General features: G+C 72.2%; 101 protein-coding genes and 1 pseudogene (2 of these 102 running past the window's edge). 50 read left to right on the top strand and 52 right to left on the bottom strand.

The features are described from left to right. A protein-coding gene (der, locus tag ACT2CW_RS28860; RefSeq protein ID WP_037949846.1) for a ribosome biogenesis GTPase Der crosses the window boundary here: on the top strand, nt 1-1383 show its 3' portion. 81 nt of this gene lie to the left of the window's left edge; only the last 1383 of its 1464 coding nucleotides appear in the window; its start codon lies beyond the left edge, outside the window; the stop codon is at nt 1381-1383. Between the two features lie 108 nt (nt 1384-1491). Here der and ACT2CW_RS28855 read toward each other — a convergent pair whose 3' ends face one another. Beyond that, the gene (locus ACT2CW_RS28855) at nt 1492-1788 is read right to left on the bottom strand and encodes a hypothetical protein (RefSeq protein WP_445518727.1); all 297 of its coding nucleotides are present in this window, start codon (nt 1786-1788) and stop codon (nt 1492-1494) included. A gap of 191 nt (nt 1789-1979) precedes the next feature. Next, nucleotides 1980-2909 (bottom strand): hypothetical protein, encoded by a 930-nt coding sequence (locus ACT2CW_RS28850; RefSeq protein ID WP_414083107.1) that lies wholly within the window; start codon nt 2907-2909, stop codon nt 1980-1982. A 277-nt stretch (nt 2910-3186) separates the two neighbouring features. Between ACT2CW_RS28850 and ACT2CW_RS28845 the strand changes: the two genes are divergently transcribed. From ACT2CW_RS28845 to ACT2CW_RS28835, 3 genes are all read left to right on the top strand, one after another. Next, on the top strand, nt 3187-4425 hold the full coding sequence (locus tag ACT2CW_RS28845; RefSeq protein ID WP_445518726.1) for a glycosyltransferase family 4 protein: 1239 nt from the start codon (nt 3187-3189) through the stop codon (nt 4423-4425). A 41-nt stretch (nt 4426-4466) separates the two neighbouring features. Next, complete coding sequence (locus tag ACT2CW_RS28840) at nt 4467-5327, top strand: hypothetical protein (RefSeq protein ID WP_445518725.1); 861 nt, start codon at nt 4467-4469, stop codon at nt 5325-5327. A 76-nt stretch (nt 5328-5403) separates the two neighbouring features. Then, a complete protein-coding gene (locus tag ACT2CW_RS28835) occupies nt 5404-6363 on the top strand; it encodes a helix-turn-helix transcriptional regulator (protein ID WP_445518724.1) in 960 nt (319 codons plus the stop codon). Here ACT2CW_RS28835 and ctaD read toward each other — a convergent pair. The 9 genes from ctaD to gvpO all read right to left on the bottom strand — a co-directional run bounded on the left by ctaD (nt 6332) and on the right by gvpO (nt 11576). Then, a complete protein-coding gene (gene ctaD / locus ACT2CW_RS28830; RefSeq protein ID WP_445518723.1) occupies nt 6332-8041 on the bottom strand; it encodes an aa3-type cytochrome oxidase subunit I in 1710 nt (569 codons plus the stop codon). The two genes, ACT2CW_RS28835 and ctaD, sit on opposite strands and share 32 nt — an antisense overlap. 78 nt (nt 8042-8119) lie before the next feature. After that, the gene (locus tag ACT2CW_RS28825) at nt 8120-8398 is read right to left on the bottom strand and encodes a gas vesicle protein K (protein ID WP_037949869.1); all 279 of its coding nucleotides are present in this window, start codon (nt 8396-8398) and stop codon (nt 8120-8122) included. Further along, nucleotides 8395-8595 (bottom strand): gas vesicle protein, encoded by a 201-nt coding sequence (locus tag ACT2CW_RS28820; RefSeq protein ID WP_182471037.1) that lies wholly within the window; start codon nt 8593-8595, stop codon nt 8395-8397. The genes ACT2CW_RS28825 and ACT2CW_RS28820 overlap by 4 nt, the downstream gene beginning before the upstream one ends. Next, nucleotides 8592-9491 (bottom strand): GvpL/GvpF family gas vesicle protein, encoded by a 900-nt coding sequence (locus ACT2CW_RS28815; RefSeq protein ID WP_445518722.1) that lies wholly within the window; start codon nt 9489-9491, stop codon nt 8592-8594. Before ACT2CW_RS28815 ends, ACT2CW_RS28820 begins: the two co-directional genes overlap by 4 nt. After that, nucleotides 9488-9871, bottom strand: coding sequence for a gas vesicle protein (locus tag ACT2CW_RS28810; RefSeq protein ID WP_445518721.1), 384 nt, complete (start codon nt 9869-9871; stop codon nt 9488-9490). Before ACT2CW_RS28810 ends, ACT2CW_RS28815 begins: the two co-directional genes overlap by 4 nt. Continuing rightward, complete coding sequence (locus tag ACT2CW_RS28805) at nt 9850-10038, bottom strand: gas vesicle protein GvpG (RefSeq protein ID WP_372455257.1); 189 nt, start codon at nt 10036-10038, stop codon at nt 9850-9852. The genes ACT2CW_RS28810 and ACT2CW_RS28805 overlap by 22 nt, the downstream gene beginning before the upstream one ends. Before the next feature lie 17 nt (nt 10039-10055). Further along, nucleotides 10056-10775, bottom strand: coding sequence for a GvpL/GvpF family gas vesicle protein (locus tag ACT2CW_RS28800; protein ID WP_182471035.1), 720 nt, complete (start codon nt 10773-10775; stop codon nt 10056-10058). After that, nucleotides 10772-11224: a gas vesicle structural protein GvpA gene (locus tag ACT2CW_RS28795; RefSeq protein ID WP_182471034.1), complete on the bottom strand. Its 453-nt coding sequence runs from the start codon at nt 11222-11224 to the stop codon at nt 10772-10774. The genes ACT2CW_RS28800 and ACT2CW_RS28795 overlap by 4 nt, the downstream gene beginning before the upstream one ends. Before the next feature lie 49 nt (nt 11225-11273). After that, the gene (gvpO, locus tag ACT2CW_RS28790; RefSeq protein WP_445518720.1) at nt 11274-11576 is read right to left on the bottom strand and encodes a gas vesicle protein GvpO; all 303 of its coding nucleotides are present in this window, start codon (nt 11574-11576) and stop codon (nt 11274-11276) included. Between the two features lie 393 nt (nt 11577-11969). On the opposite strand from gvpO, the gene ACT2CW_RS28785 reads away from it, so the two are divergent. Then, nucleotides 11970-12185, top strand: a complete 216-nt coding sequence (locus ACT2CW_RS28785; RefSeq protein WP_138911324.1) for an I78 family peptidase inhibitor — start codon at nt 11970-11972, stop codon at nt 12183-12185. 229 nt (nt 12186-12414) lie between these two features. On the opposite strand, the gene ACT2CW_RS28780 is transcribed toward ACT2CW_RS28785, so the two are convergent. Both ACT2CW_RS28780 and ACT2CW_RS28775 read right to left on the bottom strand, forming a co-directional pair. After that, entirely contained in the window at nt 12415-13386 is a 972-nt protein-coding gene (locus ACT2CW_RS28780) for a phosphatase PAP2 family protein (RefSeq protein ID WP_445518719.1), read from the bottom strand. A 384-nt stretch (nt 13387-13770) separates the two neighbouring features. Next, nucleotides 13771-14958, bottom strand: coding sequence for a mannosyltransferase family protein (locus ACT2CW_RS28775; RefSeq protein ID WP_445518718.1), 1188 nt, complete (start codon nt 14956-14958; stop codon nt 13771-13773). Between the two features lie 284 nt (nt 14959-15242). On the opposite strand from ACT2CW_RS28775, the gene ACT2CW_RS28770 reads away from it, so the two are divergent. Together ACT2CW_RS28770 and ACT2CW_RS28765 are read left to right on the top strand one after the other, a co-directional pair. Further along, nucleotides 15243-16985 (top strand): MFS transporter, encoded by a 1743-nt coding sequence (locus ACT2CW_RS28770; protein ID WP_445518717.1) that lies wholly within the window; start codon nt 15243-15245, stop codon nt 16983-16985. A gap of 685 nt (nt 16986-17670) precedes the next feature. Beyond that, complete coding sequence (locus ACT2CW_RS28765) at nt 17671-18858, top strand: acyl-CoA dehydrogenase family protein (RefSeq protein WP_086885432.1); 1188 nt, start codon at nt 17671-17673, stop codon at nt 18856-18858. Between the two features lie 12 nt (nt 18859-18870). Here the strand turns inward: ACT2CW_RS28765 and ACT2CW_RS28760 are convergent, their stop codons facing one another. Further along, entirely contained in the window at nt 18871-19302 is a 432-nt protein-coding gene (locus tag ACT2CW_RS28760; RefSeq protein ID WP_138911328.1) for a cell division protein SepF, read from the bottom strand. A 233-nt stretch (nt 19303-19535) separates the two neighbouring features. On the opposite strand from ACT2CW_RS28760, the gene ACT2CW_RS28755 reads away from it, so the two are divergent. The 8 genes from ACT2CW_RS28755 to ACT2CW_RS28720 all read left to right on the top strand — a co-directional run bounded on the left by ACT2CW_RS28755 (nt 19536) and on the right by ACT2CW_RS28720 (nt 30426). Then, nucleotides 19536-20786 (top strand): DUF5685 family protein, encoded by a 1251-nt coding sequence (locus tag ACT2CW_RS28755; RefSeq protein WP_182471061.1) that lies wholly within the window; start codon nt 19536-19538, stop codon nt 20784-20786. Between the two features lie 933 nt (nt 20787-21719). Beyond that, nucleotides 21720-23681 (top strand): FAD/NAD(P)-binding protein, encoded by a 1962-nt coding sequence (locus ACT2CW_RS28750; RefSeq protein ID WP_445518716.1) that lies wholly within the window; start codon nt 21720-21722, stop codon nt 23679-23681. 122 nt (nt 23682-23803) lie between these two features. Continuing rightward, nucleotides 23804-24694 carry an amino acid ABC transporter permease gene (locus ACT2CW_RS28745; RefSeq protein WP_164436406.1) on the top strand — a complete coding sequence of 297 codons (891 nt, stop codon included), beginning with the start codon at nt 23804-23806 and terminating at the stop codon, nt 24692-24694. Beyond that, nucleotides 24691-25452, top strand: coding sequence for an amino acid ABC transporter ATP-binding protein (locus tag ACT2CW_RS28740; RefSeq protein ID WP_445518715.1), 762 nt, complete (start codon nt 24691-24693; stop codon nt 25450-25452). Before ACT2CW_RS28745 ends, ACT2CW_RS28740 begins: the two co-directional genes overlap by 4 nt. Nucleotides 25453-25535: 83 nt before the next feature. Further along, nucleotides 25536-26498: an ABC transporter substrate-binding protein gene (locus ACT2CW_RS28735; RefSeq protein WP_182471027.1), complete on the top strand. Its 963-nt coding sequence runs from the start codon at nt 25536-25538 to the stop codon at nt 26496-26498. 429 nt (nt 26499-26927) lie between these two features. Continuing rightward, nucleotides 26928-27833, top strand: coding sequence for a S1 family peptidase (locus ACT2CW_RS28730; RefSeq protein WP_164436400.1), 906 nt, complete (start codon nt 26928-26930; stop codon nt 27831-27833). 218 nt (nt 27834-28051) lie between these two features. Next, nucleotides 28052-28984 carry a slipin family protein gene (locus ACT2CW_RS28725; RefSeq protein WP_445518714.1) on the top strand — a complete coding sequence of 311 codons (933 nt, stop codon included), beginning with the start codon at nt 28052-28054 and terminating at the stop codon, nt 28982-28984. 365 nt (nt 28985-29349) lie between these two features. Beyond that, nucleotides 29350-30426 (top strand): S1 family peptidase, encoded by a 1077-nt coding sequence (locus ACT2CW_RS28720; protein ID WP_164436396.1) that lies wholly within the window; start codon nt 29350-29352, stop codon nt 30424-30426. A gap of 124 nt (nt 30427-30550) precedes the next feature. On the opposite strand, the gene ACT2CW_RS28715 is transcribed toward ACT2CW_RS28720, so the two are convergent. Continuing rightward, nucleotides 30551-30994, bottom strand: a complete 444-nt coding sequence (locus ACT2CW_RS28715) for a subtilase-type protease inhibitor (protein ID WP_138911335.1) — start codon at nt 30992-30994, stop codon at nt 30551-30553. Between the two features lie 554 nt (nt 30995-31548). Next, nucleotides 31549-32010, bottom strand: a complete 462-nt coding sequence (locus tag ACT2CW_RS28710) for a PPOX class F420-dependent oxidoreductase (RefSeq protein ID WP_445518713.1) — start codon at nt 32008-32010, stop codon at nt 31549-31551. Nucleotides 32011-32279: 269 nt separating this feature from the next. Here ACT2CW_RS28710 and ACT2CW_RS28705 point away from each other — a divergent pair, with 269 nt between their 5' ends. The 3 genes from ACT2CW_RS28705 to ACT2CW_RS28695 all read left to right on the top strand — a co-directional run bounded on the left by ACT2CW_RS28705 (nt 32280) and on the right by ACT2CW_RS28695 (nt 38149). Beyond that, nucleotides 32280-35801 (top strand): DNA polymerase III subunit alpha, encoded by a 3522-nt coding sequence (locus tag ACT2CW_RS28705; protein ID WP_445518712.1) that lies wholly within the window; start codon nt 32280-32282, stop codon nt 35799-35801. After that, nucleotides 35798-36952 (top strand): DNA polymerase Y family protein, encoded by a 1155-nt coding sequence (locus ACT2CW_RS28700; protein WP_445518711.1) that lies wholly within the window; start codon nt 35798-35800, stop codon nt 36950-36952. The genes ACT2CW_RS28705 and ACT2CW_RS28700 overlap by 4 nt, the downstream gene beginning before the upstream one ends. 303 nt (nt 36953-37255) lie before the next feature. Continuing rightward, nucleotides 37256-38149, top strand: coding sequence for an esterase/lipase family protein (locus ACT2CW_RS28695; RefSeq protein ID WP_445518710.1), 894 nt, complete (start codon nt 37256-37258; stop codon nt 38147-38149). 100 nt (nt 38150-38249) lie between these two features. Here ACT2CW_RS28695 and ACT2CW_RS28690 read toward each other — a convergent pair whose 3' ends face one another. Next, nucleotides 38250-38666 (bottom strand): organic hydroperoxide resistance protein, encoded by a 417-nt coding sequence (locus ACT2CW_RS28690; protein ID WP_078559105.1) that lies wholly within the window; start codon nt 38664-38666, stop codon nt 38250-38252. A gap of 145 nt (nt 38667-38811) precedes the next feature. Between ACT2CW_RS28690 and ACT2CW_RS28685 the strand changes: the two genes are divergently transcribed. Continuing rightward, complete coding sequence (locus ACT2CW_RS28685) at nt 38812-39330, top strand: MarR family winged helix-turn-helix transcriptional regulator (RefSeq protein ID WP_445518709.1); 519 nt, start codon at nt 38812-38814, stop codon at nt 39328-39330. 22 nt (nt 39331-39352) lie between these two features. On the opposite strand, the gene ACT2CW_RS28680 is transcribed toward ACT2CW_RS28685, so the two are convergent. Next, nucleotides 39353-40165 carry a methyltransferase domain-containing protein gene (locus ACT2CW_RS28680; RefSeq protein ID WP_445518708.1) on the bottom strand — a complete coding sequence of 271 codons (813 nt, stop codon included), beginning with the start codon at nt 40163-40165 and terminating at the stop codon, nt 39353-39355. Beyond that, the gene (locus ACT2CW_RS28675) at nt 40162-41580 is read right to left on the bottom strand and encodes an APC family permease (protein WP_445518707.1); all 1419 of its coding nucleotides are present in this window, start codon (nt 41578-41580) and stop codon (nt 40162-40164) included. The genes ACT2CW_RS28680 and ACT2CW_RS28675 overlap by 4 nt, the downstream gene beginning before the upstream one ends. 80 nt (nt 41581-41660) lie before the next feature. Between ACT2CW_RS28675 and ACT2CW_RS28670 the strand changes: the two genes are divergently transcribed. Then, nucleotides 41661-42116, top strand: a complete 456-nt coding sequence (locus tag ACT2CW_RS28670; protein WP_445518706.1) for an Lrp/AsnC family transcriptional regulator — start codon at nt 41661-41663, stop codon at nt 42114-42116. 204 nt (nt 42117-42320) lie between these two features. On the opposite strand, the gene ACT2CW_RS28665 is transcribed toward ACT2CW_RS28670, so the two are convergent. Continuing rightward, complete coding sequence (locus ACT2CW_RS28665; protein WP_445518705.1) at nt 42321-43397, bottom strand: lytic polysaccharide monooxygenase; 1077 nt, start codon at nt 43395-43397, stop codon at nt 42321-42323. 198 nt (nt 43398-43595) lie between these two features. Between ACT2CW_RS28665 and ACT2CW_RS28660 the strand changes: the two genes are divergently transcribed. From ACT2CW_RS28660 to ACT2CW_RS28640, 5 genes are all read left to right on the top strand, one after another. Beyond that, a complete protein-coding gene (locus ACT2CW_RS28660; protein WP_445518704.1) occupies nt 43596-45665 on the top strand; it encodes a carboxyl transferase domain-containing protein in 2070 nt (689 codons plus the stop codon). Between the two features lie 98 nt (nt 45666-45763). Continuing rightward, nucleotides 45764-47113: an ATP-grasp domain-containing protein gene (locus ACT2CW_RS28655; RefSeq protein ID WP_445518703.1), complete on the top strand. Its 1350-nt coding sequence runs from the start codon at nt 45764-45766 to the stop codon at nt 47111-47113. Further along, nucleotides 47110-49065 carry an IucA/IucC family protein gene (locus ACT2CW_RS28650; protein WP_445518702.1) on the top strand — a complete coding sequence of 652 codons (1956 nt, stop codon included), beginning with the start codon at nt 47110-47112 and terminating at the stop codon, nt 49063-49065. The genes ACT2CW_RS28655 and ACT2CW_RS28650 overlap by 4 nt, the downstream gene beginning before the upstream one ends. 94 nt (nt 49066-49159) lie before the next feature. Continuing rightward, nucleotides 49160-50989 carry an IucA/IucC family protein gene (locus tag ACT2CW_RS28645; protein WP_445518701.1) on the top strand — a complete coding sequence of 610 codons (1830 nt, stop codon included), beginning with the start codon at nt 49160-49162 and terminating at the stop codon, nt 50987-50989. After that, a complete protein-coding gene (locus ACT2CW_RS28640) occupies nt 50986-52236 on the top strand; it encodes a type III PLP-dependent enzyme (protein WP_445518700.1) in 1251 nt (416 codons plus the stop codon). Before ACT2CW_RS28645 ends, ACT2CW_RS28640 begins: the two co-directional genes overlap by 4 nt. A gap of 7 nt (nt 52237-52243) precedes the next feature. Here the strand turns inward: ACT2CW_RS28640 and ACT2CW_RS28635 are convergent, their stop codons facing one another. The 4 genes from ACT2CW_RS28635 to ACT2CW_RS28620 form a co-directional block, all read right to left on the bottom strand. Further along, nucleotides 52244-52684 (bottom strand): VOC family protein, encoded by a 441-nt coding sequence (locus tag ACT2CW_RS28635; RefSeq protein WP_445518699.1) that lies wholly within the window; start codon nt 52682-52684, stop codon nt 52244-52246. Nucleotides 52685-52689: 5 nt separating this feature from the next. Continuing rightward, nucleotides 52690-53568 (bottom strand): helix-turn-helix domain-containing protein, encoded by an 879-nt coding sequence (locus ACT2CW_RS28630; protein ID WP_445518698.1) that lies wholly within the window; start codon nt 53566-53568, stop codon nt 52690-52692. Nucleotides 53569-53642: 74 nt separating this feature from the next. Next, nucleotides 53643-54062 carry a PIN domain-containing protein gene (locus ACT2CW_RS28625; RefSeq protein WP_445518697.1) on the bottom strand — a complete coding sequence of 140 codons (420 nt, stop codon included), beginning with the start codon at nt 54060-54062 and terminating at the stop codon, nt 53643-53645. Next, nucleotides 54059-54334: a CopG family transcriptional regulator gene (locus tag ACT2CW_RS28620; RefSeq protein ID WP_445518696.1), complete on the bottom strand. Its 276-nt coding sequence runs from the start codon at nt 54332-54334 to the stop codon at nt 54059-54061. The genes ACT2CW_RS28625 and ACT2CW_RS28620 overlap by 4 nt, the downstream gene beginning before the upstream one ends. A 338-nt stretch (nt 54335-54672) precedes the next feature. Here ACT2CW_RS28620 and ACT2CW_RS28615 point away from each other — a divergent pair, with 338 nt between their 5' ends. The 4 genes from ACT2CW_RS28615 to ACT2CW_RS28600 all read left to right on the top strand — a co-directional run bounded on the left by ACT2CW_RS28615 (nt 54673) and on the right by ACT2CW_RS28600 (nt 58041). After that, the gene (locus tag ACT2CW_RS28615; protein WP_445518695.1) at nt 54673-56217 is read left to right on the top strand and encodes a helix-turn-helix domain-containing protein; all 1545 of its coding nucleotides are present in this window, start codon (nt 54673-54675) and stop codon (nt 56215-56217) included. Nucleotides 56218-56466: 249 nt separating this feature from the next. Then, nucleotides 56467-56862, top strand: coding sequence for a hypothetical protein (locus ACT2CW_RS28610; protein WP_445518694.1), 396 nt, complete (start codon nt 56467-56469; stop codon nt 56860-56862). Then, nucleotides 56832-57074 (top strand): hypothetical protein, encoded by a 243-nt coding sequence (locus tag ACT2CW_RS28605; protein ID WP_445518693.1) that lies wholly within the window; start codon nt 56832-56834, stop codon nt 57072-57074. Before ACT2CW_RS28610 ends, ACT2CW_RS28605 begins: the two co-directional genes overlap by 31 nt. Before the next feature lie 202 nt (nt 57075-57276). Next, entirely contained in the window at nt 57277-58041 is a 765-nt protein-coding gene (locus tag ACT2CW_RS28600; protein WP_164433991.1) for a sulfite exporter TauE/SafE family protein, read from the top strand. On the opposite strand, the gene ACT2CW_RS28595 is transcribed toward ACT2CW_RS28600, so the two are convergent. From ACT2CW_RS28595 to ACT2CW_RS28585, 3 genes are read right to left on the bottom strand one after another with little or no spacing between them, the layout of a single operon-like run. After that, nucleotides 57995-58726: a type 1 glutamine amidotransferase gene (locus tag ACT2CW_RS28595; protein ID WP_445518692.1), complete on the bottom strand. Its 732-nt coding sequence runs from the start codon at nt 58724-58726 to the stop codon at nt 57995-57997. The two genes, ACT2CW_RS28600 and ACT2CW_RS28595, sit on opposite strands and share 47 nt — an antisense overlap. Continuing rightward, on the bottom strand, nt 58723-58932 hold the full coding sequence (locus ACT2CW_RS28590; RefSeq protein WP_445518691.1) for a DUF397 domain-containing protein: 210 nt from the start codon (nt 58930-58932) through the stop codon (nt 58723-58725). Before ACT2CW_RS28590 ends, ACT2CW_RS28595 begins: the two co-directional genes overlap by 4 nt. Next, on the bottom strand, nt 58911-59759 hold the full coding sequence (locus ACT2CW_RS28585) for a helix-turn-helix domain-containing protein (RefSeq protein ID WP_182471006.1): 849 nt from the start codon (nt 59757-59759) through the stop codon (nt 58911-58913). Before ACT2CW_RS28585 ends, ACT2CW_RS28590 begins: the two co-directional genes overlap by 22 nt. Before the next feature lie 153 nt (nt 59760-59912). On the opposite strand from ACT2CW_RS28585, the gene ACT2CW_RS28580 reads away from it, so the two are divergent. Beyond that, the gene (locus ACT2CW_RS28580) at nt 59913-60071 is read left to right on the top strand and encodes a hypothetical protein (RefSeq protein WP_166484080.1); all 159 of its coding nucleotides are present in this window, start codon (nt 59913-59915) and stop codon (nt 60069-60071) included. Nucleotides 60072-60138: 67 nt separating this feature from the next. Here the strand turns inward: ACT2CW_RS28580 and ACT2CW_RS28575 are convergent, their stop codons facing one another. Next, nucleotides 60139-60744, bottom strand: a complete 606-nt coding sequence (locus ACT2CW_RS28575; RefSeq protein WP_445518690.1) for a DUF308 domain-containing protein — start codon at nt 60742-60744, stop codon at nt 60139-60141. Nucleotides 60745-60955: 211 nt separating this feature from the next. Here ACT2CW_RS28575 and ACT2CW_RS28570 point away from each other — a divergent pair, with 211 nt between their 5' ends. Then, nucleotides 60956-62137: a sensor histidine kinase gene (locus ACT2CW_RS28570; RefSeq protein WP_445518689.1), complete on the top strand. Its 1182-nt coding sequence runs from the start codon at nt 60956-60958 to the stop codon at nt 62135-62137. After that, nucleotides 62137-62796 (top strand): response regulator transcription factor, encoded by a 660-nt coding sequence (locus ACT2CW_RS28565; protein ID WP_182471003.1) that lies wholly within the window; start codon nt 62137-62139, stop codon nt 62794-62796. The genes ACT2CW_RS28570 and ACT2CW_RS28565 overlap by 1 nt, the downstream gene beginning before the upstream one ends. 91 nt (nt 62797-62887) lie before the next feature. Here the strand turns inward: ACT2CW_RS28565 and ACT2CW_RS28560 are convergent, their stop codons facing one another. Further along, nucleotides 62888-63715: a helix-turn-helix domain-containing protein gene (locus tag ACT2CW_RS28560; RefSeq protein ID WP_445518688.1), complete on the bottom strand. Its 828-nt coding sequence runs from the start codon at nt 63713-63715 to the stop codon at nt 62888-62890. A 111-nt stretch (nt 63716-63826) separates the two neighbouring features. Between ACT2CW_RS28560 and ACT2CW_RS28555 the strand changes: the two genes are divergently transcribed. Continuing rightward, nucleotides 63827-64603, top strand: coding sequence for an alpha/beta fold hydrolase (locus tag ACT2CW_RS28555; protein ID WP_445518687.1), 777 nt, complete (start codon nt 63827-63829; stop codon nt 64601-64603). A 51-nt stretch (nt 64604-64654) separates the two neighbouring features. On the opposite strand, the gene ACT2CW_RS28550 is transcribed toward ACT2CW_RS28555, so the two are convergent. The 3 genes from ACT2CW_RS28550 to ACT2CW_RS28540 form a co-directional block, all read right to left on the bottom strand. Beyond that, nucleotides 64655-65743 (bottom strand): LacI family DNA-binding transcriptional regulator, encoded by a 1089-nt coding sequence (locus ACT2CW_RS28550; RefSeq protein WP_445518686.1) that lies wholly within the window; start codon nt 65741-65743, stop codon nt 64655-64657. Between the two features lie 105 nt (nt 65744-65848). Further along, nucleotides 65849-67624: a glycoside hydrolase family 35 protein gene (locus tag ACT2CW_RS28545; protein WP_445518685.1), complete on the bottom strand. Its 1776-nt coding sequence runs from the start codon at nt 67622-67624 to the stop codon at nt 65849-65851. Nucleotides 67625-67629: 5 nt separating this feature from the next. Then, complete coding sequence (locus tag ACT2CW_RS28540) at nt 67630-68991, bottom strand: MFS transporter (RefSeq protein WP_445518684.1); 1362 nt, start codon at nt 68989-68991, stop codon at nt 67630-67632. A gap of 350 nt (nt 68992-69341) precedes the next feature. On the opposite strand from ACT2CW_RS28540, the gene ACT2CW_RS28535 reads away from it, so the two are divergent. From ACT2CW_RS28535 to ACT2CW_RS28510, 6 genes are all read left to right on the top strand, one after another. Next, nucleotides 69342-70103, top strand: coding sequence for an ATP-binding cassette domain-containing protein (locus tag ACT2CW_RS28535; protein ID WP_164433961.1), 762 nt, complete (start codon nt 69342-69344; stop codon nt 70101-70103). A 3-nt stretch (nt 70104-70106) separates the two neighbouring features. Continuing rightward, a complete protein-coding gene (locus tag ACT2CW_RS28530; protein ID WP_445518683.1) occupies nt 70107-71375 on the top strand; it encodes a DUF7224 domain-containing protein in 1269 nt (422 codons plus the stop codon). After that, nucleotides 71372-71965: a hypothetical protein gene (locus ACT2CW_RS28525; RefSeq protein WP_445518682.1), complete on the top strand. Its 594-nt coding sequence runs from the start codon at nt 71372-71374 to the stop codon at nt 71963-71965. Before ACT2CW_RS28530 ends, ACT2CW_RS28525 begins: the two co-directional genes overlap by 4 nt. Before the next feature lie 109 nt (nt 71966-72074). After that, complete coding sequence (locus ACT2CW_RS28520) at nt 72075-72821, top strand: SAM-dependent methyltransferase (protein ID WP_086886565.1); 747 nt, start codon at nt 72075-72077, stop codon at nt 72819-72821. A gap of 37 nt (nt 72822-72858) precedes the next feature. Continuing rightward, on the top strand, nt 72859-73962 hold the full coding sequence (locus tag ACT2CW_RS28515; RefSeq protein WP_445518681.1) for a methyltransferase domain-containing protein: 1104 nt from the start codon (nt 72859-72861) through the stop codon (nt 73960-73962). 84 nt (nt 73963-74046) lie between these two features. Further along, on the top strand, nt 74047-74637 hold the full coding sequence (locus ACT2CW_RS28510; RefSeq protein WP_445518680.1) for a TetR/AcrR family transcriptional regulator: 591 nt from the start codon (nt 74047-74049) through the stop codon (nt 74635-74637). A gap of 204 nt (nt 74638-74841) precedes the next feature. Here ACT2CW_RS28510 and ACT2CW_RS28505 read toward each other — a convergent pair whose 3' ends face one another. Continuing rightward, on the bottom strand, nt 74842-75795 hold the full coding sequence (locus tag ACT2CW_RS28505; RefSeq protein WP_445518679.1) for a GNAT family N-acetyltransferase: 954 nt from the start codon (nt 75793-75795) through the stop codon (nt 74842-74844). Between the two features lie 171 nt (nt 75796-75966). Between ACT2CW_RS28505 and ACT2CW_RS28500 the strand changes: the two genes are divergently transcribed. Continuing rightward, nucleotides 75967-76347 carry a GntR family transcriptional regulator gene (locus ACT2CW_RS28500; protein WP_164433949.1) on the top strand — a complete coding sequence of 127 codons (381 nt, stop codon included), beginning with the start codon at nt 75967-75969 and terminating at the stop codon, nt 76345-76347. A 73-nt stretch (nt 76348-76420) separates the two neighbouring features. Then, a complete protein-coding gene (gene ddaH / locus ACT2CW_RS28495; protein ID WP_182471057.1) occupies nt 76421-77209 on the top strand; it encodes a dimethylargininase in 789 nt (262 codons plus the stop codon). Nucleotides 77210-77288: 79 nt separating this feature from the next. Here ddaH and ACT2CW_RS28490 read toward each other — a convergent pair whose 3' ends face one another. Next, nucleotides 77289-78545: a DUF5925 domain-containing protein gene (locus ACT2CW_RS28490; protein WP_445518678.1), complete on the bottom strand. Its 1257-nt coding sequence runs from the start codon at nt 78543-78545 to the stop codon at nt 77289-77291. A 94-nt stretch (nt 78546-78639) separates the two neighbouring features. Here ACT2CW_RS28490 and ACT2CW_RS28485 point away from each other — a divergent pair, with 94 nt between their 5' ends. Next, a complete protein-coding gene (locus ACT2CW_RS28485) occupies nt 78640-78870 on the top strand; it encodes a hypothetical protein (protein WP_445518677.1) in 231 nt (76 codons plus the stop codon). Between the two features lie 64 nt (nt 78871-78934). Here ACT2CW_RS28485 and ACT2CW_RS28480 read toward each other — a convergent pair whose 3' ends face one another. Next, nucleotides 78935-79255 (bottom strand): hypothetical protein, encoded by a 321-nt coding sequence (locus ACT2CW_RS28480; protein ID WP_445518676.1) that lies wholly within the window; start codon nt 79253-79255, stop codon nt 78935-78937. Between the two features lie 433 nt (nt 79256-79688). Between ACT2CW_RS28480 and ACT2CW_RS28475 the strand changes: the two genes are divergently transcribed. Next, on the top strand, nt 79689-80495 hold the full coding sequence (locus ACT2CW_RS28475) for an SGNH/GDSL hydrolase family protein (protein WP_037949996.1): 807 nt from the start codon (nt 79689-79691) through the stop codon (nt 80493-80495). Nucleotides 80496-81392: 897 nt separating this feature from the next. On the opposite strand, the pseudogene ACT2CW_RS28470 reads toward ACT2CW_RS28475, so the two are convergent. From ACT2CW_RS28470 to ACT2CW_RS28455, 4 genes and pseudogenes are all read right to left on the bottom strand, one after another. Further along, nucleotides 81393-82484 (bottom strand): annotated as a pseudogene (locus ACT2CW_RS28470) (serine/threonine-protein kinase); the annotation flags it as partial. A gap of 51 nt (nt 82485-82535) precedes the next feature. Next, nucleotides 82536-84053 (bottom strand): HoxN/HupN/NixA family nickel/cobalt transporter, encoded by a 1518-nt coding sequence (locus ACT2CW_RS28465; protein ID WP_445518675.1) that lies wholly within the window; start codon nt 84051-84053, stop codon nt 82536-82538. Nucleotides 84054-84226: 173 nt separating this feature from the next. Continuing rightward, the gene (locus tag ACT2CW_RS28460) at nt 84227-85597 is read right to left on the bottom strand and encodes a tetratricopeptide repeat protein (RefSeq protein WP_445518674.1); all 1371 of its coding nucleotides are present in this window, start codon (nt 85595-85597) and stop codon (nt 84227-84229) included. A 165-nt stretch (nt 85598-85762) separates the two neighbouring features. Next, complete coding sequence (locus ACT2CW_RS28455) at nt 85763-87277, bottom strand: DUF4331 domain-containing protein (RefSeq protein WP_138911370.1); 1515 nt, start codon at nt 87275-87277, stop codon at nt 85763-85765. 223 nt (nt 87278-87500) lie between these two features. Here ACT2CW_RS28455 and ACT2CW_RS28450 point away from each other — a divergent pair, with 223 nt between their 5' ends. Further along, nucleotides 87501-87764 (top strand): hypothetical protein, encoded by a 264-nt coding sequence (locus ACT2CW_RS28450; RefSeq protein WP_164433938.1) that lies wholly within the window; start codon nt 87501-87503, stop codon nt 87762-87764. A gap of 206 nt (nt 87765-87970) precedes the next feature. Here ACT2CW_RS28450 and ACT2CW_RS28445 read toward each other — a convergent pair whose 3' ends face one another. The 3 genes from ACT2CW_RS28445 to hmgA all read right to left on the bottom strand — a co-directional run bounded on the left by ACT2CW_RS28445 (nt 87971) and on the right by hmgA (nt 91871). Further along, the gene (locus ACT2CW_RS28445; protein ID WP_445518673.1) at nt 87971-89179 is read right to left on the bottom strand and encodes a type ISP restriction/modification enzyme; all 1209 of its coding nucleotides are present in this window, start codon (nt 89177-89179) and stop codon (nt 87971-87973) included. A 478-nt stretch (nt 89180-89657) separates the two neighbouring features. Continuing rightward, nucleotides 89658-90407: a GntR family transcriptional regulator gene (locus ACT2CW_RS28440; RefSeq protein ID WP_037950007.1), complete on the bottom strand. Its 750-nt coding sequence runs from the start codon at nt 90405-90407 to the stop codon at nt 89658-89660. Between the two features lie 42 nt (nt 90408-90449). Further along, the gene (gene hmgA, locus ACT2CW_RS28435) at nt 90450-91871 is read right to left on the bottom strand and encodes a homogentisate 1,2-dioxygenase (RefSeq protein WP_445518672.1); all 1422 of its coding nucleotides are present in this window, start codon (nt 91869-91871) and stop codon (nt 90450-90452) included. An 86-nt stretch (nt 91872-91957) separates the two neighbouring features. Here hmgA and ACT2CW_RS28430 point away from each other — a divergent pair, with 86 nt between their 5' ends. From ACT2CW_RS28430 to ACT2CW_RS28415, 4 genes are all read left to right on the top strand, one after another. Continuing rightward, complete coding sequence (locus tag ACT2CW_RS28430; protein WP_330810975.1) at nt 91958-92635, top strand: TetR/AcrR family transcriptional regulator; 678 nt, start codon at nt 91958-91960, stop codon at nt 92633-92635. Between the two features lie 216 nt (nt 92636-92851). Next, nucleotides 92852-95080 (top strand): molybdopterin oxidoreductase family protein, encoded by a 2229-nt coding sequence (locus tag ACT2CW_RS28425; RefSeq protein ID WP_445518671.1) that lies wholly within the window; start codon nt 92852-92854, stop codon nt 95078-95080. 122 nt (nt 95081-95202) lie between these two features. Then, the gene (locus ACT2CW_RS28420; protein WP_414084193.1) at nt 95203-96666 is read left to right on the top strand and encodes a CitMHS family transporter; all 1464 of its coding nucleotides are present in this window, start codon (nt 95203-95205) and stop codon (nt 96664-96666) included. A 3-nt stretch (nt 96667-96669) separates the two neighbouring features. Continuing rightward, nucleotides 96670-97968, top strand: coding sequence for an MFS transporter (locus ACT2CW_RS28415; RefSeq protein WP_445518670.1), 1299 nt, complete (start codon nt 96670-96672; stop codon nt 97966-97968). 23 nt (nt 97969-97991) lie between these two features. Here the strand turns inward: ACT2CW_RS28415 and ACT2CW_RS28410 are convergent, their stop codons facing one another. Next, nucleotides 97992-98510, bottom strand: coding sequence for a DUF402 domain-containing protein (locus ACT2CW_RS28410; protein ID WP_445518669.1), 519 nt, complete (start codon nt 98508-98510; stop codon nt 97992-97994). 51 nt (nt 98511-98561) lie between these two features. Between ACT2CW_RS28410 and sigJ the strand changes: the two genes are divergently transcribed. Further along, nucleotides 98562-99515 (top strand): RNA polymerase sigma factor SigJ, encoded by a 954-nt coding sequence (gene sigJ / locus ACT2CW_RS28405; protein ID WP_445518668.1) that lies wholly within the window; start codon nt 98562-98564, stop codon nt 99513-99515. Then, nucleotides 99512-100294: an aminotransferase class IV family protein gene (locus ACT2CW_RS28400; protein WP_445518667.1), complete on the top strand. Its 783-nt coding sequence runs from the start codon at nt 99512-99514 to the stop codon at nt 100292-100294. The genes sigJ and ACT2CW_RS28400 overlap by 4 nt, the downstream gene beginning before the upstream one ends. Before the next feature lie 1047 nt (nt 100295-101341). On the opposite strand, the gene ACT2CW_RS28395 is transcribed toward ACT2CW_RS28400, so the two are convergent. The 9 genes from ACT2CW_RS28395 to dxs form a co-directional block, all read right to left on the bottom strand. Next, nucleotides 101342-103579, bottom strand: coding sequence for an MMPL family transporter (locus ACT2CW_RS28395; protein ID WP_445518666.1), 2238 nt, complete (start codon nt 103577-103579; stop codon nt 101342-101344). Between the two features lie 111 nt (nt 103580-103690). Continuing rightward, on the bottom strand, nt 103691-105124 hold the full coding sequence (pcaB, locus tag ACT2CW_RS28390) for a 3-carboxy-cis,cis-muconate cycloisomerase (RefSeq protein WP_445518665.1): 1434 nt from the start codon (nt 105122-105124) through the stop codon (nt 103691-103693). Nucleotides 105125-105132: 8 nt separating this feature from the next. Next, the gene (locus ACT2CW_RS28385) at nt 105133-107124 is read right to left on the bottom strand and encodes an FAD/NAD(P)-binding protein (RefSeq protein ID WP_445518664.1); all 1992 of its coding nucleotides are present in this window, start codon (nt 107122-107124) and stop codon (nt 105133-105135) included. A 36-nt stretch (nt 107125-107160) separates the two neighbouring features. After that, complete coding sequence (locus ACT2CW_RS28380) at nt 107161-107988, bottom strand: transmembrane-type terpene cyclase (protein WP_445518663.1); 828 nt, start codon at nt 107986-107988, stop codon at nt 107161-107163. A gap of 74 nt (nt 107989-108062) precedes the next feature. Beyond that, nucleotides 108063-109682, bottom strand: a complete 1620-nt coding sequence (locus ACT2CW_RS28375) for an AMP-binding protein (RefSeq protein WP_445518662.1) — start codon at nt 109680-109682, stop codon at nt 108063-108065. A gap of 353 nt (nt 109683-110035) precedes the next feature. Continuing rightward, nucleotides 110036-111004 carry a UbiA family prenyltransferase gene (locus ACT2CW_RS28370; protein ID WP_445518661.1) on the bottom strand — a complete coding sequence of 323 codons (969 nt, stop codon included), beginning with the start codon at nt 111002-111004 and terminating at the stop codon, nt 110036-110038. After that, nucleotides 111001-112209 (bottom strand): 4-hydroxybenzoate 3-monooxygenase, encoded by a 1209-nt coding sequence (locus ACT2CW_RS28365; protein WP_445518660.1) that lies wholly within the window; start codon nt 112207-112209, stop codon nt 111001-111003. The genes ACT2CW_RS28370 and ACT2CW_RS28365 overlap by 4 nt, the downstream gene beginning before the upstream one ends. A 10-nt stretch (nt 112210-112219) precedes the next feature. Next, the gene (gene ispG / locus ACT2CW_RS28360) at nt 112220-113371 is read right to left on the bottom strand and encodes a flavodoxin-dependent (E)-4-hydroxy-3-methylbut-2-enyl-diphosphate synthase (protein ID WP_445518659.1); all 1152 of its coding nucleotides are present in this window, start codon (nt 113369-113371) and stop codon (nt 112220-112222) included. Next, a protein-coding gene (dxs, locus tag ACT2CW_RS28355) for a 1-deoxy-D-xylulose-5-phosphate synthase (RefSeq protein WP_445518745.1) crosses the window boundary here: on the bottom strand, nt 113368-113736 show its final stretch. 1530 nt of this gene lie beyond the right edge of the window; the window shows 369 of its 1899 coding nt (coding positions 1531-1899); its start codon lies off the right edge, out of view; its stop codon occupies nt 113368-113370. Before dxs ends, ispG begins: the two co-directional genes overlap by 4 nt.

Below are 113736 nucleotides of genomic sequence, written 5' to 3'. Positions count from 1 at the left end.
GCGCAAGAGGGCTTCGATCCGGCGGAGGTCGAGGGCGACCTGGCCGCGGCGGGGCATGGCCCGCTGCCGGTGCTGGCCGTCGTCGGCCGCCCCAACGTCGGCAAGTCCACCCTGGTGAACCGGATCCTCGGCCGCCGGGAGGCGGTCGTGGAGGACCGCCCCGGCGTCACCCGCGACCGGGTGACCTACGAGGCCGAGTGGTCGGGCCGCCGCTTCAAGGTGGTCGACACCGGCGGCTGGGAGCAGGACGTGCTCGGCATCGACGCGTCCGTGGCCGCCCAGGCCGAGTTCGCGATCGAGGCCGCCGACGCGGTGGTCTTCGTCGTGGACGCCACGGTGGGCGCCACCGACACCGACGAGGCCGTGGTCAAGCTGCTGCGCCGGGCCGGGAAGCCCGTGGTGCTGTGCGCCAACAAGGTCGACGGGCCCAGCGGCGAGGCCGATGCCGCGATGCTGTGGTCGCTCGGCCTCGGCGAGCCGTACGCGGTCTCCGCGCTGCACGGCCGCGGCACCGGCGACATGCTCGACGCGGTCCTGGAGGCGCTGCCCGAGGCCCCGGCCCAGACCTTCGGGGCGACGGTCGGCGGACCGCGCCGGATCGCCCTGATCGGCCGTCCGAACGTGGGCAAGTCCTCGCTGCTCAACAAGGTCGCGGGCGAGGAGCGGGTGGTCGTCAACGAGATGGCGGGCACCACCCGCGACCCGGTCGACGAGATGATCCAACTGGGTGGTGTCACCTGGAAGTTCGTCGACACCGCCGGTATCCGCCGCCGGGTCCACCTCCAGGAGGGCGCCGACTACTACGCCTCGCTGCGCACCGCGGCCGCCGTGGAGAAGGCGGAGGTCGCGGTCGTGCTGATCGATGCCAGCGAGTCCATCAGCGTCCAGGACCAGCGGATCATCTCGATGGCCGTCGAGGCCGGGCGGGCGCTGGTCATCGCGTACAACAAGTGGGACACCCTGGACGAGGAGCGCCGCTACTACCTCGAGCGCGAGATCGAGACGGAGCTGGGGCAGATCCAGTGGGCGCCGCGGGTCAATGTCTCGGCCCGCACCGGCCGCCATATGGAGAAGCTGGTCCCGGCGATCGAGACGGCGCTGGCCGGCTGGGAGACCCGTGTCCCGACCGGGCGGCTCAACTCCTTCCTCGGCGAGATCGTCGCCTCGCATCCGCACCCGATCCGGGGCGGCAAGCAGCCGCGGATCCTCTTCGGGACGCAGGCCGGGACCCGGCCGCCGCGGTTCGTGCTCTTCGCCTCGGGCTTCCTGGAGGCGGGGTACCGCCGCTTCATCGAGCGGCGGCTGCGCGAGGAGTTCGGCTTCGAGGGGACGCCGCTACAGGTCTCGGTGCGGGTACGCGAGAAGCGCGGCCGCAAGAAGTAGCGCGGCCGCGGCCGTAAGAAGGAGCCGTAAGAAGGAGCGACAGCGCGGTCCCGGGACATGGCGGGGGCCGCGCCGGGGGGCTCACGCCGCCCCGGCCCCCGCACCGCGTCAGTACGTGTGGCCCGGCGCCTCGCCCCGGCCGGGCGGGAGCGCGGGGACATAGCCGCGGTAGTACAGCTCGTCGGTGTGCCAGGCCCCGCTGTGGCCGTCCGGGCGGCCGTAGCCGCTGACGAGGCCCCGGGGCTGGCCGATGGCGGCGAATGCCACGAACTCCATGTTCTCCTCGTCCGAGCGGTCGCCGGGCAGCGCCCGGAACAGCCTGCGGTACTCCGCGTACAACGCGTCGTAGATCGGCGTGGCGGAGTGGCGCCAGGGATCGTGCGCTGCCTCCAGCGCGGGGCGCATGGCCGGAATGCAGCCGTATGAGGGGGAACGGTAGGAGAGGTCGTATGCGTGCACGTATGTGCCAACGACCCGGCCGCCCGTCGGATGCGGCATCGATGGCGAATGGGCTGCCCGCCAAGGGTCGGTGAGGTCCGGGGGGAAGTCCGGGGAGAAGCCCGGAGGGAAGTCCGGGACGGCGGCGGCCATGGCGGTCATGTGCCCGCGAGCGGCATCGAAGCGCCGACCAGGGCGCCGCGCGCGGCGGCCCGGTCCAGCGCCGCGCGCAGCTGGTCCTCGCGCGGCTGGGTGCCGATCGTGCCCGCGGCCGCCGCGTAGACCAGCACCTTCTGGGAGCGGCCGACGGCGCTCCGCCAGCCCTCGCTGAGCGGCATCGGGCTGTGCGCCTGCCACCAGGCCACCGGGCGGCCGCCGCCCGGCGCCGGCATCAGCACCGCGTGCAGCCGTCCCATGGCCAGCAGCACCGACCAGCCGGGGTTGGGCGCGGGCGGCCGGCCCAGATCGACCACCGGGGCGAACCCCTGCTCGCTGAGGAGCTGGAGGAATTCATCGCCGTGGCCGGTCGAACCGGGGCGGATGATCGGCGCGGTCGGCTCCACCACCAGCGCCGCGCACGCCTCCTGACCGACCAGCACCACCCCGCTGGTCACCCCGAGCACCGCCTGCTGCGGCACCGGCGCCTGCCCGGACGGGGCCGGGGTGTGCGACGCGGCGACGGGCGACACCGGCGACGGGACCGGGGCGGGCGCCGGGGCCGGGGCCGCTGCCTCCGGGCCGGGGAAGTACGACGTCGAGGCATACGACGCGGCCGGTACGGGCGGCGCGTGGGACGCCTCGGCGGCCGGTGGCGCGCCGTCCTCGCCCGTGATGGACCGCACCGCACCGCGCAACTGGTCCTCCGAGACCGCGACCACCTGGGAGGGCACGCAGGTGGCGTGCGCGAAGGCCAGCACCGCCGTCTCCTGCCCCACGAAGAGCACGGTGCTGGTCCGCTCCTGCTCGGTGTTGCCGGGGGTGCGGCAGGACGTGCAGTCGTAAGCGCCCGGGGCGTTGTCCCCGGCGAGCAGCCGGTCGGCTTCTTCGTCGCCGATCTCGGCGCGTACGTCATCGCTGACGTCGAGCATGCGCGGCACGGGTGGCTCCTCGGTCTCGGTGGGTGGCCGGGTGGTTCCCGGCTCATACGTAGACAACGGGCCATGCGGGGCGTGGGTCACGCGCCCGGCCACCCCGCGGTCTGATGCACCGTCGGGCCGAAAAGTTCCCCGGACTCCCTACCGATTTCACATCTGTTGGAGCACAAGAAGGTGATGAAACCCAACCCTGTGCCACTTTTCACCGTCTTACATCGTGGTAGGCGGACGACACACTCGTCTGCGGGGAAGCAGTGGGATACGGGGCCGGATGCACATCTCTTTCCTTATTCACAACGCGTACGGGATCGGCGGGACGATCCGGACCACGTACAACCTCGCCCGCACCCTGGGGGAGCAGCACGATGTGGAGATCGTGTCGGTCTTCCGCCACCGTGACCAGCCGGTCTTCGACCCCGGTTCGCGGGTGCGGCTGAGCCATCTCGTGGACCTCCGGAAGAGCAGCCCGACCTACGACGGCGCCGACCCCGACCACGGTCGCCCGGCGAAGGTCTTCCCCGCGATCGAGGGCCGCTCCAGGCAGTACAGCGCGCTCACCGACCGCCGTATCGCGGATCATCTGCGCTCGCTCGAGGCCGATATCGTTGTCGGAACCCGGCCCGGGCTCAATGTCCACATAGCCCGGGAGGCCCGTCGCGGTCCGGTACGGGTCGGCCAGGAACATCTGACGCTCAGCACCCACCCCAAGGGGCTGAAGCGGGCCCTGCGCGCCGTCTACCCCCGGCTGGACGCGGTGACCACCGTGACCGAGGCCGACGCCCGGACCTACCGCAGCCAGATGCGGCTGCCGGGTGTGCGGGTCGAGGCGGTCCCCAACAGCGTGCCCGAGCCCGGTCTCGACCCCGCCGACGGCACCGGCAAGTGGGTGGTCGCGGCCGGCCGACTGGCCCCGGTGAAACGCTACGACCTGCTGATCCGCGCCTTCGCCAAGGTCAGCGAGGCCCGCCCGGACTGGCGGCTGCGGATCTACGGCGGCGGCGCCCAGCACGCCAAGCTGCGCGCCCTCATCGACAAGCTCGGCCTCTACAACAACGTCTTCCTGATGGGCCCGGCCAACCCGCTCGACCCCGAGTGGGCCAAGGGCTCCATAGCCGCCGTGACCTCCAGCCTGGAGTCGTTCGGCATGACCATCGTGGAGGCCATGCGCTGCGGCCTTCCCGTGGTGTCCACCAACTGCCCGCACGGGCCCGCGGAGATCATCGACAACGGTGTGGACGGCCGTCTCGTCCCCACCGGCGACACCGACGCCATCGCCGCCGCGCTGCTCGACCTCATCAACAACGACGAGCTGCGCCAGCAGATGGGGCAGGCCGCGCTGAAGGACTCGGCCCGCTTCGACCCCTCGCGGGTGGCCGGGCGCTACGAGACGCTGTTCTCCGAGCTGATCGGCCGCAGCGGACTGCGGGGCTCCCTGCACCGGGCCCGCGGCTCCCTGCTCGGTGGCGCGTTCGCCGCCAAGGACTCCCTGCGGAAGGTGCGTGTCGCATGAGTGCACCGGCACAGGCAACGCAGCACGTCGAGGAGGACAGAATGAGTGAGGCCGCCGAGGCCGCCCCCGCCCGCGCCGACTGCGTGGCGGACTCCGCCGGTGGGCTCACCTTCCACATCGCCGACTGGGCCCGCCCGGCCCCGGGCGGCCACGACGACTGGAGCGGTGCGCTGGTGCTGATCCGCCGGGGCGCGAAGGACGCCTCCGACGGGGAGGTGCGGCTGCCGCTTGGCCCCACCGCGGACGGCCGGCTCCAGGCCGCCCTGCCCAGCAACGTCGCCCTGCCCGAGGGCCGCTGGGACGTCCATGTGGCCTACCGGGACGCCGAGCCGCGGCGGCTCGCCCCGGGCCTGAACGATCTGCGCTCGCTCGTGGACCGCCGTCCCGGGCCGAGCACCTCCCCGCTGTCCGTCCGCATCCCGTACGCCACCAAGCACGGCAACCTCTCGCTGCGCAGCTGGCGGCGGGCGCCCCACGCCGAGGCCGGGGAGATCCGGCTGGAGGACGACACGATGGCGGTGCGGGGGCGGCTCTACCGCGTCGCGTACCCGTCCGAGTGGCTGGCCGACGCGGTGGTCGAGGCCCGCTGCCGCGGGGGCGAGGGCCCGGTGCGCACGGCACCGCTGGAGGTGGCGGGCCCGGACTTCTCCTGCACGCTCTCCTACGCCGACCTCGCGCGGACCTGGAGCGGCGGCGCGGACGTCTGGGACCTGTGGCTGCGCCCGGCGGACCGGACCATGGCCCCGGCGCGGCTCGCCCGGATCCTGGACGATGTCGCGGACAAGAAGGAGATCTTCACCTATCCGCCGCGCACGGTGGCCGGTCCGCACGGGGAGGCGCTGGCCCGGCCGTACTACACCCGGGACAACGACCTCGCGGTGCGGATCGAGGCGCTCGCCTGAGCCCGGGATCCTGAGAGCGGACCGAGGACGGCCTTGAGGACGAAGGCTGTCCTCGATCGGTGACAGACTCGGCCTCATGCTGGAGACCTCGGCCAGACTGCTCCGCCTGCTCTCCCTGTTGCAGGCCCACCGCGAATGGTCCGGCGCGGACCTCGCCGACCGGCTCGGGGTCACCCCGCGCACCGTGCGCCGCGATGTCGACCGGCTGCGCGAGCTCGGCTACCCCGTGCACTCCGCGCCGGGCACCGGCGGTGGCTATCAGCTGGGCGCGGGCGCCCAGCTGCCGCCGCTGCTGCTGGACGACGAGGAGGCGGTGGCGGTCGCGGTGCGGCTGCGCCAGGCGGCCGGCGGCGGGGTCGAGGGCATCGAGGAGACCTCGGTGCGGGCCCTGGCAAAGCTGGAGCAGGTGCTGCCGGACCGGCTGCGCCGCCGGGTGGGCGCGCTGACCGCGTTCACCGTGCCGCTGTCCGGCTGGGGCGGTGGCCCCGGGGTGGACCCCGCGGTGCTGACCGATCTGGCCGCCGCCTGCCGGGACTGCCATCAGCTGCGCTTCGAGTACCGCGATCACGGCGGTGCGGTCACCCGCCGCACCGCCGAACCGCACCGGCTGGTCGCCGCGCAGCGCCGCTGGTACCTGGTCGCCTGGGACGTGGAACGCGCCGACTGGCGTACGTACCGGGTCGACCGGATCACCCCGACCCCGCCGCACGGCCCCCGCTTCACCCCGCGCCGCCCGCCCGCCGACGACATCGCCGCCTATGTGGCCCGGGGCATCACCACCTCCGTCTACGCCCAGCGGGCCACCGTGCTGCTGCGGGTGCCCGCCGAGCGGGCGGCCGAGCGTTTCATGCCCACGGTGGGAGTGCTGGAGGCCGTGAACGAGCACAGCTGTCTGCTGCACACCGGCGCCCACAGCCTCGACGCGCTGGTGGTCCATATCGCCTTGAGCGGCTTCGACTTCGAGGTGCGCGAGCCGGTGGAGCTGAACGACCACATCCGGGAGCTCAGGAATCGTCTGGACCGGGCTCTGGGCTGACCGAGCCCCGCGGCTTGAGCTGCTGGTCCCTCTCCTGCGTCAGGCTCGCCACCTCGGGATGGTTCAGATCGAAGGCCGGCGACTCGGAGCGGATCCGGGGGAGCGTGGTGAAGTTGTGCCGGGGCGGCGGACAGGAGGTCGCCCACTCCAGGGAGCGGCCGAACCCCCAGGGGTCGTCGACCTCCACCTTCTTCCCGTACTTCGCCGTCTTCCAGACGTTGTAGAGGAACGGCAGGGTCGACATGCCCAGCAGGAAGGAGCCGGTCGTGGAGACGGTGTTGAGCGCGGTGAAGCCGTCTGCCGCCAGATAGTCGGCGTAGCGGCGCGGCATCCCCTCCACGCCCAGCCAGTGCTGCACCAGGAAGGTGGTGTGGAAGCCGGTGAACAGCGTCCAGAAGTGGATCTTGGCCAGCCGCTCGTCCAGCAGCTTCCCGGTGAACTTGGGCCACCAGAAGTAGAACCCCGCGAACATCGCGAACACGACCGTCCCGAAGACCACGTAGTGGAAGTGGCCCACGACGAAGTAGGTGTCCGTGACATGGAAGTCCAGCGGCGGTGAGGCCAGGATGACACCGGTGAGTCCCCCGAAGAGGAAGCTCACCAGGAACCCGACCGCCCACAGCATCGGCGCCTCCAGGGACACCGAGCCGCCCAGCATGGTGCCGATCCAGTTGAAGAACTTCACCCCGGTCGGCACCGCGATCAGAAACGACATCAGGGAGAAGAAGGGCAGCAGAACCGATCCGGTGGCGAACATGTGATGGGCCCAGACGACCATCGACAGCCCGGTGATGGCCATGGTCGCGCCGATCAGCGTCACATAGCCGAAGATCGGCTTGCGCGAGAAGACCGGGATGATCTCGGAGATGATGCCGAAGAACGGCAGCGCGATGATGTAGACCTCGGGATGGCCGAAGAACCAGAAGAGGTGCTGCCACAGCAGCGACCCGCCGTACCGGGGATCGAAGACGACCGCCCCGAACCGCCGGTCCGCCTCCAGCGCCAGCAGCGCCGCCGCCAGCACCGGGAACGCCATCAGGATCATGATCGAGGTGAAGAGGGTGTTCCAGGTGAAGATCGGCATCCGGAACATCGTCATGCCCGGCGCGCGCATCGCCATGATGGTGGTCAGGAAGTTCACCGCGCCCAGGATCGTCCCGAACCCCGACAGCGCCAGCCCCATGATCCACATATCGGCGCCGATACCGGGGGAGCGGATCGGGCTGTTGAGCGGCGCGTAGGCGGTCCAGCCGAAGTCCGCGGCGCCCCCCGGCACCAGCAGACCGGCCACCACGATCACCCCGCCGAACAGATACAGCCAGTACGACAGCATGTTGAGACGTGGGAAGGCCACATCGGGCGCCCCGATCTGGAGCGGCATGATCTCGTTGGCGAACCCCGCGAACGCCGGGGTCGCGAAGAGCAGCAGCATGATCGTGCCATGCAGGGTGAACGCCTGGTTGAACTCCTCCTGCGAGACGATCTGGAGTCCCGGACGGGCCAGCTCGGCGCGCATCACCAGCGCCAGCACCCCGCCGACCAGGAAGAAGCCGAACGACGAGATCAGATACAGATGCCCGATCTTCTTGTGGTCGGTGGTGGTGAGCCAGTCCACCAGCACACTGCCCTGCCGCGTCTCCCGTGCCGGACCGGCGGCCCGCGCGGTCTCTGTCGCCATCGGGACTCCTTCGTGTCCTGGGCGGGTAACGCCATGATCGCCCGGTGGGCGGCGTGATCCGGGGAGCTGCCCCGAGCGTCACTCCCTCGGGGGCAGGAGCGGACCGAGTGGCCCAAGGTCCAGGTTGAGGTCGGAGGGCGCGATGCCGTAGCGGTCGCAGAGCGTGCCCATCCGGTCCTCCAGGAGCATCAGCGTCAGCCCGATCCGCTCCTCCTGGTCCTCCGTCAGATCGCCCTGGTCCACCCGGCGCAGCGCCTGCCGCTCCATGAGCTGGCGCAGCAACTCCACGACGGTGAGCACCAGCTTCATCAGATCGCGCTCGACGGTGTCCTGGTCCAGCTCCAGCTTGCGGCTCACGGTTCCTCCCAAGGGGACGGCACATTGGCGTTGACCGAGCTGATGAGCGCGCGCAGATCGATACGGACCAGATCGACGTCGGCGATCCGCAGGGTCAGATCACCGGTGATCACCACACCGCCCGCGAGCAGCCGGTCCAACACATCCACCAGGGCGATCTGCTGATGGGCCAGGGGGCCCTCGGGGGCCAGCGTCATCCGTCCGCCCCCGCGCCCTCGGTCTCCCCTGTCGCGCCGGAGGTCTCGTCCACGGCGGTGGACTCGTCCATGGCGGTGAAGGAGTACGGCGCCCAGGGGCCGGTCAGCTCGACCCGGAGCGCGGGCGTCCGCCCGGCCAGCTCACCGACCCGCTCGGCGAAGTCGGCGCTGTCCTCGCGCCGCACCAGATACGCGGCGTTCAGCACATTGCGGTCGGAGATCCCCGACAGCCGGGGGTCCTGCGGCGGATGCAGCCGGGACTGCTCGGCCAGCCCGCCGAGGGTGTCGTGCACCAGCCGCGCGCCCTCCTCGGTATCGCCCCAGCGCTGCTCGGCGGCCTGCCGCTGGGCCTTGCGGCGGCGCAGATAGTCGCGGCCGGACATGGCGCCCGGGTCATTCGGGGTGCTCGGGGCGTCCGCGGCGTTCGCGGTCCCGGTGTTCGCGGTGCCGGCGGGTGGCTCCTCGGCGGCGGGCTGTGCGGCGTACGCCTTGACGCCCCATTCCACCCGGTCCTCCAGCCGGTCCAGCGCCGCGGTGAACCGCTCCCGGCCGGTGGCGAGCATCCGCCGCAGCCCCTCGTCGCCGTGGCAGATGGTGGCCAGCCGGACCGGTAGGACACAGGACTCCGCACCGGCGGTGTCGACCACCCGCTGATGGGCCCGGGCCATCTTCTCCAGCCAGGCCATGTCCTCCAGCCGCTCCCGCAGCGGGTCCTCGGCGTAGTCCTCGGCCGGTACGGCACCCGCCAGCACGGCGAGCCCCAGATGGCGTACGGCGTACACCGATTCGTCCGCGACGCCGGTCACCCCCTCCAGGGCGGTGAGGGCGTCCAGGGCGGCCTCCGGCGCACCGGTGTCGCGTACGACCGCGTAGGCGTACCGCAGTCCTTCGGTCATGCGGTGGTCTCCCGGTTCTCCCCGCTGGTCACCTCGGTCTTCTCGGCGCCGTCCACCCCGGTCCGGGCGCGTGAGGAGAGCGACGGGTCGTGCTCCCACCAGTCGATGCCCATCTCCTTCGCCTTGTCGACCGAGGCCACGATCAGCCGCAGCTTGATCGTGAGAAGTTCGATGTCGAGCAGATTGATGCGGATATCGCCCGCGATCACCACGCCCTTGTCGAGCACCCGCTCCAGGATGTCGGCGAGGTTCGCCCCGCCCTCACCCCGTCCGGCCAGCCCGTACGACCCCGAGGAGCCGAGCGACGACGCGGGTGAGCCGTAGGCGCGGGCCGTCGGGGCCGCACCGCCCCGGGTGGTCACAGAGTCCCGTTCGCCCACTGGTGCGCCTCCTCCAACCGGTCGAGCAGCACGTCCTCCTGCCGCTCGAACTCTCGTTCGTCGATCACGCCCTGGTCGAGCTGGGTCTCCAGCTCGGCCAGGGCGCGCTGGATGTTGGCCGGGTCGTAGTACTCCCGCTCCGCCGCGGCGACGACCTGCCTCAGCACCCAGCCGATCATCAGCATCAGGACTCGACGAAGCTGTACGGCGGCAGCGGACCGTTGATCCGCAGCTTCAGCCAGGGATGGGCCCGCTCCAGGTCGGCGGCGGCCGACAGAAGCGGATCGGCGGAGTCCTTGGCGAGCAGCAGCGACAGGCTCACAAACCAGCCGCCGCTCTCCGGGCCGGGCCGCACATCCTCGGCGGTCGGCGCCAGCGCCTCCTCCACGAGCTTCGCGTCCCGCACCTCACGGGCCCGTACCGCGCCCGCCATCAGCTCGCCGAAGCGCACCCGGTCCTCGTAGGTGCCGCCGCCCGCCGCCCGGTTGGCCTCCGCCATCATCCGCAGCTCCGGCTCCTCGGCGAGCACCTGGTGCAGCACCGAGTCCTCGTCGTGCACGGCCTTGACGTTGTACTCCACCCGGCCGGACAGCCGGTTCAGCTGGTCCTGGTAGCGGTCGGCGTGCTCGGCCAGCACGCTGCGGACGTCCTCGTCGCTGGACGAGACGCTGCCGAAGCGCATCGGCAGCACCGCGCGGGAGTCGCTGACCTCGGCCAGCACATGCTGGTGGGCCAGCAGATCGCGGCGCCGGGGCTTGAGCTCGGGCGGGCAGTCGCTGACGATCGCGGCCAGCTCGCCCTCGTTCAGCGCCCGGACCGGCAGCGGGGGGTCGCCGATGCCCAGCAGCCCATCGCCCAGGTCCGGCACCTCGCCCCGCGCGATGCCGTAGACATACGTGGTCATGAGGACTCCTCGGACTTCCGTGGCGCCGCCTTACGGGCCGGACGGCGTCGGCGCGGCTCCTCCTCCGCTTCCTCCTCCGACGGGCGGATCGCGTCGGCCACGGACTGGGCGGCCTTGGAGACGGTGTCACCGGCGCCGGAGAGCGCGCCCTTGGTCTTGGACCGCGCGCCGTTCTCGGTGATGCCCTCCACGACCTCGGGCAGCCCGGGCGACTTGTTCGGGCCCGACTCCAGGTCGAGGCGGTTGCACGCCTCGGCGAACCGCAGATAGGTGTCGACGCTCGCGACCACGATCCGAACGTCGATCTTGAGTATTTCGATACCGACCAGGGAGACTCGGATGAACGCGTCGATCACCAGCCCTCGGTCGAGGATGAGTTCCAGGACGTCGTACAGGCCGCTGGTGCCGCCCCCGCCCCTGGATTGCTGTGCCGGGACAACAGTGGTCATGTCGGATGGGTTCCTCTCGTTTCCGGTGGCGTCCGGTCCCCCGCCGGTGTCAGCGGCGGTCGCTCCGGCCGCGCTCATAGCGGCGGAGACGCCGGTAGCCGGTCAGCAGGCCGTCCGGGTCGAGGGTCACCTCGTACAGGGCCATCAGGCTCATCGTCTCCGGCACCCGGACCAGCTCCGTCACCTCGGCCTCCAGCAGCCACCCGTCGTCGGTCCGCTCCAGACGGGGGAGGGACTCGGGGTACAGGCCCGTCAGCTCGGCGAGCTGCTCACGGGCGCCACGCAGGAGTGCCGACGGGCTCGTACCGCCGGCCGCCGTCTTCTCGGGGGTCTCATCGGATCTGTCAGTCATGTTGGCTCCGGGGCGGCGGGTACCGCGTCCGGGTGGGGGTAAACCTCGGGCTTCGGCCCCGCCCATTTGTGGTGGAATTGTGCGCTCCGGAGGGGTCCGGGCCGTACTTTTCCGGTCGCCTCGGGAATTGTTCGACAGATCTCGGCCACGCACCGCCGCTCATACCGGAGCCGGCCGTTTGGCGCGGGATATCGACGGAAACTCGCAATCATCTTCGAGGCGTCAACACAAGCCCCGGAAGAGTGATGAAGTCGTTCACAAACCCGGGCGTGTTTTCTGTGACACAAGTGTGACGAATGGCGGCCGTGAGAGTCATGGGGCGGTGGTAGTCCCATGGCGGTCCAAGACAACTCTGGGTTTGCCACCCGTAGGGAGCCACCTACGGTGGCTCTCATGGGACCTGTACCGAACCTTCCGGCCGAACCCGACGACGACCTCGACAGCTATGTGGGCCTCGATGCCGCCGCCGCCGAGGAGAGGGCGCGCGCACGCGGCTGGAGCACCGTACGGACGCTTCCGCCGGGCGCGATCATCACCATGGAGTATCTGCGGGGGCGGATCGACTTCGAGGTGGACGAGGGCACGGTGAAGCGCTGCTGGCGCGGCTGACCGGGCGCGGCTGACGGGCCGACCGCCGACCGGCCGTCCGCTGACCGCCGACCGGCCCGAGCCCACGCCGGTGCGCGCCCGCGCCGATGGGCCGGTGCGCCCGGCGCGGATACGGATACGACCACGGCCCCGGAACGCTCTGGTGGGAGCGTCCCGGGGCCGTGGTGCGGGTGCGACCGGTCGGCGCGGGGCAGAGGGTGCGTACCGCCCCCGCAGCCCGGTGGGTGGCTCAGCCTCCGGTGGCCGTCCGGCCCCGGGAGGCGCCGGACGGGCCGAAGGGCGCCGTGGCGCGCGGCACCCGGTCGGCGTGCGGCGGCCGACGGCTGCCGACCGGGGTGACCGGGGTGCGCTCGGAGCGCACCGTGTGCTGGCGGACCGGGTGGAGGGGCCGCCCGTCGGGGCTCCGGCCGGTGGCGGTGCCGGGCCGGACCACGGCCACGGTCTCGCGGGCGGGCAGCTCGTCGTCGCGGGCGGTGCGCGGGGTGGCCAGCGGGGTCCCGGCGACCGGCCGCCCGGATGGCACCGACACGGGCGCGCGGCTCTCGCGCAGCCGGTGCCACAGGGTCAGCAGCAGCATCTCGGCGCGGGCCATGGCGGGCTCCAGCCAGGGCAGCGCCAGCAGCACCAGCACCCCGGCGGCCCAGCCCAGCACCACATCGCTCAGCCAGTGGGTGCCGAGGTAGACGGTGGTCATGCCGACCCCGAAGGCGAAGCCCGCGGCGATCAGCGAGGCGACCCTGCGGGCCACGGGGGTGGTCGCCAGATAGGCCAGAATGCCCCAGGTGACCACGGCGTTCGCGGTGTGACCCGAAGGAAATATATCGCCGGTGTGCCACATCTCATTGGACCCGACGGTGGTCGCGTAGTGCGGACCGAGCCGGCCGAAGCCGATCTTCACCGCGCCCACGGTGGAGTTCAGCAGCAGCAGGGAGGTGCCCAGCGCCAGCAGCGGGCGCAGGGTGCGCTGCCGGTGGCAGCACCACCCCAGCCAGGCGGCGACGGCCACGGCGGTGGGCCCCCGCTGGCCCATGACCACGAAGTAGTCCAGGAAGGTGTGGAACTCGGGCCACTGCTTGTAGGGCCGGAAGAGCATGACCTGCCAGTCGAGCTTCACCAGCCAAGAGGTGGTGAGCACGCCGATCACGGTCGCCGCGTAGACCGCCAGCGTGGTCCCGAGCAGCCAGAAGCGTGTTCGGGTCATGCGCGGTCGCGCGGGATCGGTCCTTCGCTCCTCGGTCGTGGGGAGCTTGTCTTCGGTACGCACCTAATCGACGTTACATTGCGTGACAGGTCGCTTCGGTCGATCAGGTCGCTTTGTGATGACGATGTGATGTGGAGTGCGTCTCGTCCACGGCTTTTGGCCGCGCCCTTTCCAAGGAATGCACGAGGCCTCGGGACTTTTCTGCTCCCCACCTTCCAATGGGCGTGTCTCAGGGACTTTATGGAATTCTTACAGGGCGTGTTTATCGCCTATTAGCCATAGCGTTCCCCGAAGTTTCCCTTGGTGTCGCCGGGTGGCCGGGAGTGATCGTCGGCGGGGCTCCACCGGGCCGGCCGGGGTGGCCGGATCGCGGCGGTGGCCGGATCAGGGCGGCCCGGAGCCATGCAGCCAGAAGGCCCCGTACACCGCCGAGGCGAGCCCCACCGACCCCAGGACCAGCGCGGCGCGCACCGGGCGCAGCCGGGCCAGGGCGACCGCGATCGGCAGCAGCAGCGGGAAGGCCGGTATCAGCAGCCGGGGCTTGGAGCCGAAGTACCCCTTCGCGGCCAGCGCCAGGACGAGCACCGCACCGCCGTAGGCCAGCAGCGGCGGCGGCTGGCGCTGCCGCACACAGCGGACCGCGAGCCAGATCAGCGCCCCGACGCCGAGCAGCAGCCCGAGCCCGCCCACGAAGGGCGGCTCGATCAGCAGCCCCCCGACGAAGCCCGCGAAGGCCAGGCCGCCGTCGAACCCGTTGCCCCAGCCGTTCTGCACGTCGAAGTAGCCGGTGACGCTTCCGGTGCGGAGGGCGACCCACACCACATAGCCCAGCCAGCCCAGCGGCGCCAGCACGACGCCCGCGAGCAGACTCCGGTCCTGGCGCCACGCGTGCCGCCATCGCCCGCCGGGCAGCAGCTCCACCGCGGCCGCCACCCACACCGCGGCGACCACCGCGGCCCCCACCGGGCGGGTGAGCCCCGCGAGCGCCGCGCACAGCCCCGCCCACAGCCACCGCCGGGTGAGCGCCGCGTAGACCCCCCAGGCGGCCAGTGCCGTGAAGAGGGACTCCGAGTACGCCATCGACTGCACGATCCCGACCGGCAGCACACCCCACAGCACGGCCAGCGTGACGCCCACCCGCCGCCCGTACAGCAGATCCCCGATCGCGAAGATCCCCCAGGCGGCGAACAGGGACGTGACCGAGCTCACCAGCAGACCGGCGTCGGCCGCGCCCAGCGAGGCTATGGCCGATATCACCCGCTCCAGCGCCGGGAGCAGGGGGAAGAACGCCAGGTTGGAGTGGATCGCGCCGTCGGGCAGATGGAGCGTGTAGCCGTACCCCTCCTCGGCGATGCGGGTGTACCACAGCGAGTCCCAGCGCGCGGAGAGCAGCTGGTGCGGGCTCTTGTCCGCGAAGGCCCCCCAGATCGCGAGAACCACCAGCCCGAGAAGGCGCGTCCCCGCATACGCGAGCAGTGCTGGAGCGGCCCGGCGCAGCGCGCGACCAGCGGCGCGGCCCGGTCGGCCGTCGTCGCTGAGCGGCGCGGCGCCGGCCTGGGCGAGATCAGTCACGGCGACGATTATCAAGGATGTTCCGGGCTGCTCGCGGGGCCTGTGGACACAGGATGGACGGCAGGGGGACAGGGGGACAAAAGGGGAAGTCTGGAACGTACGCCTCCGTAATCATCCGCGGTGCGGTCCCAACATGACCTGCGGCACACGGCTCGCGCGGGGACTCGCGTACCCTGACCTCTCACTCGCGCCTTCGCCGCCGGGGTCACCCGGACGTCCCTACGACGTGACGTACCGCCGTCACGGCGGCGGACCGCGAGCGCAAGACCCAGGGAGGTGCGTACATGTCCGGGACGACCACGGCCGGCAATCGGCGGACGGCGGGCGTTCCCCGGCAATGGCGCGGCACCGAGGCGAGCGGCGGGGCGAACCGCTGGGTCGTACTCCTCGTGCTCTGCGTCAGCCTGCTGCTCGTCGCCGTGGACGCGACCGTGCTCCATGTCGCGGTCCCGGCCGTAACCGAGGATCTGCGCCCCGGCGGGATCGAACTGCTGTGGATCGTGGACGTCTACCCACTGGTCTGCGCCTCGCTGCTGATCCTCTTCGGCACCCTCGGCGACCGCGTCGGCAGACGGCGCGTCCTGCTGCTCGGCTACGCGCTCTTCGGCGCCGCCTCCGCGATCGCCGCCTTCGCCCCCAACCCCCAGATCCTCATCGTGGCCCGCGCCCTGCTGGGCGTCGGCGGCGCGATGATCATGCCCGCCACCCTGTCGATACTGCGCCAGGTCTTCCCGGACCGCCGGGAGCGGGCGCTGGCGATAGGCGTCTGGAGCGCGGTCGCCGCCGTCGGCGCGGCGGTCGGCCCGCTGCTCGGCGGCTTCCTGGTGGAGAACTTCTGGTGGGGCTCGGTCTTCCTGGTCAACCTCCCCCTGATGGTCGTGGCGCTGCCCGTCGGCCGCTGGCTGCTGCCGGAGTCCACCGGCGACAAGAACGGCCCCTGGGACGTGCTGGGCGCGGTCATGGCCGCGTGCGGGCTGTTCTGCGTCGTCCTCGGCGTGAAGCGGGTGGGCAGCGGCGCGGGGCCGCTGGACGCCGTGACCGCCGCCCCGGTGCTGGTCGGGGTGGTGCTGCTGGTGCTCTTCGTCCGCCGCCAGCGCCGCCGTACGCATCCGCTGGTGGACCTCAAGCTGTTCGCCCGGCCCGCCTTCTCGATCTCCGTCGGCTGTATCGTGCTCGCTCTGCTGGCGCTCGTCGGCCTGGAGCTCATAGCCGCCCAGTACCTCCAGCTCGTACTCGGGCTCACCCCGCTCGAGACGGGGCTGCGGCTGCTGCCGCTCACCTTCGCCGCCATGGCCGCGGGGCTCGTGGGGTCCCGGATGCTCCAGTGGCTCGGCCCGCGGGTCATGGTCGTGGTCGGCTTCGCGCTCACCGCCCTCGCCGTGCTCTCGCTCACCGCCATGGGCCAGTCCGACCGGCCCGCCGTACTCGTCGGCGGCTTCATCGTCCTGGGCTTCGGCCTGGAGACCACGCTCTTCAGCGCGTACGAGTCCATGCTCAACGAGGCGTCGTCCGGTTCCGCGGGCGGCGCGGCCGCGATCGGTGAGACCTCGTACCAGCTCGGCGCCGGGATCGGTATCGCCCTCCTCGGCAGCGTCATGAACGCCGCGTACAAGCCCGGCGTCTCCTCGGTGCCCGGGGTTCCCGCCTACGCCAGTTCCGACGCGAGCCAGTCGCTGGGCGCCGCGTACAAGGTCTCCGACCGGCTCGGCGGCCACGCCGGGGAGGCCCTGCGTTCGGCCTCCCGCGCCGCCTTCGTCCACGGTCTGCACGTCACGCTCGCGGTCAGCGCCGGTCTGCTGCTGCTCGGCGCGCTGGCCGCGCTGCGGCTGCCCAAGGTGATGGAGTGCGCCGCCGACGACGAGGAGTCCGCCGAGGGCGCGTCGGAGCAGCAGGAGTCGGTGGAGCAGCGGGGGCCGGTGGAGCAGCGGGGGCCGGCGGACCAGCAGAGCTCGGCGGACCAGCAGGGGCCGGACGCTCCGGACGCCCCGGCCCGCCTCGACCGCGCCACCGTCGCCGCCGAGTCCTGACCGACCCGGTCCCGAGTCCGGGCCGGGCCCCGACCGCCCCGCCCGGGTCCCACGCGGTGGCTGGCGGATTTTCCCCTCCCCGCCCCTTCCCGAAACTGGGGCTCCGCCCAGACCCCGGACGGGGCTCCGCCCCAGACCCCGGACGGGGCTCCGCCCCAGACCCCGGACGGGGCTCCGCCCCAGACCCCGGACGGGCTCCGCCCAGACCCCGGATAGGGCGCCGCCCCAGACCCGGCCGGGGTTTCGCCCCAGACCCCGGGACGGGGTTTCGCCCCAGGCTCCAGGTGAGGGGCTTTACTCCAGGCCCTGGGCGGGGTCTTCGCCCCTTTCTGCGGCATCGGTATGCGGCTTCGCCGCGTGGCAGGGCTCGGCCCCAGACCCCGGGGTCCAGGGGCGAAGCCCCTGCCCTGCGGCGGAGCCGCAGATGGAGCCGCGGGGAGGGGCGCAGCCCGCCGCAGGTCCGGGACGGCCCGCCCGAGTTCGCGCCCGAGTCCCGCCCTCGCCGCGCCCGAGCGCTGCCCGGCCCCCGTTGGCCCGGTGTGAGCGGGTCTGGACGTCAGGGGTTACCCGGCCGTAGCGTCGGATCGGCTGGGCTGATCAACCCGGCTGCCGGGCGGGAGGACGCGCCCCGGTGGCCGGTACCGCCTGGCGTAACCGGAACCGCATCCACCGGAGGCCGCCGCCCATGTCCGCTGGCACCCTGCCGTCGTTCGATCCGCGTGACCCGCTGGGGCTCGATGATCTCCTCGACCCCGAGGACCTCGCGGTCCGCGACACCATGCGGCAGTGGGCCGCCGATCGCGTGCTGCCGCACATCGCCGACTGGTACGAGCGCGGCGAAGTGCCCGGCATCCGCGAGCTGGCCCGGGAGCTCGGCTCCCTCGGCGCGCTCGGGATGTCCCTCACCGGCTACGGCTGCGCGGGCGCAAGCCCGATCCAGTACGGCCTGGCCTGTCTGGAGCTGGAGGCCGCCGACTCCGGGATCCGCTCCCTGATGTCGGTGCAGGGCTCCCTGTCCATGTACGCCATCCACCGCTTCGGCTCCGAGGAGCAGAAGCAGCGGTGGCTGCCCCGGATGGCCGCCGGCGAGGTCATCGGCTGCTTCGGGCTGACCGAGCCCGACCACGGCTCCGACCCGGCCGGAATGCGCACCTACGCCAAGCGGGACGGCTCGGACTGGGTGCTCACCGGCCGCAAGATGTGGATCACCAATGGCTCGGTGGCCGGGGTCGCCGTGGTGTGGGCCCGCACCGACGAGGGCATCCGCGGCTTCGTCGTCCCCACCGACACGCCCGGCTTCTCGGCCCCCGACATCAAGCACAAGTGGTCGCTGCGCGCCTCGGTCACCAGCGAGCTGGTCCTGGACGAGGTGCGGCTGCCGGCCGACGCGGTGCTGCCCGAGGTCACCGGTCTGCGTGGGCCGCTGAGCTGTCTGAGCCACGCCCGCTACGGCATCATCTGGGGATCGATGGGCGCGGCCCGCTCCGCGTTCGAGTCGGCGCTGGAGTACGCGCGCGAGCGGGAGCAGTTCGGCCGGCCGATCGGCGGTTTCCAGCTCACCCAGGCCAAGCTGGCCGATATGGCGCTGGAGCTCCACAAGGGGGTGCTGCTCGCCCACCATCTGGGGCGGCGTCTGGAGGCGGGGCGGCTCCGCCCGGAGCAGGTCAGCTTCGGCAAGCTGAACAATGTGCGGGAGGCGATCGAGATCTGCCGCACGGCCCGGACGATTCTGGGCGCCAACGGGATCTCGCTGGAGTATCCGGTGATGCGGCACGCCACGAATCTGGAGTCCGTGCTCACCTATGAGGGCACCGTCGAAATGCACCAACTGGTGCTGGGCAAGGCGCTCACCGGAATCGACGCCTTCCGGTGAGCGGCCCCGGGGCTAGCTCTGGTTGAAAAAGCCCGTGGCGTGGCCGGCCTGTCCGCTGACGATCTGGAAGTCGGCCGGGGTGAGGAGGAAGACACGGTTGGCCACCCGGTCGATCGAGCCCCGCAGCCCGAAGATCAGCCCGGCCATGAAATCCACCACGCGCTTGGCGTCGGCGGACTCCATCGTCGTGAGGTTCACGATGACCGGTACGCCCTCCCGGAACAGCTCGCCGATGCCGCGGGCGTCCCGGAACCCGTCCGGGGTGACCGTGGCGATCCGGGTGCCCTGGTCCCGCGCGGTCTCGTCGGCCACCCGCGCTCGCGGGTCGGTCATCCAGGAGTCGCCGGGCTCGGACCCCTCGGCGTAGTCGTCGTCGTAGTAGCGCTCGTCATCGCTGTCGTCGACGAGGCCAAGCCAGGCACTTGCCTTGCGCACCGATCCCATGGACGCCTCCTCTCCCTGATGGTGTGTACCGTCCGCCCCTCTATGGTCGTCCATGATGCGGATGGTCTGCCACGTGTATTGCGGCCGCACAGGGGATTCGTGACGTTACTGGTGCACAACGGCTGGCGCCATATCAGAGTTCCACCTGCTTACGAGGGCTGACGGAGCAATGGGTAGACTCCGCCGCTGCCGGACGGGTGACGTCGGGGACGTACGGGTGAACGGGGATCGTGGTGTTTGGCATTATCCGGCCTTGTCGGCATCGGCTGTCGGAAAACCTGCGCACTGAGTGGATGGCGCATTTGTGCGGGCTGTGCCTCGCGTTGAGGGGTGACCACGGGCAGTTCGCCCGCATCGCGACCAACTACGACGGCCTGGTGATATCGGTGCTGGTGGAGGCCCAGGCGGGGCGGTCGGAGGGCTGGCGGCGGACCGCCGGGCCCTGTCCGCTGCGCGGGATGCGGACGGCGTCGGTCGCCCAGGGCGAGGGGGCGCGCCTCGCGGCCACCGTCTCGCTGGTGCTGGCCTCGGCGAAGATGCGCGACCATGTGGCGGACGGCGACGGGGCGTTGGCCCGGCGGCCGGTCGCCGCGGCCGCCCGGCGGGTGGCCGGGCGGTGGGACCGGGCGGGGGAGCGCAGCGGCGCCGCGCTCGGCTTCGACACCGCGCTGTTGCTCGACGCGGTCGGCCGGCAGGAGGAGCTGGAGTCCCTCGCGGGCCCCGGCACCCCGCTGCTGACCGTCACCGAGCCCACCGAGACCGCGACCGCCGCGGCCTTCGGGCACACCGCCGTGCTGGCCGGGCGGCCCGGCAACCGGGCCCCGCTGGAGGAGGCGGGCCGGCTCTTCGGGCGGCTGGCGCATCTGCTGGACGCGGTGGAGGACCTGGCCGAGGACGCCCAGACCGGCGCCTGGAACCCGATCGCGGCCACCGGGACCGACCTCGCCGAGGTCCGCAGGCTGTGCGACGACGCGGTGCACGGGGTGCGGCTGGCGCTCAAGGACACCGAGTTCGCGGGCAAGGGCTCCGGGCGGCTCGCCCACGTACTGCTCGTCCATGAGCTGGGGCGCGCGGTGGACCGCACCTTCGGCACCACGGGCTGTGCGCACGGCGGCGGCCAGGGCGCGGGCACGCTGGGCGCCCCGGGCACGCCGGGCGCTCCGGGTGCCCCGGAGTCCGCCTACGGGCCGCCGCAGTCGCCGTGGATCAACCCTGGCGGCCCCGGCGGCGCGCCCCCGCCCCCGGAGCCGCCGCACGGCCGCCGGCGGGGGCTGATCGCGGGCTGCCTGGTGTGGACCGGGCTCTGCTGCACCTGCCAGGTGTGCTGCCGCGACCCGTACCACGACCCGTGGACCGGGCAGCCGCGCGAGGGCCTGTGCCATAAGTGCGATGACTGCTGCGACTGTTGTGACTGCTGCGGCAACTGCGGCGATTGCTGTAGCTGCGACTGCTGTGATGGTTGTGACTGCGGCTGCGACTGCTAGGGGGTTTGGCGGCGGCCCGTGCCGCCTGCGGCGGGCTGTTCCCCTCGGGTCTTGCGGCCTGCGGCGGACTGTTCCCCTCCCCGCCCCTCCCCGAAACTGAGGCTCCGCCCCAGCCCCCGTGCCGGGGCTTTGCCCCGGGCCCCCGGGCGGGGGCCAGTCCTCGGGCGGGGGTTTTGCTGCGGGCCTTGGACGGGGCTAAGCCGTCTCATTGAAGTCCGGTGCGGTTCGGGTGCGCCCCGAAGGGGCGCGGGAACTGCGCGACCAGCCACGACGGCGCCGCGGACGATCGACGACAGGTCAGGGCACTTCCAGCGGAGCGCTTAGTCCTCAGGTTCCGGGCCTGGGGTTCGCCCCTTTCCGGGGCATTGGTATGCGGCTTCGCCGCGGGGCAGGGGTTCGCCTGGGGCCGGGGTCCAGGGGCGGAGTCCATGGTTACGGGAAGGGGCGGGGAGGGGAAAGAACCGCCGGACACCCCCGTACCCGACAGACGGGTTGAGGGGAGCGGCGGAGCACTGGCGTGTGTGGAAGACCGAAGGCGCGTGACGACGCGGATGTGCTGCGGCCACACCGGGAGAGGGAGCCCGGCAGGCGCGGGCGAAGCCTCGAAGCGCTGGGGAACGGAGTCCCCCTACGGCAGCGGAGGCGGGCGGTCAGCCCGAACAGGACGACGACCACACCCGACCGAAGTCGATGTGGTCGCGCGTGACCAGTCGCTGCCATGAGTCCATGGGACAAGTGGAGCAGCCTTCCGCTTGCGCGTCAACCGCGGTGAGACGCGCCGCTCACAGTTCGGACAGCCTTGACAGCGCACCGTGGGGTCGTCCTACTCTCGGCCCCATGCCGGGCTGAGGGGCCCGGCCGTTGTCGAGCTGAGGGGCTCGGCGTGTGTGAAGGCCATGCGTGTGTTCACTTCAGAACTCACGGAGCCTCCGCATGTCCGCGAACCCGGACCACCCAGCGCATCCGGACCACCCCTTCCGATCACCCGCCACGCTCGTCATCGTCGGCGCCGGCCCCCGTGCCACCGGACTGATCGAGCGCATCGCCGCCAACGCCCCCGAGCTGTACGGCGACGGCGCCCCGTTCGAGCTGCACCTGGTCGATCCGCATCCGCCCGGCGGCGGCCGCATCTGGCGCCCCGACCAGTCCCCGCTGCTGTGGATGAACTCCATGGCCGAGGACGTCACCATGTTCACCGACGAGTCGGTGGAGCGCGAAGGCCCGATACGCCCCGGCCCCTCCCTCGCCGAATGGGCCCGCGAGGTCCGTGACGTCCGTGAGGTTCGCGATGAGGTCAGTGAGGTCCGTGACGTCCGTGACGTCCGCCGCGTAGCGGAGCCGCCGCACACCCTGCCGCCCGAACTCGCCGCCGAAGCCGCCGCCCTGACCGGACGGAGCTTCGCCACCAGACGGCTCCAAAGCGCCTATCTGCGCTGGGTGTACGAACGGGCCGTGGCCGAACTGCCGCCCGGCACCATCGTCCATGAGCACCGGGACCGGGCCGTACGCGTCACCGGGCCGCGCGACGGACGGCAGCAGGTGTGGCTGGAGGGGCGGACCGCGCCGCTCACCGCCGACGCCGTAATCCTCGCCCTCGGCCACCTCGACGCCGAACCCGACGCCGAGCAGCGGGCGCTCACCGCGTTCGCCGCCGAGCACCAACTGGTCCACCTCCCACCGGAGTTCACCGCCGACAGCGATGTGAGCGCGCTGCGCCCCGGCGAGCCGGCGATCGTACGCGGCCTCGGTCTCGCCTTCGTCGATCTGATGGTGCTGCTCACCGAGGGGCGCGGCGGACACTATGAGCGCGGCCCGGACGGGGAGTTGGTCTACCGGCCCTCCGGTCGCGAGCCCGTGCTGTACGCCGGTTCGCGGCGCGGCGTGCCGTACCACGCCAAGATCGGCTACTCGCTGAGCGGCGAGCGGCCCCCGGTGCCGCGCTTCTTCGGCCCCGCCGAGGTCGATGCGCTGCTCGCGCGCCCCGGGCGGCCGGACTTCCGGCGCGACGTCTGGCCGCTGATCGCCAAGGAGCTGGGGTTCGCCCACTACCACCGGCTGTTCACCGCCCACCCGGAGCGCGTGGCCGGGGAGTGGTCCGCGTTCGAGGAGAAGTACGCCGCCTGCCCGCCCGGCAGCCCCGACCTGGACGTCCTGGTCGCGGCGGCCGTGCCCGACCCGGCCGACCGGCTTGACCTCGACACCCTCGACCGCCCCCTGGCCGGGCTGCGGTTCGGCGACCACGAGGCCCTGCAACAGGCGCTGCGCGGCCATATCGAGGCCGACCTCGCCCGCGGCCACGACCCCGCGCACAGCCCCGACCTGGCCGTCTTCCTCGCCCTGCTCTCCGTCTACGGTCAGCTGATCCGGCTCGGCGACATCGGGGGCTGGTGGCACGGCTTCTTCAGCTTCCTCGCCTCCGGCCCGCCCGGGCCACGGCTGGAGCAGCTGCTCGCGCTCTCCCGCGCCGGAGTGGTCCGCTTCCTCGGCGCCGAGATGACCGTGACCACCGATCCGGTGCGCGGGGTGTTCCGGGCGAGCTCCGCCAGTGTGCCCGGCCATGCGGTCGAGGCCCGTGCGCTGGTCGAGGCTCGGCTGCCGGAACCGACCGTGGACCGCTCCCGCGACACCCTGCTGCGCTCCCTGCACCGCGACGGCGCCGCCGCCACCCCGGCCGGGCTGCTCGCCGTCAGCCCCGCCGACGCCCGGATCCTGGACCGGACGGGCCGCCCGCATCCACGCCGCTTCGCGCTCGGCCCGCACACCGACGCCCGCGCCTCGGGCGCCTTCGCCCGGCCTCGTACCAACGCGCCCGCGTTCCGGCAGAACGACGCCACCGCGCGCGCCCTGCTGCGCTGTCTGCGCGAACTGTCCTGTCGCGCCACGGTCACCGCCTGAGGCCCACCGTCTGAGCCTCGCCGCCTGAGGCCCACCGCCTGAGCGCCCCCGGAAACCACCCCCGGGGGTGGCCCCCCGAAACCATCCCCCGCACAACCCTCCGCTCCCCCGAAGGACCCTCCATGTCCCTGACCTCCGATCCACCCATCGGCAAGGCCGCCGCAAGCGGCGCCGAACGCGAGGACTACTCCGCCCTCAAAGTCGTCCCGGTACGCCACCCCTGGCGCTGGGCCGCCGTCGTCGTCACCGCCGTCCTCGTGGCCCAGTTCGCCCACGGCCTGATCACCAACCCCGGCTGGGAATGGGACGTCTTCGCCGACTTCTTCACCACCCGGACCATCCTCAAGGCGGTCTGGATCACCATCCAGCTCACCTTCTACGGCACCGCGCTCGGCTTCGCCCTCGGCATCGTCCTCGCCTTCATGCGGCTGTCCCACAGCCCCTTCCTGAAGTCGGTCGCCTTCACCTACATCTGGGCGTTCCGCTCCATCCCGCTCATCGTCCAGCTGCTCTTCTGGTTCAACCTCACCTATCTCTACAAGCGGCTGGACTTCGGCATCCCCTTCGGCCCCGGCTTCTTCTCCTTCGACACCGCGGGTCTGGTCGGGGCGATGAGCGCGGCGGTGCTCGGACTCGCCCTCCACCAGGCGGCCTACGCGGCGGAGATCGTGCGCGGCGGCGTCCTCGCCGTGGACGGCGGGCAGCTGGAGGCGGCGGCCGCGCTCGGCATTCCCCGGCTGCGGCAGCTGCGCCGGATCGTGCTCCCGCAGGCGATGCGGTCGATCCTGCCGAACGCCGCCAACGAGGTGATCTCGCTCTTCAAGGGCACCTCGATCGTCTCCGTCATGGCGATCGGCGAGCTCTTCTACCAGGTGCAGGTCATCTACGGGCGCAACGGCCGGGTCGTGCCGCTGCTGATGGTCGCGACCGTCTGGTACATCATCCTGACCACCGTGCTCTCGATCGCGCAGTACTACGTCGAGCGCCACTTCTCGCGGGGAGCCACCCGATGACCGCCATGGTCGACATCCGCTCCGTCCACAAGAGCTTCGGGTCCTTGGAGGTGCTGCGCGGCATCGACCTGGAGGTGCGCTCCGGAGAGGTGGCCGTCGTCCTCGGCCCCTCCGGCTCCGGCAAGTCCACCCTGCTGCGCGCCATCAACCACCTGGAGAAGGTGGACAGCGGCTGGATCAGCGTCGGCGGCTCCCTGGTCGGCTACCGCCGCCAGGGCGACCGCCTCCACGAGCTGCGCGAACGCGAGATCCTCAAACAGCGCACCCGGATCGGCTTCGTCTTCCAGAACTTCAACCTCTTCCCGCATCTGACGGTGCTGGAGAACATCGTCGAGGCGCCGATATCGGCGTTGCGCCGCCCCAGGAAGGAGGCGGTGCGCGCCGCCGAGGCGCTGCTCGACCGGGTCGGTCTGGCCGACAAGGCGGCCGCGTACCCCCGGCAGCTCTCCGGCGGACAGCAGCAGCGGGTGGCGATCGCCCGCGCCCTCGCCCTGGAGCCCGAGCTGCTGCTCTTCGACGAGCCGACGTCCGCGCTCGACCCCGAACTGGTCGGCGAGGTCCTCGATGTCATCAAGGACCTGGCCCACCAGGGCACCACGATGATCGTCGTCACCCATGAGATCGGCTTCGCGCGGGAGGTCGCCGACACCGTCGTCTTCATGGACGGCGGCCGGATCGTCGAGCGGGGCACACCCGCCGAGGTGCTCGACGCGTCGAGCCACGAGCGCACCAAATCCTTCCTCTCCAAGGTCCTCTGAGGCCACCACCACCGATGTCCACGAGATCACCGATGTCCACGAGATCACCGATGTTCAGCCACAGCTACGCAAGGAGCACCCCCGTGCAGACCCGCCGCACCCTCGTCGCCGCCGTCGCCGCGCTCACCGCCTCCGCCCTGCTCGGCGGCTGCGGCGACGGCGATGTCCAGGAGTCGGTGGGCTCCAAGGGCTCGAAGAACGCCATCAACATCAGCCCGGACCAGCACCGCGTCAGAGGGAAGAAGGTCGACTCGATCGCGGCGAAGGTCCCGGCCGCGATCCGGGAGCGCGGCACCCTGCGCATCGGCGGCAGCGCCGACGCCTCCGCCCCGCTCGGCTTCTACGCGACCGACGACAAGACCCGGATCGGCTCCGAGATCGACATCGCCACGCTGGTGGCCGACACCCTCGGGCTCAAGGTCGACTTCCAGCCGGTCTCCTGGGAGAACCTCTTCGTCGGCCTGGACAGCTCCAAGTTCGACGGCGTGTTCTCCAATGTGACGGTCACCGAGGAGCGCAAGGAGAAGTACGACTTCGCCACCTACCGGCTGGACGACCTCGCCTTCGAGGCCAAGAAGGGCACCTCCTGGCGGGTCAAGGGGCCGAAGGACGTGGCGGGCAAGACCGTCTCGGTCGCTTCCGGCACCAACCAGGAGAAGATCCTGGTCGACTGGAGCAAGCAGAACGAGAAGGCGGGCCGCAAGCCCGTGGACATCAAGTACTTCCAGAAGGACACCGACTACTACCTCGCCCTCCAGTCCGGCCGTATCGACGCCTACTTCGGCCCGAACCCCACCTCTGCCTACCACGTCGCCTCGGCCGGCCAGACCCAGATCATCGGCCGCTTCTCGGGCGGCGGCGACCAGGTGCAGGGCAAGATCGCGGCCACCACCAAGAAGGGCAGCGGTCTGGTCGACGCCTATGCCGCGGCCCTGGACCACGTGATCCAGGACGGTTCGTACGCCAAGGTCCTGAAGCGGTGGGGGCTCTCCAGCGAGGCGGTGAAGAAGTCCGAGATCAACCCGCCGGGTCTGCCCAAGCCATGACCCGCTGACCCCCCGAAGCACGAGGAAGGCCCTGAAGCACGAGGAAGGCCCTCCGGGGCCGGGCCGGGGCAGGCTCGACGGCACCCCGGAGGCGGTCGCGGCGGAGATGGCGGAATTCGTGGCCTGCGGCCCGGCCGCCGGGGCGCGATACGTCCGTGCCATAACGGAACCCGATCGCCCGCGCGTCCGTCTCACCGGATACCCAAGGGGATGGGAGCACAAGCCCCGGCGGCCTGAACCCGCCGGGGCTATGTGGCGTGTGCCCGGTGGCTGTTCCGAATTGTCCTCTTGCGCGCTGCGCCCGGAGCCACGAATACTTCCGGAAGCGCTTGTCAGGGGCACGCCGAATCGGTCATATCGGCGTGCTCATTGACTGCGCCTCACGGGCCTGCCCACCCAAGCGGACCCCCGATTCCCCCGGAGGAAGAGTTGAGGATCAAGCGCAACGCCCCCCACAACAAGCAGGCGAGACGTATCGCCCTGATCGCCGCGACCTCCGCCCTGGTGGCCGGAACGGCACTCGCCGCCCCCGCCGCCTACGCCGGTAGCGACGGCGCCCGCACCTTCAGCGCGGCCGAGGCCAAGTCGGCGAGCAGCGCCGTCCTCGAGGCCGATGTCGCGGGCACCGCCTGGTATGTCGAGAAGGGGACCAACAAGCTCGTGGTCACCGCCGACAGCACGGTGTCCCAGAGTGAGATAGCCAAGATCAAGAACACCGCCGGCTCGAACGCCGACGCCATCGAGGTCAAGCGGACCTCCGGCAAGATTCAGAAGCTGATCTCGGGCGGCGACGCGATCTACGCGAGTAGCTGGCGCTGCTCCCTCGGCTTCAACGTGCGCAACAGCAGTGGGGCCAACTACTTCGTCACCGCCGGTCACTGCACCGACGGCGCCGGCACCTGGTGGTCGAACTCCGGCCACACCACCACCATCGGCCCGACGGCCGGCTCCAGCTTCCCGACCAACGACTACGGTCTGGTCCGGTACAGCGGCTCGGTCACCCCCCAGGGCACCGTCGGCAGCCAGGACATCACCTCGGCCGCCAACCCGACCGTGGGCCAGACGGTCACCCGGCGCGGCTCCACCACCGGCATCCACAGCGGCCGGGTCACCGCGCTGAACGCCACCGTCAACTACGGCAACGGCGACGTCGTCTACGGCATGATCCAGACCACGGTCTGCGCCGAGCCCGGCGACAGTGGCGGCCCGCTCTACGCCGGCTCCACCGCCCTCGGCCTCACCTCCGGCGGCAGCGGCAACTGCACCTCCGGCGGCACCACCTTCTTCCAGCCGGTCGTCGAGGCGCTGAACGCGTACGGCGTGAGCGTCTACTGATCGGCGCCGTTTCTAGCTGATCACTTCCGCACCAGGCTGAGCGAGAGCCCCCGTCCGTACTGCCGGACGGGGGCTCTCCGCATCGCCGGGGAAGGGCCGTTCCGGGCGGCCCGGCGGGGGTTATCCACAGCCCTCCCCACTGTTCGACGGGCGGACTATCGTGGACATCAGTACCCCACGAGGGGCATTGTTCGCGATACGGACGGCAGGTGGCCGTGATGGTCGATGCGCTCGTGACATTGATAGTGGTACTGGCTTGCCTCGGCGCCCTGGGCGTGCTGGCCGCGGCGCGGGTGGTCAAGCAGTACGAGCGGGGGGTGGTCTTCCGGCTCGGGAGGCTCCGCTCGGATATCCGGGGGCCGGGGTTCACCATGATCGCTCCGTTCGTCGACCGGCTCCAGAAGGTCAATATGCAGATCGTGACGATGCCCGTCCCCGCCCAGGAGGGCATCACCCGGGACAATGTGACCGTGCGGGTCGACGCCGTCGTCTACTTCAAGGTCGTGGACGCGGCCGAGGCGCTGGTCGCGGTGGAGGACTACCGCTTCGCCGTCTCCCAGATGGCCCAGACCTCGCTGCGGTCGATCATCGGGAAGAGCGATCTGGACGATCTGCTCTCCAACCGGGAGAAGCTCAACCAGGGCCTGGAGCTCATGATCGACAGCCCGGCCGTCGGATGGGGCGTCCATATAGACCGGGTGGAGATCAAGGATGTGTCGCTGCCGGAGACCATGAAGCGGTCGATGGCCCGCCAGGCGGAGGCCGACCGGGAGCGCCGCGCCCGGGTGATCAACGCGGACGCGGAGCTGCAAGCGTCGAAGAAGCTGGCGGAGGCCGCCTCCCAGATGGCCGACACCCCCTCGGCGCTCCAGCTGCGGCTGCTCCAGACGGTGATGGCGGTCGCCGCCGAGAAGAACTCCACACTGGTGCTGCCCATCCCGGTGGAGCTGCTGCGCTTCCTGGAGAAGGGGCAGCAGGAGATCCCGGCGGCCGCCCGGACGGAGGGCGGCGCGGAAGGCGGCGCCCCGGCCGCCGGTCCGGTCGCCGCGCCGGAGCGGGAGGCCGCACCCGCCCAGCCCGCCCAGCCCGCTCGGCAGGCGATGCCGACGCTCACCGAGCGCGAGCCGGAGCCGCATACGGTCGAGCGGTGAGTCGTGTCGAGCGGTGAGCCGTGGGAGGTGATGTCCGGCAAGGAGCCGCGCGAGTCGCGCGAGCCGCGCGAGGGGATCCATGAGGTGATCCGCCCGGTTTGACGGCTCGTCCGGATACCTGATTCGGTGCCCGTGCACCTCGAAGGTGTGCGGGCACCGCCATGTCCGGACATGAGTCCGCAGTGTAAATTTCACGCCCATGACGTGAACGCGCCCTTGTGCGCGCCCGGTGGTGATGGGAATACTCGGCGGCGCAAATTGGCATGGACGCGCCCCCGGGTGGGGAGAAGCGCTATGCCGTTACGCCCTCCGGGCCCTGGCACCCCACTGCCGACGGGCCCAACCCCCCACTGGAAGGCAGAGAGTTGAAGCACCGCCGCATACCCAAGCGTCGTGTCGTCATCGCCGGAGCCGGCATAGCGGCTCTGGTCGCCACGGGCATCACGCTTCAGAGCGCCAACGCCGCCCCCGGTGAGCCCCAGCCCGACACCCTCTCGGTCGGCGCCGCCGGAAAGCTCGCCAACACCCTCACCTCCTCGCTCAAGAGCGACACGGCGGGTTCGTACTACGACGCCAAGGCCAAGAAGCTCGTCGTCAACGTGGTCAACAAGGGCGTCGTGGACAAGGTCCGGGAGGCCGGGGCCGAGGCCAAGGTGGTCACCAACACCCTGGCCGAGCTGAGCAAGGCGCGCGAGACGCTGAAGCAGAAGGCCACCATCCCCGGCACCTCGTGGTCGGTGGACCCCAGAAGCAACAAGGTCGTCGTCACCGCGGACAGCTCCGTCAAGGGCACCCGGATGGCCACCCTCAACAAGGTCGCCGACGCGCTCGGCGGCAAGGTCGAGGTGAAGCGCTCGGCCGGGAAGTTCTCCACCTTCATCGCCGGTGGCGACGCCATCTGGGGCGACGGTGGGCGCTGCTCGCTCGGGTTCAACGTCGTCAAGGGCGGCCAGCCGTACTTCCTGACCGCCGGTCACTGCACCGAGGCCATCAGCAGCTGGTCGGACTCGCAGGGCGGCGAGGAGATCGGGACCAACGAGGGCAGCGAGTTCCCCGGCAACGACTACGGCCTGGTCAAGTACACCAAGGACACCGACCACCCGAGCGCGGTCGACCTCTACAACGGCAGCTCCCAGGAGATCACCAAGGCCGGTGACGCCACCGTCGGCCAGAAGGTGCAGCGCAGCGGCTCCACCACCCAGGTGCACGACGGCGAGGTCACCGGCCTCAACGCGACCGTCAACTACCAGGAGGGGTCGGTCGAAGGGCTGATCCAGACCAACGTCTGCGCCGAGCCCGGCGACAGCGGCGGCGCGCTCTTCGCGGGCGACACGGCGCTGGGTCTGACCTCCGGCGGCAGCGGTGACTGCTCCTCGGGCGGCGAGACCTTCTTCCAGCCGGTGCCGGAGGCGCTCCAGGCGTTCGGCGCCGAGATCGGCTGAGCTGGCTCACCTGGTGAGCGTTTCGCTTCCGCGGACCGCTTCCATATGAGCCGTGTGAACGAGAGCAGGCCCCCGGACACCCGTGGACGGTGTCCGGGGGCCTTCCCCTTTTCCGGTCAGTTCATCAGAACTCGAAGACCAGCGTCGGGGCCGCGCTCTTGAAGCAGTTGTTCGCGAAGGTGTGCTCGTACGACACCCGGCGGCCGTCCCAGATCCCCTCGGCGGTGACCGTGATGGGGTGCCATTCCTTGGTGCACACCCGGCCGGCCTCCGCCCCGGTCCGCAGCTGACCGAACATGCCGCCCACGGAGCGGAGTTCGGCGCATGCCTGAGTGGGGGCCGGGTGGGTACCAGTGGGGGTGGGGCGACAGCTCAGAGTCACCGCCCGCTGGACCTCGGTGGAGGCCGCGTCGGCCCCCCAGCCGACGGTCAGGACCAGCGCGGACGGCGGATACAGGCTCTGCGGCTTGGCGGGCGCGGCGTGTGCCGCACCGCTCGTGCCGATCCCCAGCACGGCGCTCACGGCCAGTGCGGCTCCCAGCCCGATCGCCCCAGTAGTCTTCCGCATTTCGAACACTCCCTTGCTCGTCGTTGCAGATACCGGACGGAGTTCTACGCGGTGCGCGTCAGGAACGCACGTCGATCGAGCACTTCCGGTCGCTACAAGTAGTCGTTCGGTGGCTTATTGTCGCGTGCGGTGGATGTCCGGGCGCGGAACGCCGCGTGGCGACCGGGTGCGCGGAGCCGCGCGTATTGCGCCCCTTGAGGTACCCCGTCCGCCGTCTCGCGCTCCCGCGGATGACGTGCTCAGTGAGGTGCCGAGGTGCTCAAATCGATTCAAGGGTGCTCAGGTGAGCAAGATCGAGTGATGTTGGTGATGCCTCTGGGGTGAGGGCTGTCGTGTGCCACGCCAGGGCGAGAACCTGCCAGGGCAAGCCGACCGGCGGAGTGGGGTCGGAGCCCGGAATCCGCGGCTCCCTCGGGGCCGTCAGCTTCGCCCCAGCCCCCTGCCCCCTGGGGGTCGATGCCCCGGCGCCGGGGGTCCAGGGGCGAAGCCCCTGGTATCGGGAAGGGGCGGGGAGGGGAACGGCCCGCCGCAGGCGCCAAGGCCCGTCGGGGCCCCTAGTCGCCCTGACTCAGCTCTCCGCTCAGGGGTCCGGCCTGGCTCCCCCAGCCGTAGCCGCGCTCCGCGCGCAACCGCACCACCAGCCGCCGCTCGGCCACCATCGCCGCGCGGAACTCCTCCCAGTCCGGATGCTCGCCCTGGATCGCGCGGTAGACCTCCACCAGCTCATCGGCGGTGGCGTCATGGGGGTCGGCGGCGACCGGTGTCAGCTCGGCATCGCCCTCGGCCACCAGATAGGAGTAGTGGTCCCCGCTGGTGACGTAGAAGCTCGCGCGCGGATCGCGGCGCAGATTGCGGGTCTTGGCGCGGTCGTCGGTGACGGAGATCCGGATGAGGCGCGTCGCGGGGTCATAGGTGAAGGCGACATTGGACAGCTGCGGCCGTCCGTCCCGCTTGAGGGTGACGAGCGCGCCGGTGCGCTGCTCCCGTAGCAGATCGAGCAGGGATCCCTCCGTCATGGTGATCAGCATACGCATGGGCCGGTGGCCCGCCTACTGGTTCGACCCACCCGCTTCCCACCGGCTTCCCACCGGCTTCCGCTTCGGTCCACCGGCGTCCGCGTGCCGCGTTCACAAGGCGACACGCGGGATTAAAGGGCGTTTTGGGTGCTTATGGTGGAGAGGGAAGCGTCATCGAAGCCGACTCGCACGCGTGTTCGAGAATGGGGTTATGGTGGGGCGTGGGAGATGCAGGGTCGGTCAGGGGGTGTGAGCAGCGGGAGGTGCGGATGCCAGGCTTCACGCATCTGCACACCGCGTCCGGGTTCTCCATGCGGTACGGGGCCGCGCACCCGGAGCGGCTGGCGCAGCGTGCCGCCGAGCGCGGCATGGACGCGATCGCGCTGACCGACCGCGACAGCCTCGCCGGAGCGGTGCGGTTCGCCCGGGCGTGTGAGCGCGCGGGGGTGCGGCCGCTGTTCGGAGTGGACCTCGCCGTGCGGGAGGAGGCCCCGGAGCCGGGGCGCACCGCCCGGCGCCGTACGCCGGTGCGCGGCGGGGCGTTCATCGACGAGTCCGCGCCCCGGGTGGTCTTCCTCGCCCGGGACGGCGCGCCCGGCTGGGCCGCGCTGTGCGGACTGGTCTCCGCCGCTCACGCCGGGCTCGCCCACCCCGGCACCGCCCGGACGAACGGCGAGGGACCGCCCCTGCTGCACTGGCGCGATCTGGTGAGCGACCCCGGCGCGCTCGCCCCGCTGACCGCGCTGCTCGGCCCGGACTCCGACGTCGGCCGGGCGCTGGCCGCCGGACGCCCCGACCGGGCCGCCCGGCTGATCGCCCCCTGGCGCGAACTCTTCGGCGACGCGCTGCGGCTGGAGGCCGTATGGCACGGCCGCACCGGCACCGGCCCGGGCTCGCTGCGGCTCGCCGCCCGTACCGTCGGCTTCGCCGCCGAGCAGGGCGTCCCGGCCGTGCTGAGCAACGCCGTCCGCTACGCCGACCCGGGGGAGGGGCCGGTCGCCGATGTCCTGGACGCGGCCCGCCGGCTCGTCCCCATCGACCCGCGCACCCCCGGGGCGCTCGACAGCGGTGAGCGCTGGCTCAAGGGCCCCCGGGACATGGCGAAGGCGGCCGAGCGGATCGTGGAGGCGGCCGGGATGCGGCGGGACGCCGCGCACCGGCTGCTGGAGGAGACCCGGCGCACCGCCGCCGGGTGTCTGGTCGACCCCGAGGACCACATCGGCCTGGGCAGCGTCCACTTCCCCGAGCCCCGGCTGGTCGGGGCCGGGCGGCGGAGCGCCGAGCGGGTGCTGCGGTCGCGCTGCGCCGCCGCCATGGTGCTGCGGGGGTACGACCGCGACCGGGCGCGCTGGGAGCGGCTGGAGGACGAGCTGCGCACCATCGAACGGCTCGGCTTCGCCTCGTACTTCCTCACCGTCGCGCAGGTCGTCGACGACACCCGGGAGCTGGGCATCCGGGTGGCCGCCCGGGGCTCCGGCGCCGGATCGTTCGTCAACCATCTGCTGGGCATCGCCCATGCCGACCCCGTGGCCAACGGTCTGCTGATGGAGCGCTTCCTGTCGGTACGGCGCGCCGCGCTGCCCGATATCGACATCGACGTGGAGTCGGCGCGCCGGCTCGACGTCTATCGCGCGATCTTCGAGCGGTTCGGGGCGGAGCGGGTCGCGACCGTCTCGATGCCCGAGACCTACCGGGTGCGTCACGCCGTACGGGACGTGGGCGCGGCGCTCGGCATGGACCCGGCCGAGGTGGACCGGCTCGCCAAGTCCTTCCCGCACATCCGCGCCCGCGATGCCCGCGCGGCGCTCGCGGAACTGCCCGAGTTGCGGGAGCTACGAGAGGCGACCGCCGAGCAGGAACGTTTCGGCAGGTTCTGGGAGCTGGTCGAGGCGCTCGACGGGCTGCCCCGTGGCATCGCCATGCACCCCTGCGGCGTGCTGCTCTCGGACGCCGGGCTGCTGGCCCGTACACCCATCGTGCCGACCAGCGGCGAGGGCTTCCCCATGTCGCAGTTCGACAAGGACGACGTGGAGGAGCTCGGACTGCTCAAGCTGGATGTCCTCGGGGTGCGGATGCAGTCCGCGATGGCGCATGCGGTCGCGGAGATCCGGCGGGCCACCGGGCGTGTCGTGGACATCGACGACCCCGAACAGGTACGGCCCGGCGATTCGGCCACCTACGACCTGATCCGCTCCACCGAGACCCTCGGCTGTTTCCAGATCGAATCGCCCGGCCAGCGCGATCTGCTCGGCCGGCTCCAGCCCACCTCCTTCCACGATCTCGTGGTCGACATATCGCTTTTCCGGCCCGGCCCGGTCGCCGCCGACATGGTTCGGCCCTTCATCGAGGCCCGGCACGGCCGCAAGCCCGCGCGCTATCCACATCCCGATCTGGAGGACGCGCTGCGCGAGACATACGGGGTCGTGGTCTTCCATGAGCAGATCATCAAGATCGTGTCGATCATGACCGGATGTGAACGGGACCTCGCCGACGAGGCGCGGCGCGCCCTGTCCGACCCCGAGCGGCAGGGACGGGTACGGGCCTGGTTCCACGCGGAGGCGGAGAAGCGGGGCTACGCGCCGGAGGTGCTGACGCGCACCTGGGAGATCGTCGAGGCGTTCGGCTCGTACGGCTTCTGCAAGGCGCATGCCGTCGCCTTCGCGGTCCCGACGTATCAGTCCGCCTGGCTCAAGGCGCACTACCCGGCCGCCTTCTATGCCGGGCTGCTCACCCATGACCCCGGGATGTACCCGAAGCGGCTGCTGCTGGCGGACGCGCGGCGGCGCGGGGTGCCGATCCTGCCGCTGGATGTGAACCGGTCGGGGGCCGCCTATCGAATCGAACTGACGTCTGGTGAATCTCGTGACAGCCGTCATAAAGCGGACGCCGGTATCCGGCTGGCGCTGAGCGACGTCCATGGCATCAGCGAGGCCGAGACCGAGCGGATCGCGGCCGGGCAGCCGTACTCCTCGCTCCAGGACCTGTGGCTGCGCGCCCACCCCGGGCGGCCGGTCGCCGAACGGCTGGCCCAGGTCGGCGCGTTGGACGCGTTCGGCACCAGCCGCCGCGATCTGCTGCTCCAGATCGCCGAACTCCACCGGCAGCAGCGGGGCGCCGCCGCCCGGCGCAGCGCGGAGGGTCAGCTTCCGCTGGCCGAGACCGACCCCGCCGCCCCCGCCGGGCTCCCCGACCTCGACGCGGACGAACGCCTCGGCGCCGAGCTCGGCATCCTCGGCATGGACGTCTCCCGCCATCTGATGGGCGACCACCGGGACTTCCTGGCGGAGCTGGGCGCGATCCCCGCGAAGCGGCTGCGCGACGCGCCGCACGGGGAGGTCGTGCTCGTCGCCGGCGCCAAGGCCGCCACCCAGACCCCGCCGATCCGCTCCGGGCGCCGGGTCATCTTCACCACGCTCGACGACGGTACGGGGCTGGTCGACTGCGCCTTCTTCGACGACAGCCACGCGGCGTGCGCGCACACCGTCTTCCACTCCTGGCTGCTGCTCGTCCGCGGCGTGGTCCAGCGGCGCGGCCCGCGCAGCCTCAGCATCGTCGGCTCGGCGGTGTGGAACCTCGCCGAACTGGCCCGGCTCAGGAAGGAGGGCGGCCTCGGGGCGGTCGCCGCCGAACTGGCGGGAGCGGGCCCGGAGGCGGCCGAAGCGGACTCCGGCCGCCGCATCGAGATGCCCACCGGCTATGCCATGCACCCCTGGGCCGACCTCCGGCCCGCGGGCGACCAGGCCGCCACCGGCCGCAAACTGTGGCACTCCAGCCCGGGGAGCGCGGGATGACCGCCGGCCGGCCCCCCTTCCCGACCCGTCCGATGGACATGCCACTGCCGGGCGGCGGCCGGGCCGTGGGCCCGGAGCGGGCGGTCGAGGTGCCGCATGTGCTGTACGTGCGGTTCCACCCCACGCCCGGGGAGGACGTCTACCAGGGGCTGCTCACCCTGCTCGGCGAGCTGACGCCGGTCGTCGAGGCGCTGCCGCCCGATGCCGCGCTCGCGGATGTGCGGGGCGCGCTGCGGTACTTCGGGCGGGACGCGGCGGGGCTGGCCGAGATCGTACGGGTCCGGGCGCTGGCCCGGTACGGCGTGGACTGCACCGTCGGCGTCGCCGCCAACCCCCTGCTCGCGCGCATGGCCGCCCAGGAAGCCCAGGAGGCCCAGGAAGCCCAGGAGGCACAGGCTCGGGGCGCTCAGGAGTCCGGCGACCCCGGGGACGGTCGGTCCGGGCGTACGTCCGGGGCCGTCCGTACCGTTCCCGGCGATCCGGACGCCGTCGCCGCGTTCCTGGCCCGTAAGCCGGCCATCGCCCTGCCCGGGGTGGGGCCCGCGACCGCGCGCGCCCTGAGCACGTACGGGCTGGACAGCGCCGCGCGGATCGCCGCCGCGCCGCTGGCCACCCTCCAGCGGATCCTCGGCGCGGCGACCGCGCGCCGCGTCCACGCCTGGGCGCGCGGTATCGACCCCGCGCCGGTCACCCCGAACGCCCCCGCCCGTGCGATGGGCGCCGAACACCGCTTCCGACGCGACGAGTTGGACCCCGTCCGCCGTCGCCGCGCGCTGCTCACCCTCGCCGACGGGCTCGGCGTCCGGCTGCGGACGAGCGGGCAGGTGGCGGCCGCGATCACCCTCACCGTTCGCTACGCCGACCGCTCCACGACCACCCGCACCCGCACCCTGATCGAGCCGACCGCCCACACCCCGGCGCTGACCGCCGCCGCGTACGCGCTGCATGACGCGCTCGGGCTGCAACGGGCCCGGGTGCGGTCCGTGGCGCTGCGCGTCGAGGGGCTGACGGACGCCGGACTCGCCGCCCACCAGCTGACGTTCGACCCCGCGGACGAGAAGTCACGCCGGCTGGAGGCCGCCGCCGACCGGGCCCGCGCCCGCTTCGGTGTCTCGGCGGTCCGGCCCGCCGGGTTCCTCGACGTCGCGTAAGTTTCTCGGCTTCGCGAAGTTCCTCGGCGCCGCTGTCCTCGACCTCGCGTAGGTTCCTCGGCGGTCGCGTAAGCCGCAGGTCCCACCAGTCCCACTGGTTTTCCCCACTTCGCGTATCCCGGCGCATTCCTGGACGTCATGTGAAAATCGCGTAAACGTTCCTTCACTGACGGATGGCTGGATGGCTTTGCTACTCGCGCGTAATTTCGAGTGAGCGCACCACTCTTGTGATCCGGATCGCAGGGCGCAGCGCAAGCGCACCGTCAGCGCAACTCTCTCCCCCACCAGCGAGGAGTTCATGTGATGCTGCCCTGGAGGCGTATCCGGCGATTCCGGAAGACCAAGACCCGCACCTTACTACCCGCCCTGGCCCTCGCGGTCGCGGCGACCGCGGCCACCCCCACCGCCGCGCTCGCCACGGACACCGCGTCGGATGCGGTGAGCGGCGGCTGGAACAACTACTCCTGCAAGCCGTCGGCCCAACACCCGCGCCCCGTCGTCCTGGTGCACGGCACCTTCGGCAACTCCGTCGACAACTGGCTGGGCTTCGCCCCCTACCTGGTCCAGCGCGGTTACTGCGTCTTCTCCCTCGACTACGGCCAACTGCCCCTCGTCCCGCTGTTCCACGGTCTGGGGCCGATCGACCAGTCGGCCAAGCAGCTGTCCTCCTATGTGGACCGGGTGCTCGCCGCCACCGGCGCCGCCAAGGTCGACATGGTCGGGCATTCGCAGGGCGGGATGATGCCCCGCTACTACCTCAAGTTCCTCGGCGGCGCGTCGAAGGTGAACGCCCTGGTCGGCATCGCCCCCACCAACCACGGAACCACCCTGTCCGGGCTGACGAAGCTGCTGGACTACTTCCCCGGGGTCGGCGACATCATCGCCAAGGGTGCCCCGGGGCTGATGGACCAGGTGGTCGGCTCGGACTTCCTGCGGCGCCTCAACGAGGGCGGCGACACCGTCCCCGGAGTGCGCTACACCGTCATCTCGACCAAGTACGACGAGGTCGCCACGCCCTACCGGGCACAGTTCCTCTCCGGTCCGAACGTCAAGAACGTGGTGATCCAGGACCTGTGCGCGAGCGACATCTCCGAGCACGTGACCATCGGGCTGACCGACGGTCTGGCCTTCCACGAGGCCGTCAACGCCCTCGATCCGGAACACGCCACGCCGACGACGTGTGCGTCGGACGACTGACGCTTGACAGCGAGTGGATGAAGCGCACGTCATGGCGCGCCCTGCCTCGGTCCGTACGGGCAGGGCGCGTCCGTCGCCCGTCGGGCTGGCCGACGTCCGATTACTCGGCGATGAGCTCGACCTCGATGTTGCCCCGCGTCGCCTTGGAGTACGGGCACACCTGGTGCGCCTGCTCGACCAGCTTGCGGCCGGTCTCGTTCTCCAGCTCGCCCGGCAGCTCGACGCGCAGCGTCACCTTGAGCCCGAAGCCGTCGTCCGCCGCGTCCTTGCCGATGCCGACCTCGGCGGTGACGGAGATGTCCTTGGTGTCGACCTTGGCCTGGCGGCCGACGAGGCCGAGCGCGGAGGCGAAGCAGGCGGCGTAGCCCGCGGCGAACAGCTGCTCGGGGTTGGTGCCCTTGCCGTTGCCGCCGAGGGCGGGCGGCATGGCCAGCGGCAGGTCGAGCTGTCCGTCGGAGCTCACGGCCCGGCCGTCGCGTCCGTTGGCCGTGGCCACCGCGGTGTAGAGCGCGTCCATGAAGACCATCCCTTTCGTGTTCCGGTTTTGTGTTCCGGCAGTCGGAGTGCAGTCGGAGGGAGGTGGGGGCTCGGGGTGCCCCGCCTCACGGGCAGAAGTACAGCACACAATTTAGTTGTGCACAACTAAAGGGTACGCTGGTGGCATGTCACACCAGCCCGACCGCACCACCGACAGCACCGCCGATCGCACCACCACCCCCGAGCCGCGCCCCTCCGACGAACTGCTCCGGCTCGACCGGCAGCTCTGCTTCACCCTGCACGCCGCCTCCCGCGCCTTCGACGGCCTCTACCGCCGGGTGCTGCGCGACACGGGGCTGACCTATCCGCAGTACCTGGCCATGCTGGTGCTCTGGGAGTACGGGGAGATGCCGGTCAAGCGGCTGGGGGAGCACCTGCGGCTGGACTCCGGCACCCTCTCGCCGCTGCTCAAGCGGATGCAGTCGGCCGGACTCGTCCAGCGCGAGCGCAGCGCGCACGACGAGCGCTCGGTGACGGTCCGGCTGACGGCGGAGGGGGCGGCCCTGAAGGAGCGCGCCCAGGGCGTACCCCTGGCGGCGATGGAGGCCAGCGGCCTCGACCTGAAGGAGGCGGTGGAGCTCCAGGCGCGGGTCCGGCGGCTGACGGCGGCCCTGGACGCGGCGCTGGCCGAGGAGACGCCGTAGGCGCACCCGGAGCGGGCAGACCCTAGGCGGGTGCCACGGCCACCAAGACGTGCAGGCCGCGCGGCCCCGGGGCGGCATGGACCACCTCGAGCCCCGCGTCCCGGCAGCGGTCGGCGAGCCAGTCCGTGCCGATGCGCAGTTTGGGGTACGAACCGGTGTGCAGCGTCCAGCCCTCGGGCGTACGGACGTGGAGCAGATCGTGCACCTCGACGGTGTCCGCGTCGCGGTACTCCAGGAAGCAGGTCAGTATGCGCTCCGCATCACTTCTGACCGGCAGGAAGCGGGCCGTCCCTTCGAGCGGCCGGGTCAGATCGCGGTAGGTGACGACCAGCCGGCCGCCCGGGGCGAGGGCTCGGGCCGCGTCGGCGAGCAGTGCGGGCACGTCGTCCTTGGCGGGCAGATGGGTCAGCGTGTCGCCCATGCAGACGATCGCCGACACCCCGCCCGGTGAGGTGAACCGCGGCAGTGCACCGCGCAGATCGGCCCGTACGGGACGGATCGCGGGGGCGGCGGAGCCCAGGGCGTCCGGGGTGTCCGGGGCGTCCGTGCCGCGCGTTCCGGCTGCGGCCAGGGCCAGTTCGTCGAGCAGGGTCTGGTTGGTGTCCACGGCGGTGATGTGGAAGAAGCCCAGCGCGGCGAGGGCGAGCGTCTGGGCGCCCGGTCCGCAACCCAGGTCCACGGCGCGGGCCCGGGCGGGGCCGGGGCCCGGGGACACGCCCAGCTCACGCAGCAGCGCGGTCTGTTCCTCGGCCGCCGCGCGGAGATCGCCCCCGGTCATCCAGGTGTAGTGGGCGGCCAGCAGCCGCTCGTAATGGACCTCGGCGGAGGTGGTCATCCGGAGTTCTCCTCGCTCGTGGCGGTCGTGGCGGTCGTGGCGGTCGTGGTGGTCGAAGTGGCCTTGTCGGTGCCGTTGCGGGTGCGGAAGGTCTGGATCATCGGGAGCGGTCGGCGGCTCCGGAGTGTCCGGCACGCCTGGAAGCACAAGGCCACGACCGCCAGCGCCGGCGGAATCAGCAGCAGCGGGCCGGAGAGGGCGAGCACGGTCGAGGTCACGGCCACGCTGCCGACCGCCGCCCACCACAGCGGCGTACGGCGCGGCAGCAGCGTCAGCGCCGCCAGCAGCCCGGCCAGGGTGACCGCCGCGAGACAGGTCGAGGTGGCCCGCATCAGCCGGTCCAGCCCGGCGGTGCCGGTCGCGGTCACCGCCCCGACCACGGCACACCCCACGGCCAGCACCGCGAGACTGCGCCGGGGCACCTCGCCGGGTGCGCCGCCCCGGGCCAGCGCCCGGGGCGCGGCCCCGTCGCGGGCGAGGGCGGCGCCGAGGCGGGCGGCGCCCGCGAGATAGGTGTTGACGGCGCCGAAGGACAGGAAGAGCGCCGCGACGGCGGCCACCGGCCGGGCCGCGTCCCCCACGCTCAGCGTCAGCAGCGCCGTCAGCGGGGTGTCGGTGGTCGCGGCGCCGGGGCCCAGCGCGCCGATCGTCGCCACCGCGAGCCCCAGATACAGCACCCCGACGACGGTGAGCGTGAGGGTGGTGACCCGTGGCAGATCGCGCCGGGGATCGGCGAACTCGGCGGACAGATGGCTGGCCGCCTCCCACCCCACGAAGCCGAAGAAGAGCACCCCCGCCGCCGAGCCGACCGAGTGCCAGCCGCCCGGCAGGAAGGGGGTGAAGTGCGCGGTGCGCAGATGCGGCGCCGCCGCGATCACGGCGGCCAGCAGCAGGGCCGCGAGCAGCCCGGCCAGCAGCAACTGCACCCGGCTGGACAGGTGCAGCCCACGGGAGTTGGTGGCGAAGGCGGCCGCCAGGACGAGCGTGGCGACGGCCGCCGCGCCCGTACGGTCCCAGCCCGCGGCGGCGGCCGTGTACTGCCCGCCGATCCAGGCGCCCGCGACCACGCCGACCGGTACGGAGCCGTAGAACCACCAGCCGACCGTGGCCGCCGCGCGCGGCCCGAACGCACGGTGGACATAGGTGGCCACCCCGCCGCCGTCCGGGAACCGGGCGCCGAGCGCGGCGAAGCACGCGGCCACCGGCACGCTCGTCGCCAGCAGCACGGCCCAGGCCAGGATCGAGGCGGGTCCGGCTGCCGCGGCGGCGAGCGCGGGCAGGGCGAGCACCCCGGGCCCGAGGACGGCGCCCACATACAGCGCCGTACCGCCGCCGATCCCCAGACGGCGGGGGGAGGGGACGGAGGGTGAGGGGGAGGTGGGTGGAGCGGTGGAAGGAGTGCGTTGTACGGTCACGCCGGAGAAAGCTAGCTGGATGAACAAGGGGAAAACGGCCCTGCCGAAGGAAATTCGGCGAGGCCGGGGAAGTGGGCGTCATGGACGAACTTGATACGGCGATCGTCTGCGAACTTCAGCGCGACGCACGGCAGACCAACCGCGAACTCGCCCGGACGCTCGGCATCGCCGCCTCCACCTGCCTGGAGCGGGTGCGGGGGCTGCGCAACCGCGGGGTGATCACCGGCTATCGGGCGACGGTCGATCTGCGTTCGCTGGGACGGCCGGTGCAAGCACTGCTCGCGGTCCGGATCCGGCCGCTCAGCCGGGAGGTGATCGAGGGGTTCAAGGCCTATCTGGTCACGCTCCCCGAGGTGCTGTCGGTGTATGTGGTCGCGGGCGGCGACGACTTCCTGGTGCATGTCGCGGTGCGCGATGTGGACCGGCTGCACGCGTTCTTGATGGACCGGGTGTCGGGGCGCAAGGAGGTCGTGGACTTCCGCAGCTCGATCATCTACCAGCATGTGACGGGCGATGTGATCACCGAGCTGGAGTGACGACGGGGAAGGCGACGGGGAAGAGCGCGAAGAGAGCCGGTCCCGGGGGGTGCCGTCATCCACCCCGGAACCGACTCCGTCCGATCGGCCACGGCCACCGCCACCGCCACGGCCACGGCCACCGCCACCGCCACGGCGTCAACGGCGTCGCGGTAAGGCCTCGGCCTCAGCCGTGACGTACGGCCTCAGTGGTGACGCGGGACCTCAGCCGCGGCCTCGCCGTACGGTCTTGCGGCGGTTGGCGACGGCGAACAGGACGGCCGCGCCGGTGGCGAGGACCGCGGCGCCGCCGATGGCCATGGGGCCGGTGGATCCGTCGCCCCCGGTCTCGGCGAGGTGCTGCCCGTCGGCGGCGCTCGCGTCCTGCGCGCCCTCCGGGCCGGTGCTCGCCGCCAGGACCTCGGCGCTCTTGGTCTCGGGGTGGTTCCCCTCCGTGCCCTTCTCGTCCGCCGCCTCGGCCGCCTTCGGCTGATGGTTGGCCTCGGTTCCGCTGTCACCGCCGTGGCCGTGGTGATCGACCGTGGACTTCTCGGCGCCCGCCGCTATCTGGGCGTCATCGGGCGCGGTGGCGGCGGGTGCGGAACCCGCCTTCGTCCCGGCGCCCTTCGTCCCGGCACCCTGGCTCGCGGCGGCCCCTCCGCCGAAGGTCACGTCCGAGCAGGTGTAGAACGCCTCCGGGCTGTCCGAGCGCTGCCAGACGCTGTAGATCAGATGGCGGCCCGACTTGCCGGGCACCTTCCCCGAGAAGACGTAACTCCCGTCCTTCAGCGTGGGGTCGGTGACCTTGGCGAACGGCTTCGCCTCCAGGTCCGCCCAGGTCAGCGGCTTGGTCGGGTCATAGCCGTCCTTGGTGATGTACAGCTCGAAGCTGCCCCGGTGGGGCGCGGTGGCCCGGTAGGCGAAGGTGTGCTCACCGGCCGTCATGGCGGTGGCGGGCCAGTCGGCGCGCGGCAGGTCCAGGCCCTTGTACTTGTCGCGGCCCGCGCTGCACAGCTTTCCGTCCGGGATGATCTGCTTGTGGCGCCCGGCGGCGTCCGGGATGTTGACCTCGTTCCAGTCGTAGAGCGCCTGGGTGCCGCCTGCCGCGACGGCCGCCTTGCAGGCCGCCGAGTCCGGGCTCTCCGGCCCCTCCGCGAAACACGCCGACACCCGGCTGACCGGGTCCGTCATCGAACCGTGCGCGGAGGCCGGGTCCGCGCTCAGCGCGGTGAGGGCGAGCGGCACCATGCCGAGCACGGCGATGCGGGCGGTTCTGCGGGCGGCGGTCGCACGAGCGGTCATCGTGGGGGACTCCTTAGGTGGGGGGTGACGCGCAGCACGCTAGCCCCGCCCACGGGCCTCCTCGCCGGTCTTATGGCGCCGTTAAGGAGCAGCTCAGGCGCAGCTGAGACTGGGCGGGCCGCGGCGGTGTCCGAGGTGATCCACCCGAGGTGATCGCCGATGGTTGCGGGAGGTCGATGGCGTGGAAGGGTGACACATATGACCGGTACGAACTCGCCCCGCGCCACGGGCGCCTCCCGCGCCTCCCGCCCGTCGGCCCGTGAGCTGATCGAGGCCATCGTCGACCCCGGCAGCTGGCACGGCTGGGACGAACCGGTGGAGATCACGACGGATGACCCCGAGTACCGGGCCGACCTGGAGCGGGCACGGGAGCGCACCGGGCTGGACGAGTCGGTCATCACCGGCGAGGGCCGTATCGAGGGACGCAGGGTGGCGCTGATCGCCTGCGAGTTCCGCTTCCTGGCCGGTTCGATAGGGGTGGCCGCGGGGGAGCGGCTGGTACGGGCCGTGGAGCGGGCCACGGCGGAGCGGCTGCCGCTGCTGGCGGCACCGGCGTCGGGCGGCACCCGGATGCAGGAGGGTACGGTCGCGTTCCTCCAGATGGTGAAGGTGGCCGCGGCGATCACGGATCACAAGGCCGCGGGCCTGCCGTACCTCGTCCACCTCCGCCACCCCACCACCGGCGGCGTCCTCGCCTCCTGGGGCTCCCTGGGCCACGTCACCGCCGCCGAGCCGGGCGCCCTCATCGGCTTCATGGGCCCACGGGTGCACGAGGCGCTGTACGGCGAGGAGTTCCCGCCCGGCGTCCAGAACGCCGAGAACCTGATGAACCACGGCCTGATCGACGCGGTCCTCCCGCACAGTCGCCTGTCGGGCGTGGCGGCCCGAGTACTGAGGGTGCTTTGCGCGGGTGCTGCCGGGCCCGCCGCGGCGGACCGCGGCGCGCCGGGTGACGTGCCCGGCGGCGGGGTGTCGCCCGCCGGGGGTGGCAGCGGGCGTGGCGGCGCGAGCGGCACGGGCGGCGCCGACGTCGCGGGGGCAACTGCCCCCACCCCAGCCCCACCCTCCGGCGCCCTGCCGGGGGCGGAAGGGGGCGGGCGGCGTGGGGATGTCGCGGCCGGGGGCGGCCCGGCGATCGGGAGTGGCCGGGCGGCTGCCCACGATCACGCCGCGCTCGCGGCCTCCGCCGGGTCCAGCGAGGCGCCCGAGGGTGTGGAGAGCGGGGCCCCGGCCCCCGCCGCCGACGCCGGGAGGGCGACGGAGGGCCCCGGGCGGCGCGAGAACGCCGCGGCCGGGGACGGCACGGCGGCCGTCTCTGGCCGGCCAGTGAGCGGGGCGCCGGGGGCGACGGGCGGTTCTGTGGCATCCGCACCCGGGGCACCCGACGGCACGGACGCGGGGGCGGTCGTGCCGTCCGCGGAAGTGTCGATACGGGCTTCGCGGCGGGTGGAGCGGCCCGGGGTGCGGGATTTGTTGCGGGTGGCCGCCGACGATGTGAGTCCGCTCAGTGGGACCGGGGCCGGGGAGCACGATCCCGGGTTGTTGCTCGCGCTCGCCCGGGTCGGGGGGACGCCCTGCGTCGTGCTCGGGCACAACCGGCGCAGCGCCCGTAAGGGCGACACCGCCGAGGGGCCGGGGGAGGGGCAGGCGCTGGGGCCGGCCGGGTTGCGGACCGCTCGGCGCGGGATGCGGATCGCCGCCGAGCTCGGGCTGCCGCTGCTGACCGTCATCGACACCGCGGGCGCCGCGCTCAGCCGCGAGGCCGAGGAGGGCGGGCTCGCGGCGGAGATAGCGCGGTGCCTCGCCGACATGGTGACCCTGCCCGCGCCCACCCTCTGTCTGCTGCTCGGCCAGGGCGCCGGTGGCGCCGCGCTCGCGCTGCTGCCCGCCGACCGGGTCGTGGCGGCGCGCCACGCCTGGCTGTCGCCACTGCCGCCCGAGGGCGCGTCCGCGATCCTCCACCGCACCACGGAGCGGGCCTACGAGGTCGCCGCCCGCCAGGGCGTACGCTCCGCCGACCTCCTCGCCCAGGGCATCGTCGATCGCATCGTGGAGGAGGACGCCCCCGAGGATGCCGAGGCCGCGGAGGCCGCGGAGGCCGCGGGGGACGCCTCCGAGCACGCGGCGGGCTCCGGCGCGCCCGACATCTTCCTCGGCCGCCTCGGCCAACTCCTCGGTGCCGAACTCGCCGCCCTCCGCGCCCAGGACCCGGACGAGCGGCTCGCCGCGCGCCGGGTCCGGCATCGCCGTATCGGGCTACCCCGTTGACGCCGAGCGTTGACGATCGTGACGGCCAATCAGGGCCAAACGGACGGACCGGAACGCCGAATTAGCGGTCTTAGGCATGCCTAACCTAATCTCGGGCCGTGAACGAGAATGATCTCGATGCGGCGTCACGGCCGTTCTCCTCCCCTGCCCTCCATGGCTCCTCGGCGGCCCCGGCCGCCCCCGCGCCCGCCCCCGCCCCGCGGCCCCCTCGGCTCCACCTCCTCGCCCTCAACCCCACCGACTCCGTCACCGAGGGCTTCCTCCCCGCGGCGGCCCGGCTCGGCCTGGCGGTCACCCTCCTCACCGACCAGCCCGAGGCCCATGAGCGCGCCTACGGCCGACGGGAAGAAGAAGGCACGGCCCCCTACCGCCTCCCCGCCCTCGACATCGTCCCCTGTGACGTACGGGACTACGCCGAGGTCATCAGCCGCATCGCCGCCGACGGCCCCCGCCCCCGCGCCGTCTTCACCAACAGCGACCACCTCCAGGCCCAGGCCGCCCTCGCCGCCGAGTACTTCGGCCTCCCGGGCAAGGACTGGCGCGCCGCGCTGCGCACCAAGAACAAGGCCGAGCTGCGCCGCGCCCTCGCCGCCGCGGGCCCGGACGTCGCCGACCCCGTCTGGTCCGCCGAACTCGCCACCGGGCAGGACCCCGCCACCCTCGCCGGGCTCGACGCGCCCTACCCCTGCGTGCTCAAACCGCGCGAGGGCGTGGCCAGCGAGGACGTCGTCCTCGTCGCCGACGCGGACGAACTCGTCCGGCGCTGCGCCGAGATACGGGAGCGGCGGCCGGGCGCGGCCCTGGTCGTCGAGGAGTTCCTCGACGGCGAGCTGCGCACCCTCGAAACCCTCGGCGACGGCCGCACCCTCCACGTCCTCGGCGCCTTCCGCACCGAGCTCTCGCCGCCCCCGCACTTCATCGAGGAACGGCTGCACCTGCTGCCCGCCCCGCCGCCGCAGCCCCACACCGACCAGGTGCTGGCGCAGCTGCGCGCGCTGGGCGTCGGCTTCGGCGTATGCCACACCGAGTACGTCGTCCAGGGGGACCGGGCCCGCCTCATCGAGGTCAACTACCGTGCCATAGGCGACCAGTGCGACCTCGTCCTCGCCGAACTCCTCGGCATCCCCCTTTTCGAGTACATCCTCCGTACGCACATGGGCGAGCCGCTGCCGGACGACCTCGGCGCGCGCACCGACGGCAGGGTTCGCATGGAGTACGTCATGGCCGACCGCGCCGGGCGGCTCGCCTCCGCCCCTCCGGCCGGTGTGACCGAGCGCGACGGCGTACGGCTGGACTACCGGCCGCTGCGAGGGATCGGCGAGGAGCACCCGCTCCACCGCACCAACCGCGACTTCCTCGGCGTACTCCGGGCCACCGGCACCGACCAGGCGCGGATCGACGCGGCGGTGGCGCGGTTCCTCGCGGCCCACCGATGGGAGATCGTGTGACAGAGGAAACAGAGGAAGAGGAGCTTCTCGGACGGGTGCTCGACACGCTCCTCCGAGAGGACGCCTACGGGCTGCGCAGCCACGCCGTCCTGGTGCGACGCGCCGACGGCGACTGGCTGCGCATCGCGCTCGAGGGGGCCGACGGGTTCGACGGGTTCGAAGGGGGCGAAAGCGTGCTGCTGCCGGTGGAACCCGAAGGCTTCCAGTGCGACATCCGCGCCCGCCGCCCGGCCCGGCTGCTCTGTGTGCCCGCGCACGGCGAGCGGGAACCGGCCGCCGCCGAGCAGTCCCTGGCCGGGGGCGCTGCTGGCGGCGCCGAGCCGCTGTCCGTACCCGGTCCGGGTGGCTCGGCTGGTCGTCCGCGCCCCGCCGAGCTCACCGAGCTCGATGCCGTCCTCGGGCGGCTGCGAGGGGCCGTGCCGGACGAGGACCGGGCGCTCTACGACGTCTTCGTGGACGAATGCCGACAGGCGCTCGACGCCATGCGGCTGCACACCCGCGTGCGGCCTCGCGTCGTCGCCGAGTTGGGCGCGCGGTACGGGGAGCGGTGGGGCGGGATGGCCGGGGCCCTCGCGTATGACACGCTCGCCGCCTTCCGCGACCACCCCGTCTATCCGACCAGCCGGGGGCGGTCCGTCTTCGGCGAGGAGCAATTACGCGCCCACGCACCCGAGTTCCACCCCATCTTTCCGCTGCGCTGGCTCGTACTCCCGCGCGAGGCGGTGTACGGGGATCCGGCGCGGCTGCCCGACTGGTGGCCCGCGCCCGGGGACCTTGGGCCGGGGCCGGGCGACGGGCGGCTCGCCCTCCCCGTGCATCCGCTCACCCTCGGACCCCCGCTGGAGAACGCCCTCCGCGCGGCCGGGCTCCACGGCGTCGCCCGGCTCGCCGAGCGCCCCCTGCTGGACGTACGGCCCACCCTCTCCATGCGGACCGTGGCCGTCGCCGACGACCTCGCCGACGATCCCCTCGTCCACCTCAAGCTGCCGCTCACCACCTCCACTCTGGGGCACCGCAACCGGCGGTCCGTCAAACCCGGCACCCTGATCGACGGCGAGGTGGCGCAGCGGCTCGTGGAGGCCGTGATCGAGCGCGAGCCGAGGTTCGGCGCCACCGTGCTGCTCGCCGACGAGACCACCCACCTCCACGCCGGACACGAGTTGCTCGCCACGCTCGTCCGCCGCTACCCGCCCGGCCTGGAGAACGCCACCATCGTGCCGCTGGCCGGGCTGCTCGCCCCCGCCCCGGACGCCCCGGCCCCGGACGCCTCCGCCCCGGACGCCCCCGCCCCGGACGGCACGCTCGTCATCGACGGGCTCGCCGAACGCCACTACGGCGGGGACGTCCTCGCCCTGCTCGACGACTACCTCACGCTGCTGTTCGACTTCCACACCACCCTCTTCGCGTACGGCATCGCGCTGGAGTCCCATCAGCAGAACACCTCGCTGGTCTTCGAGGACGGCAGTGCGAACGGCGGTGCGGTGCCCCGGCTCCGGCTGCTCATCAAGGACCACGACGGCCCCCGCGTCCACGCGATACGCCTCGCCGCCATGATCGGCGGAGGACCGGCCGCCGATCTGTGCGGCTTCGACGACCGCAGGATCCTGACGCCCGGCGACGGGCCGGTGGCCGATGTGTTCACCACCATCACCGTCCACCTCTGCGCCGCCGCCCCCCTCTTCGAGCTCGCCCGCCTCGGCCGGGCCCCGCTCGACACCCTGCTGCGGCGGCTGCGCGACCGGCTCACCGACGCCGTCGACCGGGTCGCCGTCACCCGGCCCGGCGCGGCCGCCGCGCTGCTGCGCGGACGGGTGCTGGACGCGGACCGGCTGCCGGTCAAGGCGATGGTCACCGCCGGCACCTTGTTCACCAAGGAGCGCTCGGGCGCGGCGGACATCAACAAGCACTACGTCACCGGGCCGAACTACCTGCTGCGGGGAAGCGGCAGATGACCGTCGCGCCGATCGGCCCGTTGCCCTCGAACCGAACCCCCGAACCCCCACTTCCCTCCGTACCCCTCTCCTCCGCACCCGTTGGAGCCGCCCCATGCCCATGACCTCCTCGCCCGCCGCGACCGTGGCCTCCGCCGACCACGCCACCGCCCACACCCTCCTCAACTGTCTGCTCCGTGAGGTGTCGGGACCGGAGCACCAGACCGTCGTGGCCGATGGATGGCTGCGGCTGAGGCTGCCGCGCTGCGGGGTGCTGCTGCGCGTCGGGCTGCGGCGCACCTCCCTCATCGGGGCGCACCGCTTCACCGGGCCGGTCAGCGAGGAGCGCGACGGTACGTGGGCCGAGGTGTCCTGGCGCGGGCTGGCCGAGCGGATCCACCGGGAGCTCCAGCTGCGCACGGGGGTGCACAACGACGAGTTCCTGGGCCAAGTCGCCTCCAGCCACGCGGGGATGACGGCCGCCTTGGAGGCCTTGGAGGCCTTGGAGGCCATGGAAGCCATGGAAGCCATGGAAGCCATGGAAGCCATGGACGACATCGAGGCCATGGAAGCCCTGGACGACCGGAGCACCGTGCGCGACGGCGCCGACAGTGCCCAAGACCTCTACCTCGCCTCCGAGCAGTCCCTCCTCTTCGGCCACCGCTTCCACCCCACCCCCAAGGCCCGCACCGGCAGCGCCGACTCCTGGTCGCGGTTCGCCCCCGAGGCCGGGGCGCGCTTCCCGCTGCACCACCTCGCCGTACGCCAGGAGTACGTCCGCGAGGAGTCCGCACGGCCCGGGGCGCTCGCCGCGCTGGACCGGCAGGGCGCCGTCCCCGAGGGTTACCGGCTGCTGCCCGCGCACCCCTGGCAGTACGCGATGCTGCGCGAGCACCGGCTGCTGCGGGCGGCCATCGCCCGGGGCGAGGTGCTGGACCTCGGGCCGGGCGGCACGGAGTTCGCGCCCACCGCGTCGGTCCGCACGCTCTACGACGGCCGGGACTTCCTCAAGTTCAGCCTGAACGTGCGGATCACCAACTGCCTGCGCAAGAACGCCGACTACGAGCTGTCCGGCGCGGTCGCCCTGACCCGGCTGCTGGAGCCGGTCGCCACCGATCTCGCCGCCCGCTTCCCCGGCTGTGAGCTGCTGCGCGAACCCGCGTACCGGACGCTGGACCTCGGCGGCAAGGACACCAACGGCAGCGGCGACCGTCAGCTGATCGAGGGCTTCGGCGTGATCGTCCGCGAGGGCCTGGCCACCCGGCTGCGGCCCGGCCTGACCGCGCTGCTCGCGGCGGCCGTCGCCGATGAGTACCCGACCAGCGGCGCCCAGATCTCCCGGCTCCTCCCAGGCGCCGGCCCCGACCGGCTCTCCGCCTGGTGGCAGGCGTATCTGGAGCTGCTCGTACCGCCCGTACTGGCCGCCTACTTCGACCACGGCGTGGTCCTCGAACCCCACCTCCAGAACGTCGTCATCGGCGTCGACCCCGCCGACGGCACCCCGCGCCAGGTGCTCTTCCGCGATCTGGAGGGCACCAAGCTGATCCCCGAGCACCACACCGCCGCGCTCGCCGCGCTGCCCGAGGCGGTGGCCCGCCCGCTGACGTACGAGCGGGAGCGCGGCTGGGACCGGGTGGTGTACTGCCTGCTGGTCAACCACATCGCCGAGATGGTGGCCGCCCTCGCCGACCGCAGTCCTGGGCTGGAGCCCGCGCTGTGGTCGGCGGTCCGCCGGGTGCTGTGCGAGCGCTCGGCGGCCCATGACCACCCGCCCGCGCTGCGCGCCCTGGTGGCGGGCGTGCCGCTGCCCGCGAAGGCCAACCTCCTCACCCGCTGGGGCCGTCGGGCCGACCGCCACGCGGGCTATGTCCGTATCGCCAGCCCGCTCGCCTCCGCCCTGCTGTCCGAGGCGGCCCACGTCATGCACCCCGGGAGCAGCCGTTGATCACCTCCGCCGTCCGTACCCTCGCCACGGAGCTCACCGGCGACGACCTGCCCGCCTACGTCTACGACCTGGCCGCGCTCCGCGCGCACGTGCGGGCCGTACGGGACGCGCTGCCACCGGGCCTGGAGCTGTACTACGCCGCGAAGGCCAACCCGGCGCCCGCCGTCCTCCGGGCCCTCGCGCCCCACGTCACCGGCTACGAGGTCGCCTCCGGCGGTGAGGTGGAGCATGTCCGCGCGGCTGTTCCCGGGGCGCCGCTGGCGTTCGGCGGGCCGGGCAAGAGCGAGGGGGAGCTGCGGCGGGCGCTGACGCTTGGCGTGGAGCGGTTCCATGTGGAGAGCGAGCAGGAGCTGCGGCTGCTGGCGGGGGCGGCGGAGGACGCGGGGATCGACACCGTGGACGTCCTCCTGCGGGTCAACCTCCCACTGGACGGTGACGAGTTGGGCAGTGGGGGGCCGCTCGGCGCGGCGCTGGGCGGCGTGGCGCTCGCCATGGGCGGCCGCCCCAGCCCCTTCGGGCTCGACCCGGAGGCCGTGGAGCGCTGCCTCCCCCTGCTCTCCCCGGGCGGGGCGGGCGGCGCGGGCGGCACGGGCGGCCCCCTCCGGCTGCGCGGCATCCACGCCCACCTCGCCAGCGGCCTCGACGCCCCCACCCAGGTGGCCGTGGCCGCCGCGATCGCCGACTGGGCGCGGAAGCTGTCCGAACGCCACGGTCTGGGGATCACCGAGGTGAATGTCGGCGGCGGGATGGGCGTGGACTACGCCCATCCCGACCGCCGCTTCGACTGGGCTGCCTACGGCCGGGGCATGGCGGACCTCGCCCTGCGCCACCCCGGTCTCACCCTGCGGATCGAGCCCGGCCGGGCGCTGACCGTCTACTGCGGCTGGTACGTCACCGAGGTGCTGGACATCAAGCACAGCGGCGGCGAGGCGTTCGCGGTGGTGCGCGGCGGCACCCACCACATCCGGACCCCCGCCACCAAACAGCACGACCAGCCCTTCCAGGTGCTCCCCACGGACACCGTCTGGACCCGGCCGTGGCCGCGCCCTGCCGTACGGGACGAGCCGGTCACGGTGGTCGGCCAGCTGTGCACCCCGAAGGACGTCCTGGCCGCCCGGATCCCGGTCGCGGAGCTACGGGTGGGGGACCGGGTGGCCTTCGCGATGGCGGGTGCGTACGCGTGGAACATCTCGCATCACGACTTCCTGATGCACCCCCGGCCGGGCTTCCACTACCTGGAGGAATAGCCGTGCGTCAGCCGTCGGCGGGCCGGGGCTCACCGCGATAGGTACCGAAGGACCACTTGTTGCCCTCCGGGTCGGCGATGGCGAAGTCCCGGCTGCCGTACTCCTGGTCCTCGATCGGCCGGAGCACCCGCACACCGGCCGCCGTGAGGCGTTCGTACAGCGCGTCTACGTGGTCGGTGACGACGTACGCCCCGAAGGTGCCCGGCTCCAGGCACCAGGTCTTGGTCTCCGGGTCGTACGAGCCGAGCATGACGCCGCCGCCCTCGGGCCAGTCGAGCTGGGCGTGGGCGACGCGGTTCCCGTCCTGGTAGACGGCCGTGCGCAGGAAGCCGACGGTGTCGACAAGGAAGTCGATCAGGGCGGCGGCGTCATGGGCCTGGAGGGTGGGCCAGATGGCGGGGTCACGGTGCTGCTTCTGCTGGTTCTGTTCGTCCTGTGCGGTGTTCATGGGCTCTACTCTTCGCCGTAGAGATGGCCCCCGGCTTGGATATTCCGGCACTCTTCGGCCAGCCAGGCGGTCGGGCTCACCCCGGTGTACTGACGGAAGTCGCGCACCAGGTGGGAGTGGTCGAAGTAGCCGCAGTCGGCGGCGACCCGGGCCAGGTCCGGCGCCCGGCCCGCCGCGACGGCCCGGACCACCGTGTTCCTGGCGTGCTGGAAGCGCATCAGCCGGGCCGCCTGCTTGGGGCTCAGCCCCGTCTCGGCCTGGAACACGCTGGTCAGCCGGCGCGGGCTGAGCGCCACATGCTCGGCCAGGCCCTTCATCGTCCCGGCCCCCCGATGCCGGGCCAGCCAGGCCCACGCCTCGCCGACCTCGCTCCGCACCGGGGTCCCGTCCTCACCCTCGGCCGCCCGCTCCCGCAGATACGCACCGAGCGTGGCGAACCGGTCCTCCCACGCTTGCTGCTCACACAGCCGCTCGCGAATGTCGGCGGCCCGCTTGCCCAGCACGTCCGTCCCGGAGGTGACCAGGTCGTCGTCGGAGGCGAGCGCACCGGCCGGAAGCCCCAGCAGCGTGCGCGCCGCCAGTGGATGCACCGCGAGCTGCACTCCGGCCTCGCGGCCGGGCTGGACGATATACGCCGGTCGCTGGTGCAGGCCGCCCACGACGATCTCCGTCCGTGAGGCGCCGGGACCCCGCGCCTGCTCGGGCGTGCCTCCGCCGACGACGGGGCCGTCGAGGGAAAAGATCAGCGTCAGATAGGGCGAGGGCAGTCCCCGGTGCAGCGCGGGCGGTATCCCGTGGGAGCGATACCCGACGGCGGACACCACCATCCCCCCGAGCCCGCACCCGAGCCCGGCCCCGGCCCGCACGAACTCCTGGCTGCTCATGCGCCCAGTATCACCCGCCCCTCCGACAGCGGGCCCGCCCCAGGCGGCGTCGCACTCGATGAGCCAGGTGTCCGCTAGACCTTGCGGACGACCACCGTTGGCGGGAGGAGTCGCTCCAAGTCATCCACGTCCGACGTTAAAACGGTGACTTGCCCCCTTCGTTCCTTAGCCACGACGGCCAGCACAGCGTCGATGGCGTACTTGTGGCCGTGGAGCCCGGCGTCGGCCAGCAACCGACGGGCGGCCCGGGCCTGATCTCTGCCCAGGTCAGCTACTTGCAGCCGGGACAGTACCCAGTCCCACCGGCGCTCGGTGATTCTGCCGTCGTGCGCTTCGATCACGGTCATGGGGGAGGTGATCATCTCGACCTCCCCTTTGGCCGCCAGATCCAGCAGAGCGATCATGCGGCGCTCACCGCGCACCGCTTGTGAGAGGGCTTCGGAGTCGAGCACGAACACGCGCAGCCGCTTGGGCTGCTGGACCCGCTTCGTCACGCGGCTTCCCCGACGCCGCCGTGCTGCGCCCTGCGACGGTCATGTTCGGCGTCGATCTCATCCAGTTCGGCCAAGGCGGCAGCGCTCTCCTCCTCGGAGACCGGTCCGTACTCTTCCTGTAGCCAGTCCACCAGCTCCACGAGCCGGTCACGGTCGCGCTTGACTCGTAGCGCGTCAGTGACATACGCGGACAGACCGCGCTCCGCCGCGTCTGCCCGGATCTCGTCGAGAAGCTCCTCGGGGATGGTGACTGTCACCTTTTTCGTCGCCATACCAGACACCATACTCTCCACCGCGCCTGCCGTACCAGGCAGAATTCCTTGGCATGACAGGCGGTCGGCCCGCAACCACTCGCTCAGGCGGGGGGCCAGTTCGTCTATCGCTTGCGCGGAACACATAGTCGTCCCTAAGTCTCGGGGCATGAGCCGTACGGATGCACACGGATGCAGGTGGCCCGCGGTTCAGAGGGCGGGCACATTTTCGGCATCCCTGGCTTTCCCTTATCGGCCTGGGGCAGTCGGAGACAGACATCTCCCGCCGGTGCGGCGCGGGTGCCATCGTGAGATGTGCGAGAGGACAACGGGATGTCGGGCAGAGGGGGTACGGCGTCGTGGCGGACACGAAGGAGCAGCGGTACGTTGAACGGCTGACCGGGCTGCTGCGCGAGATGAGACGCCAAATGGCCCGCGACGCCGAGCCGGATGTGCGGGAGGTCCTGGACTGGCTGCACCAACAGACCGGCGCGGGCATCGCGTTGGTCGTGAACGACGAGGGCACGGTGGAGTCGTCCACCATGGGATTTCCCCGGGAGATTCTGCGACCGCTCGCTCCGCTGCTCGCGCGATTATCCGGCGGGAAGTTGGCCGCGGCCGCGACCCAGACCGCTGTGTGGCACGTGCGCTGTGAAGCCCTCGGCGCGCATGGGTCGCGCTTGGTACTGGTGGCTGCCGCGCGGTCGGCGCTGAGCCCGGAAGCGGTCGCACTGATCTCGTACACCGGCAGCCTCATCACGCTCCTGCGCCGTGTTGGGAACGGCGACCGTGCCTGGCGCGGCTTCCACGACAAGGCATACCAGGTGCGGTTCGGGGTGTTCCAGGCGCTGCTGGCGGGCGAGCCGATGCTGGCCCGCCGCATGACGACCGGTGCCGTTCCACCGCTGTTGGAGGCCGACCGGCTGCGGGTCCATCTGTTGCACTGTCCGCCGGCCGACCGCGACCGGATCGAGCGGGCCTACCAGGATCCCTCCGGCTACCACGGCCCGGACCTGATGGTGCAGTGCCCCGCCTTCAAGGAGCACCTGATCTGTCTCATCACCGATGGTCCCGGTGACGGTGACGGTGACGGTGACGGTGACGGGGACGGGGACGGGGACGGGGACAAGGCAGGATCCAGCGTCCAGGCTGGTGGCCGGGGCGAGACGCTGTGCCGCTTGGTACGCGACAACTCCGGCTATGCACTCGGTGTCAGCGGCCCGCATCCGCTCAGCGCGACGGCCAGGGCCTACAGCCAGGCCGTCCACGCCCTGGCTGCCGCCCGCACCATGCCCGGCCGCGTGGCCGTCTATGCGGGAAAGACGTCGTTGGACGGTGTTCTGCCCCGGGAGCCCGCCCTCGCCTGGTCCCGTGACTTGCTGCGCCCGCTGGACTCTCTCCCGGCGCTCACCGTCGACGTCACCCGCTTCTTCATGAGCGCACCCCGAGCGGCTGTGGCCCGCTTTCTCGACCTCAGCCGCAACACCGTCGCCGCCCACATCAGACGCGCAGAACGGGCCCTCGGCCTGGAACTGGCAGACGTCCGCTCTCGCGCCGCCGTCCACCTGGCGCTCGCTCTCACCAGCGCATCCTTCGCCTCCGAACCCGCTGAGCAGCAACCACCCCCAACTCTGGAGAACTTGCTGCGTACCGAACGCGCCGCCGTTTGGGCCCAGAGCTTCCTCGGGCCTCTGCACGCCCCGCAGCACCGCACCCTGCGGGCGTGGATCGACGCCAACACCGACGCGCAGCAGACCGCCCGCCGCCTCGGCATCAGCCGCAACACGGTCCGAGCCCACCTGCGCACCGCCGAAGCCGCACTCGGCCGCGATCTGCTCACCACCGGCATCGGTATCCACGACGCCGTCCATGCCCTCCGTATCACCGCCGCACAGGCCCTTTGAGCACCGTGCACAATTGGCACCCGGAATTGAACACTATGCACATTGCTCCGCGGGTACGGCGTCTCCTACGGTTTTGGTGACGGTTCATCTGTCGCACGGGGGAATGCTGACGTCGGCCCGAAGAATGAGGGCGGTCAATTCTGAAGCGCTCTATGGCAGAGGTTTTATCGTGACCCCGGACGACTCACCGTCGAGGCAAGAAACAGGAGCACGAACATGGGGAATCGCTTCGAGAGGAGAGGGTATCCGATGAAATTAGCCAAGGTTCGGTCTTCCCGATTACGCAGTGCAGTCATCGTATCGATCGCCGCAGCAGGAATCGTTGCGGGTCCGTCGCTGGCGGTGGCCGACACTCCTTGGGTCTACGAATCGTCCAAGAGGCAGTGCGCGGCGCGGTGGCTGTCATCCCAGAACCAGTTCCGGATCGACGACCGGGACCTGAATGACGACGACTACTGCTACGTCGACTTCTCGTGGGTGGCCTCCCATGAGCCCGAAATGAGGAGGTCGCACCCGCAGGACGTCCCCGGGGCCAGGGATTACAGCGTGTCAGTGGGTGGCCGTGATGTCATCCATTGGCAGGTGTGCAAGGAACGCCAGGACGACCCCGACATTTGCTCGGACTGGCGTACGGACAGGACCTGATAGCTGTCCCCGGGCACGAGGGGGTGTTCCAGGGCCTCAAGGTCGAGACGTACCGCAACGGCCACGCCCGCCCCGACGGGACCCACGCCCACAGTGACGCGTTCGTCGGCCATGGGGCGTGGGCCGATGCCGATCCCGTCCTGATGGTCGTGGAGGACGCACCGGTCGGCGTCACGCTCGACACCGAGCCGCTCCAGGGCTGGGTGCGCTGAGGGGGTGTCCGCCGCGTGGCAGGGGCTCCGTCCCTGGACCCCGGGGTCTGGGGACGAGCCCCAGTTGTGGGAAGGGGCGGGTAGGGGGAAGCCTCGATATGCGGCTCCGCCGCGTGGCCCGCCGCAGGCGTCACGCCCCGCCGGGCATCCCATACGTCCCTGGCTGCGGCGGCCCCCCGGTGGCCTGGAATGATTCCGTGGCATGTACACCGTTACCCTCTGGGAGTTCGCCGCGCTCGCGGCGGCATCCATACTCGTCGGCTTCTCGAAGACCGCCGTCAGCGGCGCCAATACCGTCAGCCTCGCGATCTTCGCGGCCGTGCTTCCGGCCCGGGAGTCGACCGGTGTGCTGTTGCCCCTGCTGATCGTCGGTGATGTGCTCGCCGTGGGCACCTACCGTCGCCACGCGCACTGGGGGACCCTGCTCCGGCTGTTCCCGGCCGTCGCGGCCGGGGTCGTGGTGGGGACGGTGTTCATGCTGTGGGCCGGGGACGCGGAGGTGCGGACGTCCATCGGCGCGATCCTGCTGCTGATGGCGGGTGTCACGGTGTGGCGGCGCCGCGCGGCCGCCCGGGCGGCGGCCCCGGAGGTCCCGGCCGCCGATGGGGCGGGCGCACGGCTCAAGGCCGGTTCGTACGGGGTGCTCGGCGGCTTCACCACGATGGTGGCCAACGCGGGCGGCCCCGTGATGTCCCTCTACCTGCTCTCCGCCGGTTTCCGAAAGCTGGGCTTCCTGGGCACCTCGGCCTGGTTCTTCCTGATCGTCAACGTCGCCAAGGTTCCCTTCAGCGTCAGCCTCGGCCTGATCGACGGCCGCTCCCTGCTGCTGGACCTCCTGCTGGCGCTCTTCGTCCTGCCCGGTGCGTACATCGGTAAGGCGTGCGTGGACCGGATCAATCAGCGGCTCTTCGAGCGGCTGGTCATCGCGGCGACGGTGCTGGGCGGACTTCAGTTGCTGCTGCGGTGAGGACCACACCGGCGAAGTTCGCCGCCAGCCGCCGCGCCGTACGCACGGACTCCGGCTCGACCCGCTCGGCCTCGGTCCGGAGCGCGCGCAGATCCAGGCCCGCGTCGGCCAGGGCGGCTTCGTCCCAGTCGTCGAGGCGATCCGCCCCCACCTCCGGATGAAACTGCACGCCCCAGGCCCGCTCGCCCATCCGGAACGCCTGCACCGGACAGGCGTCGCTCGATGCGAGCCAGGTGGCGCCGGGGGGAAGCGCGGTGATCTGGTCACGATGGTTCTGAATGGCCCGGAACTCCTGCGGTACCCCGGCGAACAGCGCGTCGGCGTCGGCCTCGGGCCGCAACCGGACGGCGCATGAGCCCCGCTCCGGCTGACCGTGATCGCCGAGCACGGTCCCTCCCGCCGCCACTGCGAGCACCTGGGCCCCCAGGCAAATCCCCAGCAACGGGACGCCCTCGGCGATGGCACGCCGGGTGAGTTCCCGTTCGGCCGGTAGCCAGGGCGCGTACGCGTCGGCATCCGGCAGGAAGCCACCGCCGAGCAGGACCACCGCGTCGAAACCCTCCGGGGACGCGGGGGCCGACGCGCCATCGGTCTCGACGACCGTCAGCCCCATCTCCTCCCACCACGGCCGCAACCGCCCCGGCCCACTGCGTTCCGCGTTGCGGACGACGAGGAGGCGGCTCACATCCCTGCCTTCTTCTTCAGGCTGGCTATGAAGGTGCTCCACGAGTTGTTGGTGAATATGAGGACGGGCCCGTCGGGGTCCTTGGAGTCGCGTACGGGGACGATGCCGGGGAGGTTGTCGGCGACCTCGACGCAGTTGCCGCCATTGTTGTTGCTGTGGCTGCTCTTGCGCCAAGCGGCGGTGCTCAGGTCCGGGGTGGTCGGCATGAGGTCAAGTCCTTCATCACGGCACGGATCATCGCCTCGGAATCACGGGGCGAGAGGGCCATGGCCCTGAGCAGATCGTAGTTCTCCCGGCGCATGGCGACTGCCCCTCGGTCCTCGATGATCACTCCGGATTGACTGCCCTCGTCGTAGGCCACCAGCGGCTCACTGGCCACCGTAAAGAGCGTCAGCGAACCGCCTGCTTCGGCGTGCCCGCCCGCTGTGAAAGGCAGCACCTGCATGGTCACGTGAGACTGCGTCCCGCGCTCGATCAGGGACGCCAACTGGTCACGCATTACCTCTGGTCCGCCGACCGGACGGCGCAGCACAGCCTCGTCGATGATGAACCATGAGCGCGGCGGCTTGGGCTTGTCGAGCAGCGCCTGCCGATCGATACGAGCCTTGACCATCGACTCGATCTCCGCGTCGGGAGCATGCGGAAGGCCGCAGCGCAGAGAGTGTTCCGCGAGCTGGGGAGTTTGCAGCAGTCCGGGGAACGTGGCGCAGACGTACTGCTCGATGATGGTTGCTCGGCTCTCGATCTCGATCATTCGCCGGTACTTGCCAGGGAAGGGCTCATTCTTCGCCAGCGCGTAGATCCGCGCGAACATCCCGTCCGTCCCAAAGCACGCATCCAACTTCGCCGGAAGGTCGTCGTACGGCAGGGACTCCGCCGCCTCGATCCGGGCCAGGTGCGATTTGCTGTAGTTCAGCACCTCGGACAGCCGCCGCAGCGACATGTCCGCCTTCTCTCGGTGGCGCCGGATCTCCGCGCCGAAGAGGTCGCGTGCCGAGCGGTCGGGAAACAGTTCGCGTGGCTGGAACGGCATCGTGCATCCCCTCTTGTCCCGCGATCTTGGCTGGGACGTGTCGCCTCTTTCCAGCCTATGCGCCGGAACGCAACGGTGTGTGCACTCAACGTAATTGGCCGACCGGAAAGACAGGTCAACGTGTTCTCACACACCGAATCCACCGCTCCACGGATGACGATGCGCGTCTACCGCGTCTCGCCGGACGGCGCGGTCGTGACGCAGGAGCTCGGCAGGGTGGTCGTCGTGGTCAAGGACAAGCTCGAACCCCTGCGGTCCAGCCAGTTCCCACCCTGCCGCTGCCCGCGCCACCGCGACACCGCGGACCTGTGATCTTCCTGACGGACGAGGGGATCGCCTCCGCGTCGCCCGCGCGCCAGACCGAGCAAACGCGACCGCGTCACGCCCCCAGCCCCACGCGTCGGCCGCGGATGCTCAGCGCGATGACGGAGACGAGGAACCAGAAGGCGCCGAAGGCCGAGTATCCGGCGACGGTGGAGAGGCTGCTGCTCGCCGAGGCGGAGGTGGCGGCGACGGTGGCTCCGGCGAGGACGGACTGGCCGCCGCTGATGACCATGGGCCACTGGGCGCCGACGGTGCGCCGGCGGCGGATCGCCACGATGAGCTGGACCGCTCCGGCAAGGAGGGCCCAGACGCCGAACACGAGAAGGGCCCTCCCGACGGTGGAGAAGACGGCGATGGTCATTCCGGCGGTGGTGGCGAGGCCGAGAGCCATGTTGATGGAGCTGACGCGATTCGTGGCGGAGCCGGTACCGGCCATACGACGCTCCAGGAGCGTGGCGATGACGTCCCACAGGGGGTAGACGATCAGCAGCACGGCCGCGATCGCCGTGGGCCGGTCCGTCGACACCAGCGAGGCGGAGGTCGTGAGGACGAGCGCCACCCAGATCAGGGAGAAGGCGATGCGGATCAGGTAGAGCGATCGGAGCCCGGAGGGCGTCGTCGTGGCCGTGGTCGTGGTCGGAGTTACCGTGGTCTGAGTCATCGGGTGTCCCGTTTGTGATCGAGATGGTGTGAGACGGTCGCCTCGATGAGGAGTCTCAGCGGACTCGGGAGGGGCCACGTACTTCGATCGAAGTACTTCTGCCATCCATTTCGATCGACATGAGTTCTGCCGTCTCCATCGGCCGAAGCAGGTTCGCCGTGTACTTCGTTTGAAGTACACGGCCGCAGCACACGGGAACGAGAATCAGGCCATGGTCAAGGCGCGGAACGATCAAGAAGGGCCCCCGGCACCCCTGTGGGTCCGCCGCCCCGAGGTGCTGCACCGAGCCGCCTATTCCGTGGCCGCGCTCGTGTTCACGGGTCAGATCGTGGCGGCGATATGGAGGGGGTCGGATTGGCCGACGGCCCTCTCGGTATTCCTCGCCGGTGGCGGTGTCGCCCTCTCGTGGTGGAAGCCGTGGGCAGGGCTGGTCGTGACGAGCGCGGCGTCGTTCGCCGTCACAGCGGTGGGGCACGACCCCCTGTCGGTGTGGATGATGGCGGTGCTCGTGCTGTTCTCGGTCACCCTCAGGGGCAAGCAGCCGCTGGCCGGGACCGGCATCGTGGCGGCGTTCTTCCTGGGGGCGTTCATGACGCTGGGAGGATTCCGCGGCGGCGCGGTCGTGGGGGCCGCCGCCCTCTTCTCGGCCATAGCGGGAGGCGCGACAGGGGCCGCGCTCCGCATCCATCGGGACCACTGGTGGATCTTGGAGGAGCGGGCCGAGAGCGCCATCGCCACCCGCGAGATCGAAGCCATCCGGCGAGTGACCGAGGAACGGCTCCGCATCGCCCGGGATCTGCATGACGTCATCGGCCATCAAGTCGCGATGCTGAGCCTGCATCTCGGTGCCGCGGAAATAGGGCTGCCCGAGGACGCCGAATCCTCCCGGCAGGCCCTCGTCTCGGCCAGGTCCAGCGCCCGCACCGTCGTCGTCGAGACGCAGCGGATCCTCGCGCTCCTCCGCCTCGGCGACGACACTTCCGGCGACGAGGCGCTCCGGCCGACCCCGTCGCTCAGCGGCCTGGAAGGACTGATCGCCTCTTTCGAGAGCATCGGCCTCGACGTCCAGCCCTCCATCGACATCCCCGCCGGTTTCGTGGAGCCCAGTGTCGGCGTGACGGTCTACCGGGTTGTTCAAGAAGCACTCACGAATGCCTACCGGCATGGAGAGGGGACGGCGACGGTGGAGGTGCGCGAGCGCGACGGCAGGATCTGCGTCACCGTGGAGAACCGCGTCGGTCATGCACTCCGTGGCTCCCACGCGGGCAGTGGACTCGGGCTCGTGGGGATGCGCGAACGCGTCGAGTCCTCCAGCGGGCGGCTGACGATCGACAGCGACGACGGACGGTTCCGGGTCCATGCGGAGTTCAGCCCCCTGGGAGCCGTCGTCTGATGACCCAGATTCTGATCGTCGACGACCAGGACGACATGAGGGCCGGCATCCGGACGATGCTCATGCCCGACCCGGGGCTCGTTGTCGCGGGTGATCTCTCCGATGGGCTCCAGGTCCTCCCCTTCCTCCGGGACCACCCCGTCGACCTGGTCTTGATGGACATCCGGATGCCCGGCATCGACGGTGTCGAAGCCACTCGCCGGATCCGCAAGGAGCACCCGCCCGAGAAGCTGCGGGTGATCGTGCTGACCACTTTTGACCAGGACGACATCGTTCTCGCCGCCCTGCGCGCGGGCGCCAACGGCTTTCTGAGCAAGACCGTGAGCCCTGCTGAACTCGTCGCCGGAATCAATGAGGTCGTCGCCGGTGGCGGTGCGCTGTCGGCCGCCGCGACGGCCGCGCTCATCGGCCATATGGCCGTCAGTCCGCCCCCGGTGATCGATCGGGAGCTGCTGCGCCGCTTCGACGCTCTGACACCCAGGGAACGGGACGTGGTCGTCCTCGTCGCGAGCGGTCTCGGCAACGACGAGATCGCGGCCCAGATGTCCGTGTCGCCGTTCACCGTGAAGACGCATGCGGTGCGGGCCATGACGAAGGTCGGCGCACGAGATCGGGCGCAACTCGTCTCGTTCACCTTCCGGGCCGGCCTCTACCGTTAGGCGGGGGCGGGTTTCCCGGTCAGGGCTCGCTTGCGCGTCGCCCACGTGTCCGTGGAGTGCTCCAGGTGTGAGTGTTCTTGTGGGCACCTCCTCACTCGGCGGCCACCGTCGCCTGCCACGCGCCCGGGCGTTTGCCTGTGGCCTTGTGGAAGAACACCGAGAAGTTGGATGCGTCGGGGAAGCCGAGTACGTCGGCACAGCGGGCGGCGGTGAGGCGGTCGTGGGCGAGGAGCCGTTTGGCTTCCAGGGTGATCCGTTCGACGATGTACGCCTTCGCGGTGCGGCCGGTGGCCTGCTGCACCGCTCGTGAGAGGGTACGCGGCGCGTATCCCAGCGCACGGGCGTAGTAGCCGGCGTCGTGGTGTTGCCGGAAGTGCTCTTCGACGCTGGAGCGGAACAACCGGAACACCGGATGTGTGAGCCGTGCTTCGGCGTGCGGTGGGTGCAGCCGGGTGATGAGCGCGGAGAGCAGGATTTCGGGCAGCTCCGTCGAGGAGTCACCGGGTGGGGCGGATGCTTCGAGGAGGAGATGGCTGCGCGCCGTGTCGACGAAGGGCCAGTCGGCGTCGGGGATGCTCCAGTGCGCGGCCAGGTCCGGGGAGGCGACGAGTTCTCGGGTGGTGTGGGTGACCGGCGCGGTCGGCACGAACAGCACGAGGTGCCCTGCCACTTCGGCGATGTCGTCCCACCGGTGCACCGCACCGGGTGGAATCCACACCGCGGACCGATCTTGGAGCGGGTGGAGGTGGAAATCGACCGTGACTGAGCCGGGTCCGGCGTCGATGGCGGCAACGACGTGGAAGTCGGCGCGCTGCGTGCCGCCGTCGTTCAGCTCGCGAAGGCGGCCGAACGTCATCGTCTCGACCGAGGCGGCGCGGCGTCCTGCGGGCTGGTAGGTCATCTGCCGGATCACGCTCACGTGTCCAGTTTTCACCATCGGGCGACCAGTCACGCCGATGCCCCGTCCGGGTGCGGAAGTTTCAATGAATACACAGGGCAATCGCCTGGAGCATCGACCGGAAGAGCCATCATGAACACGACGCAGCAGACGCTTCTGCCCGCTTACGACCATCGGCCGGGGGCCGGGCCGACTCTGGTGTTCCTGCACTATTGGGGTGGTTCTGCCCGCACCTGGGACCTCGTCGTCGACCGCCTGGCGGGCCGTGACGTGCTCACGGTCGACTTCCGCGGGTGGAGCCGGTCGAGCGCTCTGCCCGGTCCCTATACGCTCGGTCAGCTCGCCGACGACACGCTCGCCGTGCTCGCGGATGCGGGGGTCACCGACTACGTCCTGGTGGGGCATTCGATGGGGGGTAAGGTCGCACAGCTGGTCGCGGCCACCCGGCCCGCCGGCCTGCGCGGCATCGTTCTCGTCGGCTCCGGCCCGGCGAAGCCCGCCGCACAGGTCACTCCCGAGTACCAGGAAGCCCTGTCGCACGCCTACGACTCCGCCGAGTCCGTGGCCGGGGCACGGGATCACGTCCTCACCGCGACCGAGCTGCCCGCTCCGGTCAAGGCGCGGATCGTGACCGATTCGCGGACCGTCACCGACGCCGCCCGCACCGAGTGGCCGCTGCGCGGCATCGCGCAGGACATCACCGAGCACACGCGCATGGTCAGCGTGCCCGCTCTCGTCGTCGCCGGAGAACACGACCAGGTGGAGCCCGTCGGCGTGCTCCGCGACAACCTGGTGCCCTACCTCTCCCAAGCCGACTTCGTGGTGGTCCCCCGCACCGGTCACCTGATCCCGCTGGAAGCCCCGGCCGACCTCGTCGACGCCATCACCGCATTCGCGCCGGCAGCCTGACCGTCCCCGCGGCCCGACGACGGGCTGGGCCACACAACGGTGAGCAGTTCCCTACCCCTGAGCCTGCCGGGCGGCACCCCGGAACAGGTGGCCACAGCTCTCGCGCAGGACCAGCTCGGTGGGGATGGTCACGCGCACCCCCGGCTCGGGGGTGCGCTCCAGCTGGTCGAGCATCAGGCTCAGACAGCGGCGGCCGATCTCCGTGAAGTCCGTACGGACCGTGGTGAGCGGCGGGAGCAGATGCGCGGCCTCGGGGATGTCGTCGTAGCCGACCACGCCGACGTCCTCGGGGACCCGGCGGCCCGCCTCGTGGAGGGCGCGGAGGACGCCCACCGCCATCTGGTCGTTGGAGACGAACACCGCCGTGGCGTCCGGGTCGTGGGCGACGCTGCGGCCCAGGTCGTAGCCCGAATCCGCGCTCCAGTCGCCGAAGAGCGGCTCGTGCGCCGCCGCGCCCGCGTCCCTAAGGGCGGCCCGCCAGCCGTCCACCCGGGCCTCGGCGGCGATCCAGCCCACCGGGCCCGCGATATGGCGGACCGTGCGGTGGCCGAGGCGCAGCAGGTGTTCCGTGGCCTGGCGGGCGCCGGACGCGGAGTCGCCCGCGACGACGGGGAAGCGGGCGCCGAAGCTCTTGTCCAGCGTGACCATGGGCCTGCCGTGGTCGGCCTCGACCAGGGCCTCGCCCACCGAGCGCTGCGGGGCGATCGCGATGATGCCGTCCGCGCCCTGGCCGAGCAGCCGGTCCACCGCGCCCCGTACCGCCGCTTGGTCGGCGGCGGTGAGCGCGATCGTGCTGACCAGGTAACCGGCCTCCTGCGCGGCCTCGTTGATGCCCGCCAGCGTGGCGGCGGGGCCGAAGCGGGCCGCGTCGAAGGAGATCACCCCGAGCGTCCGGCTGCGGCCGCTGGCCAGGGTGCGGGCGCTGGCGGTGGGGCGGTAGCCGAGCTCCCGCATGGCTTCCCGGACCCGCTCACGGGTCTCGGGGCGGACCCGGGGGTGGTCGTTGAGGACGCGGGAGACGGTCTGGCCGGAGACCCCGGCGCGGCGGGCGACGTCGGCCATCACGGCCCCGCCGCCCGCCGTGGCCCGGCGCCGCCGGACGCGCTGGGGTCCGCCCGCCTGGTCCTCCGGCTCGCCCATGTGCGTTGTGTCTCCCGTCGTCCGTCTCGGCGCTCGTCCGTCCAAGCGCTTGTCCGCCTCAGCCTCGTACGTCTCAGGTCTCGTCCGCCTCAGCCCCTGTCCGTCTCAGGTCTCGTCCGTCCAGCCCAGGTCCGGCTCGTCCGTCAGCCGTACGGTGCGCGTGGTCGCCGCGTGGAGCTCCAGCAGGACCAGCTCGTTCGTCCCCGGCCGCAGCACCGGCGCGGGCACGTAGAGGCGGCGCTGCGGGCCGCGCGACCAGTAGCGGCCGAGGTTGAAGCCGTTGATCCAGGCCACGCCCTTGGTCCAGCCGGGCAGGGCGAGGAACGCGTCGGCGGGGGTGTCCACCGTAAAGGTGCCACGGTGGAAGGACGGACCGGCGACGGGGGTGTTGCCCGTGCCGCGGAAGGGCAGTTCGGGGAGGCGGTCCAGGGGGAGCGGGTGGCAGGTCCAGTCCTCCAGGGGCTCGCCGTCGAGGGTGACCGGGCCGGTGATGCCCTTGGGGTCGCCGATGCGCGGGCCGTAGTTCGCCCGGCCCATGTTCTCGACCAGGACGTCCAGCCGGGCCCCGTACTCCGGACTCCGTACGTGCAGCGTGTCCTCGTGGCGCTCGCGCTCCAGGACGCCCGCCGGGGCGCCGTTGACGAAGACCTGCGCCCGGTCGCCCACCCCGCCCGTGAAGTGCAGGACGCGGTCGCCGAGCGCGGGCAGCTCGGTGCCGTAGAGGATGAAGCCGTACGCCTGGCCCAGCCGCTCCATGGTGGGCGGGTCGGTGAACTGCTCGCCGGGGGACAGGAATTCGGCGCAGACCAGGGCGTTCGCCGAGTCGGTCAGCGTGACGTCGGTCGGCGGCAGCTTGGGCGAGGGCTCCGGGACGGGCTCGTCGGGGACGGCGGCGTGCCGGGCGATGACATCGCGGAACGCGGCGTACTTGGGGCCCGGGTCGCCGCATTCGGTGAGCACCGCGTCGTAGTCGTAGGAGGTGACGGCGGGGGTGTAGGCGTGGTCGTGATTGGCGCCGGCCGTGAAGCCGAAGTTGGTGCCGCCGTGGAACATGTAGATGTTCACCGAAGCGCCCGCCGACAGCAGCGTGTCCAGGTCCTTGGCCGCGTCGTCGGCCGCCCGTATGTGGTGCGGCTCGCCCCAGTGGTCGAACCAGCCGATCCAGAACTCCGCGCACATCAGCGGCCCGCTCTCCTGGTGGGCGCGCAGCACCTCCAGCGACTGCTCGGCCCGGCCGCCGAAGGTGCCGGTGGTGAGCACTCCGGGCAGGCTCCCGGCCGCCAGCTTCGCCTTGTCCGCCTGATCGCAGGTGAACAGCAGCTCCTCGACGCCACGGGTGCGCAGCGCGTCGGCCAGATACGCGAGATAGGCGGTGTCGTCGCCGTACGCCCCGTACTCGTTCTCCACCTGCACGGCGATCACCGGGCCGCCGCGCGCCGCCATATGGGGAGCGAGGGGCGGCAGCAGCAGATCGAGGTACGCGTCCACGGCGGCGGTGAAACGGGGGTCACGGCTGCGCGGGCGCAGGCCCGGCTGTGCGGTCAGCCAGGACGGCAGCCCGCCGCCCTCCCACTCGGCGCAGATGTACGGGCCGGGGCGCAGCAGTACGCGCAGCCCCTCGGCGTGGGCCAGCTCGAGGAAGCGGGGGAGGTCGAGCAGGCCGTCGAGGTCCAGGGTGCCGGGGGCGGGCTGGTGGAGGTTCCACGGGACGTAGGTCTCCACGGTGTTGAGCCCCAGCAGCCGCGCCTTGCGCAGCCGGTCGGCCCACTGGTCGGGGTGGGTGCGGAAGTAGTGGAGGGCGCCGGAGAGGATGCGGAAGGGCTCGCCGTGCAGCAGGAAACCGTCGTCGGAGAGCGTCAGGGCGGGCGGGGCGGCGGGCATGGGGGTCAGGAGGTCCTTTCGGCGGCGGGGGCGGGCTGGTCGGGTGGGGTGGGGAGTTCGGGCGACGTAGACGTAGGGGACACGGATGATGACGTAGAGGGCGCGGGTGATGACGTAGGGAGTACGGGCGGGGACGCGGCGCGGATCAGCCATCCGGTGGTGATCAGGCACACCGCGGAGATGGCGCAGAGGATGAGCGGTACGGCGCGGACGCCCGCGAGTTCGATCGCCTTGCCGAGCGCGGGCGGTGCGGCCACCCCGCCGACCATCGAGGCCGCCATGACCAGCGCCCCGGCCCGGTGGGCGCGCGGCGCCGCCCGGAGCAGCCAAGGGAGCCCGGTGGGGAAGATCGGCGCGATGAACAGCCCGGCGCCCGCGTAGGCGTACGGGGCCGCGGCGGGGATCGCGGCCAGCAGCAGACACCCCGTCATCCCCGCGCAGCTCACCGCGATGATCGTCTGCGCGGACCAGCGCAGGGCGAGCGGGGCGACGAGGAAGCGGCCGACCGTCATCATCAGCCAGAAGGCGGAGGTCGCGGAGGCGGCGGCGGTCGCCCCGTAACCGATGGCCTCCAGGTGGGTCGGCTCCCAGCCACCGACGCCGGACTCGATGCCGACGTGGAGGACGTAGAGGACGACGAAGGCGCCCAGCACGGTGGCGAGGCTGCGGGCGCGCACGCGGCGCCGCGCGCCGGTGTCCGCGGCCGTGTCTTCGCTTACGCCGGTGTCGCCACCGCGCGGCGGGGCCTCGTCGCGCACCCCGGCCAGGCAGAGCAGCAGCGGCAGCGTGAGCGCGGCGAAGCCGAGGAAGACGGCGGGGTAGTGGGCGGACCCGACCAGGCCGATGAGGGCCGGGCCGAGGACGGCGCCGATGCCGAAGTGGGCGTTGAGGATGTTGAGCATGGCGGTGCTACGGCGCCCGAAGCCGACGGCGAACAGCTGGTTCAGCCCGTAGTCGATCCCGCCGAAGCCCAGCCCCGCGAGAAGGGCGAGCCCCAAGGCGACCGGCCAGGCGGGCGCGAACGCGAACCCGGCCGCGCCACCCGCCATGAGCAGGTAGGACCAGCCCAGCAGCCGCCGGTTGCCGATCCGGCCGAACAGCCGGTCAAAGACAAGAACCCCCGCCACCGCACCGACGAAATGCGCGCTCAACCCCATCCCGGCCGCCGACGGCGACAGCCTGTAGGCGTCGCGCAGGGCGGGGATCGACGGCCCGTAGAGCGCCTGAAGCGCCCCGATGAGAACGAAACCGCCGCAGGAGGCGGCCACGGCGGCGCGGCTGAAGAGTTGTTGGGGAGGGGGTGGTGGTGAGGGGGTGCTCGTTGGTTGCTCCGAGGAGTCCACGAGGGGGAGTGTTACCGCTAACATCTGGACCGTCAAGGCACTGTTCTCGGATAGCTCCGGCCGGGTGGTGTGCAGCGAGCGCCTGATCACCCCGCTGCTTTGCGGTTGGTGTCTGGGCGGCCGGGACTCCGGGGCCTACGCCTTCGGCGTAGCTGTACTGTGTGCGGCCATCCCCGCTTACCGCGCCCGGACATGAACGGCGGCGTCGCCCCTGTCACATGGGTGGCGGCCTCTTCGCTGTCGCTAGAACCCGAAGACGGGTACGGCACGTCTTCACGGGTGCCCCGGCGCGGCGGGCTCTGCCTGCGCCGGGGCACCTCCCGCTCCTCTCTACAGCCGCCTCGGGACCACCCTGGCGGCGGATTGTGCGGCTCATGGCCCTGGAATTCCGTGGTGTCTCCTTCCGGTACAACCGGAAGACGACCGTTCTCGACAGCTTCGACCTTCGCGTCAGCAGCGCGGCAACGGTGCTGCTCGGCCCGAACGGGGCGGGGAAGTCCACGCTGATGGCGCTGGCCGCTTCCCAGCTCAAGCCTCTGGACGGCACTGTCACCTGGAAGGGCCGCGACCCCGCGGCCCGCAAGGATGTGCGGGCGTACCGGAAGGCGGTGGCCTGGCTGCCGCAGCACATCACGCCCGTACCGGGCCTGACCGTACGGGAGCAAGTCGCCTTCGCCGGGTGGCTCAAAGGCATGAACCGCTCTGATGCCTGGAAGGCATCGGCCACCACTCTCGGCCGTGTCGGCCTGGACAAGCTCGCCGACCGCCGCAGCCACCAGGTCTCCGGTGGCCAGCTGCGCCGGATGGGCATCGCCGGCGCCCTCACCCACCACAGCGAGCTCATCCTCATGGACGAGCCGACCGCCGGCCTGGACCCCACCCAGCGCAAGGTCTTCCGGTCCTTACTCGAACAGCTCGCCGACGACGTGCACATCGTCGTCTCCACCCACCAGACCGAAGACCTCGCCGACCTCTACCAGCACGTGGTCGTCCTGGACCGGGGCACGGTGCGCTTCCACGGCACCACCGCCGAATTCCATGCCATGGCCGACCACGCGGACAACGCCGGCAACGCCCAAGGCCCTCGCGAGCGCGCGGAAGCCGCCTACACCCAGCTCGTGGGCGAGGAGATCTGACCCGTGCTGCTCCGTACCGTCGTCCGCGTCTCGTCCGGCACCCGTCTCCTGCCGTTTCTGGCCGGCTTCATCGTCATCGCCCTCGGTGACAACTTGTCCGAGTGGGTCACGCCCCACTACTGGCTCTCCGCCACCGGCACCGCGAGCCTGGCCCTGTCCTTCGTGGGCCCCGCGTGCGCCGGAGCCGGTGCCTGGGAGGGAAGCCGGCTCAGGCGCGCACGCATCTCCGACCAGAACGCGGTGCGCTCGCCGCTGGCCATCGCCTTCCCCCTCTTGCTGCCGGTGTTCGTGATGGGTCTGGTCGGGATGACCGCGGCCCTGCTCGTCTCCGCGGCCGCCGCCGACGTCGGCTTCGGCATGCCGGATCCCGGCATCCTCGCGGTCGAAGCGGTGCTGCTCGCGGCCAACACTCTGGTCGGTTTCGTTCTGGGCCGTCTGTGGGCTCCGATCGTCGCGGTGCCGGTCACGCTGATCGCGAGCTTCGTCGCCAACGCCTATCCGGTCTCCTGGAGCATCGTGTGGATCCGCCACCTCGTAGGTGGAGGACTTCAGGACTGCTGTGTGCTCGATCAGAGCCTGGACGTATGGGCGCTGGTCAGTGCGGGAGCGTTCGGTACGGGCGTCTGCCTGTCCGCCGCCGTGCTGATCCAGTACCGGAAGTCCGCTCCCGCCGTCGTCGCCGCGGCCGCGCTGCTCGCCGCAGGGCTCGCGGGCGGTGTCGCCTCCGCCCACGGCATGGGAGCCGACCCGGTGACCTCCCGCCCGGTCGGCGACCTGGTGTGCGACCACGGTCGGCCCCGCATCTGCCTGTGGCCCGAGATGGACCAGCGAGCCGACATGGTCCGCACCGAGTCACGCAAGGCCGTCGCGAGGCTCCGTCAGGCCGACGTCGCGGTGCCGGCCACACTGACCATGGCCGACCGACCAGGCCCCGACGAGACCAAGCTCGCCATCGGGCCCGGCATCAGTGCCCTCGGTGTGCCCACAGGCGTGGCGGCAGGGCTCCTTCCACAATCCCCTGCCTGCGCGGACAACGGGGAGCCCTACCCGGCCGCTGACGCCTACGGCCCCGTCGGGGCGTGGCTCTCCCTGACCGCCGGCGCCTCGCCCCGGACCCTCACGAACCGGGTCGCGCCGCCGGAACTGGCCCTGGCCCAACACGTCCTCAAACAGTCCCGACAGGTCCAGCTCGACTGGTACGAGCGCAACACCCGCGCCATGCGATCCTGCGACGCAGCTCCCCAGTTGAGCATCGACGGGAGCCACGGATGAACTGGTGGCTGAGGGCCCGCGCCGTTCCCGCGCTGAGTGTGTCCGTCGTCGTGACCAATGCGGTGGGACTCCTCATGGGCGACGCCGAACTCCCCGTGCCCGTGCTGACCGGCCAGTCCGGACACTTCCTCGTCGGCCACCTCATCACGCTGCTGCCGGCGGTGATGCTGCTCCACGGCATGGGACGCGGCGACCTGCGCACCGAAGGCGTCGCCTGCCGTCCCGTTCGGAGGTGGGACGCCGCACTCGGCTCGGCGGTCGCCATCACCGGGGCGGGGGTGGCAGCCCTCTGCTACGCCCTGGGGGCCGACAGCATCGCCTTGGTGCTGGGGCGCAATATCGCCGGATACGTCGGCCTGGCGCTGCTGCTGTTTCCCTTCCTCGGCCACCGCATCGCGGCTGTCACCGTCGCCATCGTGCCCCTGCTGTGCGCGGCGGCCGGCTGGAGAAGCGGCGGTCGCCCCGAGCCGTGGGCCTGGATCCTGTACCCCGCGAACTCCCTGGTCGCCCCGCTCATCACGGCAGCCATCGTCCTGGTGGGCGTTCTCGTCTGCCTCACCCGGCGCGACCCGTTGCGGTCCGCTCGCTGAGGAAGCCATCAGTATGGCTGAACCCGGCCAACCTCCCGGCGGTAGCCGGGGGAGAACCAAGCCCGGAAAAGGGGCTGCGGAGGGGGACGGGTCTTGTCACGCTGTGCGGATGGACCGTCAACGGAGATCCCATCTCGCGCACGCCGACCATCCGATCGCCGCCCCGATCGCCGACGAGTCGGTGGCCCGGTTGCTCGACCGGGCGGTGGCGGACGAGGCCGACCGTGCCCTCGACCTCGGCTGCGGGGGCGGCGAATGGCTGCGGCGGCTGCTGGTCCGCTATCCGTGGATGCGCGCCGAGGGGGTGGACATCCACACCGCGGCCCTGGAGCAGGCACGCGAGGGCGCGGAGGAATCCGAGGTCGCGGACCGGCTGGTCCTCCATGAGATGGACGCCGCGGTCTTCGCCTCGGCGCACCGCTTCGACGTGGTGCTGAGCGTCGGCGCGGCGCACGCCTTCGGCGGCCTGCTGCCCACCCTCGCGGCGGCGCGCGAACTCCTCGCCCCGGACGGCCATGTCCTCGTGGGCGACGGCTTCTGGGAGCGCGAACCCGACGCCGCCGCGCTCTCCGCGCTGGGCGCCACCTGGGACGACTACGCGGATCTCGCGACGACCGTGGACCGAGTCGTCGCGGACGGCTGGACGCCGGTCTACGGTCATGTCAGCACGGCCGGGGAGTGGGACGACTACGAGTGGTCCTGGACCGGCTCGCTCTCCCGCTGGGCCCTGGACCACCGTGAGGAGCCCGACGCCCTGGACGCGTACAAGGCCGCCGCCGAGCACCGCTCCCAGTGGCTGAGCGGCTACCGCGGCACGCTGGGCTTCGTCACGCTCGTGCTGCGACGGAGTCCCTGACACGGGCGTTGTCAGTGGTGGGTGCGAGCATCTCGGTATGAGTGCAGAGAGCTCGACCACCGCCTACTGGGACGCCGCCGCCGCGGGTTTCGACGATGAGCCGGATCATGGGCTGCGGGACCCGGTCGTGCGGGAGGCGTGGGCCGGGCGGCTGCGGGGGTGGTTGCCCGGGCGGGCCGTGGATGTGCTCGACCTCGGGTGCGGCACGGGGAGCCTGGCGTTGCTCGCGGCCGGGTGGGGGCATCGGGTGACGGGGGTCGATCGGTCGCCGCGCATGGTCGAGCTGGCGCGGGCGAAGCTGGCCGGGACGGGGGCCAGTGTGCTCGTCGGGGACGCGGCGGAGCCGCCCGTGGGGGAGGGGCGGTTCGATGTCGTGCTGGTGCGGCATCTGCTGTGGATGCTGCCGGATCAGGGGGCGGTGCTGCGGCGTTGGGTGCGGCTGCTGCGGCCGGGTGGGCGGCTGGTGTTGATCGAGGGGCGGTGGGGTGAGTCCGAGCCCGTCGGGCTGACCGCCGCCGAGCTGTCGGCGATGGTCGGGCCGTTGACGGAGCGGCTGTCGGTCGAGCAGCTCGCGCCGGACGCGGCGTTGTGGGGGCGGGCCGTGCGCGACGAGCGGTATGCCCTGGTGGCCGACCTCGCGCCGGTTCGGCGCCATCGGGAGATCGTCGATGTGCATCTGATCCTGCGCCGGGGCGGGGACGTCCTGCTCGCGCGGCGGGCGAACACGGGCTATGCGGACGGGCTGCTGCATGCTCCGTCCGGCCATGTCGAGGACGGCGAGGACGTGCGTGCCGCGATGCTCCGGGAGGCGGCCGAGGAGATCGGGGTCGGCCTCGGCCCGGACGAGGTGCGGGCCGTGCTCGTGCTTCAGCACAAGGCGCCGACCGGGGACGCCCGTACGGGGTGGTTCTTCGAGGCGGAGGTGGCGGAGGGCGGCCTTGAGCCCGTCAATCGGGAGCCCGAGAAGTGCTCCGAGCTGGGCTGGTTCCCGCTGGACGCGTTGCCGGACGACATGGTGGCGTACTGCCGCGCGGGCCTCGAGGCGTATCGCGCGGGGCACCGCTTCGCCCTCCACTGGCATGAGCCGGACGACCCCATCGCGTACGCCCCCGAGGGGCCCGATCGGCTGACCCCGCTCTGACGGCCGGAGGTTATGGGACGTCGTCCCCTGAGGTTATGGGACGTTGTCCCGTTTCGTTAGACTCGGCCGCGAAGGGAGCGTGCGGTGAACGACAACGACCGAGACGCGGAGCGCGCGGCCCGGCCCAAGCGGGCGGACGCGCGGCGCAATGAACAGGCGCTGCTCGAGGCCGCCGCCGCGGTGTTCGTCAGCTCGGGCGTGGAAGCGCCGATACGCGATATCGCGGCCAAGGCCGGGGTCGGGACGGCCACGATCTACCGCCACTTCCCGACCCGAGCCGACCTCATAGTCGCCGTCTACCGGCACCAGGTCGAGGCCCTCGCTGAGGCCGGTCCCGCGCTGCTGGCGAGCGGCGAGACCCCGCATACCGCCCTGGGCCGGTGGATCGACCTCTTTGTCGACTTCCTGGTCACCAAGCACGGCCTCGCCGCCGTGTTCCAGTCCGACGACCCCTGCTTCGACCCCCTGCACTCGTACTTCATCGACCGGCTTCTGCCCGTCTGCGATCAGCTGCTCGACGCCGCGGTCGCCTCGGGCGAGATCCGCTCCGGCCAGGACGCCTATGAGCTGATGCGCGGCGTCGGCAGCCTCTGCGCGGGCGCCGGCAACAACCCCCGCTACGACGCGCGCCACCTCGTCGGGCTGCTCGTGTCGGGGCTGCGCCGAACCCACTGACGGGCTTGTCGTCCGGTGCCGGGCTTGCCGTCCGGGCCCGCCGGCCCGACGGCTCGGGGACCTGGGATCCGCGGGCTCGGGGCCGCGCCGTGGGCCGTGTGTCGGGCCTCGTGGCCCCGGCCCTGCCCTTGCCGGGTCTCGGCGCGGTCCCGGGGAGCCGACGTCCGGGGCTGGACCCGGTCCTCCGGACACCGGTGCCGAGGGTTACGCCGAGAGCTCCCGTACGTAGCGCCACTCCGTGGCCGCCGGTTCGTAGCCGAACCACTTGTTGACCGCCAGCATCGGGCCGTTGTCGCCGTCGTTGCCGGTGAACGCCTCCCGGCAGCCCGCCGAGCGGGCACGGTGGAGCGAGTCGTTCTTGGTCAGCTTGGCCAGACCGCGGCCGCGGAAGGCGCGGCGGGTGCCGGTCATACCGGACCAGTAGCGGCCCCGGCCGTCGGTGTGGGCCACGCTGTAGGCGGCCACCGTGCCGTTCACCACCGCCACCGACGTCAGCTCGTGGTCGAGCGCGGGGTGCTCCCAGTTCAGGGTCAGCCACTCGGCGTACGGCGGCGCGGCCACGTCCACATCGCCCGGCTCGTCCGCCGTGCACTCCACATCCGCCTCGTACAGCGGACGCGGATCGTCCGCGAAGTCCGCCGCCGTACGCAGCTCCACCCCGGCCGGGAGACCTCCCGGGAGCCCGCCCGGGAGTCCGTCCGCGCTCAGCGGCGGCAGCGCCGCCGTCGTCAGGTCCAGCCGCTGGACGCGGGAACAGCGGCCGCGCCGGTAGCCGCGCCGCTCGGCGAAGGTCACCGAAGACGGCTCGTCCAGCGTCCAGGCGAAGATCTTGGCGGTGCCCAGCCCGGACAGATACTCCTCCGCGGCGGTCACCAGCGCCGACCCCGCGCCCCGCCCGCGCGCCCCCGCGACCACCGTCGTATTGGCGAACGCCAGCCCCGGCTCCTCGCTGTCGTGGAAGACGCCCATCTCGCTCGAGCCCACCACCCGCCCGTCCGCCTCGGCGACCAGCAGCCGGTAGTGCTGTTCGACGGGCGCGCGCTCCGACTTCCAGACCACCGTCCGGGGCGTGGTCACCAGAAAGGGGAAGGCGGAGCGCCACGCCGCCGCCACGGCCTCCGCGTCGGTGGCCCGGAAATCGCGCACAGTCATGGTCATGGTTGCGCAGATTACGGCCTGTCAGCCCGGCCTGCCGCCAATTTCCGCAGCTCGTGGGCTAGATCACCGGGACCATGCGGATCCCCTCGGCCTGGCACACGGTTCTCCTTGGCCTGGCACACAATGGGTGCCACAAACACCGTCCCGCCCCCATGCCCCAGGAGCCCCAACGTGGCCTTGCAGATCACCGTCGACCAGGACGCGGCGACCGCCCCCTTCGAGCAGATCCGCGCGCGGATCGCCGAGCTGGCCCGCTCCGGCGCGCTTCCCGTCGGCTACAAGCTGCCCACCGTACGCGGCTTCGCCGAGGAGCTGGGGCTGGCGGCGAACACTGTCGCCAAGGCGTACCGGGCCCTGGAGGCGGACGGTGTGATCGAGACCCGCGGCCGCCACGGCACCTTCGTCGCGGCGGCGGGCGACGCGACCCTGCGCCGGGCCGCCGAGGCCGCCCAGACCTACGCCCAGCTGGCGCGGCGGCTGGGCCTGGACCGCGCGGCCGCCCTCGCCACCGTCGAGGACGCCCTGCGCGCGGTCTACGGCGACTCCGAGTGACTCGGCCGGGGTGGCTCCGGCAGTGCCGCCGCCTGACATGCTGTCCCCCATGACCAGCGCGCTGCCCAACCCCATGACCGGCCGTACGACCAGCCGCAAAGCCCTCGTCCGGCGCCCCAGCCCCCGCCTCGCCGACGGGCTCGTCACCCATATCGACCGCACCCCGGTCGACCCCGCGCTGGCGCTGCGGCAGTGGGAGGTCTACGTCGTGGCGCTGCGCGCGCACGGCTGGGAGACGGTCGAGCTGCCCGTGCTGGACGACTGCCCGGACGGGGTGTTCGTCGAGGACACGATGGTCGTTTACCGGAACGTCGCGGTGATCGGCCGCCCCGGAGCCGAGTCCCGCAGGCCCGAGACCGCGACCGCTGAGGAGGCGGTGACCGGCCTCGGCTGCTCGCTGAACCGGATCCGCGAGCCGGGGACGCTGGACGGCGGGGACGTCCTGAAGATCGGCGACACCATCTTTGTGGGACGCGGCGGACGCACCAACGGCGACGGCATCCGCCAGCTGCGCGCCGCGCTGGAGCCGCTGGGCGCGCGGGTGGTGGCCGTACCGGTCAGCAAGGTGCTCCACCTGAAGTCGGCGGTCACCGCGCTGCCGGACGGCACCGTCATCGGCTACCCGCCGCTCGTCGACGACCCGGCCGCGTTCCCCCGCTTCCTCCCCGTCCCCGAGGAGTCCGGCGCCCATGTGGTGCTGCTCGGCGGCGGCAAGCTGCTGATGGCGGCGAGCGCGCCGCGCAGCGCGGAGCTGTTCGCCGACCTCGGCTATGAGCCGGTGCCGGTGGACATCAGCGAGTTCGAGAAGATGGAGGGCTGTGTGACCTGCCTGTCGGTACGGCTGCGGGGGCTGTACGGCTGACCTACGGCCGGGGGCTTTACGGCTGCGGGGCTTTGCGCCCGAGCAGCCGGTCAGTCCCCTCGCCGTACGACGTCTCGTCTCAGAGGTACAGCCCCGCGTTCGACTCCGCCGACGGCGACGGCACGGCGGGCGGCCGGGTGCCGCGCCGCAGCGCGTACAGCTCCGCGAGCGTCGCCCCGTCCCGCCCGATGACACCTTCCCGGTCGTCGACCTCCCCACCGAGCCAGTTGACCGCCTCCGGCCGCGTCAGCTTGCCGACCTCGATCCGGGCCAGACACCGGCCGGGCCGGACCACCGCCGGGTGCAGCCGCTCCAGGTCCTCGTTGGTGGTCACCCCGACCAGCACATTGCGCCCCTGGCCGAGCAGACCGTCCGTCAGGTTCAGCAGCCGGGACAGCGCCTGCCCCGCGGTGTGCTTGGCCTCGCCGCGGATCAGCTCGTCGCAGTCCTCCAGGAGCAGCAGCCGCCAGCGTCCCTTGGCCGTGCCGTCGTCCTCGCCGATCGCGATGTCCATCAGATAGCCCACGTCGGTGAAGAGCCGCTCCGGGTCCAGGACACAGTCCACCTGGCACCAGTCCCGCCAGGAGCGGGCCAGCGTGCGCAGCGCCGAGGTCTTGCCGGTGCCGGGCGGGCCGTGCAGCAGCAGGAGCCGGCCGGCGATGTCGTCCGGGGTGACCTTCATCAGCCCGTCCATGGCCTCGGCCACCGGCGCCGTGTAGTTGTCGCGGATCTCCTCCCAGGTCCCGGCCGAGATCTGCCGCGTGGTGCGGTGCGGGCCGCGCCGCGGTGAGACGTACCAGAAGCCCATCGCCACGTTCTCCGGCTGCGGCTCCGGCTCGTCCTCCGCGCCGTCCACGGCCTGGTGCAGCACCTTCTCGGCCAGAGCGTCGTCGACGGCGGTCACGGTCACATCGGCCCCCCGGTTCCACCGGGAGATCAGCAGGGTCCAGCCGTCGCCCTCGGCGAGCGTGGCGCTGCGGTCGTCGTCACGCGCCGCGCGCAGCACGGTCGCGGACGGCGGCAGCAGCGTGGCGCCCGACCTCACCCGGTCGACGGAGTGACTGCGGGCGTACGGCTGCTCGCCGGTGGCGAAGCGCCCCAGGAAGAGCGCGTCGACGACATCCGACGGCGAATCGCTGTCATCGACGTTCAGCCGGATGGGGAGGGACTTTTCGGCGGGTGTCGTAGGCAGGGTCTGCCTCCTGAGAAAGGGGGGCCTGGTGCGGCGGTGAGCGCACCCGCCCCCATGATCCAGGACGGAGGGCGAGGGCGCACCAAGGTTTGTGGCCGTTTGCCGAGCTGTTCCACGGAAGCCCACCGGAATGGGGGCGTTCATGGGTGCTCTTGCCTGTTGTGTGTGGGGTGCTGGGGAAGGGGGCGGGGTGGGTTCGTCAGATTATGGCAAACGGGGCGCTGGCGGATCGGGGTGCTTGCGGACCGGCGCGCTTGCGGACCGGCGCAGCGCGCTGCGCGGCGTCGGCATGACCACGCTGGCGCTGCTGATGACCACCTGCTCCGGTCGGCCCGGCGGGGACGAGACGGTGAGACCGCATGCGCGCAGCGCCTGGAGCGGCCGAGGCATGGCCGTCCACACCGCCCGGCCGGCCGCCGTCAGCTCTCGCGGGCGATACACGCCGATGTCCACGGTGTTTCAGTCCTGACGTCGTGGTATACGTCGCCGCCGTACCAGGCGGCTGAGCAGCGTCGGCACCAGGATCAGCAGGCTCACTGCCCCACCGCCGCCACCCCGCCGCGCGCCGACCACATCCGCAGCGCGAGCATCGCCTCCGCCACCAGCAGATCCAGCGCGAGCGCGCCCGCCACCGCCAGCACCGGGCGGGTCAGCGCGTCCAGCCCGCGCAGCGCGCTGCCTATGGCCAGCGCGGGCGCCGCGAGCAGGAAGAACAGCGTGAACGGCGCCCGCAGCGGTGAGTGGACGTCGGCCAGCGCGAGTGCCACGCCGAGGCCCGCGATGCCGACCGCGGCGCCCACGATGACCGGTAGCGAATCCCCGCCTGCCGGTCTGTTGTCAGTGATGGTGTGCATTGGCGTCTTTGCCCCCCGAAGCGCCGGATGCCGGGCTTCAATGTCGCGCAGCCGCCGGATGCCGTCAAGACGGGGAAGTGTGCGAACGCGCCCGTAGGCGGGCGGATGGTTGAGCCCTCATCAGGGCTGGTCGCGCCGCGTGTGCCGGTCCTGCGCCGAGGGTTGGGGGGGATGGGGTGTTCGGGCCGGGGGGGGTTCGGCGTCGCGTGGTGACTCATCCGGATTCCGTCCGACCTATGGACGTATCAGCCACGTATCGAAAGATTTTTGCCAACTACCCGCATAGATCGGCCGGTTGCGCGGGATGACATATTCATGTCACGCCGCTGTAATCGATCCCCGCGACGTGACTGACGGTTTCGAACGCGATTGCCCATTTGTTGGGCTATCGCGCCTCATATCGGCACAGCAGTGATCCTGCTAGGGAGTTCGAATGAAACTGTCCAGACTCACGGCGACGATGGGTGCGTTCGTCGTCGGTGCCGTCCTCGCCCTCACCGGGGCCGGCTCGGCCCAGGCCACCGAGAACAGCGCGGGCCCCGCCTATGTGGCGCTGGGCGACTCCTACTCATCCGGCGTCGGCGCGGGCAGCTACGACGGCGCCAGCGGCAACTGCAAGCGCAGCACCAAGGCGTACCCCGCGCTCTGGGCCGCCTCGCACGCTCCCTCGAGCTTCAACTTCACGGCCTGCTCCGGCGCCAAGACCGGTGATGTGCTGAACAACCAGCTCGGCCCGCTGAACTCCGGCACCGGCCTCGTCTCCATCTCCATCGGCGGCAATGACGCGGGCTTCGCGGACATCATGACGACCTGCGTGCTCCAGTCGGAGTCCACGTGCATCAACGCGGTCAACAGCGCCAAGAACTTCGTTCAGAACACGCTGCCCGGCAAGCTGGACCAGGTGTACAACGCCATCAGCGCCAAGGCGCCCTCCGCGCATGTCGTCGTCCTCGGCTACCCGCGGTTCTACAAGCTCAACGGCTCCTGCATCGTGGGCCTCAGTGAGGCGGAGCGCGCCGCGATCAACGGTGGCGCGGATGTCCTCAACTCCGTCACCGCCAAGCGCGCAGCCGATCACGGCTTCAGCTTCGGCGACGTCACCGCGACCTTCACCGGGCATGAGATCTGCTCCGGCAGCGCGTGGCTGAACAGCGTCACCATTCCCATCGACGAGTCTTACCACCCCACCGCCGCCGGCCAGTCCGGTGGCTACCTCCCGGTCTTCAGCTCAGCTGCCTGATTCGCGCCCGCCACGACTCGTAGGGGAGGAGGCCCCGTCCGCCGGGGCCTCCTCGCGGGTCCCTCCGGCGTGGGGGGTGCGCGGTCTCGCCGCACATGTGGCTTTTACCGGGCGGTCGGCGGAGCGGGACGCCTGCGGCGGGCTGTTCCCCTCCCCGCCCCTTCCCGAAACCGGGGCTCTGCCCCGGGCCCCGGATCGGGGCTCTGCCCCGGACGCCGGGCCGGGCTCCCCCGGACCCTGGATCGGGGCTCTGCCCCAGGCCCTGGATCGGGGCTCTGCCCCAGGCCCCGGATCGGGGCTCTGCTCCGGACGCTGGGCCGGGCTCCCCCTAGACCCTGGATCGGGCTCCCCCTGGACGCTGGGCCGGGCTCTGCCCTAAGCAGGTCGGAGGAAGTCCGCTACGGTTCGGGCAGCGCCCCGAAGGGGCGCGGGGAACTGCGCGACCAGCCACGATGCGGCCGCAGACGCACGACGGCATCCCGTGGCACTTCCCGCGGAGCGCTTAGACCCTGGGCCGGGCTCTGCCCCAGGCCCCGGATCGGGGCTCTGCCCCGGACGCCGGGCCGGGCTCTCCCTCAGACCCTGGGCCGGGCTTCGCCCCGGACGCCGGACCGGGGCTTCGCCTCAGACCCTGGACCGGGGCTCTGCCTCAGACGTCCGGGCTCTGCCCCAAACGCTGGATCCGGCTCCGCCCCAGACGCCGGGCCGGGTTTCGGCCCACACCCCGGACTGGGGCTTCGCCCCAGACCTCCCAGGGTCCAGGGGCGGAGCCCCTGCCACACGGCAAGGGCATCGCGCCCTGGGCCCCGGGTCTGGGGCGGAGCCCCAGTTGTGGGAAGGGGCGGGGAGGGGAGAAGCCCGCCGCAGGCGGCATGGCCCGTTGGGCGCTCCCTAGCCGCCCTTGTTCAGCAGGGCCCAGGCCAACCCGCCCAGCGACAGCGCGGCCAGCAGCACCCCGGCCACCAAGGCCGCCACCGCGGCACGCTGCCGCCAGGGCGGCGGGTCATCGGGGGGTTCCGCCGGGCCGTCCGCGTCCGGGGCCGGGGGATGCGCGGGCGTCGCGCCGGGCTCCGGTAAGCGGGCCAGCGGCTCCGTCTCCGCCGTGGCGGCGGGCCCGAAGGCGTTCGGGGACGACACCGAGCCGCCGCCCGGTGTGCCTCCCGCCGCCACCAGCCGCAGCAGCCGCTCCGCCTCCGCCGCCGGAAGCCGTCGCCTGGGATCCTTGTCCAGCAGCCCCTCCAGTACGGAGGTGAGCGGCCCGGCCCGGCGCGGCCGCGGCAGCGACTCGTCCACCACGGCGCGCAGCGTGCTCAGCGGGGTGTCCTGGCGGAACGGCGAGAACCCCTCCACCGCCGCGTACAGCAGCACACCCAGCGACCACAGATCCGACTCCGGGCCCGGCGACCGGCCCAGGGCGCGCTCCGGCGCGAGGAACTCCGGGGAGCCCACGAGCTCCCCGGTCAGCGTCAGCGCCGCATCGCCCTCCACCACCGCGATCCCGAAGTCGGTGAGCACCACCCGGCCGTCGTTGGCCATCAGCACATTGCCCGGCTTCACATCCCGGTGCAGCACGCCCACCGCATGCGCGGCACGCAGCGCGGCCAGCACCTCCGCACCGATGCGCGCGGCCCGCGCGGACGGCAGCGGCCCTTCGGCGTCGAGCACATCGGTCAGCGACAGCCCGCGCACCAGCTCCATCACGATCCACGGGCGGCCCTCCATGGCCACGTCGTAGACGGTGACCACATTGCGGTGCGAGACCCGCGCCGCCGCCCGGCCCTCGCGCTCCATCCGCGCGTACAGCCGGTCGATGTCGCGGTCCCCGAACCCGGCCGGGGCGCGCACCTCCTTGATGGCGACCTCGCGGCCCAGCGCCTCGTCGTACGCGCGCCACACCACGCCCATGCCGCCCCGGCCCAGCTCGCCCAGCAGCCGGTAACGGCCGCCCCCCACCCGCTCGCCCTGCCGCCCTGAACCCGCTTCGCTCATGGCCGAGCCCCTCCCCCTCAACCCAACCGAGCAATTCGGGCTGAATGTACCTCAACCGAGCGTGGTTGCCGCCCCCCTCAGCACCAATCCGCACCCCAACGCGAGGACGACGGCGGCCGTTCCGACGGGCGAGGCGCGGCGCACCGCCACCAGCAGCCGGTCGATCCGGCCCCCGGACCCCCTGCGCGCCGCCAGCCGCTCCGTGGCCCGCACGCCCAGGCGCACCGCGGTGAACCCGGCCAGCGTGAGCGTCAGCGCCAGCCCGAGTCCGTACGCCACCACCAGGACGAAGCCGAACCACGCCTGGCCCAGCGCGGCCGCGCCGACGAGCACGATGACGGCGGAGGGGCTGGGCACCATGCCTCCGGCGAAGCCGAGCAGCAGTGTGCCGCGCAGAGTGGGGCGCACCTCGTGGGTGTGGGTGTGACCGTCGCCGTGGTCGTGGGTGTGGGTGTGCGGGTGCGGGTGACTGTGTTCGTGGTCGTGGCCGTGTGAATGCGCATGGCTGTGGCCGTGGTCGTGATCGTGGCTGTGGTGGTGGGCCCGTACATGCCGATGGCGGCGCAGCGCCTTGCGGAGCAGGCTCGCCCCGGCCACCGCCACCAGCACACCGCTCGCGATGCCCAGCCATGAGATCACCGAGGGGGCGGCGGCCGAACCCGCCGTGACCAGCAGCCCCAACGCGAAGACGCCCAAGGTGTGGGTGACCGTCACCGACGCGCCCAGCGCCAGTACGTCGCGCAGCGCGCTGCGCCCGCCCGCCGCGGCGGCCGCCGCCATCATCGTCTTGCCGTGGCCGGGGGCCAGGGCGTGCATCGCGCCCAGCAGAACGGCGGTGGCGAAGGCGGTAAGGGCGAAGCCGAAGGTGATGTCATGGCGCGCCACCATCGAGGTGAGCGCCTGCGTCCACCGGTCCACTCCGCGCGGCAGCACCGACGAGCCCACCGCGTCCTCCCGGTCGGACTCCGCCGCGCTCGCGAGCGCGGGGCCGCCCGCCTTGACCTTCAGCGCGGCCGATCGCTGGTCGGACGGTGAGGAGAGCTGCCCCGCCGGGTAGCGGATCAGCCGGTGGGAGGCGGAGGTCTTGGGGACGTTGGCATCGGTGAGCGTCATACGGTCGCCCTGCGCCGTCACCTCCCGCCAGCCGGGGCCCGTACCGATGTCGCGCGGACGATAGGCGACGGTGGCCCGTTCGCCGTCGCCCAGCGCGGCCGTGAGGCGGCACTCCACCCGCAGCGTCGGCAGCCCGGCCTGGCCGGGGCGCTGACGGGCCTGCGCGCGCCCGGCGCGTACGGGCACCTCGCGCCCGTCGACCGTCAGCCGCGCCCCCTCCGCCGCGCTCGCACACCGCCGTGCCGCCCAGGCGCTCAACTCCCGCCTGGACAGCGCGTCGTCGCCGTCGCGGTCGATCTCCGGCTTCGCCTGGGCGGCGGGGATCTCGGCGAGGTCCTCGACATGGTCGACCCGCAGCGTCCCCGGGGTGACCACGAGCCCGTCGTAACGGTTGACGGTGAAGTTCCCGAGCGGATGCGCCTCGGCACTCCCAGCAGGCAACACGACCATTGCCATGGCCCCCAGCAGCACCCCGACTGCCGCCAGCCGCCAACGGCCCCGCCGCCCGGGGTTCTGGGGTTCCCCGGCGCGGCTTCGGGGGCGCGGCCCCAGGCGGAAGGCCGGGATCAGCCCCGGGCGGGGGGCCGGGGGTTGGTCTCCGGTTCGGGGCGGTGCGGGGTGGGGGATCGTCATCGGGTGGCTCCCAGGTCCTTCAGTGCCGCCTTCGCCGCCCGCGCGCCCGTGGGGGAGAAGCCCGGGTTGAGGTCGAGTGCGGCCTTCAGATGGCGGCGGGCCGGGCCGGCGTCGCCCAGGGACTTCTCGATGGCGCCCCGGTGGTAGAGGAACGCCGCGTTGCGGTAGCCCGGCTCGGCGGCGTCCTTGGCGTACTTCAGGGCCTCCTCGTCCTTGCCATTGCGGTGCAGCGCCCAGGCCAGCGCGTCGGTGGTGTGTACGGTGTGCCGGCGGTCCCACTCGGCGCGGGCCGCCTTCAGCGCCTCCTTCACGTCGCCGTGGTCGGCCGCGACCAGCGCGCTGTCCAGGTCGGTCGCCACCCCGTTGGCCCGTGCGAGCGCGATCCAGGTGTCGACCACCGAGTACTGCCCGCGCGCCTTGGAGCGGTCGCCCCGCGCCTCGTACGCCTCGCCCAGGGCCGCGAGCTCGGCGGGCAGCGGATAGCGCCGTACGACCGCCTCCAGATCGCGGATCCCCGCCTTCTGGCGGCCGTCCGCGACCGAGGTGCGGCCGCGGCCCTCGAGCGCAGGGAGATAGTCGGGGACGGCGCGCAGCGCGGTGCCGTACGCCCGCCGTGCCGCCTCGTACTCGCCCTGGTTCCAGGCCAGTTGGCCGAGCGCCGTCGACACATAGGCGATATCGCTGGGCGAGGTGGCGGAGTCCTGGGCGCGCAGCAGCACCCGGCGCGCCCCGGCCGGGTCGCCGCGCAGCTCGTGGACGTAGGCGAGGCGGGTGAAGACGGGGATGCCGGGGCGCAGGGAGTCGGCCTTCTCGGCGGCCGTGTACGCGTCCTTGTAGCGGCCCAGTTCGACGAGGGCGTCCACCCGGACGGCGAGCGCCCCCTGGCTGTAGGAGTTCACCTTCAGGGCCTTGTCGGCGTCGCGCAGCGCGCCCCGGAAGTCATGGCGGGCGGCGGCGAGCGAGGCGCGCCCGGCGAGCGCCACGTCGTTGTCGCGCGGCTCCAGGGACAGGGACCGGGCGAACGCCTTGTCCGCCTGCGGATAGCGGGTGGGGTCGCCGCTGGTCCTGGCCTGTTCGACATAGGCCGAGCCGAGACCGGCCCAGCTCTCCGCGTCCTTCGGCTCAGCGCGCAGATGGGTCTGCATCGCGTCGATCTGCCGGGCGAGGCCGTCGCCGCTGAGCTGCTCGTACCGCGCGGCGGCCGGGTGCAGCGCGCGGGCGGCGTCCTGGCCGCCGCCGGACCCGCCCGGCCCGCCCGGCCCGTCCGAGGCGTCGATCACGATCGAGGCGGCCGTCAGCCCGGCCGCGAGCGCGAACACCACGGCCGCGGTCCGGGCCGTAGGGGGGAGGGATGGCCGTAGAGCCATGGTGACAGCTGCCTTTCGCTGAGCCACGAGCGCGGGGAAACGGACGGAAGGAAGAACGGGTGGGGAGGAGCGAGGAAGAACGGGTGGGGAGGAGCCTGGGCGCGGCCGCCGCGCGGGTTTCGGCGGGGCCGCGCCCGGTGGTACGGATCCGATGGCACCCGTGGTTCAGTGCCGGCGCACGCGGGGACCCCGCCGCCGCGACCGCATCCAGAGGAATCCGAGGCCCAGCAGCAACACGGCCCCGCCACCGGCCGCCGCGGACCCGGCCAGCAGCATGTTGTCGTCGGAGGAGGAGCCGACGCCCGAGCCGCCGTTCAGTAGCGACTGCCCGGCGCTCTTCGAGACGGCCTTGGCGTCCGAGCCGGAGCTGGGCAGCGCCAGATACGGGAAGGAGCCGCCGAACTTCTGGTCGTTCTCGTCCACCGCGTCGCCCAGGTCGTTCTTCTTGCCGAGCAGCTCGCCCTCCATGGCCTGGAGCGCGATGTCCAGCACGTCGTCGGAGAGCCTGCGGCCGTTGGGGAAGCCCGCGTTGTCGCCGTCCAGGACGCCCAGCCGCTTGGGGCTGCCGTTGGGTTCTATGGAGGTGTTGAGCCGGAGTTCCTCGGCGGGGCGGACGTTCGGTGGCTGGTTGAGCTTGGGCACACCGGTGAGGAACGCCTGCACCAGGTCGTCACGCGGGGTGTCCGGCGCCTTGATCTTGTAGATCTGCTCGACCAGCTTGGGGAGTTCGGGGTCCTGGACGAACTTCAGGAACTGCCCGTCGTCCCACGGCGCGGAGGCGTTGAACTTGTCCTTGTCCTTGCGCGGGATGACCACCTCGTTGACCAGCGGGCTGCCGAGCCGGGAGACCTGGGTCCAGTCGCCGTCGGCGGTCTGGCGGTGGGTGGTGGCCCAGACGCCGATCACCGGCTGGTCCTTGGACTCGGTCAGCGCCGACGTGGGCACCTGGAGGGCCATCGACTGGACGTTGTAGCCCTTGAGGGTGTCATTGCCGACCTCGGACATGTCGCCGCCGTACAGCAGGTCGAAGACGCGCAGATCGAGGAAGAACGGGTCGTCGGCCTGACCTGCGAAGGCGGTCGAGCCCCCGCTGTAGCCGATCTTCTGCACCGACTGGTCGCGCAGCTTCTGGTAGTCGGGCATCGACGCCTTGCCGACGTTCGACGGCGCGACCGGCAGATCGCTGCCCAGCTTGGCGCGGGCGACGGCCTTCTGATGCTTCAGCTTGATGACTTCGAGGTCGTATGTCTGGGTGAAGTTGAGGGTGGCGTCCTCGATCGAGTTCACCGGCCCGGTGTTGTAGAGGAACGTGTCGCCGTTCTTGAGGTGGTCCTTGAAGGTCCACCGGAAGAGCAGATCGCCCTGGCCGTCGCCGTCGTTGTCGACGTGCAGGTCGTAGCGGGCGTCATGGGCGAACTTGTAGAAGTTGGGGCCGCCCGCGGGGTCCTGGAACGGCAGCACATTGACGACCATGGTGGTCGTGTCCGGCTTGTCCGGGCTGACGAACGCGTAGACGTCCGTGGCGTCGTACTGCGGCTGACCGGAGATCAGCGGCGCCTCGCGGTGGCTCGAAGCCTGCGCCGTCCCGGGCTGTAGTACGGCCACTCCGGCGGCCGTGAGCCCGCCGGCGGCCAGTGCACAGCTGACCAGCGCGGCCAAGCTCTTGGTGATAGCGGTCATCCTGTAGGTCCTTCGCACGCTTGTTGGAGCAGTCCCTTCATGCGGCTATTCGGACCCGGCGGACGGATGGATTGGTCGACCCGGGAATTTGTTTGCGCGTGATAGGTATCGTCAACACCCTTGACGCGGTGGTGAATCCGGAACCTGGGATGCGTGGGTGACGGCTCGGGGAGGTAGGGTTACTCTGCCCGGGGCGGGTGCCCTCGTACGGGTGGGGAGTGTCATGGAGCAGATAACGGTACGGAGCAGGCCACGAGTGCCTGCGGTCAATTGCGGAAGCGGTGCGTCCAGTGCGCGGCTCGAGCGCCATCTCGCGGTGATGGGCGGCCCCGCCGTCCCGCAGGGGGAGGCGGAGAGCGCGGCGGTGCTGATGCAGGAGCTGACCGCGCGCGATCACGCACGCGCGAAGAACAGCCGGGGTGCGCGGGTGTCGCTGTTCGCGCCGCTGCGCCGGTTGCGCCGTTCGCTGTTCGGCAACCACGGCTGACCCGGCCGGCCCGTAGGCGCCTTCGTCGTCATCCCGGGCAGGCACGGGGTCAACCGGTTCGCTCCAGCCGGTGAGTCCGTGCTGTGATCCACCCCACGTCGCTGTCGCCGTGGGATGCCGACGAGACGCCACGACCGGCCATGCGGCCGACGCCCAGAGGGTTCGGGCTCCGAGGGCGACGCCCAGAGGGTTCCGGCTCAGAGGGCTCAGAGCAGGGCGAACTGCCCCTCCGGGCCCTCCTCGTGGTGGTCCAGTACGGACGCCGGGCGCCGGGCCGCGCCGGGCACCGGCAGCACCCCCGCCTCCCGTAGCTCCGCCGTGTCGATCAGCGAGCCGTCCGCCGCCCGGTCGGCCAGCGCCCGCAGCTCCGGGCGCAACTCGGCGAGCAGCGCCAGCACCGTGATCAGCTCCAGCAGCTCCGAGGTCCAGGCGGACGGCCAGCCCGCCGGGCCGATGGCCTCCAGCGTGCCCGGCTCCCGCGCGGCGGTGCGCTGCTCGAACCAGGTCTCCAGCACCCGTACCCCGCCCGCCCGGAAGTCCCATGCGGTCTGGGGGACGGGGGAGATACGGCCCTCGCCCAGCAGCAGGGCCTCCTCGTCCGGGTCGTAGTCCAGGGAGTCCGGCAGCCCGCTCGACGGAAGCGCGGCGCGGACATAGGGGCGCCGGCCACCCGGCATGCGCGGGCGTTCACCACTGTGCGCCCCGCGCGTATGCAGCCACAGCGCACGGCGACCCAGCTCCACGCCCGATTCCCACAGCTCCGGGTCGGCGGTCAGGGGTACGGCGCATGGCGCGCCGCGCGCCGTGGCGGCGGTCCAGGCCAGGAACTCCTCGGCGGTCACCGGGCGGCCGAGCCGGGTGGTGAGGTGGTCCAGCAGCCCGGGCGCGAGATTGGGCTCCTGTCCGCCGGGGCGGCGGTAGAGCGGACGGATCCGGCCGGGGCGGCCCGCGGGGGAGTGGCCGTCCGGCAGCAGCGCGGAGAAGGTGAGCACCGGGTCCGGGTCCGGTCCCGCGGCCTCGACGACATGGATCTGCCGGTCGTCCGCCACCCGCCACAGTTCGGGGCGGGCGGCGTCGAGCAGCCGGTGATCCGGGATCAGCCACTGCTGGTCGAAGGGCCCGTGCGCGATCCGCACCGGCTCGGGGCACGGCCCGTCCTCGCGCGCCAGCCGGGCCGTGGAGGTGGCCTGGCCGGGCAGCTGCGGTACGGAGCTGTGCGGCGTACGGGCGCGGGTCGGGCGGAACAGCGCGGCCCGCGCGGCCTCGTCCTCGGCCCGGGTCAGCCGCTCCCAGCGCGCTCCGAGCGAGGTCGCGTCCGGTGCCATGACCCATGCGCGCCCGAGCCGCAGGGGGCCTACGGCCCACGGCATCAGGTCCCCCAGCGGCGGCGCCTCACGTTCTCCCACGCCCGGCATGGTATCGATGCGGCCCTGTCCTCCAAGGGTCCGCCCGACGTCGTCCGCCCCCGCTCCGGTGGCTGACCGGCTGGGATCTTCCCCTCCCCGCCCCTTCCCGCAGCATCGATATGCGGCTCCGCCGCGTGGTGGGGCTCCGCCCCAGCCCCCTGGGTCCCGGGCCCCTGGTCTCGGGGGCAGCCCGCCGTGGCCACGGCACCTGGGACGGTGCGACCGGGGGAGGAGCGCCAGACCGGCCGGGATCTTTCCCCTCCCCGCCCCTTCCCGAAACTGGGGCCCTGCCCCAGACCCCGGGGTCCAGGGGCGTCCGGGGGTCTTTCCTCTTCCCGCCCCTTCCCACGGCATCGATATGCGGCTCCGCCGCGTGGCAGGGGCCTCGCCCCTGGGCCCGGGGGCTGGGGCGGAGCCCCAGTTTCGGGAAGGGGCGGGGAGGGGACAGATCCGCCGCAGGCGTTACCAACGCGACGGGACAGCACACCTAGTCGGCTTCGACCGTCACCGAGAACGAGAACCGGTCGCCCCGGTAGTGGATGCGGGCCACGTCCACCACGCGGCCGCTCTCGTCGTAGGTGACCCCCGTGTAGTGCAGGATCGGGCTGAGCAGCGGGACCTGGAGCAGCCGGGAGGTCTCGGGGTCGGCGAGCCGGGCCTCCACCGTGTCCGTGATCCGGCTGATCCGCACCCCCACCGCGTCCCGCAGCACCTTCGTCATCGGCCAGCGGGCGAGGTCCGCGAGGTCGATGCGGTCGGCCAGCTCCGGGCGGACCAGGTTCTCCGCCCAGTTGGTGGGCTCGCCGCTGTGGCCGTCCCGGCGCAGCCTGCGGTACGCGGCCGCTTCGTCCAGGTCGGGGAAGTACTCCGCGAGCGCCGCCGGCACCGGTTCCGGGCCGTGCTCCAGCACCGTCGTCCGCTCACCCGACTGCTGGGCCACGATCGCGTCCACCGACCCCAGCAGCCGCACCGGCGCGGCCCGCCGCGCGCTCGGCTCGATGAACGTGCCGCGCCGCCGGTGGCGGCTGATGAGCCCCTCGGTCTCCAGCTCCTTCAGCGCCTGCCGCATGGTGAGCACGCTGACCCCGTAGTGCTCGGCCAACTGGTCCTCGGTCGGCAGCCGCAGGGGATCGTGCGGGGCCCGCCCGAGTATCGAGGCCCGCAGCGACTGCGAGACCTGGTACCACAGCGGCAACTTGCGGTTGAGGGCGAGGGAGTCGGGGGCGAAGGTGGTCACACGGTCTCCGGTCGACGGCGGCAACGGCGGCAACGGCGGCGTTCAGGGGGGGAAATGGCGCTCCAGACCCTGCCATACGTCGTCATAGCGCCCCTGGAGGTGGTCCGCCTCCAGCGCCTGCCGGGTGGCCGTGACCGGCCAGCGCGTCTCGAACATGAAGGCCAGCCCGTCGTCCAGCCTCTGCGGCGCCAGCTCGGCCGCGCTCGCCCGCTCGAAGGTCTCATGGTCCGGGCCGTGCGCGGACATCATGTTGTGCAGCGAGCCACCGCCGGGGACGAAGCCCCCCGCGCCGCCGGTCTTCGCGTCGTACGCGCCCTCGATCAGCCCCATGTACTCGCTCATCACATTGCGGTGGAAGTACGGCGGCCGGAAGGTGTCCTCACCGACCAGCCAGCGCGGGGCGAAGACCACGAAGTCGACGCCCGCGAGCCCGGGGGTGTCGGAGGGCGAGGTGAGCACCGTGAAGATGGACGGGTCCGGGTGGTCGTAGCTGATGGTGCCGAGCACATTGAAACGGCGCAGGTCGTACACGTACGGCACATGGGTGCCGTGCCAGGCGACCACGTCCAGCGGCGAGTGGTCGTAGGTGGCGGCCCATAGATTGCCGCAGAACTTGTTGACCACCTCCACCGGCCGCTCCACGTCCTCGTACGCGGCGACCGGGGCGAGGAAGTCCCGGGGGTTCGCCAGTCCGTTGGCGCCGATCGGGCCGAGGTCGGGGAGGGTGAAGGGGCGGCCGTAGTTCTCGCACACATAGCCGCGCACCGACGGCTCCAGCGGCTCCACCCGGAACCGCACTCCGCGCGGGATCAGCGCCACATGCCCCGGCTCGGCGCGCAGCAGGCCGAACTCGGTGTGCAGCAGCAGCCCGCCCCGCTCGGGGACGATCAGCAGCTCGCCGTCCGCGTCGCTGAACACCCGATCGGTCATCGGGGCGTTGGCGGCGTAGAGGTGGATGGCCATCCCCGCGCGCTGGGTAGCGTCGCCGTTGCCGCCCAGCGTCCACAGCCCGGCCAGGAAGTCGGTGCCCTCCGGCGGCTCCGGCAGCGGGTCCCAGCGCAGCCGGTTGGGGTCGGGCGCGGCCTCGGTGAAGGGCGCCCCGCGCAGCGCGCCGCCCGCGATGCGGGTGAACGGCGGATGCGCGGCGGAGGGCCGGATGCGGTACAGCCAGGAGCGCCGGTTGGTGGCGCGCGGCTCGGTGAAGGCGCTGCCGCTCAGCTGCTCCGCGTAGAGCCCGAGCGGTGCGCGCTGGGGGGAGTTGCGGCCGATGGGCAGTGCGCCGGGCACGGCCTCGCTGCTGTGCTCATTGCCGAAACCGGAGGCGTAGACCAGCTCTTCGGCCGTCTTGCGCGCCCGCTCGATGCCTCGCTCGATGTCCCGCTCGACGCCCCGCTCGATGTCCTGCTCGTGTCCTCGCTGCTCGCCACGCCGCTCGCCGTGCCGGATCCCCGTGCCGTCGCCCATCGCGCGCTCCCACCGCTCTGCCGCACACCGCTGGTTTCCCCTTTATTCCTATGTCAGACGATAGGAATCGAAACCCGGGCCCGTCAATGATCGGGCAGGATGGTGGCGTGCCCATACCGCCCCTCCGCCGCCATCCGGTCCAGCGCCGCAGCGCCGAGCGCCTCGGCCGGATCCTCGACGCGTGTGCCGAACTCCTCGACGAGATCAGCTACGAAGAGCTGAGCACCCGGGCCGTCGCCGAGCGCGCCAACGTGCCCATCGGCTCGGTCTACCGCTTCTTCTCCAACAAGCGGGCGATGGCCGAGGCCCTGGCCCACCGCAATCTGGACGAGTACGCCGCGCGGATCACCCGGCGGCTGGCCGCCTCGGACCCGGCCTCCGGCTCCGGTTCCGCTTCGGGGCCGGACGGGCGCGGCGGCTGGCGGGAGGCGATGGACGTCGTCGTGGACGAGTATCTGGCGATGAAGCGCGGGGCGCCGGGCTTCGCGCTCATCGAGTTCGGCCATCCGGTCCCGGCCACCGCGCCGCCGGAGCAGCCCAACCATCTCGTCGCCGACCGGCTGCGGACGCTGCTCGCCGACCGGCTCGGGACGGGCCGGGACGAGGCGGCCGAGGAGCGGCTGCGGGTGGCCTTCCTGCTCGCGGTCGAGGCGGCGGACGCGCTGCTGCGGCTGGCGTTCCGGATGGACCCGGAGGGTGATCCGGCGATCGTGGCGGAGACGAAGGAGCTGCTGCGCGCCTATCTGGCTCGGGTCCTGGACTGATCCGGGTCCCGGACTGATCCGAGTCCTGGGCTGATCCGGGGTCCCGGACTGATCCAGGGTCCGCTGCGAGGTCCGGTCGAACCGGGAGTTCCCGTCGGTCCCAGGCCCGGTCTTCCGGGAGTTCCCGCCGATCCCTCCCCGACATGCCTACCAGTCGGTATGGTGAGCGGGTCCGGCGCGTCATCGCGGCCTCGCCGCCGTCCCTGGGAGAGACCGATGAGCACTGCCCCGCGTATCTGCCCGCTCTGCGAGGCCACCTGCGGGCTGACCCTCACCATCGAAGAGGGGAGGGTGACCGGGGTGCGCGGCGATCGCGAGGACATCTTCAGCCGCGGCTTCATCTGCCCCAAGGGCGCCGCGTTCGGGCAGCTCGACGCCGACCCCGACCGGCTGCGGCGCCCCCTCGTCCGCCGTGCCGGGCGCCTCGTGGAGACCGGCTGGGACGAGGCGTTCGCCGCCGTCGCGGAGGGGTTGGCCCCGCTGCTGCGCGAGCACGGGCCGCAGTCCGTGGGGGTCGTGCTCGGCAACCCCAATGTGCACACCGTGGCCGGCGGGCTCTATCCGCCGCTGCTGCTCGGTGCGCTGCGCACCCGTAACGTCTTCAGCGCCAGCACCCTTGACCAGATGCCCAAGCATGTCTCCAGCGGGCTGCTGTACGGGGACGCCAACGCGCTTCCGGTGCCTGACCTGGACCGTACGGACCATCTGCTGATGCTCGGCGCCAACCCGCTGGACTCCAACGGCAGTCTGTGCACCGCCCCCGACTTCCCCGGGCGGCTGCGGGCCCTGCGGCGGCGCGGCGGCCGGCTGGTGGTGGTCGACCCCCGGCGCACCCGTACGGCCGCGCTGGCCGACCGCCATGTGGCGATCCGGCCCGGCACCGACGCCCTGCTGCTCTTCGCCATGGTGCAGGTGCTGTTCGCCGAGGACCTGGTGACCCCGGGCCCGCTCGCCGAGCATGTCAGCGGGGTGGCGGAGGTGCGGCGGCTGGCCGCGGACTTCCCGCCGGAAGCGGTGGCCGAGGCGTGCGATGTGCCCGCCGAGGAGATCCGCACCCTGACCCGTGAGCTGGCCGCGGCGTCCCAGGGTGTGGTGTACGGGCGGGTCGGCTCCACCACCGTCGAGTTCGGCACCCTCACCAGCTGGCTGGTCGATGTGGTCAACGTGCTCATCGGGCAGCTGGACAGCCCCGGCGGCATGATGTTCCCGCTCGCCGCGACCGGCCGCCGGGAGCGCCCGGCGCGGCCCGGGAAGGGGTTCGCGCTCGGCCGCTGGCACAGCCGGGTCAGCGGATATCCCGAGGCCAAGGGCGAACTGCCCACCGTCGCGCTGGCCGAGGAGATCGAGACCCCGGGCGAGGGGCGGATACGGGCGGTGCTGGCGCTCGCGGCCAACCCCGTGCTCTCCGCGCCGGACGGCGACCGCCTGGACCGGGCGCTGGCCGGGCTCGACTTCATGGTCAGCGTCGATCCGTACCTCAACGAGACCTCGCGCCACGCCCATGTGGTGCTGCCCCCGCCGCCGCCCAGCCGCAGCCCCCACTTCGACTACGCCTTCAACAGCCTGGCCGTGCACAACCAGGTCCGCTACACCCGCCCCGCCATCCCCCTGGAGGCGGACCGGCTGAGTGAGAGCGCCATCCTGGCGCGGCTGGTGCTGTGCGTGAGCGGGAACGGCGGCGCCGACCCCGAGGCGGTGGACGCGATGGCGATCCAGGGGACGCTCGGCAAGGAGGTCGCCGACCCGTCCTCGCCGGTGCACGGACGCGACCCCGGCGAACTGGCCGCGCTGCTGACCGGGGTGGACGGCCCCGAGCGCCGGCTGGACATGATGCTGCGGCTGGGCCCGTACGGCGACGGCTTCGGCGCCGCCCCCGAAGGGCTGAGCCTGGAGAAGCTGCTCGCCCATCCGCACGGCATCGACCTGGGCCCGCTGCGGCCGCGCGTGCCGGGGCTGCTGAAGACCCGCAGCGGCACGGTGGAGCTGTGCCCGGAGCCGCTGGCCGCCGATGTGGAGCGGCTGCGCAGGTCGCTGGCCGACCGGCCCTCGGGGCTGCTGCTGGTCGGCCGCCGCCATCTGCGCTCCAACAACAGCTGGATGCACAACGTCCCGGCCCTGATGGGCGGCAGCAACCGCTGCACCCTCCAGGTGCACCCCGAGGACGCCACCCGGCTGGGGCTCGTGGACGGTGGTCTGGCCCGGGTCAAGGGCGAGGGCGGGGAGCTGGAGGTGCCGGTCGAGGTGACGGACGCGGTACGGGCCGGAGTGGTGAGCCTGCCGCACGGCTGGGGCCACGCCCGCCCCGGCGTCCGGCTGTCCGTGGCCGGGGCCCGGCCCGGGGTCAATGTCAACCAGCTCTTCGACGGCTCGCGGCTGGATCCGCTCTCGGGGACGGCGGTGCTCAATGGCCACCCGGTGCGCGTATCACCCTCGCTACGGCACTGACCTGGGGTTTTGCGCTTATTGCTCACGCGTCAAGACCTTGTTAACGGAAAGTTGCGCAACCTAACGTCGCCTCGACCGCCAATTCCGGGGGAGTTCAAAGGCGAACGTGAGGTAGCCAAACTATGCTGACCATCCTCGGCTTCGTCATGATCGCGACATTCCTTGTCCTGATCATGATGAAGAAGATGTCCCCGATGGGCGCCCTGGTGCTCATCCCCGCGCTGTTCTGTGTGCTTGTCGGGAAGGGGGCGCACCTCGGGGACTACGTCCTCGAGGGCGTCGGCGATCTGGCACCCACGGCCGCGATGCTGATGTTCGCGATCATCTACTTCGGGGTGATGATCGACGTCGGCCTCTTCGATCCGATCGTCCGGCTCATCCTGCGGTTCTGCAAGGCGGACCCGATGCGGGTGGTGGTCGGCACTGCGATCCTCGCGGCGATCGTCTCGCTCGACGGCGACGGCTCCACCACCTTCATGATCACCGTGTCGGCCATGGTGCCGCTCTACCGGCGGCTGAAGATGAGCCTGGTGGTGATGACCGGCGTCGCGGCCATGGCCAACGGCGTGATGAACACGCTGCCCTGGGGCGGTCCGACCGCCCGCGCCGCCACCGCGCTCAAGGTCGACGCCAGCGACATCTTCGTGCCGATGATCCCGGCCCTCGCGGTCGGCCTGCTCTTCGTGATCGCCCTCTCCTACGGCCTGGGGCTGCGCGAGCGCAAGCGGCTCGGCGTGCTGACCCTGGACGAGGTCACCGCCGGCGACCCGGAGCAGGTGCTGGTCGGCGCGGGCTCCGGCGGCAAGGGGGCCAAGGGCCGTAAGGGCGTGAAGGCCGCGCCGACCGGCGGCGGAGCGGGCTCCGGCACCGACGCGGAGGCCCCGTCCCCGAAGGGCTCCGGCTCCTCGGATTCCCCCTCCCACGAGGGTGAGGACGACGACGAGCTGAAGGGGCTCGACCCCCACCGCGCCACCCTGCGCCCCAAGCTCTACTGGTTCAACGCGGCCCTGACCGTCGCGCTGCTCGCCCTGATGGTGACCGAGACCATGCCGATCCCGGTCCTCTTCCTGCTCGCCGCCGCCGTCGCGCTCACCGTCAACTTCCCGAACATGAAGGACCAGAAGGCGCGGGTGGCCGCGCACGCCGAGAACGTCGTCAACGTCTCCGGAATGGTCTTCGCCGCAGCCGTCTTCACCGGCGTCCTCACCGGCACCGGCATGGTCGAGCACATGGCCCGCTGGCTGGTCGACGGCGTCCCCGAGGGCATGGGCCCGCACATGGCCATCGTCACCGGTGTGCTGTCCCTCCCGCTCACCTACTTCATGTCCAACGACGGCTTCTACTTCGGCATCGTGCCGATCCTCGCCGAGGCCGGAGCCGCCCACGGGGTCTCCGCGCTGGAGATCGCCCGCGCCTCGCTCGTCGGCCAGGCCCTGCACATGTCGAGCCCGCTGGTCCCCGCCGTCTACGTGCTCGTCGGCATGGCGAAGGTCGAATTCGGCGACCACACCCGGTTCACCGTGAAATGGGCGGCGCTCACCTCGCTGGTGGTGCTCGCCGCAGGTCTCGCGTTCGGCATCATCTGAGCCGTGAAGATCTCGAAGCCCGGTAGGGGCTGGCTGCTGCGCCTGGTCATCGCCTTCTCGTTCACACAAGGGGCGGTGAGCATGGCGCGGCCGGCCGTCTCCTACCGGGCGCTCGCGCTCGGTGCCGACGCCCGTGCCATCGGTGTGATCGCCGGTATCTACGCCCTGCTGCCGCTGTTCGCCGCCGTACCGCTCGGGCGGCGCACCGACCACGGGCGGTGCGCCCCGCTGCTGCCCATCGGGGTCGCCCTCATCGCCACCGGCTGCGCGTTCAGCGGCACGGCGGGATCGCTGCCCGCGATGGCCGCGTGGAGCGGGGTGATGGGCCTCGGCCATCTGTCGTTCGTCATCGGCGCCCAGTCCATCGTCGCCCGCCAGAGCGCGCCCGAGGACCAGGACCGCAACTTCGGCCACTTCACCATCGGCGCCTCGCTCGGCCAGCTCATCGGGCCCATCGCGGCCGGTCTTGTGGTCTCGGAACACGACGGGGCGATGGGCCGCACCAGCGCCGCCGCGCTGTTCGTCTCCGCCGCCCTCGCGGCCTTCTCCGTCACCTCGCTATGGCGCATCGAGCGCCGCCCCGACGGCACGGCGGCCGGGCCCGCCGAGGAGGCCCCGGCCCGCAAGGTCTCCGTACGGTCCATCCTGACCACCCGCGGGGTCGCCTCCGGCATGTTCATCAGCCTCGCGGTGCTCTCCGCCACCGACATCCTCACCGCCTATCTGCCGGTCGTCGGCGAACAGCGCGGTATCTCGCCCGCGGTCGTCGGTGTGCTGCTCAGCCTGCGCGCCGCCGCGACGGTGGCCTGCCGGCTCGCCATGACCCCGATGATCCGGCTGATGGGCCGCACCGTGCTGATGGCCGTCAGCTGTCTGGGCGCCGCGCTGCTGTGCGCGGGCATCGCCCTGCCGGTGCCCGCCTGGGCGCTCGGGGTGCTGCTGGCCGGGCTCGGCTTCTGCCTCGGCGTCGGCCAGCCGCTGTCGATGACGACCGTCGTCCAGGCGGCCCCCGAGGGGGCGCGCAGCACGGCCCTCGCGCTGCGGCTCACCGGCAACCGGCTCGGCCAGGTGGCCGCGCCCGCCTCCGCCGGTCTGCTCGCGGGGCTCGCGGGCACCGCCGCCCCCTTCGTCATGCTTGGCGGGCTGCTGTTGATATCGGCGGCGATAGCCGTCCGGCCACTGCGCGGTCGCGCGGGCGCACCTCACTCCGGGGACCGGCCGGTGCCGGAGAAGGGGCCTGCCAAGGGGCGTACGGAGGAGTCGTCCTCGGCCTCGCGGGGCACGGGACGGCCGCCCCGGTGAGGTGACAGTGAGCTGGGCCGGGCTCAGGGCCGCTCGCCGTCGACCATGGCCAGCCACGCCCTGGAGGCGTCCCCGAACGGCTCGGCGCGCCCGTCGACCGCGTCCATCAGCCACCGCCCCGCCGCCTCGGCCTCCGCTATGACCTTCGCCGGATAGCCGTACCGCACCTGGTGCTCGGCGAACTCGTCCTCGTCGTCCATCAGGGTCGAGCCGTCGGTCCGCTTGCGGATCACATCGAGGTCCAGGTCCACCATCGAGACCTCGTGGGAGGAGAGCCACTCGGGTGGCGTGGCGATGTCGCAGTAGATCTCGGTCTCCCGGGGCGGGGCGTTGAACGCCGCGGTCCACCACGCGTCGCGCGGGAGGAGGACCACATGCGCGCAGGCGATCGGCACCATCGGGCCGTACCCCTTGCGCATCACGCCGCCGCCTGGGAGCCCCAGCCAGACGCCGTGTTCGTCCTCGCCCAGCCTGCGCATCCGCAGGTTCCAGTGCAGAGAGCCGTCGTACTTGCGGTAGTTGACGGATACGAGATCTGGCATGAGCCGATCCTATGCGGTGGCCGGAGCGGCGTGCCGCCTACCATCGGTGCAATGGACACCCCCGTATCGCCGTGGAAGGACCGCGCGGGACCGCAGGACAGGCCGGTGCCGGATGCGGGGAGCGAGGACTTCCTCCACCACCGTGAGCTGCTCTTCTCCATCGTCTACAACATGCTCGGCACGGTCGCCGACACCGAGGACGTGGTGCAGGAGACCTGGCTGTCCTGGGCGTCGGTCCAGGACAAGGAGATCGCCAACCCCCGGGCCTATCTGGTGCGGATCGCCGTCAACCACGCGCTCAGCCAGATGCGCCGGGCCCGCCGCAGCCGGGAGAGCTATATCGGCCCCTGGCTGCCCGAGCCCGTGCTGACCGGACCGGACACCCCCGACACCGCGATCCGCACCGAATCGGTGTCCCTGGCGATGCTGGTGGTCCTGGAGACGCTGACCCCCTTGCAGCGGGCGGTGTTCGTGCTGCGCGAGGCGTTCGCGTACGACCACGCGGAGATCGCCGCGATCCTGGGGCGCAGCCCGGCCGCCGTCCGCCAGCTCGCCCACCGCGCCAAGGAGCGCGTCGAGGCCCGGCGGCCGCGGTACGACCTCGACCGCTCCACCCAGCGCATCGTCACCGAGCGGTTCCTCGACGCGGCCATCGGCGGCGACCTCGACGCCCTGATGGACGTCCTGGCCCCGGAGGTGGTCATGTGGAGCGACGGCGGGGGCAAGCGCCGCGCCGCGCTCCGGGTTGTCGAGGGCCGGGACAAGGTGGCCCGTCTCGTCGCCGCCGTCAGCGCGCGGTTGCCCACCTTCGACGCGCGCCCGGTGCAGATCAACGGGGGCCCGGGGGTGGTCCTGTTCCTCGGCGGGACGCTGTACGCGGCCGCTGTGTTCGACCCCGCGCCCGACGGTGAGCGGGTGCGCGGCATCTACGGTCTGATCAACCCCGACAAGCTCGGGCGACTCGCCGAGTCCGTCCACCCCCCGGCTGCCAGACTGGCCCCATGACAGAGCTGAACGGGGAACCGGCGGGCGTCCGCGAGCTGACGGCGCTGGCCATGACCAACTACGGTCACTTCACCACCATGCGGGTGGCGGACGGTCGGGTGCGCGGGCTGTCCCTCCATCTGGACCGGCTGGTACGGGACTGCGGTGTGCTGTTCGGCACCGACCCGGACCGGGACCGGATCCGCGAACTGGTCCGGCGCGCGGTCGCGGACACCGAGGGGCCGCTCACGGTCCGGGTGACCGTGTACGACCCCGACCTCGGCCTTGAGCGGCCCGGGGCCGAGGCCACCCCGCGGATCCTGGTCACCACCCGGCCCGCCGCCGCGCCCTCGCTGCCCCCGCTGAGCGTGCGCACCGCGGCGCACCACCGCGATCTGCCGGAGGTCAAACATGTCGGCCTGTTCGGGCTGTTGCGGCTGCGCCGCCTGGCCCAGCTCGACGGCTACGACGATGTGCTGCTGACGGACGAGCGGGGCGCGGTGTCCGAGGGCGCGACCTGGAACGTGGGGTTCTTCGACGGCGAGCGCGTGCTGTGGCCGGACGCCGTGTGTCTGCCCGGCGTCACGCAAGAGCTCGTCCGCCGCGGCCACGGCGGCCCGCAGCACACCGAGCGGATCGACCGGGAGCGGCTCGGCGACCTGCGGGCGGCGTTCGCGCTCAACGCGGGGGTGGGCGTGCGGGCGATCCGGTCGATCGACGGGGTGGAGTTCGACCCGGAGCATCCCGTCCTGGCCACGCTGCGCAAGGAGTACGCCACGACGGAAGCGGAACCGCTGTAGGCAGGACGGGGACTGTGCCGCCTGCGGCGGGCCGTTCCCCTCCCCGCCCCTTCCCGAAACTGGGGCTCCGCCCCAGCCCCCGGAACGGGGCTCCGCCCCCGGCCCCGGAACGGGGCTCCGCCCCTGACCCTGGGCCGGGGCTTCGCTCCAGGCCCGGGTCGGGGCTTCGTCCCAGGCCTTGGGCCGGGGTTCCGCCCGAGGCCTCGGAGCGGGCTTCGCCCCAGACCCCGTCCCGGGGCTCCGCCCCAGGCCCCGAGCCGGGGTTCCGCCCCAGGCCCCGGGCCGGGGCTCCGCCCCAGCCTCTGGGCTGGGGGTCCCGGGCTCCGGGGCGGGGTCTCGTCGCAGACGCCGGTCCGGAGCTTCGCCTCAGGCCCCGTCCCGGGGCTCCGCCCCTGACCCTGGGCCGGGGCTTCGCTCCAGGCCCGGGTCGGGGTTCCGCTCCAGGCCTCGGGCCCGGGTTCCGCCCCGGACCTTGGGTCGGGGTTCCGCCCGAGGCCCTGGGTCGGGGTTCCGCCCGAGGCCCTGGGTCGGGGCTTCGCCTCAGGCTTCGGTCCGGGACTCTGGCCGAGACCCCGGGCCGGGGTTCCGCTCCAGGCCCCGGGTCGGGGTTCCGCCCCAGGCCTCGGGCCGGGGTTCCGCTCCAGGCCCCGGGTCGGGGTTCCGCCCCAGGCCTCGGGCCGGGGTTCCGCTCCAGGCCCCGGGTCGGGGTTCCGCCCCAGGCCTCGGGCTGGGGTTCCGCCCCAGACCCCGGGCCCGGGTTCCGGCCCAGGCCCCGAGCCGGGGTTCCGCCCGAGGCCCTGGGTCGGGGTTTCGTCCCAGGCCTCGGGCTGGGGTTCCGCTCCGGGCCCCGGGCCGGGGCTCCGCCTTCCCCATGGCGTCCATGTGCGGCTCCGCCGCGCGGCGGGGGGCGCCCCGTCGCCCCGTCGCCCCGGCGGCCCGGGTTCCGGGGTCCAGGGGCGGGGCCCCTGGTAGCGGGAAGGGGCGGGGAGGGGAAAGACCCGCCGGACGCCCCGGAGCGTGGGTCGGCCACACGGGCCCTCTCTCGCGTCAGCCCGTGAGGGCCCGGTCGCCGGTGTGCCGGGGCGTCGGCGTCGTGGGTTCCTCGCGTAGGCCGTAGCGGCTGTGCAGTCGCCGCAGAGGGGCCGGGGCCCACCACGTGGCGCGGCCGCCCAGCCGCATCGCCGCGGGCAGTACGGCCCCGCGGATGAGCGTCGCGTCCATCAGCACGGCCAGCGGCAGCCCGACCCCGTACGCCTTCACCAGCGAGATGCCGGAGACGGTGAAGGCCAGGAAGACCACCGAGATCGCCACCGCCGCCGCGGTCACGATGCGGCCGGTGCGTTCCAGCCCCTGGGCGACGGCGGCCGTCGGCGAGCCGGTCAGGTCGTACTCCTCGCGCATCCGGGACAGCAGGAAGACCTGGTAGTCCATCGCGAGCCCGAAGGCGAGGCCGAAGAGCATCACCGGGATCGTGGCGGCGATGTTGCCGGTCGGGGTGAAGTCGCCGAACAGCCCCGCGAGATGGCCGTCCTGGAAGACCCACACCAGCGCGCCGAAGGTGGCCGTCAGGCTCAGCGCGCTGAGCACCAGCGCGAGGAACGGCAGCAGCACGCTTCCGGTCACCAGGAACAGCAGCACCAGCATGGTCAGCAGCACCGTGCCCAGGGCGTACGGAAGCCACTTCTCCAGCGCCGCCGCGGCGTCGTGGTTGGTGGCCGCCGCCCCGCCCACCAGCGCCTCGAACGGCGCCTTCTGCGACCGGATCTCGCCGACCAGCCGGTCCGCGTCGTCCGCGCCGGCCGTCTCCGGCACCACGGAGAAGTAGACGGCGTCACCCGAGGCGAAGCGCGCGTAGCGCTGGTCGGGCGGGGCGGCCTGGCGGCCCTCGGCGTAGGCGCCGGTGGCGGTGCGCACCGCGGCCACATGCGGCAACTGGGACAGCCGCTTGGCGTACGCGCCGACGGCCGCCCGGTCCGAGCCGCCCTCGGGCGCCACGACCTGGAGCGCGTTCTGCTCACTGCTGTCGAACTCGGCGCGCACGGTGTCGGCCACCTGACGTGCCGACGAGGACGCGGGCATCACCCGCTCGTCCGGCATACCGAGGTTGATGCCCAGGAACGGCGCCCCGAGCAGCAGCAGGAACGCGGTCACGATGGTCACGATCGGCACCGGGCGCCGCATCACGGTGGTGGCCAGCCGGTGCCAGAAGCCGCTCTCCACGCTCCGCGCGGCGGCCTCGGAGTCCGCCCCGCGCCGCCTGCGGAACACCCGGCCCTTCTCGATCCGGTCGCCGAGCAGCGCGAGCAGCGCCGGCAGCACGATGAGCGAGGACGCACCGGACAACAGAGCCGTGAGCGCCCCCGCGTAGCCCATGGACCGCACCGCCTGGAGCGGGAACCAGGCCATGGCCAGGGACGAGACGGCCACGGTCAGCGCCGAGAAGGTCACGGTGCGCCCGGCGGAGGTCAGCGTCGCCCGGATGGCCTCCGGCGGGGCGAGCCCCGACCGCAGCTCCTCGCGGTAGCGGCTGACCATCAGCAGGCTGTAGTCGATGGCGAGGCCCAGCCCCAGCAGGGTCACCACGCTCGCCGCGAGCGAGCCGACCGTCGTGACGCTCGCCAGGATCCACGTCAGCCCCATCGTCAGCATCATCGCCACCAGGGCGACGGCCAGCGGCAGCGCGGCGGCCACCGCGCTGCCGAAGATGAACACCAGCGCGACCAGGGTGATCGGGATGGCGACCGTCTCACCGGTGGTGGCGTCCTTCTGGCCCTGCTCCAGCAGCTCCCGCTGGAACTTCGTATAGCCGCCGACCTTCACCTCCAGCCCGTCCCGCGCGCCCTCGTAGCGGTCCGCCAGCTCGGCGACGCGCTTCTGCGAGGAGGTGTCGTCCCCGGTGATCGTGCCCATGATCAGGGCCTTGTGACCGCTCTCGCCGCGCAGCTGCGGGGCCTTCCCGGTGGTCCAGTAGGAGCTGACGTTCGCCACTCCGGGTTCCCCGCCCAGCCTCCGGGTGAGCTCGGTGCCCGCCGCCGTCACGGACGGGTCGTCCACCCGCCCCTTCGACGTCACCAGCAGGGTGAGATTGGGCAGCCCCTGCCCGAACCTCTTGTCCAGCGCGGTGATCGCCCGCGATGACTCGGACTTCGGATCGTCGAAACCGCCCGCCGTCAGCTTGTCGAACAACGTCGTACTCGCCACCCCGCCGACCACGGCGAGCAGCAGGCCGACGACCAACACCGCCAGGCGCTTCCGCACGACGAAACCGGCCAGTCTGTCCAGCATTCCCTCTTCCTTCCTCAAGCGCACCGGGTCTGGAATCCCGTCACGGCATCCCAGACGCCGAGCCCCTCCCGGATGTGACATCCCCGGCCGACACCGCTCCACGAGCGGCCGTCAGAACCGGTCCCGGCGCTCCTGAACCGCCCGGTCCACCAGCGGCCCGGCCGCCCCCGGATAGTTCGCCGGGTCCAGCAGGGCGGCCAGCTCCTCCGATGTGAAACGACCCGCGAGCTCGGGGGCGTCGGCCAGCACCTCGCCCAGCGTCCGCCCGCCGCGCGCCGCCTCCGCCGAGGCCCGGGCCATCAGCTCCTTCGCGGGCCCCTTGCCCAGCACCGGGGTCAGGGCCGCGGCCAGCCGCTCGGAGACGATCAGCCCGCCGGTCAGCCCCAGATGGGCGCGCATCCGGTCCGGGAAGACGGCAAGACCCTCGACCAGTTCGACGGCCGTGTGCGCCGCCCCGCCCGTCAGCCGCAGACACTCGCGCAGCGGAAGCCACTCGGCGTGCCACGCCCCGGCCGGCCGCTCGTCCTCCGCGAGCATGCACCCCATGACGGCGCTCGCCAGCGCCGGCACCTGGAGCGCCGCCGAGCGCACCAGCGTGGCCAGGGCGGGGTTGCGCTTGTGCGGCATCGCGGAGGACACCCCGCGGCCCTCGGCGGCGGGCTCGGCGACCTCGGCGGTCTCGGTGCGCGACAGCAGCTGCACATCCACCGCGATCTTGCCCAGCGCCCCGGTGGCCAGGGCCAGTTGGGCGGCCAGCCCCGCGACCGGCGTACGGGCGGTGTGCCAGGGCAGGACGGGCTCGTTCAGCTCGACCTGCGCGGCGAACTCCGCCGTCAGCCGCTCCGCGAACTCGCCCGGCCCCGGCGCCCCGGGCCGCGTCCCCCGGTCCATCTGGGCGTACTCGGTGTAGCCCGCCAGCGTGCCCGCCGCGCCGCCGAGCTGCACCGGCAGTTCGTGGTCGCGGATCCGGGCCAGCCGGGCGGCCGCGTCCGCCACGCCGCTCAGCCAGCCCGCCGCCTTCAGACCGAAGGTGGTGGGCACGGCGTGCAGGGCGAGCGTACGGCCGGGCATCAGCGTGTCCCGGTGCGCCACGGCCAGCTCGCGCAGCGCCCGCGCGATCCGCTCCAGGTCCGCCACCAGGGGCACGAGGGTCCGGCGCGCCACCAGCATGGCGGCGGTGTCCATGATGTCCTGGCTGGTCGAGCCGCGGTGTACGTACTCCGCGGCGGCCGGGTCCGCCGCGGCCACCAGCGCGGTGAACGCCCGGACCAGCGCCACCACCGGGTTGGCCGCGCCCCGGGCCAGCCGGGCGATCTCCTCGACGTCCAGGCGCTCGGCACGGGCGAGGCCGGTGATGGTGCGGGCCGCCGCCTCGGGCACCAGGCCCAGGCGCGCCTGCGCCCGTACCAGGCCCGCCTCGGCATCCAGCATCGCCTGGAGCCAGGCGCCGTCCGACGTGGTGGCCTCGGCCGGGGTGCCGGCTCGGACGGGGCTCAGCAGGCCCGCGTCGGCATGGCGCGGGGCGCCGTCGGTCGTATCGCTCATGGCGTCGGTCATGGGACGGAAACCTCGATGGTCTCGGGGCCTGTGGGGCCGTTGGGGTCGGTGGGCGAGCCGTCGCGCAGTGCCAGCACGGCACGCGAGATGGCGTCGGCATCGGAAAGGATCACAGAGCCGACGCCCGGCCGGACACCCGCGGCCGTGGCCCAGTGGACGGATTCGGTGGGCACGCCGAAGGCGAACCGCCGTGGATGCGGCCGCCCCGCTCCATCCAGCAGGTGGTAGGGGCTGGGCCCCACGGCGAGCCCGCCCGTCTCGAGGCCGCCCCGCCCATCGCCCGTGCCGCCGACCGCATACGGCCCGCACTGACCGCTCGTCAGCAGCCCCGACAGCAGCGGATCGGCGCTGGAGCGCACATCGGTGCCCGGCAGCCGGGCGTCGATCAGCGTGGTCGCCCGCCGTCGCGAGCCGGGCACGGCACGGGACTCCAGGACGAAGGCGCCCTCCTCGGCGTCGGCGCGCGCCACGGTGCGCGGGCCCAGCACGGTCAGCACACCCGCCTCGATGAGCGCGACCGCCTCCTCGATCCGCCGGGCCGGGGGACCGATCGACACGAAGGCGTTCAGCGGGGTGTACCAGGCGTCCAGGTCCTCGCGATGCGAACGGGCCGTCAGCCCGCCGTGGTCCACCACCAGCCGTATCTCGTTGCGCAGATCGCGCAGCACATCCAGGGCCGCCTTCAGCGGGCCGTGCACATTGCCCGCGCGCGCCGCCTCCAGATCCGCCCGCAGATACCCCAGCAGCCAGGACCGGAACGCGGCGGGCGAGCGGAGGCCGTCGGCGGGGCAGGGCCGGGCGATCCGGCCCCAGTTCCAGCGCTCCCGGAGCGGGATACCGCTCTCGGTCAGCAGCCGGTCCTCCGCCGCGCTGCCCCGGGGAGCCGACGGATAGGCGGCGCGCAGCCGGTGCGCGGCCGCCTCCCGCCCCCGGGCGGTGAGCAGCGCGGTGTAGTAGACCGTCTCCACCTCCTTGGAGATCAGCGGCCACAGCTCGGAGCGGAAGTCCAGACCGCCCCGCTCACGGGCCCGCCGCCGCAGACCGCGGATCACCTCCGGGGTCAGCACCAGCGGGTGGTGACGGCCGTGCGGGCCCTTCTGGTTCTCGCCCCGGGAGTGGAACGGCACGCCCCGGCGCGAGCCCGCCAGCAGCCGCGGCTCCCGGCCCGAGGGCCGGTAGACCAGACGTCCCGCCCGCCGTTCGAACCGGCCGTCCCGGCCCTCGGTGAGCAGCGCCAGATAGTCGAAGAAGTTCAGCCCCAGCCCCAGCAGGCCCACCGCCTCCCCGGGCCGGACGCCGGACAGATCCACCTCGGCCGGACTGGCGGGCGGGAGATAGCGCAGGCCCCGCGCCTCGGCGAAGGCCGCGTGGGCCGCCTCCCGCGGCGAGCGCCGCTGCGGCAGATGGCCCTGGGCCAGCACCACCGCGTGCAGCCCCGCCAGCCGGGTGCCGTCCTCCAGGACGACGGTCTGCGCCCCGCCCGCCGTGCGCTCCTCGAGCCCGACCGCCCGTGAGCGGTGGGACACCGTGCGGACGGACGCGGGAGCGGTGCCGGTCACCCGGCGGTGGACCCACTCCAGATAGTGCCCGTGGAAGGCGCGGGTGGGGTACGAGTCGGGGCCCAGGCGCCGCGCCTCGGCGAGGACGTCCTCGCCGTACCCGGCCTCGTACCCGACCTCGTCGAGACCGCCGGTGAGGCTCACGAACCGGGCCCACTCGTACAGGCTGGGCCCGGGGAGCACCGGCCCGGCCATCTCCACGGTCTCGTCCGTGAACAGGGTGACCTGTCCGGCGACGGTGTTCATGAGCAGATGGCGGGACTGGTCGGAGCGCCAGACCCGCCCCGCCCCCGGCGGATACGGGTCCACCACATGGACGGTGACCGAGGTGGTGGGCGCCTGCGCGGCGTTGGCGCACAGCCGCTCCAGGACCGAGAGCCCCCGGGGCCCGGCACCGATGAGGCAGACGTCCAGACGTTGCGTGGTCATGGTCATTCTCCGTGGACGAAGGGTCCGGGACGCGGCTCAGCCCGAGGCCGCGCCGCGGACGGCCGCCTCCCGCTCCTCCTCCCGCTCCTCGTGGTGCGGTGTGCCGGCCGGTGCGATGCCGCCGGGGGCGCCGGGGTCGTCGGGGACCTCGGCCGGGCCCCGGTTCCAGGCCCACGGCGAGCGGCCCTCCTCGCGGACCTTGCGGTACAGCAGCACGCAGTAGGCCGCGTCGATGGTCCAGACGGTCAGGAAGAGGAAGATGAACAGGTGGTGGCCCGGGTACATCACCAGCACCGTCCAGCCCGCGAAGAACGATCCGATGCCCTTGGCGAGCGCCACGTACATCGACTGCCCGAGCGAGGAGCCGCGCCGGTTGAGCATGAAGATGAAGGACAGGCTCAGGAAGACGTTCAGCCCGGTGCCGGTGTAGATGCCGGTGGCGTCCTTGAGCTCATAGGTGGTCATGATGTGGAAGACCGCGGACCAGGCGATGACGCCGAAGACCATCCACCGGAAGGCCCGCCGGCTCATGCCGGGATAGTCCTTCCATCCGTAGGCCAGCGTCTGCCGGAGGATGAAGCAGTCGACCAGGAACCAGCTGAGGTTGATCGGGCGTTGCACATCGGCCTGGTCCAGGATCAGGGAGAGGGTGAACTCCCAGGCGAGGTTGACCTCGACCACGAAGACGGGAATCCCCACCCGCTTGTCCAGTTTGGCGCGATAGATGGCGAGTCCGTACGCCACCAGCCAGCCCGATGCGCACGGGCCCATCAGGATCCAGAACAGCCAACTCGGCCGGTCCGCCTCCGGCAGCGTCACCGGGGCGACGTTCGGGAGGTCGATGAGAGCGGGCGGGAACCACACGGCTAATTACCCCTCGTTCATGGTGGATGCGGTCGTCTCGATGCGTGCTGTGGTGGTGCGATGCGCGGCGCGGGTCAGGTCCACTGGCCGGTGCCGTAGGTGTCGCCGGAGCCCAGCAGCCGTTCGCGCAGCTCCCCCCGGCGCACCTTCCAGGTGGCGGTGCGCGGCATCTCGTCCCAGGGGACGAGCCGGGGCTTGTCCATCTCGGGCAGGCCACGGCAGGCCCGGTCCCACTCCTGGGGGTCCAGGGCGTCGTCGCGCATGCACAGCACCGGGATCGGCGGCTGCCCGGGGACCCCGAGCACGATCACCTCGGAGGCCCGGTCCAGCCGGTCGAGCAGCGTGGACTCCAGCTCGATGCTGCTCATCCCGGGGATCATGTCGACCTCGCGGTCGATCAGCCGGATGCGGCCGTAGCCCGCGTACTCGCCCAGGTCGCCGGTGTTCCACCAGCGGCCCTGGTCCTTGGCGCGGTGCCGGTCGTCCTCGCCCAGATAGGTCAGACACCGCGACTTGGTCCTCACCATCAGCAGCCCCGGCTTCCCCCGGGGCCGCTTGCGGCCGGTCTCCGGGTCCACGACCTTCACCCGGACCAGGGGCGGGAACCCGACGTTGGTGGCGTCGTGCGCCCGGGGTTTGCCCGGACGGACCATGGAGCGGGTGGCCACCCCGGCCGCGATGCCCGCGATCTCCGACTGCCCCACGCCCCAGGCCCACAGCGGCAGCCGGACCCGGGAGGCGCCGAGGAACTTGCGGACCGTCCTGGGGTGCACCGCGTCGAAGGTGCTGATGAACCGCCGTACGCCCGCGAAGAGTTCGGGCCGGGTGTCGGCCAGCTCCTCCCAGTACTGGAAGACGTTCGGACAGGCCTCCAGCGAGGTGGGCGGGTGCGCGGCCAGCATCCGCGCCACGTTCTCCAGACCCGGATCGGAGAGGATCACCATCTTCCGCGGCCCGCGGAACAGCGTCCCGTTGGTCCAGGACAGATTGCGGTTGTGGGCGAAGGAGATCCCGCTGGCCACCACGTCCCGCGGCCGGGAGGTCATCAGCGGCAGCCGGTAGGACTCGATGCGGAACGGCACGGCCGCGAGCGTGGTGGCGGGCGAGTGCACCACCAGCTTCGGCACGCCCGTGGTGCCCGAGGTGTGGGTGACCAGCATGGGCTCATGGCGGCCGCGGAACCGCACCGGCGGGCGGGCGCCGCCGCGCACATCGTCGATGCGCAGTGTTCCGCCGGGCAGCCCCGGGCGGTCCTCGCCGACGGCCACGAGCGTCAGCCCCGGGTCGTCGAGCGCGATCCCGGCGGCGGTCATCCGCTCCAGCACCGTGGTGCCCATCACCAGGACCTTCGGGGAGATCCTGGTGAGCAGGGTGCGGATATGGGCCTCCGACCGGATGGGCGCGATCATCACCGGCAGCGCCCCGAGCCGGGCGGCGGCCGCGGCGAGCAGGATGAAGTCGTAGTGGTTCTCCTTGACGATGGCGAGCCGGTCGCCGTGGCGCAGCCCCGCCCCGTACAGCCAGCCCGCGGCGTCCTCCACGGTCGCCGCCAGGGCGGGTACGTCGAAGCGGGTGCCGGAGTCCGGGGCGATGTCGAAGGGCCGGTCCAGATGCATGACCGTCGGCCTGCCCTGTTCGGCGGCCCAGTGGAACAACCGGCCTACGTTGACGGGCTGTTGAGAACGCGCCGCCATGCTCATCTCCTTGGATATTGGATAGGGGTGCGTACGGCTGGGACGGGGGTACGGCTGGGGCGTATCCGGCGGGTGGTGGCGCCTGCGGCGGGCCACGCGGCGGAGCCGCATATCGTTGCCGCCCCCTCCCCGCCCCTTCCCGATACCAGGGGCTCCGCCCCTGGACCCCGGACGGGCTGAAATCAGCCCCTCCGGCGTTTGAGGAGCGGGGCTCACCCGCCACGCCCGGCGGCACGGGCCGGAGCAGCCCCTCCGGCGATTGAGGAGCGGGGTCTGGGGCGGAGCCCCAGTTGAGGGAAGGGGCGGGTAGGGGAACAGCCCGCCGCAGGCGTACGCGTACCGCCGGACACCCCCTAGGACAGGACATACAGCGCAGGCGCCAGCAGGCCCAGGAAGCCCAGGTCATAGGCGTAGAGCCCGAGCTTGCGGGCGCTCAGCCAGCGCCCCCGCAGCGGGCCCTCGCGCAGCTGGGCCGCGTGGAGAGCGGTGGCGGGCAGGAGGGTCAGCACGGTCCACCACGGCCACCGGGTGGCCAGGCCCAGGACGCAGATCAGCGTGGCCGAGGCCAGGAAGAACACGGCCATGGCGGTCTTGTAGACCCGCGGCCCGGTGGACGCGGCCAGCGTGCGGCGGCCCACCGAGCGGTCCCCATCGGCGTCGTTGACGTTGGAGTAGCTGCTCACCATCACCAGCCAGAGCCCCAGCAACAGGCCCACCAGCACCGCGGGGGACGACCAGTGCCGCTCCACCGCCAGATACGGGGCCAGCAGCCCGGCCGTGGTGGCCAGGCACAGCAGCGTCTCCGCACCGCCCCGGTGGTAGCTCAGCCGCAGCCCGGCCGAGTACTGCACGCTGAAGAAGAACCCGACCCCGTAGAGGAGGTACGCCACCGCCGGGGCCCGCCAGTCCAGCGCCCAGAACGCGCCGGTCCCCGCGAGCACCGCGACCGAGGCCGCGCAGGCGATGAACCGCACCGCCTCGCGCTCGGTGACCGCCCCGCTGAGCAGCGGCTTGCCGCGGATGTCGCGCTTGGTGTCACCGGCCTTGTAGTTGCGGGCGTCGCTGCCGTTGCGGAAGCCCACCAGGTCGTCGGTGGCGCAGGTGCAGGTGACGATGCCCATGGAGCCGAGCAGGAACAGCAGCATCGCGGCGGTGGTCCCCGGGCGGTCGCGCGCCTGCGGGCTCAGGGTGAGCCACGCCATGCCCCAGCCGAAGTAGTTCTGGTACACGAAGATCTTCGACAGCCGGAACAGACCGCGCGCCACGTCCCCGCCGCTGCGGGTGCGCGCCGTCGTCCGGCTCTCGCTCGTCAGCGACGTCACGGCCGACCTCCCCGGGCCGGGGTCCGCTCCCGCGCCAGGCCCACATAGTTCTCGGCGAAGTTCCGCGCGGCGGCGGGGGAGCCCACCACGGCCTTGAGCCGGGCGTGCTGGAGGCGTTCGTCGAACACCCGGCCCTCCGTCGGCCGGTGCAGCAGCCGCGACATCCAGTCGGAGAACTCCTGCGCCTGCCAGACCCCGGGCAGGCAGGCGGCCGAATAGCCGTCCAGCGGGCCGCGGTCGCCGGTTTCGTAGAACTCCCGGAAGGCCGCGGCGAGTACCTTGATGTCCGCCACGGCGAGGTTGAGCCCCTTGGCCGCGGTCGGCGGCACGATATGCGCGGCGTCCCCGGCCAGGAACAGCCGCCCGTAGCTCATCGGCTCGGTGACGAAGCCACGCAGCGCCACACAGCTCTTCTCCAGCACCGGCCCCTCGGCCAGCTCCGGGGCGCCGTCGATGTCCAGCCGGGTGTGCAGCTCCTTCCAGATCCGCTCATCGGGCCAGTTCTCCACCGACTCACCGGCCTCCACCTGGAGATAGAGCCGGCTCACCGCGGGCGAGCGCATGCTGTGCAGCGCGAAGCCGCGGCCGTGCACCGCGTAGATCAGCTCCTCGGCGGCGGGCGGCGCCTGGGCCAGCACCCCGAGCCAGGCGTACGGATACGAGCGCTCGTAGGTCGTCAGCGCGCCGGGCGGCACGGACCGGCGGGAGACCCCGTGGAATCCGTCGCAGCCCGCGACGAAGTCACAGGCGATCTCCACCGGTTGGCCCGCCACCGTGCAGCGCACGGCCGGTGTGTCCGTCTCCAGACCGCGCAGTTCGACGTCGGGGACGTCGAACCACAGCCGCGCCCCGGCCGCCGTCCGGGCCCGGATCAGGTCCTTCACCAGCTCCTGCTGGCCGTACATATGGACCGTCCGGCCGGTCAGCTCGGTGAACGGCATCCGGTGGGCGCGCGCGCCGAACCGGAAGACGAAGCCCTCGTGGACCAGCCCCTCACGGTCCAGCCGGTCCGCCAGACCGGCCTCGCGCAGGAAGTCCACGGTGCCGCCCTCCAGCAGCCCGGCCCGCACCCGCTTCTCCACGTAAGTCCGGCTCCGCCGCTCCAGCACGATCGAGTCCACCCCGGCGAGCTGGAGCAGATGGGAGAGCAGCAGACCGCCGGGGCCCGCCCCCACGATCGCGACCCGCGTTGTCAGGCGCTTCACGGATCCCCCCTCATCCCACGCTGACGGTGGGGGACTCGGGGGCGTCCTGCGGGCCGGCCTCCTCGGCCAGGCGCATGGCCTCCTCGATCAGGGTCTCCACGATCTTGCTCTCGGGGACGGTCTTGATGACCTTCCCCTTGACGAAGATCTGGCCCTTGCCATTGCCCGACGCGACACCGAGATCGGCCTCCCGCGCCTCACCGGGGCCGTTGACCACACACCCCATCACCGCGACCCGCAGTGGCACTTCCATGCCCTCGAGACCGGCGGTGACCTGGTCGGCCAGCTTGTACACATCCACCTGGGCCCGGCCGCAGGAGGGGCAGGAGACGATCTCCAGCTTGCGCGGCCGCAGATTGAGCGACTGGAGGATCTGGGTGCCGACCTTCACCTCCTCCATCGGGGGCGCCGACAGCGAGACCCGGATGGTGTCGCCGATGCCCTGCCGCAGCAGCGCGCCGAAGGCCACCGAGGACTTGACGGTGCCCTGGAAGGCGGGGCCCGCCTCGGTCACCCCGAGGTGCAGCGGATAGTCGCAGGACTCGGCGAGCAGCTCATAGGCGCGCACCATGACCACCGGGTCGTTGTGCTTCACCGAGATCTTCAGATCGTGGAAGCCGTGCTCGGCGAAGAGCCCCGCCTCCCACAGCGCCGACTCCACCAGCGCCTCGGGGGTGGCCTTGCCGTGCTTGGCCATCAGCCGCGCGTCCAGCGAGCCGGCGTTCACCCCGATGCGGATCGGGGTGCCGTGGTCCTTCGCGGCCCGGGCGATCTCCTTGACCTTGTCGTCGAACTTCTTGATGTTCCCCGGGTTCACCCGCACCGCCGCGCACCCCGCCTCGATGGCGGCGAACACGTACTTGGGCTGGAAGTGGATGTCGGCGATCACCGGGATCTTGGACTTGCGGGCGATCTGCGGCAGCGCGTCGGCGTCGTCCTGGCTGGGGCAGGCCACCCGGACGATGTCACAGCCGGTCGCGGTCAGCTCGGCGATCTGCTGGAGGGTGGCGTTGACATCGGCGGTGACGGTGGTCGTCATGGACTGCACGGAGACGGGGAAGTCGCTGCCGACCCCCACCGCGCCGACGTGGAGCTGACGGGTGACGCGGCGCTTGCCGAGCACCGGTGGCGGCGCGGCGGGCAGGCCGAGATCGACGGTCATCGGGAATCCTCCTCAAGGCGCCGGACGCCCGGCGCACGGTCGGCCGCGATCCGCATCCGGATCGAGCGGGCCAGGTCTTCGGGGCTCAGGCCGCATTCGGCGAGGATGTCGGCGCGTTTGCCGTGCTCCAGGAAGCGCTGCGGAATCCCGAAACCGGACACCGGGGCCGGGACACCGGCGTCGCGCAACTCCTGGGCGAGCAGCGAGCCGTAGCCGCCCACGCGCAGGTTGTCCTCGACGGTCACCACGAGCCGGTACTGCTCCGCCAGCTTGATCAGGGACGGGCCGACCGGTCTGAGCCAGGCCGGGTCCACCACGGTGACGCCCAGGCCCTCCTCGGTGAGCCGGCGCGCCGTCTCGCACGC

Source organism: Streptomyces sp. NEAU-174 (genome assembly GCF_052665095.1).
Note: the sequence above shows the minus strand (reverse complement) of the source record. Positions and strands in the feature narration are given on the sequence as shown.

Bases quoted from the DNA above. Each gene is read 5' to 3' on its own strand.
- ACT2CW_RS28855 (WP_445518727.1), bottom strand. From the start codon at position 1,788: ATGCGCCCCGCGCTGGAGGCAGCGCACGATCCCTGGCGCCACTCCGCC.
- ACT2CW_RS28850 (WP_414083107.1), bottom strand. From the start codon at position 2,909: ATGCTCGACGTCAGCGATGACGTACGCGCCGAGATCGGCGACGAAGAA.
- ACT2CW_RS28845 (WP_445518726.1), top strand. From the start codon at position 3,187: ATGCACATCTCTTTCCTTATTCACAACGCGTACGGGATCGGCGGGACG.
- ACT2CW_RS28840 (WP_445518725.1), top strand. From the start codon at position 4,467: ATGAGTGAGGCCGCCGAGGCCGCCCCCGCCCGCGCCGACTGCGTGGCG.
- ACT2CW_RS28835 (WP_445518724.1), top strand. From the start codon at position 5,404: ATGCTGGAGACCTCGGCCAGACTGCTCCGCCTGCTCTCCCTGTTGCAG.
- ctaD (WP_445518723.1), bottom strand. From the start codon at position 8,041: ATGGCGACAGAGACCGCGCGGGCCGCCGGTCCGGCACGGGAGACGCGG.
- ACT2CW_RS28820 (WP_182471037.1), bottom strand. From the start codon at position 8,595: ATGACGCTGGCCCCCGAGGGCCCCCTGGCCCATCAGCAGATCGCCCTG.
- ACT2CW_RS28815 (WP_445518722.1), bottom strand. From the start codon at position 9,491: ATGACCGAAGGACTGCGGTACGCCTACGCGGTCGTACGCGACACCGGT.
- ACT2CW_RS28800 (WP_182471035.1), bottom strand. From the start codon at position 10,775: ATGACCACGTATGTCTACGGCATCGCGCGGGGCGAGGTGCCGGACCTG.
- ACT2CW_RS28795 (WP_182471034.1), bottom strand. From the start codon at position 11,224: ATGACCACTGTTGTCCCGGCACAGCAATCCAGGGGCGGGGGCGGCACC.
- gvpO (WP_445518720.1), bottom strand. From the start codon at position 11,576: ATGACTGACAGATCCGATGAGACCCCCGAGAAGACGGCGGCCGGCGGT.
- ACT2CW_RS28785 (WP_138911324.1), top strand. From the start codon at position 11,970: ATGGGACCTGTACCGAACCTTCCGGCCGAACCCGACGACGACCTCGAC.
- ACT2CW_RS28780 (WP_445518719.1), bottom strand. From the start codon at position 13,386: ATGACCCGAACACGCTTCTGGCTGCTCGGGACCACGCTGGCGGTCTAC.
- ACT2CW_RS28770 (WP_445518717.1), top strand. From the start codon at position 15,243: ATGTCCGGGACGACCACGGCCGGCAATCGGCGGACGGCGGGCGTTCCC.
- ACT2CW_RS28765 (WP_086885432.1), top strand. From the start codon at position 17,671: ATGTCCGCTGGCACCCTGCCGTCGTTCGATCCGCGTGACCCGCTGGGG.
- ACT2CW_RS28760 (WP_138911328.1), bottom strand. From the start codon at position 19,302: ATGGGATCGGTGCGCAAGGCAAGTGCCTGGCTTGGCCTCGTCGACGAC.
- ACT2CW_RS28750 (WP_445518716.1), top strand. From the start codon at position 21,720: ATGTCCGCGAACCCGGACCACCCAGCGCATCCGGACCACCCCTTCCGA.
- ACT2CW_RS28745 (WP_164436406.1), top strand. From the start codon at position 23,804: ATGTCCCTGACCTCCGATCCACCCATCGGCAAGGCCGCCGCAAGCGGC.
- ACT2CW_RS28740 (WP_445518715.1), top strand. From the start codon at position 24,691: ATGACCGCCATGGTCGACATCCGCTCCGTCCACAAGAGCTTCGGGTCC.
- ACT2CW_RS28725 (WP_445518714.1), top strand. From the start codon at position 28,052: ATGGTCGATGCGCTCGTGACATTGATAGTGGTACTGGCTTGCCTCGGC.
- ACT2CW_RS28715 (WP_138911335.1), bottom strand. From the start codon at position 30,994: ATGCGGAAGACTACTGGGGCGATCGGGCTGGGAGCCGCACTGGCCGTG.
- ACT2CW_RS28710 (WP_445518713.1), bottom strand. From the start codon at position 32,010: ATGACGGAGGGATCCCTGCTCGATCTGCTACGGGAGCAGCGCACCGGC.
- ACT2CW_RS28705 (WP_445518712.1), top strand. From the start codon at position 32,280: ATGCCAGGCTTCACGCATCTGCACACCGCGTCCGGGTTCTCCATGCGG.
- ACT2CW_RS28700 (WP_445518711.1), top strand. From the start codon at position 35,798: ATGACCGCCGGCCGGCCCCCCTTCCCGACCCGTCCGATGGACATGCCA.
- ACT2CW_RS28695 (WP_445518710.1), top strand. From the start codon at position 37,256: ATGCTGCCCTGGAGGCGTATCCGGCGATTCCGGAAGACCAAGACCCGC.
- ACT2CW_RS28690 (WP_078559105.1), bottom strand. From the start codon at position 38,666: ATGGACGCGCTCTACACCGCGGTGGCCACGGCCAACGGACGCGACGGC.
- ACT2CW_RS28685 (WP_445518709.1), top strand. From the start codon at position 38,812: ATGTCACACCAGCCCGACCGCACCACCGACAGCACCGCCGATCGCACC.
- ACT2CW_RS28680 (WP_445518708.1), bottom strand. From the start codon at position 40,165: ATGACCACCTCCGCCGAGGTCCATTACGAGCGGCTGCTGGCCGCCCAC.
- ACT2CW_RS28670 (WP_445518706.1), top strand. From the start codon at position 41,661: ATGGACGAACTTGATACGGCGATCGTCTGCGAACTTCAGCGCGACGCA.
- ACT2CW_RS28665 (WP_445518705.1), bottom strand. From the start codon at position 43,397: ATGACCGCTCGTGCGACCGCCGCCCGCAGAACCGCCCGCATCGCCGTG.
- ACT2CW_RS28660 (WP_445518704.1), top strand. From the start codon at position 43,596: ATGACCGGTACGAACTCGCCCCGCGCCACGGGCGCCTCCCGCGCCTCC.
- ACT2CW_RS28645 (WP_445518701.1), top strand. From the start codon at position 49,160: ATGCCCATGACCTCCTCGCCCGCCGCGACCGTGGCCTCCGCCGACCAC.
- ACT2CW_RS28635 (WP_445518699.1), bottom strand. From the start codon at position 52,684: ATGAACACCGCACAGGACGAACAGAACCAGCAGAAGCAGCACCGTGAC.
- ACT2CW_RS28630 (WP_445518698.1), bottom strand. From the start codon at position 53,568: ATGAGCAGCCAGGAGTTCGTGCGGGCCGGGGCCGGGCTCGGGTGCGGG.
- ACT2CW_RS28620 (WP_445518696.1), bottom strand. From the start codon at position 54,334: ATGGCGACGAAAAAGGTGACAGTCACCATCCCCGAGGAGCTTCTCGAC.
- ACT2CW_RS28610 (WP_445518694.1), top strand. From the start codon at position 56,467: ATGAAATTAGCCAAGGTTCGGTCTTCCCGATTACGCAGTGCAGTCATC.
- ACT2CW_RS28600 (WP_164433991.1), top strand. From the start codon at position 57,277: ATGTACACCGTTACCCTCTGGGAGTTCGCCGCGCTCGCGGCGGCATCC.
- ACT2CW_RS28590 (WP_445518691.1), bottom strand. From the start codon at position 58,932: ATGCCGACCACCCCGGACCTGAGCACCGCCGCTTGGCGCAAGAGCAGC.
- ACT2CW_RS28585 (WP_182471006.1), bottom strand. From the start codon at position 59,759: ATGCCGTTCCAGCCACGCGAACTGTTTCCCGACCGCTCGGCACGCGAC.
- ACT2CW_RS28580 (WP_166484080.1), top strand. From the start codon at position 59,913: ATGACGATGCGCGTCTACCGCGTCTCGCCGGACGGCGCGGTCGTGACG.
- ACT2CW_RS28575 (WP_445518690.1), bottom strand. From the start codon at position 60,744: ATGACTCAGACCACGGTAACTCCGACCACGACCACGGCCACGACGACG.
- ACT2CW_RS28570 (WP_445518689.1), top strand. From the start codon at position 60,956: ATGGTCAAGGCGCGGAACGATCAAGAAGGGCCCCCGGCACCCCTGTGG.
- ACT2CW_RS28565 (WP_182471003.1), top strand. From the start codon at position 62,137: ATGACCCAGATTCTGATCGTCGACGACCAGGACGACATGAGGGCCGGC.
- ACT2CW_RS28555 (WP_445518687.1), top strand. From the start codon at position 63,827: ATGAACACGACGCAGCAGACGCTTCTGCCCGCTTACGACCATCGGCCG.
- ACT2CW_RS28550 (WP_445518686.1), bottom strand. From the start codon at position 65,743: ATGGGCGAGCCGGAGGACCAGGCGGGCGGACCCCAGCGCGTCCGGCGG.
- ACT2CW_RS28545 (WP_445518685.1), bottom strand. From the start codon at position 67,624: ATGCCCGCCGCCCCGCCCGCCCTGACGCTCTCCGACGACGGTTTCCTG.
- ACT2CW_RS28540 (WP_445518684.1), bottom strand. From the start codon at position 68,991: ATGTTAGCGGTAACACTCCCCCTCGTGGACTCCTCGGAGCAACCAACG.
- ACT2CW_RS28535 (WP_164433961.1), top strand. From the start codon at position 69,342: ATGGCCCTGGAATTCCGTGGTGTCTCCTTCCGGTACAACCGGAAGACG.
- ACT2CW_RS28525 (WP_445518682.1), top strand. From the start codon at position 71,372: ATGAACTGGTGGCTGAGGGCCCGCGCCGTTCCCGCGCTGAGTGTGTCC.
- ACT2CW_RS28520 (WP_086886565.1), top strand. From the start codon at position 72,075: ATGGACCGTCAACGGAGATCCCATCTCGCGCACGCCGACCATCCGATC.
- ACT2CW_RS28515 (WP_445518681.1), top strand. From the start codon at position 72,859: ATGAGTGCAGAGAGCTCGACCACCGCCTACTGGGACGCCGCCGCCGCG.
- ACT2CW_RS28505 (WP_445518679.1), bottom strand. From the start codon at position 75,795: ATGACCATGACTGTGCGCGATTTCCGGGCCACCGACGCGGAGGCCGTG.
- ddaH (WP_182471057.1), top strand. From the start codon at position 76,421: ATGACCGGCCGTACGACCAGCCGCAAAGCCCTCGTCCGGCGCCCCAGC.
- ACT2CW_RS28490 (WP_445518678.1), bottom strand. From the start codon at position 78,545: ATGAACGCCCCCATTCCGGTGGGCTTCCGTGGAACAGCTCGGCAAACG.
- ACT2CW_RS28480 (WP_445518676.1), bottom strand. From the start codon at position 79,255: ATGCACACCATCACTGACAACAGACCGGCAGGCGGGGATTCGCTACCG.
- ACT2CW_RS28475 (WP_037949996.1), top strand. From the start codon at position 79,689: ATGAAACTGTCCAGACTCACGGCGACGATGGGTGCGTTCGTCGTCGGT.
- ACT2CW_RS28465 (WP_445518675.1), bottom strand. From the start codon at position 84,053: ATGGCAATGGTCGTGTTGCCTGCTGGGAGTGCCGAGGCGCATCCGCTC.
- ACT2CW_RS28460 (WP_445518674.1), bottom strand. From the start codon at position 85,597: ATGGCTCTACGGCCATCCCTCCCCCCTACGGCCCGGACCGCGGCCGTG.
- ACT2CW_RS28455 (WP_138911370.1), bottom strand. From the start codon at position 87,277: ATGACCGCTATCACCAAGAGCTTGGCCGCGCTGGTCAGCTGTGCACTG.
- ACT2CW_RS28450 (WP_164433938.1), top strand. From the start codon at position 87,501: ATGGAGCAGATAACGGTACGGAGCAGGCCACGAGTGCCTGCGGTCAAT.
- ACT2CW_RS28445 (WP_445518673.1), bottom strand. From the start codon at position 89,179: ATGCCGGGCGTGGGAGAACGTGAGGCGCCGCCGCTGGGGGACCTGATG.
- hmgA (WP_445518672.1), bottom strand. From the start codon at position 91,871: ATGGGCGACGGCACGGGGATCCGGCACGGCGAGCGGCGTGGCGAGCAG.
- ACT2CW_RS28430 (WP_330810975.1), top strand. From the start codon at position 91,958: ATGATCGGGCAGGATGGTGGCGTGCCCATACCGCCCCTCCGCCGCCAT.
- ACT2CW_RS28425 (WP_445518671.1), top strand. From the start codon at position 92,852: ATGAGCACTGCCCCGCGTATCTGCCCGCTCTGCGAGGCCACCTGCGGG.
- ACT2CW_RS28420 (WP_414084193.1), top strand. From the start codon at position 95,203: ATGCTGACCATCCTCGGCTTCGTCATGATCGCGACATTCCTTGTCCTG.
- ACT2CW_RS28410 (WP_445518669.1), bottom strand. From the start codon at position 98,510: ATGCCAGATCTCGTATCCGTCAACTACCGCAAGTACGACGGCTCTCTG.
- sigJ (WP_445518668.1), top strand. From the start codon at position 98,562: ATGGACACCCCCGTATCGCCGTGGAAGGACCGCGCGGGACCGCAGGAC.
- ACT2CW_RS28400 (WP_445518667.1), top strand. From the start codon at position 99,512: ATGACAGAGCTGAACGGGGAACCGGCGGGCGTCCGCGAGCTGACGGCG.
- ACT2CW_RS28395 (WP_445518666.1), bottom strand. From the start codon at position 103,579: ATGCTGGACAGACTGGCCGGTTTCGTCGTGCGGAAGCGCCTGGCGGTG.
- pcaB (WP_445518665.1), bottom strand. From the start codon at position 105,124: ATGAGCGATACGACCGACGGCGCCCCGCGCCATGCCGACGCGGGCCTG.
- ACT2CW_RS28385 (WP_445518664.1), bottom strand. From the start codon at position 107,124: ATGACCACGCAACGTCTGGACGTCTGCCTCATCGGTGCCGGGCCCCGG.
- ACT2CW_RS28375 (WP_445518662.1), bottom strand. From the start codon at position 109,682: ATGGCGGCGCGTTCTCAACAGCCCGTCAACGTAGGCCGGTTGTTCCAC.
- ispG (WP_445518659.1), bottom strand. From the start codon at position 113,371: ATGACCGTCGATCTCGGCCTGCCCGCCGCGCCGCCACCGGTGCTCGGC.